This is a genomic window from Devosia sp. T2-14 (genome assembly GCF_055397495.1).
In genome coordinates this window covers 222,990-333,981 of record NZ_AP027921.1, presented here as the reverse complement: position 1 = coordinate 333,981, position 110,992 = coordinate 222,990, and the positions used below count along the sequence as shown (strand labels likewise).

The window sequence follows — 110,992 nt, the reverse complement described above, 5'->3', positions numbered from 1 at the left end:
CCGGTCGAGATCGACATGCACGGCAAGGGCCTGGACTACACGATGATCGACATCGCCCGGAAAAGCGGCATGCCGGTCGCGGCGTCTCCCAAATATATCGCCGAGCATATGGGGCTGCCTTATCATCAGTCCGCAATCCGCAACAAGGAATACCCGCCCGAGGTGGCGCGCAGCGAGCGCGAACAATTGAGCGAAGGTTCGCGCAAATTCCTTCGCTACTCCTATGGAGACCTTCTCAAGAAAGACAAGGATTTCAAGGTCATCTACCGCATATGGCCAGGTACGCAGCGCGTACTACTCTGGGGCGACCCAGTATTTGCCGCAGGCTACGGGCGCAGCTCAATGTTTGCGGGCTCGGACGGGGTGGAGTGGTGCGAGCCTCAGAGCTTCAAGGGTCGCATGGGCACCGGCGTGCCGGGCCAGCGTTTCAGCTACCAGAAGCAAGGCTGGGCGACGAAGCAGGACTGGCGCAAATATGACTATCAATATCGCGTCTGGGGCCGGTTGATCTATAATCCAGAGGCGCCGCGTCAGAGCTGGATGCGCTGGCTCGAAAAGGAATGCGGCGACGTTGCCCAGGCCTGCGCGGACGGTCTCTCGCTAGGCAGCCGTGTTCTACCGCTGGTCACCCTGGTTCACGGCCCGTCCGTCTCGAACAATCACTATTGGCCCGAGGTATATACAAATCTCGGCCTGATCGAAGGGTCTGGGCGGCGCGCCTATGGCTTCGACATGGAAGGGCCCACCCGCTTTGGAAACGCCCCAACGTTTGACCCGCAACTCTTCGCAACGGCGCGCGAATATGCCGAGTTGCTGCTCGCGGGCAAGCAATCCCACCGCTACACGCCGCTCGATGTCGCGGACTGGCTCGATGAGATGGCCCTGGGCTGCGAGAAGGCCGTGATTGCTGCGCGCGGTGCGAGCGATGCTGGACGGCCGGAAGCACAGCGCATTATGGTCGATGTTGAAATTCTCTCCGGGCTTGCGCGGCATTTTGCCGAGAAGTTCAGGGCCGCCTGCTGGGCAGAGCTTTTTATCGCCAGCAAGGCGACCGTGCTGATCGAGCCGATGCTCGACCATGCGCGTCGGTCGGTGGATGCCTGGCGAAGGATCGCAGCCGTGTCGCGGGACCTCTACCCCGACGACATGACCTATGGTCCCCAGTCCTGGCTACGCGGTTCCTGGCATACGCGCCTGCCGGAGATCGAAGCAGAGCTGCTCGATCTAGAGGCGCTGCGTAATTACGGCGGAACGGAATCTGTGCCGGCGGACGCGGCTACCATGGTGGCAATTGGACTCCTCCAGTCCCGCAAGCCGACACGCGCTGACCATTCGGGTGTGACGGCTGCAGATCGCTTTGTGGGTGGTGAGCCCTTCAAGGTGTCGTTTGCCGGACGGAGCGATGGCGCCCCTGTTCTCCACTACCGCCACGTCAACCAGGCAGAGAGGTGGAGGTCCATGGAAATGCTCACGGCGGGTAACAGCTATTCGGCCGGAATTCCGGCCGACTACACCCAGTCCGACTATCACTTGCAGTTTTTCCTGAGTTTTACGCGCGACGGGGGATCGCAGATCACGCCCGGTCTTGAACAGGATCTGGCGAACGAACCTTACTTTACGGCACTGCAAAACTGATCGGAACGCCGGTTAGGGCGTGGGAGGAGATATGGCTCGATACCTCTTGTTGCGGCTGGCAGATGCCATTCCAACGGTATTTCTTGTGTTGGCCCTGGTGTTTATCGCCATGCGTATTCTGCCGGGTGATCCAGCAGTTGCGGCTTTGGGCGACATGGCGACGCCTGAGCAACTGGCGTTGTTCCGCGAGCGCATGGGGCTCAATGAACCGCTGTGGATGCAGTTCATCAACTTCGTGAAGGGCGTGCTGACGCTCGATCTCGGTAATTCGATGATGAGCAATCAGAACGTGGTTGGCCTGATCCTCTACAACCTGCCGTACACGATCGAGTTGACTGTTGTTGCGATGCTGATGGGCCTTATCCTGGGCGTGCCGCTTGGCGTCTTGTCCGCCACCAATCGCAACAAGCTACCTGACAGCGCCGTGCGCGGCTTCTCGCTCATCGGTTACGCCATCCCCGATTTTTATCTCGGCGCGCTGCTGCTGATCACGTTTTCGCTCAATCTTGGCTGGTTTCCGATCAATGGGGGCGGCGAGGGCTTTGCGGGTCGCATGTACCACGTCTTTCTACCGGCGCTGACCCTTGCCTTCGTCAAGGCTGCCTTCATAGGTCGACTGACACGCACCTCGCTGCTGGAAGTGTTGAGCAAGGACTATGTGCGCACTGCTCGTGCGAAGGGAGCCAAGGAAAGCCGCGTGATTTATCGTCACGGTCTGCGCAATGCCCTCCTGCCGCTGACGACGGGACTTGGTCTGAGTACCTTGGCGACATTGTCCGGCTCGGTGGCCATCGAAATGGTGTTCAACCGTCCGGGCATTGGCAAGTTGCTGATCAATGCCATTGCCGAACGCGACTATGCTGTCATCCAGGGTGGCGTGGTGGTGTTCGCTATGTTCGTGGTCATCATCAACCTGCTGATGGACCTGCTTTACATCATCGTCGATCCTCGAATTCGGATGCAGTGATGACCACAATTTCTGAAGTTCCCGTAGAAAATCTCGCGCCAGAGCAAAGCCGTCTTCACGTTCTGCGCGGCATCATCCTGGGCCGTCCTGGTACTATCGTCGCCGTCGTCATAATTGCGTTGCTGTGCCTTCTGGCCATCTTCGCACCGATCATCGCGCCCTACGATCCGCTCACCCAATCCATGCTCAAGATTAACCGTGGGCCGACTTGGGAGAATTGGCTGGGTACTGACCAGTTTGGTCGCGACGTGCTGTCTCGAATGATTTACGGCTCCCGCAACTCGCTTATTTTCGGGCTGACGGCGCCTTTCTGCGCTGCCATCCTCGGCACGACACTGGGCGTGATTGCTGGATATTTCGGCGGCATCGTCGATCGGCTCATTTCCCGTGTCGTTGATCTTCTCCTCGCTTTCCCCGAACTGCTGCTCGCCATCATGATCGCGGCAGTGCTGGGCGGCGGCTTCTGGAATGTCATCGTCGTCATCACCATCGCCTTTGTGCCTGGTTTTGCACGTGTGGCGCGTGCACAGACGCTGGCCGTCAAGCAGGAGCCCTACGTCGAGGCGGCCATATCCTTGGGTGTTCGAACACCTGCCATCATCTTCCGTCACGTCTTGCCCAACATCATGGCTCCGATCGTTGTGCTGATGATGCTCTGGGTGGCCTCCGCCATCCGTCTCGAAGCTTCCTTGAGCTTTTTGGGGATCGGCACACAGGCGCCCAATCCGAGTTGGGGAAACATCATTCGCGATGGCCTGAACAACATCTTCGGTTCTTCGTGGCCGATTATCGGTGCCGGCGCCGCTATCACGCTCGTAGTGCTTTCCTTCAACCTCGTTGGCGATGCGGTGCGCGATGCGCTCGATCCGTCGACGTCCGAATAGGGGAGGCGAGAATGAACCAGCCCATGACCAATTCAGCTCCTTCCGCGCAAACCGCCGTACCGGTGCTCAGCGTCCAGAATCTCAAGACCGCCTTCCGGGCGGGACAGGGTTGGACGCAGATCGTCAAAGGCATTTCGTTCGATATCGGAGCACAGGAAACGCTCTGCGTTGTCGGCGAGTCTGGGTCCGGCAAAAGCGTAACGGCGCTCTCGATCATGCGCCTCTTGGCGCCGGAGTTCAGCCGCATCGAAGGCTCGGTAAAGCTCTGTGGCCGCGAACTACTGACCCTGCGCGAAGCCGAAATACGCACCGTCCGCGGGCGGCAAATGGGCATGATCTTCCAGGAGGCGCTCACCAGCCTCAATCCCCTTGCCACTGTCGGCAGCCAGATCGCGGAGACATTGGCCATACACGGCCTCGCCTCCGGCGCGGAGGCTGAAGCGGAGGCTGTCCGACTCCTGGAACGCGTCCGCATCCCGGCGGCGAGCAGCCGTGCCAAGGAGCTACCGCATAACCTGTCGGGCGGTATGCGCCAGCGCGTCATGATTGCCATGGCTCTGGCTTGCAAACCGCAACTGCTTATAGCCGACGAACCAACGACCGCCCTCGACGTCACTATCCAGGCCCAAATCCTGCAGCTTATCAAGGAGCTGCAGCGGGAGGAGGGCATGGGTGTATTGTTCATCACTCACGACATGGGCGTGGTGGCAGAAATCGCCGACAGAACCGTGGTTATGTTCGGCGGCGAGGTACTGGAGCAGGCTCCGACCGAGAAAATCTTCGACGGTGCGAAGCATGCTTATACCAAAACCCTCATTGCCGCCGTGCCGCGGCTCGGGTCAATGGAGGGCATCGGCCAGCCGCAGCATTTCCCGGTCATCGATCGCAAAACCGGGGTGCTGCGCATCCCAGAGGATCGTCCCAATACGGTAAATCAGGCGGGAGCTCCCGTCCTTTCGGTTAGAAATCTCGTCAAACGCTTTGATCTGTCGAGCGGCTTTTTCGGTGGCGTTCACGGACGCGTCCATGCCGTTGAAGACGTCTCCTTCGAGCTTCATGCGGGGGAGACGCTGTCGCTTGTTGGGGAGAGCGGTTGCGGTAAGTCCACCACCGGTCGTGCCATCATGCGTCTGATCGAGCCGCAGTCGGGGCAGGTGGTGCTCAATGGCACCGACATTATCGGGCTCGACAAGCATCGTATGCGCGACATGCGACGCAACATACAGATGATCTTTCAGGATCCGTTCGCCAGCCTCAATCCGCGCATTCGGGTCGGAGAAGCCATTGCCGAACCCTACCTCACCCATAAGCTCGGGACACGCGAACAGGCGCGGGCTAAGGTTGCCGACCTGCTGAGCCGGGTGGGACTCGATCCTGCCGTTGCTACACGGTATCCGCAGCAGTTCTCTGGCGGGCAGCGGCAGCGAATCTGTATTGCGCGGGCGCTCGCGCTGGAGCCGACGGTCATCGTGGCCGACGAGTCCGTGTCGGGCCTCGACGTCTCGATCAAAGCCCAGGTGGTCAACCTGCTTCTCGACCTGCAACAGACACTCGGACTCTCCTATCTGTTCATCTCACACGACATGGCGGTCGTCGAACGCATGAGCCATCGCGTGGCGGTGATGTATTTGGGCGAAATCGTCGAAATGGGACCGGCCGGCGCGGTTTTTGCCAATCCGCAGCACCCCTACACCAAGCGGCTTATCGCTGCCGTGCCGATCCCCGATCCCGCCCGCCGCAAGCAGAACCGCAAAATCGCCAATGACGAGATCAAGAGCCCAATCCGGCCTGCATCCTACCAACCACCTAAGCGGACTTACCGGGCCGTGACTCCGGGTCATGTGGTGCAGGAATGGGAAGGCGAATGGAAAATGTGACCGCTCGTTGGGGGGGGGCTTTAGTCGCCCCGACGGCCATCTTCATCTGGGCTGAGTGCTGGCGCGGTCGATGATTTCAAAACCAAGATCAACGATCCGCTCCCCGATAGGAGCTCCAGCTAGTTGCTGGCAGACAGACTGCATGGCTTCATAGCCGCAGCGCCAGCGGTGAATTCGGATGCTGCTCAGGGCAGGGGAGGCGGCTGCCATGAAGTCAAAGTCGTTGAACCCAGCTATGCCCATACGCCCTTGCACGCTGATGCCTCTCTCCTGACAGGCGAAGAGTGCGCCCAGTGCTAGGACGTCATTGTTGCAAAAGACGGCGTCGACGTCAGGCCGCTCATCGAGCATCGCGAGCATCAAGTGCTTGCCCATCATAGTCGATGAGAACTCCTGCTGCCTGTCGTGCCCGGACCGGGAGAGTTCGGATTCATCATTGCCCGCCTGGCGCAGCAGTCCGTCATCGTAGCGGCCGGCTTCTTGCATCGCCTGTCGATAGCCCTCGAAACGATGCTGGGAGCGCGCGTTCATCCAGCCAGCAAAGAAAGCAATGCGTTGGTATCCCGCTGCTAGCATGTGCCGCGTCATGGCAAGGCCGGCATCGCGGTGCGAAAAGCCAATGATTTTCTGGATCGGGTTGTCGGTCAAATCCATGATCTGGACCACCGGGCACCCTGCCTCTTCGAGCATGCGGCGGGTCGTTGGGGTCTGCTCGGTGCCTGATACGATGACAGCGGCCGGCTGGTGCCTGATAATCCGGGTCACCAATTGCTCTTCGATCGCCGGATCGTAGCGGGTATTGCCCAACTCAATTCGCAAAGTGGCATCAGACAGGCCATCGTAGATGCCTCGGACAACGTCGGAAAAGATGTTCTGGGTCAGCGAAGGCACCAGCACTGCAACAACGTCGGAGCGACGCGAGGCCAGCGCACGAGCATTGAGGTTGGGTATGTAATTGAGCTGTCGAACTGCCTTGTCGATGCTCTCGCGAAGTGCGGACGATACTTTCGCTGGATCGCGAAGGGCCCGGGACACCGTAATGGCGCCAACCCCGGCGAGTGCGGCGACATCGGCAATAGTGGGACGGGATGCGGATCTTTTCTTGGCCATCGCTGCAGATACTTGTTGTTTTGGAAGGATAGCAGAGCTCCAAAGCGTTTGACATCCTCAATGACAGCGCTACCATCCCCTTTGATCGGTGTCGACAAGAGGAGTGAGGCCGATCAGAAGGGAACGTGAGGATGGAGAAGGATCTCAACGGCCGTGTGCAGTCGGTCGATAGGGCCATGAAGCTTTTGGAGGTGCTCGGAGATGAGGCTCGAGGGCAGAGACTGACTGATCTAGCCCGGAAAACCGGACTGTCGCTGACCACTGTGCACCGGCTTCTCACCACGCTCGAGCAGAGGCATTTTGTGCAGTTCTCGCAAGCCGACAGCCTATGGCACATCGGCATCGGCGCCTTCACCATCGGTACCTCGTTCTCCAGCGATCACAATTTCGCCGCTGCCGCTCTGCCCATTCTGCGGCACCTGCGAGACCAGACCCGCGAGACGGCAAACATCGGAATTGTCGATAACGATGAAATGGTGCTGCTCGAACAAATCCAGAGCCGCGAGATCACTCGCTCCATTGCAACGGTCGGCGGGAGAACGCCAATGACCGCGTCTGGAATGGGTAAAGCCGTACTCGCCTGCTACTCCCCCGAGGACATTCGCGGCGTTGTCCGACGGCGTGGCATGCGCCCCAACACGCCCTCTACAATAACCAATTTTTTAGTTTTAGAAGACGAGCTGACCCGCTTCCACGCGGACGGCTACTCGGTGGACAACGAGGAATTCCGCGTCGGTCTGCGGTGCGTGGCAGCCCCGGTGTTCGACAGGCGCTTCGAAGTGGTGTGCGCGATTTCAGTATCCGGAACGCCGGACCGTATCCCAGATGATCGCGTGCGCGGCCTCGGCGCGCTCGTTGCGAAGGCCGCCGCCGACCTCTCGCGGAGAATGGGATACACTAGGCAAGCCGCCATCGCCTGAAGCGAGCCGACGGCGTCGATCCGGGGTGACAGGGGCCAGGTGGACGCTGGTCCTCCTAGCCCCTGCTCAGCAGATCCGCATCTGCAGGCGCATGACGATTTCGTTGCCGAGGCGCTGGAAGCCATATTCGCGCATGGTGCAGGTCCAGCTGTCGCCGGCGCGCTCGATGCGGAACAGGTTGTAGCGCGCCGGGTCGTCCAGCGTGCCGCCTTGTGCGGCGCTGGCGGCGGCGACGCCGACCACCGGCACTTCCTTGCCCTTGCCCGGAATCGAGTGGATCGAGGAGCGGTGGGTGTGCCCGTGCAGGATCAGCTCGGCGCCGTTTTCGGCAATCACCTGGCGGAACAGCTTGTGCCCCTTCAGGCCAAATGAAGGGTGCTGCAGTTCCGGATTGGGCGGATGGTGGATCATCACGGTCCGGAAATAGCCGGCCTCGCCCATCACCCGCAAAATGCGCGCCAGTCGATCGGCCTGGGCTTCGTCAAACTTGCCGATGGCAAGGAAGGGGCGGGTCGGCACGGCGCTCGAGCAGGAAATGATGGCGAGATCGCCGACGCGTCGCACAAAAGGGAAATGCGCATCGTCGAGCGTTTCCCCCTGCATGTACTCGCCCCACAGGTTCTGGGCGGACTCCAGTGCGCCGGGCACATAGGCGTCATGATTACCGGGGCAGACGGCGATCTTGTCTGAGCGGCCGAGGGCCTGCAGCCAGTCGCCAGCGCGCTCGACCTCATGGAGCAGAGCCAAGTTCACCAGATCGCCGGTAACGGCCGTGAAGTCGGCATTCTGGGCCTTCAGATGCGCCACAAGGCTCGACAGCGTTTCGCTGTTGAGCTCGTCATGGCGGCGCAGCTTCCAGTTCAGATAGCCGGTAAGGCGTTTTCCGATTAGGTCACGCCAGCCTACTTCGGGCATGGGGGACAGGTGGATGTCGGAGATGTGGGCTAAGGTGATCATTGAGGGCGTAATGCCAGAAGGGGAGGGGCAAGAAAACGGTCAATCGACCTCGACGTCAATTTAGTCGTCATCAAACCTCTGCTATCGGTGGGCTCACAAGGAGTGCTTTCGATGCAGATGAACGGCTTTCAGCGGTTTCGCGCCAAGGTTTTTCTGACCCTCAAGGGGCTGTGGCACCGCATGACGCTGGGCTCCCGGGTGATGGTGGTGGATGGCGACAAGGTCCTGCTGATCCGCCACACCTATGTCCCAGGCTGGCAGTTCCCCGGTGGAGGCGTCAGCCCCGGCGAAACCATGGAGCTGGCCGGGGCCCGCGAAACGCTGGAAGAAACCGGCTATCGCGTGGTTGGCCCGATGCAGCTTTTCGGCATCTATCACAATTCGAGCCCGGTGACAGATCGCGACCATGTTGCGTTCTATGTCGCCACGGCATTCGAGAAGGTGTTCGAGCGCAAGGCGGACCACGAGATTGCCGAAGTCGGCTGGTTCGACCGCCACGCATTGCCCGACAAGGTTACCCCCGCCACGTCGCAGCGCATTGACGAATACTTCGACAATGCGCCGAAGCGCGACGTTTGGGGGTATTGAGCCACGCCTCGTGGTTCGAGGCGCCGAAGAAGCGCACCTCACCATGAGGCTACTGAGATACTGGGCGAAGAGTAGCCCTCATGGTGAGGTGCGAGCTCTTCGCGAGCCTCGAACCACGAGGGCGTGTCACGGTCACTACCGCGTCAAAAACGGAAGTTCCGGGCCGACTGGGATAATGCGGGTCGGGTTGATGGTGATGTGGCTCCAGTAATAGTGCGTGCGGATGTGGTCGAGATTGACCGTTTCCTTGATGCCGGGCACATCGTAGAGCGCCTTGAGATAGCGCGACAGGTTCGGATAGTCGGCAATGCGCTTCAGGTTGCATTTGAAGTGGCCGACATAGACCGCGTCGAAGCGCACCAGCGTGGTGAACAGCCGCCAATCTGCCTCGGTGATGGTGTCACCGGTCAGATAGGTGTTCCTGGTCAGCAGGTCCTCGGTCCAGTCGAGAGCTTCGAACAGCTTGGTGACTGCGCCGTCATAGGCCTCCTGGGTAGTGGCAAAGCCGGCCTTGTACACCCCATTGTTGATGTCGTCATAAACGCGTGCATTGATCGCATCGATCTCGCCGCGCAGGGCTTCCGGGTAGTAATCATCGGTGTTGCCGGTCAACGCGTTGAATTCTGAGTTGAACATGCGGATGATTTCCGAGCTCTCGTTCGAAACGATCGTGCCCGTCTTCTTGTCCCACAGAACCGGCACCGTCACGCGACCGGAATAGTCGGGCTGCGCTTCAGTATAGACCTGCCACAGCAGGTCCTTGCCCAGCAGCGTGTCGCCGGTGGAATCTTCCTCGGTGCGGAAGGTCCAGCCGGTTTCGTCAGCCATCCTGGATGCCACCACCGATACCGTGATCAGGTCTTCGAGGCCCTTGAGCTTGCGGAAGATCAGAGTGCGGTGTGCCCAGGGGCAGGCCAGCGATACATATAGATGGTAGCGACCGGCTTCGGCCTTGAAGCCGCCCAAGCCGGTGGGGCCCGGGCTACCGTCGGCGGTAACCCAGTTGCGGAAGCCTGCCTGGCTCCGCTCGAACTTACCGCCAGTCTTCTTGGTGTCGTACCACTGAGTGGACCACTTTCCGTCGATCAATTGTCCCAAGATCGAACCCTTTCCGTCATGTTGTCGACGTCTTGAGCGGGTCTGATCCGCGGCGTCGGTTTGCTTGCCTGCTAGATAGGCCGTACCCGCGACAGTGATAAGGCGACTCCTACGCAACGGAGCGTCGTGTATTTTGAACACAGACGGCACACGCTCTTGAAGTTCGGAGGTGGCGACATGACTTTTCGTTTTACGCGAGGCCCTGGTGGTGCTAAGCGGATTTCAGGCGTGGAGGCGCCCAGGATGGTGAAGGTTTTGCTGGCAACCCGACGACCGTAAGCGGTCTTTTGAATCGGTGCTCTTTGGTGAGCGCCGGGTTTGTCCTACGCATCCCTTCTGGATACCTGACATGAGCCTTTCTTCTGCGCCTTCGGCTGCGACTGTTGCTGTCTCCGCACCGGCCCCTCGCGTTCCCAATGTTCGTCCTGCCACGCCTGCCGATGATGGGTTCATCGAGGACCTGCAGGCGATTGCCTTTGGCCCGGGCCGGTTTGCGCGTACGGCATTCCGCATTCGCGAGCGCTTTCCGATTGATACGAGCCTGAGCCTTGTCGCAGAGGTTGATGGCGAGCCATGCGGCTCGGTCTGGATGACCCCGATCAGTATTGGCGGCATCAATGGCTGGATGCTGGGCCCGTTGGCGACCCATCCCAACTTCCGCAAGCTCGGCGCGGGCAAGCTGCTGGCGCGCGAAGTGAGCAAGCGTGCCCTGGCGCGCGGCGACGGCCAGTTTGTCATGCTGGTGGGAGACCGCGACTATTATTGCCCTCTTGGCTGGGAGCCGACCACGCCAGACAATATCGAGTTCCCTGGCCCCGTCGATCCGACGCGCGTTCTGTTGCTGGCTGACGACAAGACGCTGGCGACCACTATCAAAGGCCCCATCGCTGCCTGGCAGCAGGGCTAGGTCAGAATTGACCGCCCTGCCGTACCGCAGGGCATGGCGGGGGGTGTAACGAGGAGCGAAGCTGGATAAGCTTCTGCTCCCCGAGATGATCCACGGTGCCTTCTTGTCGTCCGACGATGCCATTATTGCTGCGCTTGCCTCGCGCCTGCTGAGCGTTCCCCCGCCCTTGCCCCATGCTGGGGATCTGGTGCCGGACTGGCTCCCCGAAGTGCCGCCCAATCGTCCCCCGGTGCCAGCGGCGGTGTTGATCGCGCTGATTCGGCGGCCTGAGGGCCATACCGTGCTTTACACCGAGCGCTCGCCCGACCTGCGGGCGCATTCGGGGCAGGTGGCGTTTCCGGGCGGCAAGGTTGATGCCAGTGATGCCGACGTTGCCGCCGCGGCGCTGCGCGAGGCGTATGAGGAAGTCGGCATGGAGCGCAGGGATGTGCGCGTCATCGGCTACATGCCCACCTATTTCACCGGCACAAACTATCTGATCACGCCCGTGGTGGCGCTGGTCGAGCCCAGCGGCCCGTTTGTCCCCAATCCTGCCGAGGTGCATTCCGTGTTCGAGGTGCCGTTCCAACGTATCCTGGCTGCCGAAACCTATGGCCGGTTCAGCATCAAGCGGAACGGCAAGGAGCATCGCACCTGGCAGATCGATCATGATGGTCATCGCATCTGGGGCATCACCGCCAATCTCACCCGCCAGTTCCGCGACCTCGCTTTGCGCGAGCCTCAGCCATGACGGGTGATCCGCTGGCCGAAGCTCCCTGGCGCCTGCTGCCCGAAATTCAAGCGATCTTCGCCGCCCTCGATGGCGACAAACGCCGGACCCGCGCTGTGGGCGGGGTGGTGCGCGACACAATCATGGGCCGTCCGCATAGCGGCGACATCGACATGGCGACCGAATTGTTGCCCGAAGAGGTCGTCGCGCGGGCCGGGGCCGCGGGTATTGCCAGTTATCCCACCGGCATCGAGCATGGCACCGTGACACTCAAGCTCGGCGAGACGCTGGCAGAAGTGACCACGCTCCGCCGCGACGTCGAGACCGATGGCCGCCACGCCGTCGTCGCCTTCGGTACCGACTGGGCCGAAGATGCCAGGCGGCGCGATTTCACTCTCAACGCCCTCTACTGCGCCGCCGACGGTACGCTTTACGATCCTCTCAACGGAGCAGGGGACGCCCGCGACGGCGTGGTGCGTTTCATCGGCGATGCTGCCCACCGCATCGCTGAGGATGGGCTGCGGGTCTATCGGTTCTTCCGTCTCACAGCCAGCCACGGCCGGCAGCAGTTCGACGCCAAGGGGCTCTCGGCTTGCGCGTCCTCGGTGGAGCATTTGGACCACCTGTCCCGTGAGCGGGTTGGCGGCGAGATGATGCGCATGCTGGGTTTGCCGAAAATTGCGGTGACCCTGAGCCAGATGTCTGAGATCGGACTCCTGCCGCTATCAGACGAGGCCCTGACGTCTCTCACCGCCTACGAGGCCATTGGCGGACAGTTGCCGGAAGCGCGACTGGTGCTGCTGGCCGGGGCCGAACTTGAGGCGCGCCAGACGGACTGGCGCATCTCCAACCATACCATAGCCAGCGCGCGAGACATTCTGCGGGCCGCCGATCTGATCGAGGATGATCGGATCGGCGAGGCCGCCTATCGCCATGGCGAGGCGGCGGTGGAAGGGCTGGCCGTTGCCGCGGCGCGCGACCGCTGGGGCACGGCGCGCCTTTCCGAAGCGGCGCGGGTGCTCGGCGCAACCCACGTTCCCGAGTTTCCGGTTACCGGGCACGACCTTGTCGGCCTTGGCATCAAGCCGGGGCCGCGACTGGGGCAGGAATTGGCGCGAATGGAACGGGCGTGGATCGATAGCGGCTTTGCCCTCGGCAAACCCGCCTTGCTGGCCATGGTGAGCAGCTAGACCCGGCTAGTGCTTGGGGACGTCGACGATCCGTTCCTTGATGCGCTCGATCATGTCTGGGCGCACCTCGGTTTCGCCATGCATGTTGCGCAGGTTTTCCACTGCGCGGCGGACCACTTCAGCTTCGGTTTCTGCCTCGGCGTGCCAGCGGGCACCTGGGATGAGGGTGCCGGAATCAAATCGCTTCATGTCGTAGCTCCCGCGATGGTGTGCCGAGGCACAACTCCGCGACGGGGCAATCGGTTCCGCCCCTAATCGTCGTCAAATTCACCGAACCGGCTCAGACCCTCAAGCCATGTGCCGCCGTCCTGACGAATGACGGTGCGCGGCACCACGCCGGTCTCCCCGGCAAGGGCATCAGCCAGTACCTGCGAGTGGGTCACCACCCAAACCTGACTGCGCTGGGCAGCAAGGGCGATGATCCGGGCAAGAGCCGGTAGCAATTGCGGGTGTAGACTGGCTTCGGGTTCGTTGAGCGCGATCAGGGGCGGTAGGCGATAGGCCAGCAGCGCCCCCATCAGCGCCAGAAATTGCAGGGTGCCGTCGGAGAGTTCATTGGCGCCGAACTGCCGCTTTGGCATGTCGGGGAAGCTCATGGTGAAGCTGGCATTCGTGCCGGGCGGCGGAATGAACAGCTGCGCGCCGGGAAAGGCGTGCTCGATGGCAGCGTGCAGGTCCTCGGTGTCCTGCTTGATATGCGCCAGCGTTGCGAACACGGCGGCCAGATTTCCGCCATCGGCATCCAGCATTGGCGCGGTGATGGCCAGGGCTGGTTTGCGCAGCGGCGCATCCGCATCGGTGCGGAAACCATGATAGAAGCGCCAGGCCGAAAGCGTGTGCCGCACGGCGTCGAGCTCGGGCAGCGTTCCGCGCAGGGCGGCCAATGCCGTTTCTCCGGCCAAAAGGGGCTCTTCGAGCTGGCGGCGATTGCCCGCGTCATCGCGATACCAGGCAGCCGCCCCCTTGCGTTCGAGCAGGGCAACGTTCCGGCGGCCTTGGGTAAAGCTCAGTTTCTCGGATTTGATCTGCGGCTCGAGTTCGAACACCGCCTCGTAGCGGGCGTCGCCGAAGCCGATTTCGACCTCATAGGTGGGCGCGAAGGCATCTCGCTCGCCAAACAGGATGCCGTCGAGGCTCACCTGCAGGGTCATTCGCGGGGCTTCGTGGGCCTTGCGCTCGCCGGCCCACATGACCGAGCCCAGCCCGCCTTCGCGGGCAATGCTGTGAGATAGCTCCCCGGTAGCGGCGGCGCGCACCAGTTCCAGTCCGCGATAAAGGTTGGTCTTGCCGACGCCATTGGCGCCGACGAGCACCGATAGCTGGCGAACCGGGAATTGGATGGAATGAACTGACCGATAGCCTGCAATGCGGATCTCGGTCAGTCCCATTACTGTCCCCTCACGGCCAGCGCACTTCCGGTGGCAGGGACGAGAGGATGGAGTTGACGTTTCCGCCCGTCTTCAGCCCGAAGGTCGTACCACGGTCATAGAGCAAGTTGAACTCTACATACCGCCCGCGGCGGACCAGCTGTTCGTGGCGGTCATCATCGGTCCAGAGGGACTCGAAATTACGGCGGACCAGCTTTGGGTAGATATCGGCAAAGGCCAGGCCGACGGCCTTGGTGAAGTCGAAGTCGGCGTCCCAGTCACCCGAATTGTGCTGGTCATAGAAAATGCCGCCCGTGCCGCGATGTTCCTTGCGGTGGGGCAGGTAGAAGTAGTCGTCGCACCACTCCTTGTAGCGCTGGTAGTCGACGCCCGGGCGGTTGTCACAGGCTGCGCGCATGGCGGCGTGGAAATCCACTGTGTCCGCATCTTCCTGCGTGCGGCGGCGATCGAGCACCGGCGTCAGGTCGGCGCCGCCGCCGAACCACTGCTTGCCGGTCACAATCATGCGCGTGTTCATGTGCACGGCCGGAACATTGGGGTTCCAGGGGTGCACGATCAGCGAGATTCCCGAGCTCCAGAACTTGGACCCCTGCTCGGTGCCCGGCATCTGCTTGGCGAAATCTTCGGAGAATTCCCCGTGCACGGTGGAGACGTGTACGCCTGCCTTCTGGAAGACGCGGCCGTGCAGCATCCCCATTTCGCCGCCGCCGCCGGCTTCGCGATCCCACTTGGTGATCTCGAACTTGCCGGGGGGCATGTCGCTATTGGGGCCGACCACTTCGGCCTCAATCGTCTCGAATGCTGCAAAAATCTGGTCGCGCAAAGTGCGGAACCAGGCCTGGGCTGTGGCCTGCTTGGCCTCAATGTCATGTGGAAGTGTCATGGTGTCAGTGCAATGGACCGTCATTTGAACTCTGTAAACCCGTCAGTCTGCCTTTTTGCCTCTCCGAGGATAAGCGTTGCGGCCAGCGCGACATTGATCGAGCGCAAACCGTCGCGCATTGGAATGCGCACCCGCAGGTCTGCGGCCTCTGCCACGGCGTCAGGTACGCCGACGCTTTCGCGGCCAACCATCAGGATGTCGTTCGGCAGATACTCGGTCGCATAGGCAGAATGGGTCGACTTCGTGGTCAGCAGGACGAGGCGCCGGCCCTGCTCGCGGCGCCAGGCATCAAACGCGGTCCAGCTCACATGCTCATGCACGCTGGCATGGTCGACATAGTCGAGGCCGGCCCGCGCCAGCGCTTTGGGGGAGAAGGGGAAGCCCGTCGGATGGATCAGATGGATGGTCGTCCCGAGGCATGCACCCAGCCGAATAAGCGTGCCGGTATTGTTGGCGATGTCGGGCTGATAAAGGGCGAGGTCGACCGTCAATTGCAGTTTCCATCGAATTTGTAAGCATTTAGCTGCTGGGGGAGCCGGTAGTCGACTACATCTGTTGCCTATAGGCCCTCACTTCTTCATTGTCCTTCTTGGGCGCACTGGACAAGTTCCTGTGACAGTGCAAAAAGAACCCGAACTGACGGGCCGCTTGAGGGTGGACGGCTGCCGATTCTGCTTAATCGCAAAACGGGTTGCCCCACCGGTCGCGTCTGATGTGATTGTACGGGGATATAGACCTTGGCCACGCAAGATCAACACTCATCGACACGGCGGGATTTCCTCTTTGTCGCAACCGGCTCGGTGGCCGCGGTCGGCGCTGCCGCCACGGTTTGGCCGCTGATTAACCAGATGAATCCTGACGCTTCGACCCTGGCCCTGGCCAGTATCGAAGTCGACATTTCGGCGATCCCGGAAGGCCAGACTGTCACCATCATGTGGCGCGGTCTGCCGGTTTTCGTGCGTCACCGCACGCAGGCCGAGATTGACGAGGCCAAGGCAGTTCCGCTGACCGACCTCAAGGATCCGGCGACCGACGAAGAGCGCACCAAGCCCGGCCACGAACAGTGGCTGATCATGATCGCCAACTGCACCCATCTTGGCTGCGTTCCCGTGGGCAATGCCGGCGACTTCGATGGCTGGTTCTGCCCGTGCCATGGCTCGCACTATGATAGCGCCGGCCGCATCCGCAAGGGTCCGGCACCGCTCAACCTGGTGCTGCCGCCTTATGAATTCCTCAGCGATACGCTGGTCAAGATCGGTTAGTAGGGGCTCTTCCGATGTCAGAACATTCGACTTACACGCCCGGGACTGCCGTCGAGAAGTGGCTCGACGAGCGCCTGCCGATCATCAGGTTCTCCAAGGAGCACCTGATGGACTTCCCGACTCCCAAGAACCTCAATTACTGGTGGACGTTCGGCGCCATCCTGGTGATGTGCCTGGGTATCCAGATCGTCACCGGTGTCATCCTGGCGATGCACTACACCCCTAACGTCGGCCTTGCCTTCGACTCCGTCGAGCACATCCGCCGCGACGTCAACGGCGGCCGCATGATCCAGTCGTTCCACGCTGTGGGCGCCTCGATGTTCTTCGCAGCCGTCTATGTCCACATTTTCCGTGGCATGTATTTCGGCTCCTACAAGGCCCCCCGCGAAATCCTCTGGATCCTGGGCGTGCTGATCTTCCTGCTGATGATGGCAACCGCCTTTATGGGCTACGTGCTGCCGTGGGGCCAGATGTCTGGCTGGGCCGCTACCGTGATCACCAACATCTTCGCGGCTATCCCCGTCATCGGTACCCCGCTGCTTGAGCTGCTACGTGGCGGCTTCTCGGTTGGCAATCCGACGCTCAACCGCTTCTTCTCGCTGCACTACCTGCTGCCGTTCGTGATTGCTGCCGTCGTGGCCCTGCATATCTGGGCGCTGCACGTTCCGGGCAACAACAACCCGATCGGCGTCGAAGTTAAGGAAAAGCGCGACACCCTGCCGTTCCACCCGTACTACACCATGAAGGATCTGTTCGGCATGGTGCTGTTCCTGATCCCGTTCGTGTGGTTCGCCTTCTTCGCGCCCGACATCCTGGGTCACCCGGACAACTACATTCAGTTTAACCCGCAGGTGACGCCGGCTCACATCGTTCCGGAATGGTACTTCCTGCCGTTCTACGCGATCCTGCGTGCCATCGACTTCAACATCCTGTTCATCGACTCCAAGCTCGGTGGCGTGATCTTCTTCGGCGGCTCGATCCTGATCCTGTTCTTTCTGCCGTGGCTGGACTCGTCCAAGGTTCGTTCGGGCAATTTCCGCCCGATGTTCAAGTGGTTCTACTGGCTGTTCGTGGTGAACTTTGTCGCGCTGACCTATCTGGGTGCAGCACCGGCAGAAGGCATCTACGTCATCCTCGCCAAGGTTTGCACCTTCTATTACTTCGCACACTTCCTCGTCATTCTGCCGATCCTGGGCCGTATCGAGAAGCCAAAGCTGTTGCCGACCAGCATTTCCGAGAGCGTTCTCGGCAAGTCGCACGCGTGATGGAAGGGGCAGGAACTATGTTTAATATCAAGACGATCCTCGCCACTGTCGCCCTGGTCTCCGGCCTGTCGTTCGGCGTTGCCGCACAGGCAGCCGAGGCCGGCGCGCCGATCCAGAAGCAGAGCTGGAGCTTTGCCGGTATCTTCGGCACCTACGACACCAACCAGCTGCAGCGCGGCTTCCAGGTGTTCCGCGAAGTGTGCTCCAGCTGCCATGGCGCCCGCCTGATTGCGTTCCGCAATCTTGCCGAAGAGGGCGGTCCGAGCTTCTCGGCCGACCAGGTCAAGGCTCTCGCTGCCGAGTACACCATTGCAGACCCCACGGCTCCCAATGGCAGCCGTCCGGGCGTTGCAGCCGATCGTTGGCCTTCGCCATTTGCGACCGAGCAGGATGCTCGCGACGCCAATGGCGGCGCGCTGCCGCCGGACTTCTCGGTGCTGGCCAAGGCCCGCGGCGTGACCGATGCCTTCCCGAACTGGGTGTTCAACTACTTCACCGGCTATTCTGAAGGCGGTCCGGACTACATCCACGCGCTTCTCAATGGCTACCACGAGACCGCTCCGGAAGGGTTCGAGCTTGCCGCTGGCAAGTATTACAACGACTACTTCCCCGGCCATGCCATCGGCATGGGCCCTCCGCTTCAGGACGGCCTGGTGAACTACGTTGCCGCCGAGGGTGAGACCCCGGTTCCGCTGACCGTCGAGCAGTATTCGACCGACGTTTCCGCATTCATGATGTGGATGGCTGAGCCTCACCTGGTTGGCCGCAAGGAAATGGGCTTCAAGGTCCTGGCGTTCCTGCTGGTGTTTGCCGGTCTGATGTATGCCACCAAGCGCCGCATCTGGAAGGGCATCGAGCACTAAGAGCTCTCCGGACCAAGTTCCGAAAAGGGCCCCTCGCGGGCCCTTTTCTTTTGCGGTCACATCTCGATCAACCTCTTGCCAATCGTCGCTGAGGCCGCAATATTCCAACCAAGCCAACTGCCCGCCGAGGGAGCCGACATGTCCGCCATCCGCATCGCAGTAACAGTCGTCGGCGCCGCCATCACCATGAGCCGCCATCCGGCCGTGCGGGCGGGAATCAATGCTGTGGCTTCCAACCCCAAGACGCGGGAAACCGCGATCAACCTGACGCGCACCGCGGCCTACAATGCCGGGGTCATTGCGCGTCACCTGGTTGGCCCGCGCTCGCGCTAAAACTCACTTATTCCCTATCCCGTTGAACAGGTATGCCATGTCGCTCGACCTCAAGGCCCTCGTGCGCACGATTCCGGACTATCCCAAGAAGGGTATCCTGTTTCGTGACATTACTACGCTGATCGAGCACCCCGAGGGGTTCAAGGAAAGCATCGAGCGTATCGCACAGGCCTATCGCGGGCAGGGCATCACCCACGTCGCCGGCATCGAGGCGCGTGGTTTCATCTTCGGCGCGGGGGTGGCCATCGCGCTGGGTGTCGGGTTCATCCCGATCCGCAAGAAGGGCAAGCTGCCGGGCGAGACCATTGGCCAGAACTATGCGCTGGAATATGGCGTCGACACGATCGAGATCCATGCCGACGTTCTGGACGCCGGCGATACCGTGCTGTTGGTCGACGACCTGATCGCCACGGGCGGCACCGCCATTGCTGCCGTCAGCCTGCTGCGCCGCACTGGCGCGACGGTGGGCAAGGCTGCGTTTGCCATCGACCTGCCCGACCTCGGCGGCGCGACAAAACTTGAGGCCGAGGGCGTCGAGGTCAACTCGTTGATCGCGTTCGAAGGCCACTAAGGGCAGAAGGCCCAATCGCCCTGCATACAAGGAGGCCTGCGGACATCTCCGCGGGCCTCTTTTGCTTCTGGCTCAAGCGATCAACTGGGGTCTACCAGCTGTGCCGGCCGTCGACCTGTTCCACGGTCACGCTGGACCAATCGAAATCGTCGATCAGCCGAAGGTTGATCGCGTAGGTCCGTTCGGTGGGCATGGCATTGGGATCCCCGTTCTTAGGGGTGCCGTCATTGTTGTAGAGCGAGGCCCAGTTCGGCGAGTCACCCCAAGTCTGCATGCCGCAAGTGCCGCAGAAGTGGTGCAGGTTCATGCCGCTGGCCGAGTAGGTCTTTTCCCCTTCATTGGCGAGGATCTTCAGTTCCCCCTGCTCGTAGTAGCCCCATACCGCGCCTGTGCGGCCGCAGAAGGTGCAATTGCACTGCTTGGCGCTGGTTGGCAGATGGGGCAGTTCGATGCGCGTCGCGCCGCAATGGCAGGTTGCGATGAGGGACATAAGGGGCTCCTTTGCTATGGATCCATAGTGGCCCGGCAGTGCTGACAGGCTCTGTCAGCACTCGGCCTCAGGCCGCCATGGCTGCGCGCACATCGACCAGGCAGAACTGATTGCCCTCGGGGTCGCGCATCACCGTATAGGTCGGCAGAACGCGTACTGTTTCGGCGCCAACAGCCAGTAGGCGCGTCACCTCCCCAGCGCGGTCGCTGACCGCGATATCCATATGCACCCGGTTGTTGTCGTAACGCCGACCCTCAACATTCTGGAAGCAGAGGGACGGGCCGGGCCCGTCGACCATCACCGTGGGGTCCGTCTCGGGCGTCAGCCCCAGTGTGGACAAGCGCGCCATTTCGGCCTCGTCATAGCTGCGGACTGCGTAGCCATCCAGTAGCGCGGCCCAGAACTGGGCCAGAGTTGAGGGCTTGTCGCAGTCGAACACGATCTCGTGGATCTTGCCCATGGTCGTCTCCTTCCAGTCTTCTCGTTCCCGGTTAGAAGGCAAATGCGGCAAGAGTGGCCCCGACACGTCGCCGGGGCCAACCCTCTAGAACCGCTTGCCGAGCAAGGCTTCGAGCGTCGGTAGGGTCGGCGCCCCATCTTTGGGGTGCGGTACCCGCTTGGTCTCGATCTTGCGAACGGGCAGTGGCGCTCCGTGGCGCGGCACGTTCTGGGTGCGGGCGACGGGTTGAGGGCGCTGGAAGATGTTCTTTGGCATGGCCAAACCTTTTCTGTTCCCCGCCTGCGCTTTCAACGCAGCACCGGGGCCTAAGACTGGCGCGAGCGCGCGAAAGGCACCCACGCGATGAAGCGTGTTGTGGGAGGACGCGCGTGGTGTCGTCAGGGGGAGGGGGACGGTTTGGCTGTCACGGTAGACAGGCAATCGCCAAGTCTGATCTCGCGCTGAACGGCATCCATGGTCGGCTGGTCACGCGTGAGCGGAGCAGCAGAGTTTCGGGCGTCCGGTGCAAGTTCTCAGATCATTTCTGGCGTAGACCTCTTCAAGGGTGAGGCGCAAATTTGAAACGAAAACGGGCCGGCGTCAACCGCCGGCCCGTTCTGGTCGAATTAGGAGTCGATCCGGTGGGGATCGCTGGCCACTTCAACCGCCGGTTCGTTGCGGGTCTTGTAGAGCGAGAAGACCACGCCGCCGGCCAGGATGGCCAGGGTTACGATCAGGCTCAGGAGCGTGTCGATATGGAAGCCCATCGGCACGAGGAAAATCTTGATACCCACCAGCACCAGGATGATGGCCAGCGAGGTCTGCAGGTAGCGGAAGCGGTTCATCGCGGCGGCGAGGGCGAAGTAGAGCGCACGCAGGCCAAGGATCGCGAAGATGTTGGACGTATAGACGATGAAGGTGTCCTGCGTCACCGCGAAGACCGCGGGCACGGAGTCGACGGCAAAGATCAGATCGACGACTTCGACCATGATCAGCGCGACGGCCAGCGGCGTCAGCCAGGTCACCAGCTTGCCAGTCTTGGGGTCTGGCTGCTTCACGGTGAAGTTGCGGCCATGCAGTTCCTTTGTCACGCGGAAGCGCTTGGTCAGGAACCGGAAGACAGGATTATGTTCGATATCGGGTTCTTCGTCCTGATGCTTGAACATCCGGAAACCGGTGAACACCAGGAAGGCGCCAAAGCCGAACAGGATCCAGTTGAACTGGTAGACCAGCGCAGCGCCCAGGCCGATCAGAATGGCGCGGAACAGGATGACGCCGAGAATGCCCCAGAACAGCACGCGGTGCTGGTAGAGGCGGGGAATGGCGAGGAAGCCAAAAATCGAGGCGATGACGAACATGTTGTCCATCGCCAGCGACTGCTCGATTAGGTAGCCGGTGTAGAATTCCAGTCCGGCTTCCGCGCCGCGCTGCCACCAGACCCAGCCACCGAAGGCCAGGGCGATAGCGACGTAGAAGCCATACAGCGTGAGGCTCTCCTTGGCGCCGATCTCATGCTCATCCTTGTGCAGGATGCCGAGGTCGAAGACCAGAAGGCCGATAACGATCGCGATAAACGCGACCCAAAAATAGACGGGAGTACCCAAAAAATCGCCCGTAAGGGCGGCAAGTAGCGAATCCATCGCCGGACCATCTCCATGAATAGTTGGAGCAGCTCCGACATCACGAGGGCGTCAAAAGACCCTCGCCAGAGGGGCCCGGCGCCGCGCGTGAAACGTAGGCAGCGCGCGACGATGTTCAACCCCTCAGGGAAGATTTTTTCAAAGGGGCCAGGCTTTGCCTAGCGCGGCGTGCACATCATGACGATGGCATCGGCCGTTTCAAGCTGCATCGCCGTGCCGTAGGTGGGGTCCGAAATGAGCCGCCCGGCCTGGATCGACCGCGCGGATTTCAGCCCGCCATCGTTGAACCCAACACCGTCCTGATAACCTGTAATGGTGCCCGTTCCCGAGCTTGGATCACCCACCACGGTCGAGGCGAAGCCATACACATCGCCATAAATGGTCAGGATGCCGGCCTTGGCGGTGGTGGCGTCGCGACAGGCCCAATTGCCCACAAAGCTCTGGGCAAGGCTGGGGGTGACGGACAGGGCGGTGAGGGCAGTGATGAGAACGATTCGGCGCATGAGCAGGAGAGTGCCGGTGCGCTGGCAGGCTTTCAAGGGCCGCGCTTCAGCAGGCGGCCGATAAGCGGTATTTTGGTGAGCGCGAGCAACACCTGCAGTTTCAGCGGCATCTTGTAGTCGCGCAGCTTGCTGAAACCGACCAGGTCAGCCTGATAGACCAGTTCGTCCCGCTGGTTCCTGGCGGTGATCTGGTTGAACAGCAGGCCCCATCCCGGAATGGAGTTGGAGGCGCGCTTGCCCGTTACGACCAGCTGGTAGGTGACCGTATCGCCGGGGCGTACCGGCACCTTGAACTGCATGGCATTGACGCCGGGGGAGGGGCCAGAAACGCCGGGCTCCTCGCCGAGCTTGCGCAGGCGCTCTTCCTCGGCAAACAGGGCATCGACCATCTTGCGATGCCCCACGCTCACCGTATGCCAGCCGCTGGCCACCAGCCCGCCGAAGGCGCTGTGCTGGGCGGCCGCCGCGTCCACGTGAAAATACTGCGGATCGTAATGGGTGGCGAAACGGATGATTTCGTCGGCTTCGAACGTGTGGCTGCCGAGCGGAAACACTTCGTCGACGACGATATTCTCAAACCAGCGGGTCATGGCGTGGGCTCCACCGTGCGCACATCGATCAGGTTGGACAGGCGCATGGTCAGCACCGGCTGTGCCTTCTGGTTCCGTACGTCGAAGTCGAGACTCATGATGCCCCATTGCGGATGGCTGGCCGAGCGGCGCAGGTCGGCGACGGTCACCGTGCCGCCGATCGTGTCACCGACCATGACCGGGTTCTTCCACTTCAGATCGGTAAAGCCCAGGCCGCCAGCCGAGGCCACCTTGCTCAGAAAGCTGTCGACCAGCATGCGCAGGCTCAGCGCACCTGTCTGCCAGCCGCTCGACGCCAGGCCGCCCAGCAGGCTTGCCTTGGCTGCCGCCTCATCGAGGTGAAAGGGGAAGGGATCGAATTCGCGGGCAAAGGTAATGATCATGTCCTTGGTCACAGTCGTGTGGCCGAGGTCGATCACTTCGCCAATACGCAGATCTTCGTAATGGCGCCGATCTTTAGTGACAGGATTGGTCATTTGCTTGCCCTATACGTCAAGCCGTCTTGTGCCCGGTTTGCGCTGGCAAGGCAAGGCGGTGCGACACTCTCACGCTAGTCAGATGGACAGTGCTCCAGAACGGCAAAAGCCCGCCTGATGGCGGGCTATTGTCATGCGTCGTGCGACGCGTTGGCGGGGATATCGACGCCTTGGTCGGCATATTCCCGAAGCTTGTTGCGCATAGTCCTGATGGAGATGCCCAGGACATGTGCGGCGTGTGTTCGATTTCCTTCCGTCTGCCGCAAGGTAGCCAGGATCAGATCCCGTTCCACATCGGCAACCGGCAAACCAACCAGTGCTTCGGTGGCGCTGGGATCAGGCACGAAGTCATACATTTTGGTCGCTTTCTGAGCCCCCAATTTGAACTCAGAACACGATCAGGGTGGTCCCGTATGGTTAATTGCGGGTTAACGCCTAGGCGACCCGTTGCTTGCGCGGCCCGCGCGCCCACTCTGGCAACCAGGTGCCGTGAGCCTCGATGAGGTCATCCACGAGGTTCCAGATCTGCTCGAGATCTAGCTCGGCCGCCGTATGAGGGTCCATCATGGCCGCGTGGTAGATGTGCTCGCGGTTCCCATCCATCAGCGCGCGGACGGTCAGTTCCTGCACGTTGATATTGGTGCGCATCAAGGCCGTCAGCTGCGGCGGCAGGTCGCCGATATAGGTGGGCTGGATGCCATTGTCATCGACGAGGCAGGGCACTTCGACCGCCGCATTGTCGGGCAGGCTGGTAATGACGCCATTGTTGCGCAGGTTACCGTAGATCACCGAAGGCTCGCCGGTCCAAACCGAGTTGACGATGGAGCTGGCATATTCCTTGGATTGCTTGACCTCGATGCGGTCCGCCTTGCGATAGGCTTCCGAGGTGCGCTTCCAGTTGGCGACCTGTTCGACGCAGCGCTTGGGATACTCGTCGAGCGGGATGCCGAATTTCTCGATCAGGTCTTCGCGCCCCTCCTTGATGAAATAGGGCGTGTATTCGGCGAAGTGCTCGGAGCTCTCGGTGACGAAATAGCCCAGGCGCGTGAGCATTTCGTAGCGCACCTTGTTGGGGCAGCGCGGGTTCCAGGTGGGCTTGGGCGCGCGGCCTTCGGCATACGCGCGATGCAGGTCTGGATAGAGGTCGCGATAGCTGCCGTCGGGCTGGCGATGCTCGAACTTGAGATAGAAGGCCATGTGGTTGATGCCGGCCGAGCGGTAGCGGATTTCGTCGTAGGGGATGTCGAGGTCATGGGCCAGTTCCATGGCCGTGCCCTGCACCGAGTGGCACAGTCCCACCTGCTTGATGGTGGGGTATTTCTCGGCGATGGCCCAGGTGTTGATGGCCATCGGGTTGACGTATTGCAGCATGATGGCGTCGGGCGCCACGGCGAGCATGTCTTCGCAGATGCTCCACAGATGGGGCACCGTGCGCAGCCCGCGCATGATGCCGCCGACGCCGAGCGTGTCGGCGATGGTCTGGCGCAGGTTGTACTTCTTGGGCACTTCGAAATCGACGACCGTCGAAGGCTCGTAGCCGCCGATCTGGAAGCAGACGACGACGAAATTAGTGCCGTCGAGCGCCTGGCGCTGGTCTGCATAGGTTTCCACCGTCGCCGATACGCCGAGCGTGGCGATCAGCTTTTTGGCGATGATCTCGCTTTCCTCAAGCCGGGTCGGGTTGATGTCCATCAGGCGGATGGTGGCGCCGGTGAGGGCAGGGCGTTGCAGGATGTCACCGACGATGTTCTTCATGAATACCGACGATCCGGCACCGATGAACGTGATCTTGGGATTTGCCATCGGTTTTTCCTCCAACCCGCAGGCCTTGCTCGTGGCTGGAGCCTACGCCTTGCGCTGCGGCAGGCAATGCGGAATATAAGGGAGTTCTTCCGGCTTTCTAAGATCGGTCAACCATGTCCGCGACCCGTCTGGTGCCCCGGCCAACTCCGCGTCCCGACCGCACCTTTTATGCCTCAAGCAAGGCATTCGGCCGGTTCGGCATTCGCTCCTTCGCGCCCCAGATCATGGCGGCGGCGCATAGCCATGGGCATATCGAATTCAATTGGCTGGGGAACGGCACCATGGATTACGCCTTCGATGGCGGGCCGGTGACAGTGGGGGCAGGGCGGCTGGTGGCCTTCTGGGCGGGCATACCGCACCAAACGGTGGCCCTTAGCGCTGAAGCCCACAAAGCGCGCCAGCTCAATATCTACCTGCCGATGGATGCGTTTCTCGAAATGCCCCAGCTCGGCCGGCTCACCGAAACCTTGATGGGCGGCGGGGTCATCGCGCTTGGCCCGGACTGCATCGGGCTCGAAACGCTGGAGCGCTGGCATCAGGACTATCGCAGCGGCAATGCTCAGCGCTCCGATCTGGTGCGGGCCGAAATCGGCACCATGTTCCGCCGGGCTGCCATTACAGGCTGGGACACGCTGCTGCCCGCCTGGATCGAGAATTCCGGGCCCCACAGCCGGACCAGCGCTCCGGTGCGCTATGTGGTGCGCATGGTGCGCCATATCGTGGAGAACATCACCGAGCCGCTCAGCGCCGAGGAGGTCGCCGGGGTGGTGGGGCTGCACCCCAATTACGCCACCAACCTTTTCACCAGGGTGATGCACATCTCGGTGCAGAAATTTGTGACGCGCATGCGGCTGATCCGCGCCCGCTCGCTGCTGTTCGATGGAGCGCTCTCCATCGCCAACGTCGCCTTCCAGTCCGGCTTTTCCAGCCAGACCCAGTTCTACGAGCACTTTCGCCGCGCCTACGGTATGACACCGAGCCAGATGCGGCGGGATGGGGTCGAGGGGTAGGGCGGCACGAGGCCGCCCTGCCAATCTCTAGGTATTGAACCGGAACAGCATCACGTCGCCGTCTTTGACGACATATTCCTTGCCTTCGTCGCGGGCCTTGCCGGCTTCCTTGGCCGCGACTTCGCCGCCCAGGTTGACATAGTCTTCGTAGCCAATGGTCTGGGCGCGGATGAAGCCACGCTCGAAGTCGGAGTGGATCACGCCGGCGGCGGCCGGAGCCTTGTCACCCTTATGGATGGTCCAGGCGCGGGTTTCCTTGGGGCCAACCGTGAAATAGGTCTGCAGACCCAGCAGGTCATAGGCCTCGCGGATGAGGCGGTTGAGGCCGGGCTCGTGCAGGCCGAGGCTCTCGAGGTATTCGGCCTGTTCGGCATCGGGAAGCTGGGCCAGCTGGCTCTCGATTTCGGCGGAGATGATGACAACGCCCGCGCCATTGGCATGGGCATAGTCTTCGACCTGCTTGGTCATGGCATTGCCGCTTTCGGCCGAGGCCTCGTCGACGTTGCACACATAGAGCACGGGCTTAGAGGTCAGGAGCTGGAGTTCCTGGAAGGCCTTTTCTTCTTCGGCGGAGCGCTCGACGAAGCGTGCCGACTTGCCTTCGCGCAGCAGCACAATGGCGCGGTCGATCAGGTCGAGGGTGACCTTGGCGTCCTTGTCGTTGCCCTTGGCCTTCTTTTCGACGCCGGCGCGGCGCTTTTCGAGGCTCTCGAGGTCGGCGAGCATCAGCTCGGTTTCGACCACTTCGGCGTCGGCCAGCGGATCGACCTTGTTGGCGACGTGGATGATGTTGCCGTCTTCGAAGCAGCGCAGCACATAAGCAATGGCGTCGCATTCGCGAATATTGGCGAGGAACTGGTTGCCCAGGCCTTCACCCTTCGATGCGCCTTTGACCAGGCCGGCGATGTCGACGAAGCTCATGCGTGCGGGCAGCACGTTCACGGACTTACCGATGGTAGCCAGTTTCTGCAGGCGCACGTCAGGCACCGGCACATCGCCCACATTGGGCTCGATGGTGCAGAACGGGAAGTTGGCGGCGGCGGCCGCGGCGGTGCGCGTCAGCGCGTTGAATAGCGTCGACTTGCCGACATTCGGCAGACCGACGATGCCCATCTTGAAACCCATGGGGAAGCTCCGGAAAGTGTTGGCCTCCACTTGGTTCGTATCTGCGGCGATGTCAATGCGTGCGGGGGCTTATCAGGCTTGCAGCGCTTGTAGCGGCGGGTTCTGATCGCTAAAAGTCGTACTTCTTCGACGTGTGTCGATCGGCGGGAGAGGGACGCTACGTGACTGGATTTTTGATACTGATTATTGCTGTCCTCGTGGCGGCATGGGCTGCCTGGTACTGGTTCCGCGGACGGCATCATGGGGCCTTCCCGCAGGCCGTCGGCACGGCGCCGCATATTCCGCAGCCTCTTTCGCAGGGCGCGATGCCCATGCTCAAGATGCCGACAGCCATGGGCTGGAAAACAGGCGAAAAGCCCGTTGCGGCGCCCGGACTCAAGGTCACGCCTTTTGCCACCGGCCTTGATCATCCGCGCATGGTCTATGTGCTGCCCAATGGCGACGTGCTGGTTGCCGAGGCGGCAACGCTGGTCGGCAAGGCCAATTCCATTCGTGACATGGTGATGCACCGCACCCTGATCCGGGCCGGCGCCTCGCGGCCAAGCGCCAATCGCATCACGCTGCTGCGTGACGCTGATGGCGATGGCATTCCAGAGGTGCGCGAAGTGTTCCTCGAAAATCTCAACCAGCCGTTCGGCATGGCACTGGTGGGCAACACGCTCTATGTCGGCAATACCGATAGCGTCGTGGCCTTCCCATACGAGACCGGCCAGACCAGGATTACCGCCCAGGGCCGCAAGGTCATGGACATGAAGCCCGATGGCCATTGGACGCGCAACCTCATTGCCAGCAATGACGGCAGCAAGCTCTATGTCGCCGTCGGCTCGCTGAGTAATATCGGCGACGAGGGCATGGAGGCCGAGGAAGGCCGCGCCTGCATCTTTGAACTCGACCTCAAGACCGAGACGCATCGCATTTTCGCCGGTGGCCTGCGTAATCCGGTTGGCATGGCATGGGAGCCGACCAATGGCTCGCTGTGGACCGTGGTCAACGAACGCGATGGCCTGGGTGACGAAACGCCGCCCGATTACCTGACGTCAGTCAAGGATGGTGGCTTTTATGGCTGGCCCTATTCCTATTGGGGCCAGACGGTCGATGACCGTGTGCCGCAGAATGCAGCGCTGGTCGTCAGCGCCACGGCGCCGGATTATGCGCTGGGCGGGCATACGGCCTCGCTGGGCCTCTGCTGGCTGCCCGAGGGCAATGCGCAGGGCCTGCCTGCCGGCATGGTCATCGGTCAGCACGGGTCGTGGAACCGCAGCAAGCTCAGCGGCTACAAGGTGATCCTTGTGCCGTTTACCGATGGCCGGGCCCATGGCCAGCCGATCGATCTGCTTACCGGCTTTCTTGCCGAAGACGAGAAGACCTCGCATGGTCGCCCGGTCGGCGTCGCGCTGGCCAATGATGGCGCGCTGCTGGCGGTGGACGATGTCGGCGATACCGTCTGGCGGGTTACCGCCGCCTGAAGATGAAAGGCCCGCCAATGGCGGGCCTTTTTTATGCAACGACTTCGACGATGCCCATCATCCCGTTGTCCTCGTGGAACAGCAGGTGGCAGTGGAAGACGAACTTGCCGGGATAGTCGAGGAAGCGGTGCCTGATGGTGATCGAGCCGTTGGGCGGCAGGCCGCGAGTGTCCTCCCAACTGACGATCTCGTCCACTGGCTCGCCATTGACTGCCACCACCTGGAAGTCGTTCACATGGATGTGGAACGGGTGCCATTCGGGGCTGTCATTATAGATGATCCATTCCTCATGGGCGCCGAGTTGCACCGTCTGGTCAACCCGATCCATGTCCACCATCTGGCCATCGATCAGGAAGCGCGTGCCGCCGGGCTGGCGGTCGACCGAGAAGCGGATTTCGCGGGTCTTGTCGACGGGCCGCTCGCGCAGGTCTTCGCTGAGCGGGATCAGCGTTTCGGGGATCGCGTGATCGGTCACCGGTTCGCCGTTGACCACCAGCGTCGCCAGCAATTCGTCGGGCTCGAACTGACGGTCTGAACCCAGCCAAAGCATCTTGCGGAATTCCCAGCTGCCGGTGAACTGGTGCCCGCGAACCAGGATATCGGCGCGGGTGCCGGGCTCGACCATCAGGCTGTCGCTGCGTACCGGGCGGGTCAGCGCATTGCCATCCTTGGAGATCAGGTGGATCGGGTGCCCCTCAAGGCCCAGCAGCAGGAAGCTCTCGGCCGTGGCATTGACGATGCGCCAGCGCTGCACTTCGCCCGGGCGGATGGTGATCGTAGGGTTGATCTGCCCGTTGATGGTCTTGGTCTGGTTGTGGATTTCCTGGATGTCGACCGGCACGATGGTGTTATTGGCGTCGAACTCCGCCGATTGCACCACGAGCAAACGTTCCGTGAAGCCCTTCAGGCTATCGAGGTCGTCGAGCCCGCCTTCCACGATCAGCGCGCCCGCCATGCCGCCGGCGACGTGGGAATAGGTGCTGCCATGGACATGCGGGTGGTACCAATAGGTGCCCGAGGGATGGTCTTCGGGAATGGCGATTTCGTAGTCGAACGACCTTCCGGGCTCGATCTTGACGAACACGTTGTCGGCATTGCCGGCCGGCGACACATGCAGGCCATGGGTGTGCAGGTTGGTCGGCTCGTCGAGATCATTGACCAGCTTGATGCGCAGGGTGTCGCCGGGCCTGGCCATCAACGTCGGCGAGGGGTAGCTGCTCTCGAAGGTGCGGGCGATGGCCGGGGCACCATCCACTTCGACCGGTCCGTAGGAGGCGCGGAGCGTGGTCTCCAGCACGCCGTTTTCGCTGCGGCGCAGTTCGGGTTCGCGCAGCGGGTCGCCGGTGGCCTCGGCAACCGATCGCGACAGCTTGCGCTCCTGGGCCAGGGCGCCGTGACCGTGGTGCTGCCCGAAGGCCGGCGCCGCAACGCCCGATGCAGCGGCCGCAGCCCCTGTCAGCAATAGATTGCGGCGTGAAATCGCTGAGCCCATACAGTCCTCCAATACTCAAAGTATAGGAAGAACAATAAGTTAGTTGAGCTCGTGCACAAGCCTCGCTCAACATTTATCCCAACGCGATGATGGACTATTCGGACGTGAAGAGCTTCTTGAGCATGGCGGCCATTGGCCCGGCCTCGGGCACCTCGACCTTCGGTTTGGCCGGACGAGCCTGGCGAATATGGCTCTGCCCCTTGGGGGCGGGCTTGGCGACGGGTTCGTCGCCGCCCTTGAGCGCGACGGCCACCTTGTTCATGAAACCACTGTCGTCATTTTGTAGCAACATGTCAGCATGCTGCCCGACAGTGCTGAGTAATGGCTCCAGCCATTCCTTGTCAGCTTTGGCAAAATCGCCCAGCACGTGGTGCGTCACATATTCCTTGCCGGGGTGGCCAATCCCGAGCCGCACGCGCTTGTAGTTCAGCCCGATTTGCGGATCGATCGAGCGTAGGCCGTTATGGCCGCCATTGCCGCCACCGACCTTTACACGCACTTTTCCAGCGGCCAGATCGAGTTCGTCATAGAAGACGATGATGTCGGCGGGCTCGATCTTGTAGAACTTGGCGACCTGCTGAACGCTGTCGCCCGAGCGGTTCATGAAGGTCTGCGGCTTAAGCAGAATGACCTTTTCGCCACCAATGGAGCCTTCAGCAAGCAGGCCGGAATGCTTGGCGCGGAACTGGGTAATGCCGTTGGCGCGGGCAATGGCGTCGATCGCCATGAAACCGATATTGTGGCGGTTGCCTTCATACTGGCTGCCCGGATTGCCCAGGCCGACAAGCAGCTTCATTCGTCACTCCAAAAAGTAAGAGGCGACCCGAAGGCCGCCTCAAACCTATAGCAGATATCCAGCTGCGAGATTACTCGGCAGTGGTTTCGCCAGCGGCCTCTGCGGCTTCGTCAGCCAGCATGCCGCGCGGCGCGATGATCGTTGCGATCGTCACGTCTTCTTCGTGGCTGTGGTCGACAGCGCCAGCCGGCAGCTTGATCGACGAGATGTGGATCGCTGCGCCGATGTCGAGACCGGTCAGGTCGACGGTCACTTCTTCGGGAATGTTGTCAGCCGAAACGGTCAGGTCGAGCGTGTGGTGCACGATGTTCAGCGTGCCGCCGCGCTTCAGGCCGGGGCTTGCTTCTTCGTTGATGAAGTTCACATGCACCTGGACGTTGAGCTTGGTGCTCTTGCTTACGCGCAGGAAGTCGACGTGGATCGGGAAATCCTTGACGGGGTCGAGCTGGTAGTCACGCGGAATCACGCGGTGTTTGGTGCCATCAACATCGAGCTCGATGATGTGGGACTTGAAGCCGCCGGCATAGATCGCCTTGTGGACGTCCTTGTAGGGGAGGGCGATGGTGACGGGCTCTTTCTTGTCACCATAGATAACGGCAGGAACGAGTCCCTGACGACGCAGTTCACGAGCGGCCCCCTTGCCCACACCGTTACGCGCCTGTGCGCTGAGCGCCTTGATAGTCGCAGCCATGGAATTATCCATTCTGGGTTGGTGTATGTGTCACTACAACAGCATACGCGCCCGTCCTCCAGGGGTGACGAGCGCTTCATGGCGTGGGCTATAGCGAAAAGAGGGCGCACGAGCAAGCAGGAACGGCTGTTACCTGCGGGTTACAGCCGCTTTTGGCGGTCAGGCGGAGTCAGCCGTCCTGCAAGGCATTTCGCTCCGCAGCGAGATAATGGCGGATCGCGGCATCGCTTGCCAGTCCGATGGCGAGCGTGAAGGCGGCATAGGCATCTTCCTTGCGCCCGACTCGGGTCAGCAGGTTGGCCCTTGCGGCCCAATAGGGCTGATAGTTGGCCATGCGGGCGTCGTCATCGATCGCCGAGAGGCTTTCCAGGGCAGCCTCCGGGCCTTCGGTTTCGGCGAGGGCGGCGGCGCGGTTGAGTAGTGCGACGGGCGACTGGGTCAGTGTCAGCAGCACATCGTAGAGCGCCACGACCGCAGCCCAGTTGGCGCGTCCGGAAATACGCCGCGCCACGTGGGCCGATTGAATAGCGGCTTCGATCTGGTAGCGCCCGGTCGGGCCGTGCTGGTTGGCCTCGCGCAACAGGGCCTCGGCGGCTAGGATCTGCGGTTCGTCCCACAGGGCAATGTCCTGCCGTTCGAGGGGGACGTAGTCGCCATGGGTGTCCCGGCGGGCAGCGCGGCGGGCTTCGGCATAGAGCATCAGCGCCAGCATGCCCTTGGCTTCGGGCTCGGCGGGGAGCAGGGACACAACCAGCCGTCCCAGCCAGATCGCCTCGTCGGCCAGCCGATCAGCGGTTTCGTCGCCCAGTTCGGTCCAGCCCTTGGAATAGGCGGCGTAGATTGCTTCGAGCACCGCATCGAGCCGCTCCGGCAGGTCGGTATGCTCGGGAATCGCGAAGGGAATGGCGGCTTCCTTGATGCGGGCCTTGGCGCGCACCAGACGCTGGCCCATCGTCGCCGGCGGGATCAAAAAGGCGGCCGCAATATCGGTTGCGGTGAGCCCGAGGATCGTCTGCAGGATCAAAGGCGCCCGCATGCCGCGCTCGATTTCAGGATGAGCGCAGGCAAACATCAGGGCCAGACGCCGGTCGGGAATGGCGTCGGGGTGAGAGGCAGCATCGTTGAGTTCATCGACCATCATCTGGATGTGAACCTCCCCGGCTGTGCGTGTCTGCCGGCGTCGTACCGCATCGGTCTGGCGGCGGCGGGCGACGGTAAGCAGCCAGGCATCGGGATTGGCCGGAACGCCGTCCTCCAGCCAGGATTTGAGGGCGCTGGCAAATGCTTCCGCCAGCGCGTCTTCGGCGCCCGCCACATCGCGGGTGCGCGCTGCAAGAAAGGCGACGAGGCGGCCGTAGCTGTCGCGTGCCACCCGCTCGGCGGCCCGGCGCGCCTCGTCCTGCATCAGGATGCGTTCTGCTCGACGACGGGGCGGATCTCGATGGCCCCATATTTCGAGCTTGGGCAACGGGTGGCCCATTCCACGGCCTGTTCGATCGTGGGCACATCGATGAAGAAGTAGCCCGCCAGCTGCTCGCGTGTATCGGCATAGGGGCCGTCCAGCACGTCCGTCTTGCCCGACTGGGTGCGGACGACCGTGGCTTCCTTGCTAGGACCAAGGCGCAGGCCGCCGGAGAAACCTTCACCGGCCTTCTGCAGTGCCTGGTTGAAGGCCGCATATTCGGACCAAAGCTCCTTTTGGGGTGCCTGGGCCAGGGCGGCGTCGTCGTGGTGGATGATCAGCATGTAACGCATGGGATTTCCTTAGTTTCGCAGCCAAAGTGGACGGACCTCGACCGTGCCGGTCTTGGCGGAAGGGCATTGGCTTGCCCAATCCTGTGCGGCCGCCATATCGGGAACCTCGATCATGTAGTAGCCACCGAACTGTTCCTTGGTTTCCGCGTATGGGCCATCCAGCAATTCGGTCTTGCCGTCCCGAACGCGAACACGGGCCCCTTCGGATGTCGGGCGCAGCCGTTCGCCACCCAGAAGGATGCCGGCCTTGATCAACGCCTGCTGGTAGGCCGCGTGCTCTTCGCTCATGGTGGCGACCTGCGGAGGCGTCGCGACGCCTTCCTTGTCGTGGATCAGCAGCATGAATTTCATTTTCAGAACTCCTCGGTGTCGATGCGGGGTCAAGCCCCGATGCAACAATGTCGGCTCGTCCCCGCCCGTTTCGACTCCGGGCGCAAAGAATATTCAGTTGGGGCTGTATTGGGGGTGATAGGGGCGGATTTCGATCTGGCCCCAGGTTGCAGCCGGGCATTTCGCGGCCAGCTTGATGGCCTCGTCCATGTCCGGAGCCTCGATAATGTAGTAGCCGCCAAACTGTTCGCGCGTGTCGGCATAGGGGCCGTCATGCACCTTTAGTTCGCCATTGGGGGCCGAGATGGTGCGGGCGGTAGTTGTCGGTTGCAGGGCCGAGGTCGCAACAAAGGCACCGGCCTTCCGCAGCGTTTCCTGATAGGCAGCCATTTGGCCCATGAAGCCGGCCATTTGTTCGGGCGGGATGGCCTGTCCCGCCTTCTCGTCGGCATAGAGCATCAGCAGATATTTCATCGCGTCTCTCCTGGTTGCGGGCAGCATAGCCCTTCAGGGCAATGTCGCGCGAGGGGAGTGGATTTCGACTGCGTTGTGATTTTTTCTTGTGCGGGGACGCGCGGGAGCCAGCGGCCAGTCGAGCATCGCTCTCATGGCCCAGCAAAAGAATCGCCCCGGTGGAGCGATTCTTGTCTTCGTCGCTGTTAGTCGAACAGGCTCGACACGCTCTGCTCGCTCGCGGTGCGGGCAATGGCTTCCCCGATCAGCGGAGCAATGGTCAGACGGCGAATGTTGCTCGTGGCGCGCTGAGCTTCGGTCTCTTCAATGGAGTCGGTGACCACCAGTTCCTTGAGCTTGGAAGCGGCAATGCGCTCGGCAGCTTTGTCGGACAGAACGCCATGGGTGATGTAGGCGGAAACTTCCTTGGCGCCAGCCTTGAGCAGGGCCTCGGCAGCGTTGACCAGCGTCCCGCCGGAATCGACGATGTCGTCGATCAGAATGCAGGCCTGACCTTCCACGTCACCGATGATGTTCATCACTTCGGAGACGCCAGCGCGCGGACGGCGCTTGTCGACGATGGCAAGGTTTGCGCCGATGCGGCCAGCCACGTTGCGGGCACGCACCACGCCGCCGACGTCGGGCGAGACGATCATGACGTTCTTGACGTCATAATTGTCCTTGATGTCGCGCACCATCACCGGAGCGGCGGTGAGGTTGTCGGTCGGGATGTCGAAGAAACCCTGAATCTGGTTGGCGTGCAGGTCCAGCGTCAGAACGCGGTTAGCACCGGCCTCGGTGATCAGGTTGGAAACCAGCTTGGCGGAGATCGGCGTGCGCGGAGCCGATTTGCGGTCCTGGCGGGCATAGCCGAAATAGGGGATGACGGCGGTGATGCGGCGGGCCGACGAGCGACGCAGGGCGTCAGTCAGGATCAGCAGCTCCATCAGATTGTCGTTTGCCGGATAGCTGGTCGACTGCAGGATGAATACGTCTTCGCCACGCACGTTCTCGTGCACCTCGACATAGACTTCCTTGTCAGCGAAGCGCTTGACCGTGCAGTCCGTCAAAGGCAGTTCGAGATAGCTGGCAACAGCTTGGGCGAGGGCGCGGTTGGAGTTACCGGTCACCAGCTTCATGAGCGCGATCCTGTCTCAACTAACCCCCGGGAATTGGGGGTATCCAGTTTCGCGGGCAGCTTTAGCGACTCCGTTTCAGACTCGCAACGCGACAAATGGGTGATGGCTAAAAGAATTATTGCAGGCCGATGATGGCGATCTGCCGCCCGGTCCCCGTCCCCTGGTGGGTGGCGTAGCGATGCGAGAAGTATCGCTCGGGATAGGCATAGGTGCAGCCCCCCGCATTGGCGATGGTGCTGAGACCCGCCTCGCGCAGTTGCGCTTCGACAAATCCCGGCAGGTCAAAGTGAGCCTTTTTGCCGGGCGGCGTGTGGAAGTGGCGGGACCCGTTGGGCTGCAGGGCCACGAAGTCCGCCATGAACTGGTCGCCCACCTCGTAGTTCGGCCCGCTGATGGTTGGGCCGATGGCAGCCACGATCCGCTGGGGGGCAGCGCCAAGGGCAACCATCGCCGTAATGGTGTTGCCGATGATGCCATCGACTGCGCCACGCCAGCCGGCATGAGTTGCCCCGATGACGCCGGCCTCAGGATCCGCGAAGAGGATCGGGGTGCAGTCGGCCGTCAGAATGCCGAGCGCCAATCCGCGTTGCGTGGTCACCATGGCGTCGGCCTCGATCAACTGGCCGTCGGTCATCGGGCCCGTGACAATTTCGACATCCGTCGAATGCACCTGCTTGAGCATGCAGAGGTTTTGCCGCGCATAGCCCAAGGCCTCAGCGGCGGCGGCTCGGTTGGCCTCGGCGACACCCGGCGCGTCGCCGAGGGTGATCGACATGTTGTTGCTGGCGAAAACACCCGTCGAACGGCCGCCCTCGCGCCCGAAAAAGCCGTGGCTGACACCCTGAATGCCGGTTAGCGCGGGGCTCGTCTCAAAGAGGGGTGTCATCACGCGAAACCTGGCGGCATCAGGCCAGGGCTCGCCGCGCAGAAGGCCTTGAACAGGTTGCCCATTTGCTCGGGTGCAACCAGCCGTGCCTTGGCGGCGGCGATGCTCTCGGCCGAATTGGGGTTGGCGGCGCTCAGCGCACGAGCCCGCTCGTTGATACCCAGGCGGGTCAGGAACTGTCCCTGAGTGGCGAGCGGTTGCACCGTGAGACCGGCCTTGGCTGCCACATTGCCGAGGGCCTCGAAGTCCACATGGGCCGAAAGGTCGGTCTCGCCGGGCGCATCCAGCACGTTGGCATATTGGTGGCGGCGCACGCCCTGCAGGGTTTCCCCGGTCTGGGTCTTTCCATAACCATAGTCGATGGCAAGGATGGCGCCGCCCTGGGTTGAAACGGTGGCGGCGAGGCGCTTCATCACTTCGCCATTGGCCAGGCCTACCTCAAAGACGCTATTGATCTCGGCATCGGCGACGCTTTCAGGCATAGCGCTGGCCGGGATAGGGGTGGGGTTGAGGCCAAAGCTGCGCTGGCCATCGCTCAGACCCACCATGCGTTCGTGCCAGCCTTCTGCCATGCGCACGAACTGGCGGATCGGCAGGGCGTCGAAGAACTCGTTGGCGATCACCAGCAATGGGCCGTCGCCGACTTTTTCAAAGCTGTCGATCCAGCGCGGTCCATAGGGCTCGAGCCTGGTATTCTGCTCGGTGATCAGCGCCAGATTGGTTTCGAACAGCCGGAGGTCCAGCGCATCGCGGAAGCCTTCCGCGCGGCAGGCCACGCGCAACATGTCGGCCATCAGCGTGCCGCGGCCGGGGCCCAGTTCGAGGAGAGTGAAAGCCTTGGGGCTCCCCATCTGTTGCCAAAGATTGACGAAGAAGAAGCCGATCAGCTCTCCAAACATCTGGCTGATTTCCGGCGCGGTCACGAAGTCGCCGCCGGCCCCGAGCGGATCGGCGTTCTTGTAATAGCCCTTGGAGGGGTGGGTGAGGCACAGGCCCATATAGGAGGCGACCGACATTGGTCCGCTGGTGCGGATCTGCATGTCGATCAGTTCGGGCAGGGTGGGTTGGACTTCAGTCATGGATCGTGTTCCCGCCGCCTATTCGCGCAAGCCGCTTTGCTTCCGCGTTGCCGCCCAGATCACCAGCGCCAAACCACCGGCCACGAGTGGCAGGCTCAGCACCATGCCCATGGTCAGCCAGCCGCCATAGAGATAGCCGAGCTGGCTATCGGGCAGGCGCACGAATTCCACCAGAATACGCGAGAGCCCATAGCCGATGCCGAAGATGCCCGCGACCATGCCGGGGCGGCGCAGCGCGTAGAAGACGTGGGTGAAGATGCGGATGACGATGAAGAGAAGCAGGCCTTCCAGCGCCGCTTCATAGAGCTGGCTGGGATGGCGCGGCAACTGTTCGGGATCGGTCGGGAATATGACGGCCCATGGCAGGTTGCTCGGGGCTCCGTAGAGCTCGGCATTGATGAAGTTGGCGATGCGGACGAGGAAAATGCCGATGGTGCCGACGGCGGCAATCAGATCGAGACCGCTCAGCCAGTTACCGCCCTTGGACCGCGTGAACAGGGTCACCGCCAGCATTAGGCCCAGCATGCCGCCATGGAAGGACATGCCGCCATCGAGCGTGTTGAGCATCTCGAGCGGGTTCGCCAGGTAATAGGGCAGGTTGTAGAACAGCACATAGCCCACGCGCCCGCCGATCACGATCGCCAGCATTGTCCAGAATGCGAAATCCCAGATGTCCTTGGCCGGGAAGGGCGGTTGGCCCTTGTGCCACAGCCGCGTGTTGGCCAGCAGCAAATAGCCATAGGCAGCGCCCAAGCCGACGCCAAAGAGATAGCCCAGCGCATACCAGCGGACTGCGAAGGGGCCAATGGCGAATGCGATTGGATCGATGTTTGGGAAGGGCAAAAGCGGCTCCTGCGGCAATCGGGCGGACCATTGCCGCTTCGGCCTCTCTGGTCAAGTCGTCAGGCTTGCCCTAAATATCGCTGCACGAGGCCGAACGAATAGGTGAGCGATGAGCCAGAACAACAGGATCTTCGACGATCTGGGCCGATTGATGAATGAAGCGGCCGGTGTCGCTGACGGCGTCCGTCGCGAGGTCGAGACCGTGGTCAAATCCCAGGCGCAGCGTTTCGTTGGCGACATGGATCTGGTCAAGCGCGAAGACTTCGATGCGCTGCGCGAGCTGGTCCAGGTTCAGGGCGAAGAAATCGACGCCCTGCGCAAGGAAATCGCCGCTCTCAAGGGCGTTTCGGCCAAGACCAACTAGACTTTGCGCTTCGCGGTCATATCCGATGTTCACGGCAATGCGCTCGCGCTGGACGCGGTGCTTGCCGATATCGCCGGGCAGGGCGTCGACGCGACGCTGTGCTTGGGCGATCATGTGAGCGGGCCGCTCGACCCTGCCGGGTCGGCCGCGAGACTGATGGACCTGGCTGGGCCGGTGATCCGCGGCAACCACGATCGCTGGGTGGCGCAGGGACGGCGCGATGTCCGCGAGCTCGACCCGGTCGATCACTTCGCTCGCGCACAATTGACCGCTGATCAACACCTTTGGCTGGCCAACCTGCCGGCAACTGCAGTGTTCAATCGCGAGATATTTCTCTGCCATGGCACGCCGGCTAGCGACAACGATCCCTGGATCGACGGCTGGTACCACGATCGCCGAACGCATCTGCCCGACGAGGCCAGCGTCGCCGCGCAGGCCGAGGGCCTCGACTACCCCATTTTACTATGTGGGCACACCCATACCGCGCGGCAGGTCCGGCTCCGCGATGAGCGGCAGATCGTCAATCCGGGCAGCGTCGGACTGCAACTGGTCCACGGCTCGCCCGATGCCCGCTATGCCATCATCGAGCGACGCAATGGCAGGTGGCTGATTGACCTGCGCGTCGTCGAGTATGACCACCACGCCGCAGCCCGGCAGGCCCTCGCCAATGGCTTTACGACTTGGCAGGACGCGTTGACGACCGGCTGGGTCGATGCAAATGGCCTGTTTTGAGCCAAAATCCCTGATCAAACCTGCGAAATGTTAGCAGTCCGTTAATATATTCGCCTCGATCATCCACAAGAGATTACCATCGTCCGCCTGCGTCGCGTCCCCTGAATCAGTGGAGCGGTGTACGGTCTAAGCATCAGGACGATTCGTAAGCCCAAGTGCGTGCGGCATGTTCTCGAGTACCCGAAATCTGTCGGTCAACGGACGGAAACCGTCGATGTCACTTCTTCAAGTCGAGCCCGATCGCAATGTCCACCCGGTGGATATTATCGAGCATATTGCTTCGATCAATGACTGGAACTTCGAGCGACAGGACGCCGACGAGATTTCTATTTCGGTGCGCGGCGGTTGGTCTGATTACCATGTTTCGTTCAACTGGATGGAAGATCTCGAGAGCCTCCACATCGCCTGCGCGTTCGATCTCAAGGTGCCCGAGGGTCGGCGTGCAGAGATCAAGCAGCTGATTTCGCTGATCAACGAGCAGCTTTGGATCGGCCACTTTGACATCTGGAACAAGGAAGGCGTGGTGCTGTTCCGCAATTCGCACCTGCTGACCGGCGGGGCCGATGTGTCTCCCCAGCAATGCGAAGCCCTGCTGCGCTCAGCCACAGATAGCTGCGATCTCTACTATCAGGCGTTTCAATTCGTCGTCTGGGCTGGTAAAACAGCTGCCGATGCACTGACCCATGTGATGTTCGAAACGGTTGGCGAGGCATGAGCCTGTCCCTGCGCACCATCGGTCCGGTCATGCTGGTTGGCGCCGGCAAGATGGGTCTCGCCTTGGCGCGGGGTTGGCTGGAGGCGGGTCTGCCGCCCAACAATCTCCTTCTCATCGATCCGGCACCCAATGACGACGCACGGCAGCTCGCCGAGGATTTCGGCCTGACGCTTAACAGTAGCGCAGTCGGTCTTCAGCCCAATGTCCTGGTGCTGGCCGTCAAGCCACAGATCATCGATGCCGTCATGGCGTCGCTGCTCCCCATTGTCGGCCCGCAGACGCTTGCAATCTCGATTGCTGCGGGCATCGATATCGCTCGCCTGTCGCGTGGGCTCGGCATGGGCCGAGTTGTGCGCAGCATGCCCAATACGCCGGCGCAGATCGGCAAGGGGATTACCGGCGCGGTTGCTGGCCCCGAGGTGGATGCTGCTGGCCGCGACGCTGCCGACGCGCTTCTGGCCGCTGCCGGTCCGGTCGTCTGGCTGGATGACGAAGCGCAGCTTGATGCGGTGACCGCGGTTTCGGGTTCGGGTCCGGCCTATGTGTTCCATCTTGTCGAGGCTCTGGCCGAGGCCGGCAAACGCCAGGGGTTGCCTGATGCAATTGCCGAGCGTCTGGCTCGCCAGACGGTCATTGGCTCGGCAGCCCTGCTCGAGGCCGACCCGGCATCTCCGGCCGTACTTCGTCAGAACGTCACCTCGCCCAATGGGACCACGGCCGCGGGGCTTTCGGTCTTGATGGCTGATGATGGGCTGGTCGCGCTGGTTGAACGTACTGTTGCCGCCGCCCGGAAACGCAGCGAAGAACTCGGGCGCGGTTAGGCCGTCGCGGGGCGGCGCTTAGCGTGCTGCTCGCGCAAACCTGCCAGGAACGCGTGAACCGAGGCCATCCAAACGTCGAGGGCCGGCTCGTTCAGGTCATCCAGAACAGGCTGCGTATCATCAAGCGCGAGGTGCGCCGCCAGCAATTCCCGCTCGTCGCCGGTTGCCCCATGTAGCGCCATATGAACCAGCGCGAGATTTGCGCGGGACATCATCCATTGTCGTGGAGCACTTTCAGCACGCTTGAGCCGCAGTGCGGATTGCAGCAGGCCCTGGGCCTTTCGAAGCTGGAGCAGGGCGGCCTGGGTGCCAGGATTGGCGGTGGCCAGCATATAGAGTGCCACGGCCATATTGGCCTCGGCCTCACTTCGAGAACTGTCGGAGATTGGCCGCCGCAGCAGCTCGTAGTAGATCGAGGTGGCCACGGAATATTCCCGCCGCTCGATCGCATTCCTGGCCAGCGACAGTGCAGTTTCGACGATTGCTTCGCCCGGGGCGGGTTCTACTAAAGCTTCCATTGACGTCCCAGCTTTCGTCAGTCCGCTTCTTGCGGATGGCTCGGTCTGTTCGGCACTTACTAGTCGAGATGGAAACTACGCGGGCGCGCCCGGCGTTGAGCGCGCCCAGTCTTGGTGGTCGGCTGTTGGCTTAGCTTGCGGTCAGATTGTCGGCAGCGGATTTCCCGGTCCGCTTGTCCTTGACGATCTCGTAGTTGACCTTCTGGCCTTCATCGAGACCGTTCAGACCTGAACGCTGTACGGCGGAGATGTGGACGAACACATCGGCCCCGCCTTCGTCGGGCTGAATGAAGCCATAACCCTTTTGGCCGTTGAACCACTTAACGGTGCCAGTTGCCATGATGCGCGTTCCCTCGTGCAGTCGCTGCTGGTAGGCGTTCTGGGCCACTATTGGCCCAAGACTGATGATATCGAAATATCGGAAATTGACGTCAGCAGGCGCGAATGGAATTCGCAGGATCAGATCGGTCGGCCGCAATATTCGATCAGGTGAGCGTAGCCTGAAAAAATCGGGCATTCAATATCTGTTTAAGAACGGCAAGTAGCCCGGCGGGAATACCTTCCTGCCAGGCGAAAATGTAGCAACGACAAGTATTTGCACCAAGTCGACGAGAGGACGGCGACGCGGGCTTGTCCGGCGGAGCGTGGCTTTGCAGCAGGCGGCGGGCCCGCGGTTGTTCAGCATTACGACGTCGAACCGGACAGAACTACAATAGTTCAATGCTGGGGCCTGCAAACCCGGACGAAGGTCGAACAGCCAGATGCCGGTCGGCGCCCCTTGATTTTTGACGAAAACTGCGTCAAAAACCGCCCCCGCCGGGCGATTTGGCCGGGCCCCCAGAGATCATTCCGTCTTGACCAAGGCGTTTCATTCTTCCGGCGATGTCATCGTGGATCGACGCGCAGACTATGCGCGTGGCCTGTCCGAGACTGGTGATTTCGCCGCCGCGGCCGATCTGATGCAGCAAGCTCTCGATATGGCGCCTGATTGGGCTGCCGGGTGGGACATGCTGGGTAGCTATTATGAGCGGGCCGGCGATATTGCCAATGCCATCTCGGCCTGGCGTCACCTCGAAGCGCTGGATGATGACGGGGTCTTTGGCGCGGTCCTGAAGCTCGCGGCCCATGGAGCCGGCAGTGCCTCCGATGGGACTGCTGTCAGCTATGTCGAGGCCCTGTTCGACCAATATGCCCCCCAGTTTGAGCAGTCGCTTGTGGAGCGCCTCGAATACCGGGTGCCCCAGATGCTCGATGACCTGGTGACCCAGGAAATGGAGAATCTGGGAATCGATGCCTTTGCCCGGGCGTTGGACCTGGGCTGTGGTACGGGATTGATGGGGGAGTGCCTTCGCGCAAAAACCGCCCATCTGGAAGGCATTGATGTTTCGGCGGCTATGATTGCCGAAACGGCCCGCAAGGGCATCTATGACAGGCTGCAAAAAGCCGAACTGGTGGCCGCACTCAACAGCCGCCGCGCCGATGCCGATCTGGTCACGGCCGCCGACGTTTTCATCTATTGCGGAGCCTTGCAGCCTATTCTCGCGGCGCTGGTTCCGGCCCTGCAGCCAGGTGGACTGGTTGCTTTCTCCCTTGAAGCCCATGATGGCCCCGAGCCCTTGTTCCTGCGTCCGTCGCTGCGCTATGCGCACGGCATCGCAGCAACGCGCGACGCGCTGGTTGTCTCGGGGCTCGAAGTGCTGCGCTTCGAGATTGCTGTACTGCGGCAGGACCGCGGCGCTCCCATCACTGGGATGCTGGTCGTGGCCCGCAAGCCGCCGATGGAACTGACGGTCGCCAATGATTTTGACAATGACGGCGACGTGGCTGCCTGACGGCTAGGCAAATCCCTGGCGGCTTGGCACAACTGAAGCTTCAGTTCGTCCCCCGAGTCCGTCCATGAACATCATTCGCTATGACTTCCGATCCGACACCGTAACCCGTCCCTCCGCCGGAATGCGTGCGGCCATGGCCGAGGCTGATGTTGGCGATGACGTGTTCGGTGACGATCCGACGGTCAATCTGCTGGAACAGCGGATGGCGGCCATGCTCGACAAGGAAGCCGCGATATTCGTGGCATCGGGTACCATGTCCAACCTGCTGGCGCTGATGAGCCATTGCGGGCGCGGTGACGAGTTCATCGCCGGCCAGAATGCCCATTGCTACAAGTATGAGGCGGGTGGAGCGGCGGTTCTTGGCTCCATCCAGCCCCAGCCGATTGCACACCTGCCCGATGGCACGATGGCCCTCGGCGATATCGAAGGCGCGATCAAGTCGGGTGACAGTCACTTTGCGACAACCCGCGTCATCGCGCTCGAAAACACCTTCGGCGGCAAGGTGCTGCCGGTCGATTACATGGCGGATGTGGCTGATATTGCCCGCCGCCACGGGCTGGGCCTCCATCTGGATGGCGCTCGGGCCTTCAATGCCTGCAGTGCCCTCGGCATGGGCATCAGGGAGTTCACCGAGCCATTTGACAGCGTCTCGATCTGCCTCTCCAAGGGATTGGGAGCGCCGGTTGGTTCGGTTCTTGTTGGCCGCAAGGATCTCATCGACACGGCACGCCGTCATCGCAAGATGCTCGGCGGTGGCCTGCGCCAGTCGGGCCTGCTCGCGGCGGCCGGTCTCTATGCGCTGGACAACAATATTGCGCGCCTGGCCGACGACCACCAGCGTGCCCGTCGCCTGGCCGAAGGGCTGGCGGGCCATTCCGAGCTCAAGGTCACCATGCCCGATACCAATATCGTCTTCGTCGATATGGATCACGAGTTGGAAGGGCATTTCACCGCGTTCCTCGCGGCGCGTGGCGTTGGCCTGACGGGGCGCTATGGCCAGCAGCGCTGGGTTACGCACCTCGATCTCGAAGACGAGGACATTGAGGGCGCGCTCGGGCTGGTTGACCGCTTCTTTTCGTCGCCAGAAGGGGCATAGGCTGGTAGGGCCGAAGCCCTGCCAGCAGGCTGTTTACTGCCCAAGCGCCAGACGGATCGACTGTTCCACCGGCGAATAATCGCCATCAGCCCGTTCGAGCTGGATCGGCTCGCGCGGGAATAGCGGCGGCTGGGCCATGAATTTCACCCGGCTACCCCGATGCTTCTGGGCGCCATGCACCAGAAACGGATGGCAAAGATAGACCGTCCCCGCTGGGCCCGTCGCCAGTGCCTCGTGGCCGGTGTCGAACCAGTCGGGCCGGTCATCGAGCATGTTGCGCAGTGACCGTCCGGCATCCCCTGCGGGCGCGAGATAGCGGGCGACGTCGAGATGCGATCCCACCCTGATGCGGGTTGGCGCGTCTTCCTCGCCGACATCGGAGAACAGGAACAGCATCAGCAATGCCCGCCCCCTCGAGACGATATTGGCTCGAATATCGAGGAAGTCCCTATAGTCGTCGCCGGTGAAGCTGCCGTCGATGTGCCAGCCATCATCTCCCGGTTCGTCGGGGGATGGAAACCGCACCGGGAAGGTCCCGAGGCCCTGCGGTGGTGCCCACCGGTTGGGGCCGACGATCTGATCATAGGCGCTTTGAAGGATCGGGGTGTTGGCCGCTTCCCGGAAGGGGAGGTCGGAATAGCCGCCCAGCCGGATGACCGGTTTGGTCCAGGTGGCCGGATTGTCTGGGTCGCAGCCGGTGTCTTTCCACAGAATGGCGCGGCCCTGTTCGGCCAGCTCCTGGGGAAAGGCGTTGTCGATGCGGACGAAACCGTCGGTGATGAATGCGTTGATCTGCGCTTGGTCAAGCGCGGGCAAAATGCCAGGCATTGGAAAATCCATGAGTTCGCATGGCCGCGTCATAGCGGCCGAATTGAGCGGAGAGCCGCTCAGTGAGTGCCCGAAAAGGGCGCCATCAGGCGCCGATGAACACTGCGAATTTGTAGGACTGCATCATCATGGTCTCTATTCATAGCGCGCGCTCGAGTGGCATGCAATACCTGATCCACATCGGACGGTGGCACGTATCGAGAATGTTTTGTTTAATGTGTCGCGCAAGAACTTCTTCAATACTTGCCGCTAGCATCGGCGCGCGGGAATTGGCGGGGAGCAGATGCTGGCGAGCGCGGATACGGTGAGTCGGATTCTCGGCAGTCTCGAAGAGATCGAGGCGGTTGCCGATCAATGGCGGGCGCTTGAGCGTCGTTCCACCGATCCAATGGCCTACTTTCAAAGCTATGACTGGTGCCGCAACTGGGTCGCACAATACGACGATGGCGGCCGGAACGAGCCCCACATCACCACGCTGTGGCGAGGCGACAGCATGATCGCCGTCTGGCCGCTGGTCATAAGCCGTAGTGGCGGGATCAGTCGTCTCAAGACGCTGGGCGGACCCCATAGCCAATATTGCGGGCTTCTGGCTGACCCCAGTGTTCAGGTCGAGCGTGACCTGATGCCGATGGTGCAACTGGCGCTCGATCGGTCGGGCGGCGATGTGGCTGTTTTCCGTTCTGTCCCAGAGGACAGCCTGTTGGCGCGGGCGCTCGGCGACATCGCGATCATTGGTGGCGCGGGAGATACCGCCTCCATACTCGACCTGTCTGGCTATGCCTCCGCTGAAGACTACACCGAGCAATTGGGCAAGCTGCAGAAGCGCAATCGCAACCGTCGGCGCAACCATTTGGCACGCCTTGGCACCCTGGATTTCTCCGTGGTCTGGCCGTCGGATCCATCGTTTGGGTCGCTGGTCATGCGCTGCGCCGAGATGAAACAGCAATGGCTCGAGGAATTGGGACTGTATAGTTCCGGTTTCGCCATGGGTAATTTCGACCGTTTTCTGGCCAGCCTCACTGGCGACGGCGCAACGGATTCGGGCGCTTGCCTCTCAGTCCTGCGGGTCGGTGGCGAGCCGGTCGCCATAGAGTTGGGTTTCCTCCGCAAGGGGCACTACTACGCCTATATGGGTGGGTTCGATTGGCAGCTTCGCGATCTGTCCCCCGGCAAGGTCCAGATGGACATGACAGTGTGTTGGCTGATCGATCGGGGCATTGCCACCTATGATCTGCTGACCAATGCGGCCGATTACAAGAAAAGCTGGAGCAGCCGCTCGATCGCAGTCACCTGCCGTGCCAAGGCCTTGAACTGGAAGGGCGAGCTCTACGCCTCGGCCTGGCTGCCGCGGGTGCGTCCGGCCATCAAGCGACTTCGCAACAGGTTGCCCGAGTTGCAACAACGGGCGAGCATTTTCCTGCGAAGCGCCCTCTGTCTACTGCTCTATGTCTGACGGGCGCGGCAGCACATTTGATGCGGTCTTAGCTTTGCTCATCCGCGTGGCTGGCGCGGGGCTGGTGTTTGGCCTGCAGGTGCTGCTCGCTCGGGTAATGACTGTCAACGGGTATGGCGGTTTTGTCACCCTCTGGACCTGGATGCTGGCGTTGGGAAGCTTCGCCGCGTTGGGCTTTGCCGAGTCCAGCGTCCGCTTTCTGCCCCGCTACCACCTTCGGGGGCGGCTGACCCATATCTGCTCGTTTTGGCGCTTCGGCCTGATCGTAGTGCTTGGCGCGAGCGGCTTGCTTGCTCTGCTGTCTTCCATGCTCGTGCTGGGCTTCGGTCCCGTCGATGGGGTGGGGCTGACTGTTCTGCTGGTGGCCCTTGGGCTGCCCTTCCTTGCCATGGAGTATTATCTCGAAGGCGTCGCGCGCAGTTTTGGCTGGTTCCGGCTGGCCGCAGTGCCGGTCTATATCATCCGGCCCATCGTCATCGGCGCGACCTGCGTGGCCCTGGCCAGCAGCGGAGTGGCACTCACGCTGCCGGTAATCGGAGGCGTTCTCATCGGGACCATGGCGCTGGTGACGGCAGGGCTTGGCCTGCTTGTCGCACGGCGCATTCGACGGATGACGGAAGGTGACCTGTCCCCCGCGTCGCGTTCGCAGAGGCGGCTGTGGCTGATGGCATCCCTGCCACTGCTCCTGCTGTCGGGTCTCGAAGACCTTACCAGCTACGCCGACGTTCTGTTGCTTAGCCTGATCGCGGGGCCAGAGGCCGTTGGCGTGTATTTCGCAGCGGCGCGCACCTTGGCGCTGGCCGGGTTCGTGGCCTATGCGATGACGCTGGTTGCGGGACGCCGTTTCGCCCTCGATCTGGCCGGCCGGTCGCGGGCGCAGTTGCAGAACAGCGTGCTGCAGAGCACGCGGCTCACCTTCTGGGCGACGCTCTTGTCGGTTGGCGCGACGCTGCTGGTCGGCCCATTTCTGCTCGCCGCTTTCGGACCGGACTATGTCGAGGGGCAGGGGGTGATGATCGTGCTTGGGCTGGGCATGGTGGTTCGCGCTATGGCCGGGCAGGCCGGTGAGGTGCTGATTGTTGCCGGCCGGCAGCGCGAAGGCCTTGCTATCGGCCTCTGTGTGCTGGCGATGACAGTGGTACTGTGCCTCCTGCTGGTGCCGTCCCTGGGCATGCTGGGGGCCGCCATTGCCACTGCGTCGGCCATGGCTTGCCGCACGGCAGCGCTGATCGTTGTGCTGGGCCGGGTCGAAGGGTTGCGCATCATCGCATTCGGCCTGCCACGCCTGCGGCCGGCGTGAGGCGCCCAGGAATACCGGACGCCTCTGCGATTGGGTCAGACTTCGGCGCGCCAGAAGTCGTGCAGCGCCGTGATATCCCCGCTGGTCATGAGCGCCATTGCGCGTGACAGCCGCTCGATGGGCCAGTCCCACCATGCCATCTCCAGCAGCATCGCGATCTCTGCCTCATTGAAGCGCTTGCGGATGAGCTTGGCCGGGTTGCCACCGACAATGGCATAGGGCTCGACATCCTTTGTGACCAGCGCACGAGTGCCGATGACGGCACCATGCCCGATTGTGACGCCCGCCATGATGATGGCCTCGGAACCGATCCAGACATCGTTGCCGATCACAGTATCGCCGGCCGACATATAGCCGTTGCGCGCGTCCGCGAAGCCGGGCTCCTCCGGCACGAAGGCAAAGGGAAACGTGCTGATCCAATCGTTCCTATGGCCCTGGTTGCCAGCCATGATGAAGGCGGCGCCGGACCCGATCGAGCAATAGCTGCCGATCACCAGTTTGTCGGCGTCGTCATCAGGCAGCAGATAGCGGGCGCAGTTATCGAAGCTGTGGCCGTGATAGTAGCCCGAGTAATAGCTGTAGGCCCCGACGATGATGTTGGGATTGGTGACCTGCTGGTCGAGCGGAATGCCCTTGAACGGGCTTTCGAAGTAATTTGGCATGGTAGCTCACATGAAGGTTGGCCGCGTCGGTGGCGGCCGAGTATTTCAGAATGTACGGAATGAGCCGGATTCCAGGCGTGCAAAGGTGCCCGGCGGGCCGGTCAGGGCATTCCCTCGGCGCGTGTCAGGCGCGCAGGAATGCTATCGAGGTGGTACAGTCTGCACTCTTCATGGTGGCCGAAACCTAGTGGCCGGAACCGCTCCTGTCCAACTGAAAACAAAAACGGCCCACGGAACATGTCCGTGGGCCGTTGCTATTTTGGCGATTGGCTCGGGCGATCAGGCCGCGAAGTAGGCCTGCAGCGGGCGAACCACCAGGCTCCCCTTCTGAAGCGCCACGATGCCTTCAACAGCGGCAAGCGCGCCATCGATGGTCGTGTAGTAAGGGATCTTGGCGTAGAGCGCAGTGCGACGCAGGTCACGGCTGTCGCTGATCGACTTGAGCCCGTCGGTGGTGTTGATCACCAGCTGCACGCCGCCATTCTTCATCGAGTCCACGATATGCGGACGGCCTTCGAGCACCTTGTTGATCTTGGTCGCGGCAATGCCGTTCTCGACCAAGTACTTCTGGGTGCCGCCGGTCGCCAGGATGGTGAAGCCGCCTTCGACCAGATGACGGGCCATGTCGACGATGAGGGGCTTGTCCGCATCGCGCACCGAAATGAAGGCAGCGCCGGACTGCGGAACCTTGGAGCCCGCACCCATCTGCGACTTGGCGAAGGCCATGGCGAAATCGACGTCGAGGCCGATGACTTCGCCGGTCGACTTCATTTCCGGGCCAAGCACCGTGTCAACGCCGGGGAAGCGGTTGAACGGGAATACGGCTTCCTTGACAGCGATGTGGTCGAACTTGCGTTCGACGAGGCCGAAGCTGGCAAGGCTCTCACCGGCCATGATCCGCGAGGCGATTTTGGCGATGGGCTGGCCGATGACCTTGGCAACGAAGGGCACCGTGCGCGAGGCGCGGGGGTTGACTTCGAGCAGGTAGATCACGCCGTCCTTGTAGGCATACTGCACGTTCATCAGGCCGCCGACCTTGAGCGCGAAGGCGAGCTCGGTGGTCTGACGCTTGAGTTCTTCCAGCACTTCGGGCGAGAGCGTGCGGGTCGGCAGCGAGCAGGCGGAGTCGCCGGAGTGAATGCCGGCCTCTTCGATATGCTCCATGATGCCGGCAACGAACACGTCCTTGCCATCGCACAATGCGTCGACGTCGATTTCGGTGGCGCCCGAGAGGTAGCCGTCAAACAGCAGCGGGTTGTCGCTGAGGACCGAGTTGATCTGGCCGGTCCGGTCGTTGGGGTAGCGCTGCAGGATATCGGGCGGCACGAGGCCGGTCAGGGTGTCCTGTACATAGCGTTCGAACTCGTTGGCCGAGTGCACGATCGCCATAGCGCGGCCGCCCAGCACATAGGACGGACGGATGACCAGCGGGTAGCCGAGGCGTTCCGCAACCAGGCGAGCCTGCTCCAGCGAATAGGCAATGCCGTTCTTGGGCTGGGTCAGTTCCAGCTTGTTGAGAAGCTTGGAGAACAGGTCGCGGTCTTCGGCCAGGTCGATGGCGTCGGGCTGGGTGCCCAGGATCGGTACGCCAGCCTTCAGCACGGCTTCGGCAAGGTTCAGCGGGGTCTGGCCGCCGAACTGCACGATGACACCATGCAGGGTGCCGTTTTCCTTTTCCGTCATCAGGATTTCGATCACGTCTTCTTCGGTCAGCGGCTCGAAATAGAGGCGGTCCGAAGTGTCGTAGTCGGTCGAGACGGTTTCGGGATTGCAGTTGACCATGATGGTTTCATAGCCAGCTTCAGCCAGCGCGAAGGCGGCATGGCAGCAGCAATAATCGAACTCGATGCCCTGACCGATACGGTTCGGGCCGCCGCCGAGGATCACGACCTTCTTGCGATCGCTCGGACGCGCTTCATTGGCGACTTCGCCGGCGAAGGGGGCCTCATAGGTCGAGTACATATAAGCCGTCGGCGAAGCGAATTCGGCACCCGAAGTGTCGATGCGCTTGTAGGCCGGGCGCACCGAGAGATCGTGACGCAGCTTGCGCACGTCGGACGGCTTGAGGTTGGCCAACTGAGCCAGACGCTTGTCGGAGAAGCCCATGGCCTTGAGCGAACGCAGGTTTTGCGCGTCCTGCGGCAGGCCGAATTCACGCACCTTGGCTTCCATGTCGACGATGCCGCGCATCTGCTCGAGGAACCAGGGGTCGATCTTGCAGGCTTCGAAAATGTCTTCGTTGCTCACGCCCAGGCGCATGGCCTCGGCAACATGCAGCAGGCGATCGGGGGTCGGGGTGCCAAGGGCCGCCTTGATGGCGTTCTTGTCATCGCCTTCGCCGAGGCCGGGAATGCCGATCTCGTTGAGGCCGGTCAGGCCCGTTTCGAGCGAGCGCAAGGCCTTCTGCAGCGATTCCTGGAAGGTGCGGCCGATGGCCATGGCTTCACCGACCGACTTCATCGAGGTGGTGAGACGGTTGTCCGAGCCGGGGAACTTCTCGAAGGCAAAGCGCGGGATCTTGGTGACGACATAGTCGATGGTGGGCTCGAACGAGGCCGGGGTCATGCCACCGGTGATGTCGTTGTCCAGTTCGTCGAGGGTGTAGCCGACAGCCAGACGCGCCGCGACCTTGGCGATCGGGAAGCCGGTGGCCTTGGAGGCCAGCGCCGAAGAGCGCGACACGCGCGGGTTCATTTCGATCACGACCATGCGGCCGTCTGCCGGGTTGATGCCGAACTGCACGTTCGAGCCACCGGTTTCGACGCCGATCTCGCGCAGCACAGCCAGGCTGGCGTCGCGCATGATCTGATATTCCTTGTCGGTCAGCGTCAGGGCCGGCGCGACGGTGATGGAGTCGCCGGTATGGACGCCCATCGGATCGATGTTCTCGATCGAGCAGATGATGATGCAGTTGTCCTTCTTGTCGCGGACAACTTCCATTTCGTACTCTTTCCAGCCGAGCACGCTTTCTTCCACTAGCACTTCGTTGGTGGGGGAGGCGTCGATGCCGCTTTCGCAGATGGCCAGATATTCTTCGCGGTTATAGGCAATGCCGCCGCCGGTGCCGCCCAGGGTGAACGAGGGGCGGATGATGGCGGGCAGGCCGATCACTTCGAGCGCCTGCAGGGCTTCGATCGCGTTGTGCGCCAGCATGGAGCGGGGCGTTTCCAGCCCGATCTTCTTCATCGCGTCGCGGAACAGCTCGCGGTCTTCGGCCTTGTCGATGGCTTCGGCGGTGGCGCCGATCATCTCGACGCCGAACTTCTCCAGCACGCCCATCTTGCGCAGCGAGAGCGCGCAGTTGAGGGCCGTCTGGCCACCCATGGTCGGCAGCAGTGCGTCGGGACGTTCCTTTTCGATGATCTTGGCGACGACTTCCGGAGTGATTGGCTCCATGTAGGTCGCGTCGGCCAGATCAGGGTCGGTCATGATGGTGGCGGGGTTGGAGTTCACCAGAATGATCCGGTAGCCCTCTTCCTTCAGCGCTTTACATGCCTGAGTGCCCGAATAGTCGAACTCGCATGCCTGCCCGATGATAATCGGACCCGCACCGATGATGAGGATCGATTTGATGTCGGTACGTTTTGGCATGGGACTCGCTCAACTGTTGCAGACAGAGGGCGACAGGAAGAATCGCCCGGACAGCACCTGTCTCGCAGCAAACCGCACGGCAACTGAGCGCTGCTGGGCGGTGGTAGGTTCAGACATGGTGGTTAAGAGGGCTGTCTAACGGAGATAATCGCGAAAGGAAACCCCACTCCGGCGCTTCCAGCCATGCGTTTTTTGGCCGCCGCTGCCATGACAGGTCGGCTTGCGCAGGTTTCAGCCCGAAGCGGGTGCAGGAATGGATTTGACCAGGGCCACCATCTGGCTTTGCGTCCGCGTGTCGGTCTTGAGGAAGATTCGGGCCAGATAGGTCCGGGCCGAGCTGAAGCTGATGTTCATTTCGGCCGCAATGGCTCGCAAGGATTTGCCCTTGGCAAGGCCGGTGGCCAGCCGCGCTTCGGCGGGCGTCAGCCCGAGCAAAAGGGCCACGGCCTCGGTGGCGGCGACGGCACTGGGATCGGAGAGTGTGGTGACCACGAGGAAAAAGGCCGCACCGGCAAACATTTCACTAGCGACACGGCGCAGGGGCAGCAGCTGCATGGCGATCCGCTTGCCTGACGGCTGGGGCGGCAAAGCGATGGTGAGGCCCCGCCGCATATCCGGCTCGTTCGCCGAGAGCATGGCTTGCTGCAATTTGGCCTGTGCGCCCGGATCATAGAGGACAAGCCGATCTGATGTGCCAGCGCGGAACAGGTCGGTGCGGGCCTCGAACATCGGCGTCGCCTGCACCATGCGGCCGTCGGCCGTGAAAAGCGCCGCGCTCAGACCCAGTGCCGACAATGCGGCAATACTGGCTTCCGCCCGGACGCTGCCGAGGCGCGAGGCAATGTCGACCGACCTGGCCAGGTGCGGGTAGATGCCGTCCAGCGCTTTGATATCCCGCCGCTCGAAAGGCCCCGAACTGGCCATCCGGTCAAAGGCAAAGACGGCGATTTCGCCCGAGGCGGTATCGATCATCGTGCCGAGTTGGTCACCCAGCCCCTGTTGCTGCCAAAGGCGCAGTTCGGGCGAGGGCTGATCGGACTCATAATCGAAATACTGGCGAGCACTGACGAAACCGGTGAAGGGATGGGCGCGGAAATGCTGGATGCGGGTGCCCTGGCGCCAGGTGCTCTGGCTGAAGCTCTCGAGCGCGGCCTGCGACAGCCCGGTCCCAACACGGATCACCGGCCTGATGTCATCAAATATGATCAAATTTCCCGAAGCAGCATTGGAAAGAACGCTCAAATCTTCGATGATTTGTTGCCACAGGTCCGGTGCAAACGCGGCATCATAGATGCGATCCAGTAAATCGTCAGCCATGGCTGCTCCCGTAAGCGGGGGTTTAGCTGTCGACTTTGCCGGTTGTTACAATTCATGTCCAGCCAGCCTGGCAAGGCTGTGTTGATCGCTACGAGAGTCATCATTTGATGACTATGCGCCAGCAAGCATTCACGGCAGCCTGTGATAGGCGTCCTTGGGAGCCTGCGTAGGGGCACGTGGTGGAATACTCAAGTTTCAACCGAGGTCGGTACAGTTGGAGCGACTGGGCATCGCCGGCATCGTCGGGGGCGGCGATGCTGGTGCTGTTCCTGCTGGCGTGGTCGCCGGCGTCTGCCGGCGAGGTTTGCTTGATGGCCGGTATTGGTGTCGGCGGCGCGGAGGCGCCGGATGCCTTAAGCTTTTCTTGCGGTGTCAACGCTGGTTTCAGTAGTAGTGGCACTGGGCGAGCGGACATAGGCTACGGTGCGGGAGCCGGGGCGGACGGCAACAACTCGACAAACGTTGGCTTTGGCGCAGGAGCACTTGCGCAGGGCGACAGCAACACGGCAATCGGAACCCAGGCTGGGCAGGCGTTTGTCGGGACAGGCAATGTTGCACTGGGTTTTCAGGCCAACCGTTTCCTGGGTCTGCCTACGGTGAACAATAGCGTGGCTATCGGTACGCTGGCCATGGCGCGCACCGATGGCGCAATCGCGCTGGGTGCGGGCGCCGATGCGGCGCACACCAACTCCATAGCAATCGGGGCCGGGGTCCAGACGAGCCGCGCCAACCAGGTGGTGATCGGCGATGCATCGCAGACCTACTCTCTGGCCGGCATCGCCAGCGCGGCGAGCCGCGCGCAGCAGGTGGGTGATACTCGCCTAGTCACATCTGACGCCAATGGGAACGTGGCCACGTCCCTGTTCAGCACGCAGGACATGCTCAACACCATGAGCGCCGTGAACGGGCAGGCCGCGCAGATTGCGGCGCTCGACGGGCGGGTCACTGCGGTGCAAACCGAAGCACGACAGGGCATCGCCGCCGCAATAGCCATGTCCGCGCCGGCGGTGCCGTCGGCGCCGGGCCGGATGGCGTGGGGGATGAATGTCGGTCACTTCAACGGCGCTACGGCATTCGGCGGTTCGCTGGCCTACCGGTTTGAAACGTCCATGCCCTTGGTGCTTTCGGGCGGCTATTCCTATGGCGGCGGCGACAGCCATGCCGCTCGGCTCGGCCTGTCCGGCGAATTCTAGCTGCCATGAGATGGAAAATCCTGCCAGCCGTGCTGGCGCTGACACTACTGAGCGCCGGGGTGCGGGCTCAGGAAACGGCGGCTCAGGTCCAGCCCTACGATATTGATCGAAACGGCGTGCTGATGCTGGTGCGCTCCTCCCTCGTCGCGCTTGATCATGCCAACAAGACCGGGAATTACACCGTGCTGCGCGAGCTCGGAGCACCAGGCTTCCAGCGCAACAATGCTGCCGTGCTGGCCGAGGCGTTTTCCGCCCACCGTGCGGAAAAGCTCGATCTGGGTGGAGTTTTGGTCATCGAGCCACAGCTAACGCTGATGCCGCGGCTGGAAAATGGCATGCTGCACATGGCTGGATTTTTTCCCTCTGTGCCGGCGCAGGTCCATTTCGACATGCTGTTCGCGCCGGTCGATCGCAGCTGGAAGCTGACCGGTTTGTCGCTGGATATCTCCGAGGGTGGTCCGCTGGCGCCCGCCAGCGAGGCCGAGCCGGTGCCGGAGCCTCCTGCCAAGCCGCCGGAAGCACCGCGCCCCCAGGTCTTCCCGCTGCCGCGACCGCAATAACATGTCTGGCCGAAACTCTGGTTGGGGATCGGGCGCGCGTGTAAACTGGCCGGGCAAGTGCCAGGAGACGACCCATGTGCCGCAATATCAAGCCGCTGTTCAATTTTGAGCCACCCGCTACCGGCAACGAGATGCACGATGCGGCGCTGCAATTCGTGCGCAAGATTTCGGGATACAACGCGCCGTCGCGGGCCAACGAGGCGGCCTTTCACGATGCGGTGGAGGAGGTCGAGCGGGCGGTGCGCAAGCTTTTGGCCTCGCTTGAGACCCATGCTCCGCCGCGCGACCGCGAAGAGGTGGCTGCAAGGGCGCAGGCCAAAGCGCGGCTGCGCTACGGCACGGCCTGATGCCTACTCTTCCGGCTCCGTGCTAAACAGCAGCGGAAAGCCGCTTTGGCGGGCGAAGTCGGTGGCGCGCTTGGCTTTTTCTTCGGCAATTTCGCGAGTAAACACCGCCACCACGCAGACACCCTTGGTATGGGCGGTCAGCATGATCATGTTGGCCTGCGCTTCGGGCACGTGGAACTCGGCCTTGAGCAGCGCCACGACGAATTCGCGCGGCGTATAGTCATCGTTCAGCAGGATGACTTTGTGCAGCGGAGGCCGGGCAATCTTGGGCACGGTCTCGGTGCGATTTTTGGTGCTGGTATCGTTCATGCTCGCCTCCACGGCGAAGGGAAGCGCGGAACGAGCCGCGGCTCCATTCGACAGCGTGGCAACCTGGCTGGCGCGGGTCAAGAGCCTCGCGGTCTGTTGCAGCGTGCTCAGAGCTTGAGCTTGAAGCCCTCGTGGCTCTTGGCGAAGCCCAGCTTTTCATAGAAACGGTGCGCGTCGAGACGGACCTTGTTGGAGGTCAGCTGCACCATGCCACAGCCGCTCTGGCGACATACTTCGATCGCCCAGCGGACCATTTCGGTGCCAAGGCCAGTGCCGCGCTGGTCGGCCCGTATGTGCACGTTTTCGAGCAGGCCGCGCGTCATGCCAAACTGGTTGAGGCCGGGTACGGTGCTGATCTGAAGCGTGCCGACCACTTCGCCATTCCGTTCGGCGACGATCAGCCGCTGACGGGGATCGGCGTCGATTACTTCAAAAGCGGAGCGATAGCGCGGGTCATCGAGGGTTGCCGGATCGAGCGGTGGCGTGTCCTTGCCGCGGGCGTCGCCGGCATGGCTGAGCGTCAGGATCGTCTTGATGTCGGCCGGCGTTGCATCACGATAGGTCAGGGTCGTCATCTGGGTCTCTTCACGGCCGGCGTGGGGAAATCAGCTTTGCCAGTCCGAGCACCAAGAGTGCCACGATGGCCGGCGCAATGGCCAGCCAGGATTCTGCAGCCATCAGCGCCCCGGTGCCTGCCCACATGATCGAGGCAAAGGCTTCGCTGAGCGTGGCGGCGCGCGACGCGACCTGACGGCGGCGGAACATCGACCGTTTGGCGACCACACGGAACCACAGCTGAATTGCAGTGGCCGACCCTGCGGACAGCGCGGCGCACAGGGCAGTAATGAGCGCCATCTGCCACGATGACAGGGCCATCAGCAGCAGGAGTGGTGTCAGCACCACGCCGATCACCGTCAGCACAGCCTCGATCTTGGCAACGAGCACGGTGCGCGGCGAAACCGGCGCCGTCACGACCAGATCGTGTGCGTCCTCGCCCGATATGGCCAGCCAGGCGAGCCCGCCCGCCAGTTGTCCCGATGCCATGACCAGCACCGGCACCACGACGACGAAAGCTCCGGCGCTGCTGCCAAAGTTCATCCACATCAACAGGGCAGGCGGCACCAGGTAGAGGATTTGCATCAGCGTCTGTGACATCAGCCACGGATCGCGCTGCAGGAGCCGCCATTCCTTGAGGCGCAGGGCCTGGCGCTGCGAGACTGGCCGAAAGGGCCGGGCGGAGGGGCGGCGCTGACTGCGAATGTGGTTCAGGCCCGCTGCCGATATGGCGTGATGACCATAGCTGGACGCTGTGCCGGCGATGGTGATGGCCAGTGCTCCGAGGCCCACGGCGAGCACTGCCAGCAGCGCCGGAATCTCGCCCATGGCGGCCTTGGCGGGCAACCAGAGCAGGTTTCCCAGGTTGGGTGCAGCAGCGATCACGTCGGCCGATTGGAACAGCTGGAACCGGGACATGTTGCCGTAATAGATGATCGCGGCGGCCTGGATGCCGATGACGAAGCCAGCCCCCACCACGGCAGCCACGATCTGCGCGATCAGCCGGGTCTGCTTGGGTCCGACGATGCGGAACAGGGCAATAGTGATGCCGACGGCAATGGCAGTCGACAGGGCTCCCAGCGCCGCCAGCACGCCATAAGCGGCCAGCCATCTGGCACCGTCCAGAATGGCCAGCATATTGATCAGCGGACTGGCGAGGAGAGTCGTCAGCACGATGGTCGACAGCGCGACCGCGCCCGTTCGCACCGCGAATAGCCGCCGCGAGGAGGCGGGCGACGATAGGATCAGGTCGAGATCGGAGCGGGCGTAATAGACCCGCGTCACCGACTCCAGCGCCTGCGACAGCATCACGGTCCAGAACAGGGCCCCGGTCCCGGTCAGCATCACCATGGTCGCCTTGTCCGGGACAATGCCGTGCTGAACCCATGGAGCAACGAGCCCATAGGCCATCAGGTGCAGCAGCGCCACCACGATGGCGAGGAAGATCGCGAGTCCAACGCCGCGCGTGCGACGCCCCCCCGTCATCATGGCGACCCATTCGCGCCAGGCGAGATTGAGTTCGTGCCGGGCGAACCAGCTCAGCGATGCCGGTGCGAACCTCATGCGGCTTCGGTGCCCTCTGCCACGAGATCGAGGAAGATGTCTTCAAGGCTGGATTCCCGGCCAATGCGGGTCCGGAGCTCCGCCAGAGTGCCTTCGGCGATCAGCCGGCCATGGCTGATTACCCCGATGCGCTCGGCCATTCGCTCGGCGACTTCGAGAATGTGGGTGGTCATGATCACGGTGACGCCATCGCGCACCTTGCCCAGCAACACGTCCTTGACCTGCCGGGCCGAACCCGCGTCGAGTCCGGTCAGCGGTTCATCGAGGATGATCAGCTGCGGATCGTGCACCAGCGCTCCCGCCAGCGCCACCTTTTGCAGCATGCCCTTGGAAAAGCCGCCGCACAGCTCGTTGGCATGGGGCCGCAGGCCCAGCCAGTCGATCAGCTCATTGGCCTTGGCTTCCGCCTGCCGGCTGTCGATCTGCCAGAGCCCCGCGACGAATTCGAGATATTCGAGCGGGGTCAGCCGATCATAGACCATCGGCTCGTCCGATACCCAGGCGACGATGCGCTTGCCCGCGATCGGATCGCGCCGCGCGTCGATGCCAAAGATGGAGATGTCGCCGCCATCGGGCTGCAACAGCCCCGCGACCATGCGCAAGATGGTCGTCTTGCCCGCCCCATTGGGGCCGAGCAGGGCATAGAACTCGCCTGCCTTGATGGTCAGGTCCAGGTCGGCCACCACGGGCCGGTCAAAACTCTTGCTCAGGCGGGAAATGGCGAGGGCAGGGACCGTCATGGCATGGCTCCAGCAGAAAGTGTCGCCAGCCTAGCCCACCATGCCTTTCGCGCCAGTGAAGCGGCAGCGTTAAGATTCCGGTAAGCCCTAGCGCAGGCCCACCGGGTCCACCATGCCGGAATTGCAGCCGCCTTCAGTGGGGCTGGCCGCCGCAATCAGCCTGCCGAAATCGTCGGGGCCGGTGATTTCGCCGGTCAGGCCAATGGTCAGTTCGGTGATGATGGTGCGGTTGCCGTCAGGCGCGCAGGCCATGCGCACCCGCTCCCCCGCGCCGCGTCCGAACGAGGCATCAAAGGCCTCGCGCACCTGCCGCAGGGTAATCTTGCGCCCGATATTGCCCGCGAACAGCTCTGCCACCGCCGAGGTGTTCAGGGCCAGCATCATGTCGAGCGCGTCGGCGTAGTATTCCTCCTGCGACGTGCCGTAGCAGGTGCCGTGCTTGATCCACTCGTGGCGATCGAGTTGCGAGATGGCCCCGGGCATCACCTCGTCGAGTTCGTCGCGCAGGCCAGCGCTCAACCGCACCGGCGGCAGGTCGCGCCAATAGCCGGTCTCGCTGTCGCGCCGTTCGGCTGGCGTGACATTGCAATAGGCCCGGTCGCGGGGCTGCGGCCACAGACCATGCAGGGTGAAATTGGTCGCCTCGAAACTGTCGGCGGTCTGGGTCCGGCACTCGCGCTTGTTCGGGCTGGTTTCGCAGAAGGCGGGTTGCCAGTTGACCGCCAGGATATACTGCGTGCCGCGATAGGTCGGCGCGGGAACAGTCGGGGCTGGTTCGGCCACCTGGCCTTCCGCATCGGTCGCGCGGGTTCCGCAATCGACGGAGACCCAGCGCCGCTCAGGCTGCGCGCCGGGCACGGTGATCCACAAATGGGTGGGGCGGTCGGTATTGCCGGCGATCAGATCATAGGCCCGGCCGGGCACTGTCATCACGCCACCCGGATTGGTCTGGCGGTTGATCGACTGATAGGCGGGGCAGGCGGAAGTGGCGGTGAAATAGCCGCTCAGCGCCACCTCGGCCTGCGCAGGCAAGGCCGACAGAACGAGAGTGGCGAGGGCCAGCTTCCAGCGCAGCATGCGTCTTCCTCCACAAAACAACAGGGGAGCCCTATAGGCTCCCCCGCCAGATTGCCAGTCTAACCGCCTCAGAGTGCGATGCGATAGAGCCCGAAGCCGTCGGCATTGGTGTCGCCGGTTGCCTCGATCTTGACCGCGGTAACGTCGGCCAGATGTTCCGCGGCCTTTGGGCCGGTGGCGAACAGCACGGTGGTGTCGCCAATCGGGGCGAGGGACCAGTTGCTGTCGGCCGATGGGTTGATCGTGCCATTCTCGACGATGAATCGCACGATGATGTCGCGGTTGGTATCGGGCCCCTTGAACACAGTTACGGCTGGGCCGATGCCCGGGAAGGAGCCGCCGCCGCCAGCGCGATAGTTGTTGGTGGCGACGATGAACTTCTGCGCGGGGTCGATCGGCTTGCCATCATACATCAGGTCGACGATGCGGCTGGCGTCCGGGTTGGGCTCGGCCTTGCCATCCGCCGAGAAGCGCGACGGCTGCGTCAGGTCGATCTTGTAGGTCACGCCATCGATCACGTCGAAATTGTAGGACGGGAAGTCAGTGTTGATGAGTTCGGCGTCCTTGGCGCCTTTCTCGACCTGATTGAAAATTCCGGCCGACCGTTCGAGCCAGTTCTTGACGTCGGCACCGGTGATTTCGACCGCCTGGATGGTGTTGGGGTACAGATAGAGGTCGGCGACGTTCTTGATCGCCACCGGGCCCACCGGCACGTCGGTGTAATAGTCCGGGCCACCACGGCCACCGGCCTTGAATGGGGCCGCGGCCGACAGGATCGGCAGGCCTTCCCGCTCGGTGCCCTTCATCATCTGCGTGATGTACCAGGTCTGGGCCTGGCTCACGATCTGCACCGACGGATCATCGGCGACGAGCGCGAAATAGGAGTGCAGCGGGGCGGAGGTTTCCCCCACGGCGCGGCGTACATATTCCAGCGTTTCGTCGTGGTCGGCGTGGGCGGCGGCGGCCACTTCGGCTTCGTCGGCCACCAGGGCCTTCACCTTGCCGTCGACGCGCTCGAAGATCGGGCGGGCTTCGGAAGTGTGCGAGACGATGCTCCACTTGCCGTCGGCATCATGCTCGAGCAGCAGATCGACGAGGCCCATATGCGAGCCCCAGAACCCGGCCATAACCGCGGGCTTGCCGCTCAGCGTGCCGGCGGCGATGTCGGCGCCTTCGATGCCCTCATAGTCCGGGCCCGGGAACACCAGGTGGTGGTGGCCGGTCAACACTACGTCGATGCCATCCACGGCTGCCAGTTGCAGCGAGGCGTTTTCGGCACCCGGCCCCTGATCGGCAGCAATGCCGGAATGGGACATGGCCACGATGATATCGGCGCCTTCCTCTTTCATCTTCGGGACGTAGGCCTTGGCGGTCTCGACGATATCGCGCGTGTTGACCTTGCCCGTCAGGTGCGCGGCGTCCCAGGTCATGATCTGCGGCGGCAGGAAGCCGATGAGGCCGATCTTGATGGTCTTGGACGCGCCGGAGCCGTCGGTCAGCTCTTTTTCGACGATCAGGTAGGGGTCGATATAGGTGGTGTCGCCAAGCGGGTCGGCGGCCAGTTCGCCGCGCACCAGGTTGGATGACACAAAGGGGAAGTCTGCCCCGGCCAGCGCGGCGTCGAGATATTCAAGGCCATAGTTGAATTCGTGGTTGCCCAGCGTGGCGGCTTCGTAGCCCAGCGTATTCATGGCCGCGATGATGGGGTGAACGTTGTCCTCGAGGCCCTTCTCGTAAGCGATGTAGTCACCCATCGGATTGCCCTGGATGATGTCGCCGTTGTCGAGCAGCATCGAATTGCCGGCCTCAGCGCGGATGGCCTCGATGATCGACGCGGTCCGGGCCAGCCCCATGGTTTCGTTGGGGGCGTCGGCATAATAGTCATAGGGGAACACGGCGACATGCAGGTCGGTGGTCTCCATCAGGCGCAGGTGGGCCTGATTGGACTGGGCCAGCGCCGCAAAGGGGTGCATGGCCGCCATGGCGCCGACACTGGCGGAGCCCGCCAGAAAGGTGCGCCGCGAGATCTTCGGCAAGAAGTTCATTGGGTCGTCTCCCTGAAGTGTTCAGTTTTTTCTAACCAAACGCCGGGGGCGATAGGTGCTCCCGGGTGATGGGCCAGCTGGCCCGGCAATTCTCGCTCCAGTCACGAAGCGTGCATGCTCATGCCGCCCGCAGGTGACGTTGGGATGACGGCGGCGGCATGACGCTATGAAGTTTTGACCGGCTGGTCAATTTGTGACGGTTGCGGCCCTCGCCACCGTCCATCAGCGGCACCCCACAAGCCCGAGCGTATTGGTGGACGGCATGGTTTCCGGCCTTCGCTGGAATGAACCGGGTGTGTTCTACGGCCCTGGGAAATAGCCACCAACCCTCACCACCCACCATGTCACCCGGCCTTGAGCCGGGGCCCATCTCGAGATCGCGCGGCTCCCCACATCTCAGGATGGATCCCGGCTCAAGGCCGGGATGACCCCGCATTTGGCGAGCCAATGGCCCCCACTTGTCCCCTTTATCCCCGTCCCTAAAAGCTCATGCCACTATCAGATTACCTTCCACACCAGCGGGGCTGCGCGAGCCAGCTTGTGGGGGCAGGTGGGGAGACCGTGGTTCGCGCTGGTCTCGGGTTGAGCGGATGCACCTGTCGCAACCGGGGGTTCCGCCTGCCACAAAACCCATCGCAATGCGGCGAGGCGTGCCTCGCTACTTAAAATACCATGAGGCCCGTCTCGCCGCATGCCGCATCTCCCAAACCGGTCGGGCCCAGTGGCCGTCCGGTGCAAAGTCACGTCCTACGGAACCGATTTGCTTCGCTTCGCCTTGTTGCTAGGTTGGGCGGAACTGGAGAAGACCTCAATGAAGTGGCGTGGACGTGAGCAGAGTTCCAACATCGATGACCGGCGAGGACAGGGCGGCGGTGGACTTGGCGGGATGGGCGGCAATCCGTTCGGACGGGGCGGTGGGGGCATCCGCATTCCCACGGGCGGCAGTGGCTCGCGCGGCGGCATCGGCAGCCTTGTCGGCCTCGTCGTGGTGCTCGGCCTGATCTGGGTCGTCACCGGCACCAACCCGCTCGATCTGCTGAGCGGCAATCCCACATCCACGCAGACCTCGCGTTCATCGAGCCAGGTGCCGACGACGGGCGAGCAGGCCGAATTGCGCGATTTCGTCGGCGTCGTCGTCAAGGAAACCGAGGACCTGTGGACGGAAGTGTTCCAGCAGTCGGGCGGCCAGGACTATCCGGAGCCCACCGTGGTGCTGTTCACCAATCAGGTGAATACCGCCTGTGGTGCGGCCGATTCGAGCACCGGCCCGTTTTATTGCCCGGGCGATCAGAAGGTTTATATCGACCTTACCTTCTACGATCAGCTGCGGGACCAGTTCGGGGCGCCGGGCGACTTTGCCCAGGCCTATGTGCTGGCGCATGAAGTGGGCCACCACGTCCAGAATATCACCGGCGTGCTGCCCGCTTTCAACCAGCGCCGCGCCAGCATGAGCCAGGAGCAGGCCAACGCATATTCGGTGCGGGTCGAGTTGCAGGCCGATTGTTACGCGGGCGTATGGGCCAATTATGCCGGCCAGGAAGACCTGCTGGACAATGGCGACTTTGAAGAGGCCCTCAATGCCGCCGAGCAGATTGGCGACGATACGCTGCAGAAGCGCATGCAGGGCTTCGCCGTGCCCAAGACCTTCAATCACGGCACATCGGCGCAACGCAAGACGTGGTTCGAGCGCGGCTACACCACGGGCAATCCGGGCGACTGCGACACGTTTTCAGGCAATGTCTGACTGAAAACAAAAAGGCAGCCGAACCTGGGTTCGGCTGCCTTTTCAATTGGGATCGAAGCGCTTAGGCGGCAGGCGCGACGTGCTCGGGAACCAGTTCCAGGCCCTTCTGGGCGCGGACGTGGTTCAGGAACCGCGTGAACAGGTAGTGGCTGTCGCGCGGGCCGGCGCTGGCCTCAGGATGGTACTGCACCGAGAAGATCGGCTTGCCTTCGACGCTCAGGCCGGCATTGGAGCCGTCAAACAGCGAGATATGGGTCTCGACGACGCCAGCGGGCAGGGATTCCTTGTCGACCGCAAAACCGTGGTTCATCGAGGTGATCTCGACCTTGCCGGTGGTCAGATCCTTGACCGGATGGTTGGCGCCGTGATGGCCCTGATGCATCTTCGAGGTGGTAGCGCCCAGCGCACGGCCGAGCAGCTGGTGGCCAAGGCAGATGCCGAACAGCGGCTTGCCGGTTTCCATCAGCGCCTGGATGGTGGGCACGGCATAGACGCCGGTCGCCGCCGGATCGCCAGGGCCGTTCGACAGGAAAACGCCATCAGGATTGTGCGAGAGCACATCGGCGGCCGTTGCCGTCGCGGGCAGCACGGTTACCTTGGCGCCCTGATCGGCGAGGCAACGCAGGATATTGCGCTTGGCACCATAGTCGATTGCGACGATGTGGAAGTCGGGCTTGTCGAGCTTGCCGTAGCCCTTGTTCCATTCCCAGCTGGTTTCGTCCCAGTGATAGGTCTGGGCGGTGGTGACTTCCTTGGCGAGGTCGAGGCCGACCAGGCCGGGGAACGCCGCCAGCTCGGCCTTGATCGAGGCTTCGTCGAAATGGCCGGTATCGGAATGGGCGATGACGCCGTTCGGCATGCCATGCTCGCGAATCTGGGCGGTCAGGGCGCGGGTGTCGATACCGGTGATGCCGATGATGTTGCGCTTCTTGAGCCAGGCATCGAGCTTTTCAACGGCGCGGTAATTGGACGGGTTGGTGATGTCGGCCTTCAGCACGACACCGCGGACGCCGGACAGAGCAGCCATGTTGACCGTCTCGATGTCTTCGTCGTTGGTGCCCACATTGCCGATATGGGGGAAGGTGAAGGTGATGATCTGGCCCGCATAGGACGGGTCGGTCAGCACTTCCTGGTAGCCGGTCATGGTGGTGTTGAAGCAGACTTCGCCAGCGGCATGACCGATAGCACCGATTCCGCGGCCTTCCAGACGCGTGCCATCTGCCAGGATCAGAAGTGCGGTCGCGGGGGATTGTTGCCAGCCGGTCACGGTGGGTCTCCAGGGTTTTCGATGATGTCGATTGAGGCTTCCCTTTAGAAGCCCATGAACGGCAGCGCAAGTGCCAAGGCCGTGATGTTACGTTTATATAGGGTGCCAGCACGCAATTTTTAGAGCGGAGTGGCTTTTGATCGAACGCCACTATCGCCCGTGACTATGCAAGAATGGTCGTGATCGTTATCGAACGGAGTGACGATGCCGCAATGGCATCAGCTCCAATGAAAAAGGCTAGCATCATGCGCGAACAGTTCAGCGAAGAGCTCAAACTGGCCCTCAAGGCCCGCGATCAGCGGCGCACAGCCACGATCCGCGCGATCACCGCCGCGATCAAGGACAAGGACATCGCCATCCGCCTTGAAAATCGTGGCCCCGCGACCAATGAGGAAATCCTGGCCATCGTGCAGAAGATGGTCAAGCAGCGCGAAGAGAGCTTTGCCATCTACGCCCAGGCAGGCCGCGCCGATCTGGCGACGGTGGAAAAGGAAGAGATCGACATCCTCAACGAGTTCCTGCCCAAGGGGCTGACCGAGGAAGAAGTTGACGCAGCGATCGTGGCCGCCATTGCCTCGACCGGCGCCGAAGGCCCCAAGGACATGGGCAAGGTCATTGCGCAGCTCAAGGTCGACTATCCGGGCCGGATCGACTTCGGCAAGGCCAGCGGCAAGGTGCGCGCAGCGCTGGCCGGCTAGGTCAGGCGATCAGGCGAAGGGAGGCGGTGTCGACGCGATTGCGGCCGTTGCCCTTGGCCTTGTAGAGCGCGCCGTCGGCGCGGCTGAGCACCGAGGAAAAGGATTCGCCCTCGTTGCTGGTGGCAACGCCGACGCTCACGGTAGCATGCAGCGCCTCGCCGAGCAGGCGCACGGGCCCGCTGTCGAGATCGGATCGAATGCGCTCGGCGATCGCCTTGGCTTGGTCGATGCTCATCACCGGCAGGATGGCGCAGAACTCCTCGCCGCCAATGCGGGCGACGGGATCCTCGGGACGAACCGACCTGCCGATGATCCCGGCGAAATGCTTGATCACCGCGTCGCCCGCGGCATGGCCCTGGCGATCGTTGATCTGCTTGAAATGGTCGATATCGAACATCAATACCGCGGTGCCGGCGGGCAGGGTGGCGGCCTCGAAGCGATCGAACAGGGCGCGACGGTTGAGCAAGCCGGTCAGTTGATCGGTCAGTGCTTCCTCGCGATGGCGTTGAGTGGCGCGCAGCTGATTGAGCGTCAGCGAGAGGGCGCCAATGCCGGTGATGCCGATGATGTTCATCAGCGAATTGAACTGCTCGGCCCAGTTATTCGGTGGGGCGGCGAGCACAAACTGACCTTCGATCAACGGTATGACGCCGCAGGCTACAAACGACAGGCCGGTCACGCCATAGATCAGGGCATTGGTGGATAGCAGCAGCGGCGCTTCGGCGCGGATCGCCAGATACTGGTAGCCTGAAAGCAGGATGAACAGGGCGCAGGAGAAGTTGAGCGCGATGAGGCTCAGGCCATTGTAGCCCATCAGCAGTGGCGTGAGGGTGGCGATGGTCGTGCCGAGCCAAAGGCCGATGACCAGGGTGCGATTGGCCTGGCCCAGCCGGAACTGGGTCGCGGCAGCGTAAATAAGCGCCATGGCAAGAATCAGAAACGACCAGGCTGGAAGCTGTATCGCGAGGTCGAAGCGGTCGCCACGCAGGCCCAGAATAGCCAAGCCGATCATGGCAAACGCCATGCCGCTGACCCAGCTTACCAGATAGGCGTCTTTCCGGTCCTGCATCCAGTTGATCAGCAGGGTGACCAGCAAAGTGCAGCCCGAGAAGCCAACCGCAATTAACAAAGTGGCGTTGTCTATCATCGTCGGTTCCGCAGTTTTCCGGGCTGGCCCCAGTATGGAGCATTCGGCGGAACGAAGTGTTGCGGTTCTGGACTTAGATACTTGATAGTGACCAAATCGTTACTTGGTCGCCTGCCTTACTCTGCCGGCTGCCCGACTATGCCTTCGGTACGGCGCTCCAGCCAGAACGAATAGATGGCGACTAGCAGGGCGACAGCCAGCGACGCGGTGCCGATCAGGGCGAGGTTCTGATAGCCAAACCCGTTTGCCAGCAGGGTTCCGCCCAGAATGGCGCCGATGGCGATGCCGATATTGAAACCGGCGGGGATGAGCGCCGACGCGAGATTGGGGGCATCGCCCGCCCAGGCCAGTACGCGCGACTGCACCGGCGAGCCAAAGGCAAAGTTCATGCCGCCCCAGAAAACCACGGCAATGGCCATGACGACGGGGTAGGGGCTGACAAAGTAAACGGCGAGGAAGCCCACCGTCTGCACGCAGAGGATGCCGATCAGCGAGGGCATCAGCTTCCAGTCGGCCAGCCGGCCGCCGATGAACACGCCGATCGTCGAGCCAACGCCATAAAGCAGCAGGACCCAGGGGAGGGCGCCTTCTTCAAGGCCAGTCACTTCGAGCAGCAGGGGCGCGATATAGGTGAACAGGCTGTACTGACCGATCATCACCAGGATGACGATGATCAGCGACGTCACGATCTGCTGGCGGGCCAGCGCCTTGAACTCGCGCCGGAAGCTGCCGCTGGTGCCGGTCTCTTCGCTGCGCGAGGGCATGAAGGCAGCAACGGCCAGGGTTGCGACAAGCGCCAAAGCGGCCACACCCCAGAAAGTCGCGCGCCAGCCGAATGCCGTACCGATGGCGGTGCCGGCCGGAACACCCAGAATATTGGAAACTGTGAGGCCCGAGAGGATGAGCGCTACGGCAAAACCGCGTTTTTCGGCCGGCACCAAGCTTACCGCGACGATGGCCGCGATGCCAAAATAGGTGCCGTGCAGAACCGAAACGAAGACGCGCGCAGCGAGCAGCAGCTCGAAATTGGGCGCGATGGCGCACAGGACCTGCCCGATCGTGAAGGCGGCGCCCAGCAGCAGAATTAAGGTCTTGCGCGGCATTTTTTTGGTGGCGACGGCGATCAGGGGCCCGCCTATGGCGATACCGATGGCATATCCCGTCACCAGATAGCCGGCGATCGGGATCGAGACGCCCAGCCCCGTGGCGACGTCGGGCAAAACTCCGGCGATAACGAACTCGGCCGTGCCGAAAGCGAAGGCAGCCAGAAACAATGCGAAAAGGGGTAGGGACATAATAAACCGCCGACGCGGACCTCGGTAAAGGCGGGTTAAGAGCACCGTTCGCCCCGCACTGCAATGAACAATACGCCGGACCGGCTATAGAAAAACTAAAGCCAGCTGTGACTTGGCAGCGCTGCTGGCTCGGTTAAGGTGCTGGTGTGAGGCAAGTACCCTTGGAGGGGACGGGATGGCAGTTTCGGGGAATACGAAGAAGCGATTTGCTTTGGCGACAGGCCTGCGAGGCCTGTTCATGTTGTTGGCAGGTATCTACGCGATCATCTGGCCGACGGATGCGCTGACGGTCATGGTCCTGGCCCTGGGCATCATGCTGATTATCGAAGGCGTCTTTGGGCTGTGGAATCTGACCTTTGGCGGCGGCACCAGCCCGAACTACTGGCTCAATATCGTCGGACATGTCCTGTCACTGTTCATTGGTATCATGATCCTGGTCCTTCCGATCCTTGCGACGGTCATGGTTGCAAGCTTCGGGTCGTCCCTGTTCGGACTTGGAGCGCTGTTCTTCGGCCTGTTTCAGATCGTGACGGTCTGGCGTGAGCGGGACCTCTATGTGCGGATCTGGCCGGTGGTCCTTTCGGGCATCGCGTATGTGCTGCTTGGGTTGGTGATGGTTTTCTTCCCGCTGCTGGCCGCCTCGGCCGGCATGATTGTCGGCGGCATCCTGCTGGTGTTCCTGGCGATCGGCCTGCTCGGCTTTGCATGGCAGCTCTACCAGAGCAGCAGGACCGCCTGACGCCCTGTGAACAGCCGGGATAAGTGCGTGCATGGGGTGACGTCGACGCATTAAATGCCTAGGTACATCCCATGCGCTTTACCGACCAGTTCCTGGATGAAATCCGTCAACGCCTGCCGATTACGCAGGTCGTGGGCGAACACGTCATGTGGGACAAGCGCAAGAGCCAGCCCGGCAAGGGCGACATGTGGGCCTGCTGCCCATTCCATGGCGAAAAAAGTCCCAGTTTTCATGCTGACGACCGGCGCGGCATCTACCACTGCTTCGGCTGTGGGGTCTCCGGTGATCACTTCCGGTTCCTGACCGAAAAGGCCGGGATGAGCTTCCCAGAGGCGGTGGAAAAGCTCGCGGGCATGGCCGGCGTGCCAATGCCGGCGCGTGATGAGCGGGCCGAAAAGCGCGAGGCCGAACGTCGCACGCTGATCGATGTGATGGAACTGGCGACCAAGTACTTTGAAGCCGCACTACAGCACAATATTGGCGCGCGAGCGCGCGGCTACCTGTTCGACCGTGGCGTAACCCTGCAGAGCCAGACCCGCTTCCGCATCGGCTTCGCGCCAGATAGTCGCAACGGGCTCAAGGAGCATCTGGCGCAAAACGGCGTGTCGGCGCAGGACATGATCGACACCGGACTTGTGGCGTCGCGCGATGGCGACCCGCTGACCTATGACCGGTTCCGCAACCGCGTGATGTTTCCCATCACCGATTTCCGCGGCCGCGTGATTGCGTTTGGCGGACGGGCTCTGTCGGCAGACGTTCCGGCCAAGTATCTCAACTCACCAGAGACCGAGCTCTTTTCCAAGCGCCGCACGCTGTATAACGGGCAGGCGGCCCGGCAGGCGGCGCGGGACGGCAGCACGGTCATCGTGGTTGAGGGTTATCTCGACGTCATTGCCTCGGTCATGGCGGGCTTTGAAGGGGCAGTGGCGCCGCTCGGCACGGCAATGACCGAAGAGCACCTGCAAATGCTCTGGCAGATGACCCCGGACCCTGTTTTGTGCTTCGACGGCGACAAGGCAGGACTCAAGGCGGCCGAGCGCGCCGCCGATATCGTGATGCCCCATCTCAAGCCGGGCTATACGGTGCGCATCGCTACCCTGCCAGAAGGCCAGGACCCTGATGACCTGATCAAGGCGCAGGGGCGTGGCGCCTTTGCCGATGTGATCGATCGGGCACGCAGCCTGTCCGATGTAGTCTGGAGCATGGAGACCGGCGGGCTGGTTCCGGAGACGCCGGAGGCGCGCGCGGCGCTGCAGGCCCGTTTGCGCGAGCGTGCCAATTCGATCCAGGACAGCTCGGTGCGCTTTCATTACGCGCAGGCGTTTGACGAGAAACTACGCGCCTTCCTGGCGCCGGTGCGCCAGAACCGGTTCGAGCCGCGCGGCGGACAGCAGCGCTACGGCCAGAGCGGCGCCTATGGCTATCCCGGCAAGGGCACGCCGCGGCTGGTGGTTTCGGACACTTTGCGCAATTCACGCCTGCTCAAACCGGGCTCGATGGCCGACGCGACCCCGCGCGAGGCGGCGATCATCCTCAGCCTCGTCAATCACCCGGCTTTGGTCGATGAAAAGTTCGAGGCGCTGGCGTCGCTCGACTTTGAAACCCCCGCTGCGCAAAAAGTGATGGGCGAGATCATGAACCTCGTCGTGCGCCATCACGACATCTCCGCCGATGACCTCAAGGCAGCGCTCGGCGCCCGGGGGCACGGGGCTGCGCTCGATCGGATGAATGATCTGCTCAACCGCCAGGGCGTGTGGCAGATCGCCTCGGAGATCGCTTTGGTCGACGCCGAGACCGGATTGAGTCACGCGCTGGCCTTGCATAACAAGAAAGTTCAGCTAAATAGGGAACTCAAGGCAGCCGAAGCGGCGCTGGGCGAAGACCCGAGCGAAGAAACCTTTGAAAGGCTGCGGGACATCAAGAACCAGATTACCACTGTCGATGGCACAGAGGCATTGATCGAAGGATTTGGTTCGTTATCGGGACGCGCGACACGCAGCTTTTAGAGAGCAGACTCTAAAGGGCAGCGGGTTCGCGCGATTTTGCATATGGCAATGTGCAAAAAATAAGCCGAGGCGAACCGGTCGCTATTCAGAGCGTTAACTCTTGAGTGACCAAACCTTTACCTTGCCTTGAGATGTCACCACTTAAAGCCTTTACCCGGACCCGGGACGCGACGGGATCCGACGGAGTACCAGATGGCCACCAAGGCAGCACCTAAGCCCACCAAGGAAAACGAGAAGCCGGAAGCCGGCGCCCCGGCAGAGGCGACGAATGACAGCCCGCTACTCGACCTTTCCGACGCCGCCGTAAAAAAGCTCATCAAGGTCGCCAAGAAGCGCGGCTACGTGACCTATGAAGAGCTCAATGCGGTGATGCCCTCGGAAGAAGTGTCTTCCGAGCAGATTGAGGACTTCATGTCCATGTTCTCGGACATGGGTATCAACGTCGTCGATGAAGACGAAGTCGAAGAGACCGAAGTCGAAAAGGATGAGGAAGACCAGGGCCAGGAAGTGGCCACGTCCTCGTCCAGCACGGCTGTATCCACCACGTCCAACACCAAGGCCGGTGCCGATCGCACCGACGATCCCGTCCGCATGTATCTGCGCGAAATGGGTTCCGTCGAGCTGCTGAGCCGCGAAGGCGAAATCGCCATCGCCAAGCGCATCGAAGCTGGTCGCGAGACGATGATCGAGGGCCTCTGCGAGAGCCCGCTGACCTTCCAGGCCATCATCATCTGGCGCGAGCAGCTGGCGCAGGGCGAAATCCTGCTGCGCGACATTATCGACCTCGAAGCGACCTATGCCGGTCCCGACGCCAAGCAGGCCGCCCCCTCGCCGGATATGGTCAGCCTTAACGCTGCGCCCAAGATGGAAGCTGTGGTCGAAAAGACCAAGCCGGCGCCCAAGCGCGCCGCCGCCGCCAGCGATGACGAGGACAGCTATGTTCCTGAGGAGCCCCAGGCACCGCAGGATCCGGTCGAGGAAGACGACGACGAATTCGAAAACGCGCTGTCGCTTTCGGCGATGGAAGCCGAGCTTAAGCCGCAGGTCGTGGAGACCTTCGATCGCATCGCCGAAGCCTATGGCAAGATGCGCGAGCTGCAGGACAAGCACGCCGAAGACCGCGCGATTGCAGTTTCCGATGGCGACCGCAAGAAAATCGATGCGCTGCGTGCGGAAGTGATTGCCGACGTGAAGTCGCTGTCGCTCAATGCCGGCCGTATCGAGAACCTGGTCGAGCAGCTCTACGACATCAACAAGCGCCTGGTGAAGCTGGAAGGCCGCCTTCTGCGCCTGGCCGAGAGCTATGGCGTCAAGCGCGAGAAGTTCCTCGAGAGCTATTATGGCCACGAAGTGAACCCCGCCTGGGAAGCCGCTCTTGCTACGTTTGATGGCAAGGGCTGGGCCGAGTTCGCCAAGCGCGAAGCCGACACCATCCGCGACATCCGTTCGGACGTTGCCACGCTGGCCACCGAAGCCGGCCTCAACATCGCCGAATACCGCCGCATCGTGCACAAGGTGCAGAAGGGCGAGCGCGAAGCAGCGATCGCCAAGAAGGAAATGGTCGAGGCCAACCTGCGCCTCGTGATTTCCATTGCCAAGAAGTACACGAACCGCGGCCTGCAGTTCCTGGATTTGATCCAGGAAGGCAACATCGGCCTGATGAAGGCCGTCGATAAGTTCGAATACCGCCGCGGCTACAAGTTCTCGACCTATGCAACCTGGTGGATTCGCCAGGCGATCACTCGTTCGATCGCCGACCAGGCGCGCACCATCCGTATTCCGGTGCACATGATCGAGACGATCAACAAGATCGTCCGCACCAGCCGCCAGATGCTGCACGAAATCGGCCGCGAACCGACCCCCGAGGAACTCAGCGAAAAGCTGCAGATGCCCTTGGACAAGGTCCGCAAGGTGCTCAAGATCGCCAAGGAACCGATCTCGCTCGAAACGCCAATCGGCGACGAGGAAGATTCCAACCTCGGCGATTTCATCCAGGACGTGAATGCGATCCAGCCGATCGATGCGGCGATCCAGTCCAACCTGCGTGAGACCACGACCCGCGTGCTGGCGTCGCTGACGCCGCGCGAGGAGCGCGTGCTGCGCATGCGCTTCGGCATTGGCATGAACACCGACCACACGCTTGAAGAAGTGGGTCAGCAGTTCTCGGTGACGCGCGAACGTATCCGTCAGATTGAGGCCAAGGCCTTGCGCAAGCTCAAGCATCCGAGCAGGAGCCGCAAGCTGCGGAGCTTCCTCGACAATTAGTTCAACCGGGATGTCGCTCTGGCGGCATCCCGAAATTTCAATGTGGGTATCGGCATAGCGCCGGTATCGACCGTAGCCGGGCTGGGTGCCGAACGATGACTGTCAGCCCCGCCCGCCTCAAGGTTACCGCCGTCCGGGCCATTGTGCCGTTCAAACTGGTGGTTGCATTCTCCGATGGTTCGTCCGGCACATTCGATGCCGGTCCGATGATCGGGGAGCGGGGCGAAGGCACCGAACCGTTGCGGGATCGGCGCTTCTTCGGCACGGTTAGTCTGGCCAACGGCGTGCCGACCTGGCCAAACCACTTCGATATCTCGCCCGGCTGGCTGCGCGAGGAAATGGAAAGACGCGGCGAACTGATCTTGCCGCTGCCGGTACGCCGCAGGCGTTGAGCCGGCTCGTTTTGAGGGAGACGAACCGTGTCGTTTTGGAAGAATTTGTTCGGTGGTGGTTCGTCGAACGCAGAGCCTGCGGGCGAGAAATTCCTCGGTGAGGAGGCCTACAAGGGCTTTCTCATCAAGGCTCTCGAAATGAAGGTGGGCAGCGAATTGCAACTCGCCGGTCTGATCGAGAAAGACATTGGCGGCGAACTCAAGACCTACCGGTTCATCCGGGCCGACCGCATGAGTTCACGCGACGACCTTGTCGCTCTGGCGCTCGCAAAAGGGCGACAGATCATCGACGAGCAGGGCGAAGCAATCTTCCGCTAGCCCACCGACTAACCCGATTTCTGGCACATGCCGGTACTCGTGGACCATACAGGTCCTGCGAGACCGGCTTGCCGCATAGGAGAAACAGATATGGCCAAGAAACCAACCGCGCGCAGCGAGTTCGTGATGTTCGACGTCGTCTATGAGGACGGCAGCCAGCGTTCCAACCGAAAAGTGGAAGCCAGCCTGCTGGGTGGTCTGGACGGCGACGAGCCGGCCCGCACCGCCATCATGGAGCAGGATCGCGCCATTTCCGAAAAGTCCGGCCTGCCGCCACTGGCGATCAAGTCGATCACCCGCTCAGGCAAGTAATCATCTCACATCGGCGCACCAAGGGGTGCGCCGATTTGCTTTTGGGGTTCCGGTTACTGACCCAGCGCCTTGTCGACAGCCGGCTTCACCACCGTGCCGTAGAGTTCGATCGCCTTCATGACCTTGTCGTGCGGCAATGTCCCGACGCTGAGCTGCAGGCCGAAGCGGTCGTGCTTGAACCACTCATGCTGCATCAGGATCTTGTCGATCACTTCCTGCGGCGACCCCATGAAATAAGCGCCCTGCGGGGTGGCGCCGCCATCGAACTGGGCGCGGGTGGTTGGGGGCCAGCCACGCTCCTTGCCGATGCGTCCCATGGCCTCGCTGTGGGCCGGGAAGGCGATGTCGCGCGCATCCTGGCTGTCGGCGGCGATGAAGCCGTGTGAGCTGATGCCGACGGGCATGCTTTTGGGGTCGCGCCCGACTTTGGCAGCCGTTTCGCGATAGAACTGCACCAGCGGCGCGAACTGCTTAGGCTGGCCACCGATGATGGCGATCATCAGGGGCAGGCCATAGTAGGCCGCGCGCGCCACCGAATTTGGCGTGCCGCCGACCGCGATCCAGAGCGGCAGCGGGTGCTGCACCGGCTTGGGGAAGATCTCGATGCCCGGAATGGGCTTGGTGTGGGCGCCACCCGGCCACGCAACCTTGCCGCTCTCACGGATCTTCAGCAGCATTTCGAGCTTTTCCTCGAACAGCGCATCGTAATCGTTGAGGTCGAGGCCAAAGAGCGGAAAGCTCTCGATGAACGAGCCGCGCCCCGCCATGATTTCGGCACGGCCATTGCTCAACAGGTCCAGCGTCGAGAATTGCTGATAGACCCGGACGGGATCTTCGGAGCTGAGCACTGTGACGGCGGTCGAGAGGCGGATGTTCTTGGTGCGTGCGGCAGCGGCGGCAAGGATGGTCACGGGGGAGGACGCCACATAATCGGGCCGGTGATGTTCACCCAGGCCGTAAAAGGCCAATCCGAGCTGGTCGGCCAGCTCGATCTCTTCCAGCAAATCCCTAAGCCGTTCAGCAGGGCTCTGGAGGTGCCCGCCGTTCAGCGGGTCGGGCGTGTTTTCAGCGAATGAGTAGAGGCCGAGTTCCATCTGCGTAGCTCCTGGTTGGCTCACAGATGGCTTGCTGGTCCCCTGCGATCAAGAACGCACACCGGTGTAACCGCGCGCCCAATGACGCGCGGTTGCCAATGGGATCAGACGTTGCTGCCCGAAGGGGTGTAGGCAAAGGGTGAATGGGCCACGGCTGGAGCTTCTGGCGCCTTTTCATAGGCGGCGGCGTGGATCTCGGTGACCAGAGCCGGGGGCAGGCGGAGCTTGGTGGCGAGGGCGTCGAGATAGGCCCGTTCGGCCGCCGTATCGGCGGAAATGGCGACGAGCGAGGCCGCGTAGATTTCGGCGGCATGCTCGGGCGTGTCGGCGCGGGCGACGACGGCGTTGATATCGAGCGGGGACGACAGCTCGTCAAACACCCAGGCCTTTTCCTCGCTGGAAAGGGACATGGTCTCGAGCTTGGTGAAAATGGCTTCCTTTTCGTCGGCATCGATGCGGCCATCGGCCTTGGCAGCCGCGATCATGGCGCGCACGAGAGTCTTGCCGAGCTCTTCATGGGCCCGGGCATCCTGCGCTGGCGGGATGAAGGCGTCTTCGCGCGGTGCCGGGCCAGCTTGCTGGTTCTTCTGGTAGTTCTGCCAAGCATTGTAGGCGAGCCCGCCGACGGCAGCCATGGCGCCCACCTTGACGGCATTCTTGGTCAACTTGCCCAGTCCGCCCCCGCTCAGCAGCATGCCTGCCGCGAGACCGGCCGCGCCCGTCATGGCCGTGCGCTGGGCGTTGGGGTCACTCTGGAGGGCTTTGACGATCTGGTCGATGTTGAACATGGATGCTCCCGTTTTCTGTAGCCCCGCACATGGGGATGGATTGTGGCTCCTGCAAGGTGGTTTCCCTCCCCAAAAGCAAAGACCCCGGCGTGGGCCGGGGTCTCTTGACGGCCCCAGGGGAGGACTGGGGGCATCGGGGTGTGGATGATTAGTTCGCCGGGACGGCAGCCGGAGCAGGGGTGCTCGTAGCCGGAGCCGGGGTGGCCGGCGTTTCCGTGGCCGGAGCGGCCGGAGCCATTTCGGTAGCCGGAGCCGGAGCTGCGTCAGTCGTGGGGGCCGGGGTCACGGTCATCGGGGTGGGTTCGGCTGCCGGGGCGGTGGGCGCCGGGGTCATGGGTGCCGGGGCGACTGTGGGCTCGCCTGGGGCCTGGACTGCCGGCGTCCCATTCACGTCAACCGTTGTCGACGGGCCGGAATTGGCAGAAAACACCAGGTAGCCGATGGCCAGCAGTGCGAGGGCAACGATGATGCCGACGAACCAGCCAGTGCCACTGCTTTCGCGGGTGTAGACAGTCCGGTTGCCATCGTTGGTATAAACGGTATCGCGTTCAGGGGTAGCCATGATGTCGCTCCTTTGTTTCACCGTATGGCAGAGAAACGCGGGCATTTTGTTTTCGTTCCCGAACGCGTGATGTGCGTCGCTCAGGATTCAGGGCGCGAGAAAACACTCATGGATTCAGTTGCTTGTGCGCGGGCGATGTCCCGCGCGATCCGTCATGGGGACCCGAAGGGACCCGAAATGTCACAATTCGGGCGTTTTTGACTTCGGCGTCTTCTTGGAAATGCGGTCGATCACGGCCAGGAACAGCGCCGAGACGATGAACGTCAGGTGCAGCAGCGTGTACCACATGATCTGGTTCTCGGTGTATTGCGGCACGTTGAGGAAGATCTGCAGCAGGTGGATCGAGGAGATCGCCACGATGGTGGAGGCCACCTTGATCTTGAGCGAGCCGGCGTCGATCTGGCCGAGCCAGTGCACGTCGTCCTCGTGGTCGAAGCGCGACACGAAATTCTCGTAGCCGGATATGATGACCATCACCACAAGGCTGGCGATCAGCGCGGCGTCGATCAGGCCGAGGATCTTGAGGATGGTTTCGGTCTCGTCCATGCCGATCAGGTGGCTGGCGAAGTCCCAGAGCTTGAAGCCGAAGGCTACTGCATAGAGCGCCAGCGCGATGCCCAGGCCGATATAGAACGCCACCAGCAGCCAGCGCGACGCGAGGATCACGCTTTCGACGAAGATTTCCAGCCGCTTCATGGGGCGCTCCTGTTCGGGGCTGGAAGGGATAGCAATTTTCTGGAAACGCGCAAGGCGGCAGTTTCACGGATGGATGCGACAAATAGGAAAGGCCGGGTAGTGATGCCCGGCCTTTCCGCATTCATTGGGCCAGATTATCGGCCGGCGACCGTGATCAGCGGCGTGATGCGACGGATGGTGACCCGGCGGTTTTCACGTTCCGCCAGCTCGGTGCGGATCTTCAGGTAGCGCTCGCCATAGCCCTGGGTGGCAAGGTTTTCCGGCGGGACGCCATAGAAGTCGGTCAGGATGCGGGCCACGGTTGCGGCGCGCAGGTCCGACAGACCCAAGTTGGAGATTTCCGAACCCACCGCATCGGTATGGCCTTCGATCAGGAAGGTTTCGCCCGGATTGGTAGCCAGCAGCTGCAGCATGGCGTTGGCGACATTGGAGAGCGCGCCAACCTGGTCGCGGCCGATAGTGGCCTTACCGGTATCGAAGGTCAGGCCGCCCACTTCGAGCTTGCGCACGCTGTCGCGAACGCGGGCCGAACGCTTGACCTCGTCGATCGAGTAGAGGCGGGCAACCTGCTCAACCGGAGGCTGGGCGAAGAACTGTTCCACCTGGCGTTCATTGGCATTGCGGGCATCGAGCACGTAGTCGGTGACCGGGATGTTGAGACGCAGCGGGGGCAGGTCGCGACCCGGATCACGCCATTCAACGAGGTCGTTGTCGTAGCGGTCGTCGAAGTAGGCCAGCACATATTCGCGGCCCGAGGGGTCGAAGCGCGAACGGCGCAGGATGTCGCCATTACGGTTCCGCACGGTCACGATCTTGCTGCCATCGGGGCGGGTGATGGTTTCACGCACGCGGCCGTTGGTCAGGTTCTCGTAGTAGATCTCGTCCTGCTGCGGATTGTAGAAGCGGTCGGTATCCTGGCCGATCGAGTTGACGATCAGCTGCGTACCCACCTGCATGATGACCTGGGTGATGGCTTCACCCGGGGTCAGCGGCTGCACCACAACGTTGTTTTGCTGAACGTTGACCGTGGTGGAGTTGTCCACGACGTTGTTCTGCGTGCTGTTCGTGATGTTGTTCTGGGTGTTATTGGTGACGTTGTTCGTCGTGTTATTCGTCGTGTTGTTGTTCACGACGTTGTTCACCACCGTCTGGTTGATGATGGTGACGTTTTGCGGGAGCTGCTGGGGCGTTTCCTGCGCCTGGATTGCCAGTTCGGCAGGGGTGACTGCGGTACCCTGTTCGGCAGCCACGGAGACCAGAGGTTCCGCTGACAGCTCCTGAATCGCCTTGGACTGCGCAGCCTGATCGTCAGCCGGCGGCGGAGGCGGCGGAGTGTTGTCGACTGGTGCCGGCGGCGGTGCTTCGGCGCCCGGTGCGGCGACTTCGGCGTCCTTGGCGCTGTCGAGAACAGGCGCAACCTGTTCTTCGGTAATGCCCGGCGGAAGGATCTCGATGATTTCGGCCGGAGCTTCCGCAGCGGGCTGCTCAACCGGCGCAGCAGGCTCGACCGGTGCTGCCGGGGTTACAGGAGCAACTGGCGTCGGAGCAGGCAGGTTCGGCACGGCTGGCAGGCTCAAGTTGAACTGGGCCAGGCAGGCGTTGATGTCGGTCTGGCCAATGCCGGCGCAGAGCGCAGCAATTGCCCGGTTGGCGCCTTCCATCTTGGCCTGAGCGGCCGCGGCGTCACCACCGGATATGAGGTCGGCGACGGCGTCGGTATAGATATTGACCTGTTCCTGCAGAGCCGGGCCGATATCGGCCTGCGGCGCGACGGGCTGTGCCGGCGCGGGGGCAGGAGCTGGAGCGACTTCGGCGGGCGCTGCAGGGGCAGGCGCTTCAGCCGGGGTCTGTGCTGCTGCGGCAGCTTCCGCTGCAGCCTTGGCTTCAGCGGCGGCCTTGGCCTCGGCATCAGCCTTGGCCTGCGCATCGGCAGCGGCCTGAGCGTCCGTGGCGGCCTGAGCATCAGCGGCAGCCTGGGCGTCTGCTGCGGCCTTGGCATCTGCGGCCGACTTTGCCTCGGCGTCGGCCTTGGCCTGTGCCTCGGCGGCAGCCTTTGCATCTGCTGCGGCCTGTGCTTCGGCAGCGGCCTTGGCTTCAGCTTCAGCCTGAGCCTGAGCGTCAGCTGCTGCCTTGGCGTCCGCAGCGGCCTGTGCCTCGGCAGCGGCCTTTGCGTCAGCGGCAGCCTGCGCTTCCGCGGCCGCCTTGGCCTCAGCTTCAGCCGCTGCATTGGCATCGGCCGGTGCGGCAGCAGGCGTGTTGCCCGACAGGGCCGCGATGCATTCATCGATGCTGGCATAGCCGTTGACGATGCACAGTTCGGTCAGGCTGCCCCGCGCTGCTTCGAGGGCGGCGGTATCGCCGGATGCCTGAGCGGCCGCGTAGGCCTGGTACGCGGCGACGAGTTCGCCATCCTGCGCGCGAACGGTCATCGGCAGCATGGCCATCAGGCCAATGCTGGTGCCGGTCAAAAGCCAGTTTCTAAGGCGCATTGTTCTTTTCCTTTATGTCGTTTGACATTTGAGCCAAGCATCACGTGACCATCCTGAACGTAAACTGAATGGATCGAAAAACCAGATCGGTAATGCTCTTCCCTCGCCCAAGCCCCGAACGCCTCGGGTTGGCGATGGTTCCCCTTGTTGGCCGGCGGCACGTGGCCCGTTGATCATGGCGCCAATGGGGCGGAGTGGACGGTTCTGCCCAGGATGCGCTTGGACCGAATGCCCCGAACATGGTAGGCCGGAGCTATGCAGCAGGCCGTGGATACTCTCAGCATCGCGACGCAGGGGCAGGGCCTCTATGAGTTCACGCAGGCGGTTCGCCAGTTCGTGACGACAGCCGATGTCGCGATGGGTTTGCTGACCATCTTTGTCCGGCACACGTCGTGCTCCCTGCTGATCCAGGAAAATGCCGACCCCGGCGTCCAGACTGATCTCAATGAGTTCTTCCGGCAGCTGGTGCCCGAAGGCATGGATTGGGTGGTCCACACGGCCGAAGGGGCGGACGATATGCCCGCCCATCTCAAGGCGGCGCTGACCCAGACCTCGATCGGTATTCCTGTTGTCGATGGCCAGCCGGTGTTCGGCACCTGGCAGGGCATTTATCTTTTTGAACATCGCAGCCGCCCGCATCGGCGCGATGTCGTGCTGCACCTTATCGGAGATCGTTGATGGATTGGGCTACCCTGGCCGGTTACTGGCCGTTTGTGATTGGCCTGATGGCCACGGGCGTGGTGTCCGGCATTGCGGCGGGGCTGCTGGGTATCGGGGGCGGGGCGATCATCGTTCCGGCCCTCAGCACGGCGCTGCTGCTGTTGGGCTATGACTCCGATGTCGTGCAGCATGTGGCCGTCGGCACCTCGCTCGCGATCATCATTCCCACCGGCATCATGAGCGCCCGGGCGCACTACAAGCGCGGCGCGCTCGATCTCAATATTCTCAAGCTCTGGGCGCCCTTCATCGTCGCCGGGACCTTTATCGGCGGGCTGATGGCCGGGATGTTCTCCGGCGACGTGCTGCGCGTGGTCTTTGCCGTTATGGCCTTCCTCATTGCGGCCAACATCATTTTTGCATTCCAGACCAAGCTGATGGGGCATCTGCACAGCTCGTCGCTCACCCACCGCATCTCGGCCTTTGTGGTGGGCTATATTTCATCGCTGATGGGTATTGGCGGCGGGTCGCTCACCGTGCCGACGCTGGTGGCCTTTGGCGCCACCATGCATGCCGCTGTGGGCACGTCGGCGGCCGTGGGCGTGGCGATCGCCATTTCCGGCACGCTGGGCTTCATCATTTCGGGCTGGGGCGCCAGCGGCCTGCCGCCGCTGAGCTTTGGCTACATCAACCTTCTGGCGCTGGTGCTGGTGGCCGTATTGGCCGCGGTCTTCGCGCCGCTCGGCGCGGCTCTGGCGCACCGGCTGGACCAGAAGACGCTCAAATACGTATTCGCCGCTTTCCTGGTTTTCGTCGGCCTCAACATGCTCTGGAAGGTTGTGACCGGGTAAGATGCCAAAACAAAAGCCCCGCACTGGCGGGGCTTTTGCAGGCTATGAGGTTGGTGGGGACGCATTGACTACGGAGGAACGTCCCCACCGCCCAAGCCCCCCTTGTGAGGGGTATGGGGATTACTTGGCGCCGGAGTCCAGTTCCCACTGAACGTTGACGTTGATGGCAAAGGCCAGTTCGCCTGCTTCCACGGGAACGGGAGCGGCGGAAAGTGAATCTGCCCTTGCATACATCGGGTATGGCTGGGGAGAATTGTAGCCCTGAGTTTCAGAAATCGACTTGATTTCTTCCAGGGTGCCGCCGGCGAGGGTGGCATAGAGCTCGCCCTTGGTGCGGGCATCGGCGTAAGCGGCCTTGCGGGCTTCGTTGTAAAGCTCGGTCGGATCGGCCACGTCGAAGGTCACACCGTTGACGGTGTTCGCACCGACAGTCACGGACTTGTCGAGGATCGTGCCAAGCGTGTCGAGCTTGCGCACGGTGACGCTCACGGTATTGCTGACCTGGTAGCCATTGATCTTGGGCGGCAGGGTGTAGCCGTTGGCATCGCGCTCGTCGCTATAAACGTAGTTCGGGTTGATCGAGAAACCCGAGGTCTGGATGTCGCGGGCTTCGATGCCGATCGCCTTCAGTTCGGCAATCAGTTCGGCCATGGCTGCGGTGTTGGCGTCCAGCGCCTCGCGGGCGGTCGCGCCCTGAGTGTTCACTCCAGAATTGATCCGCGCCATATCCGGCGCTGCCATGACTTCCCCGCGGCCTTCGATGGTGATGGTGCCGGCATAAGCAGGCAGCGAGAGGCTGGCGAGCAGGGCAAAGGGAACGATGGCTGCAAGGCGACGCATGGGATTCTCCTATGTGGTCGGGGACTAGTCCCCATCCATTGCGTCAGTATTGCGGCGCACATGAACCGAAGTTGAACGGAATTGTGGACAGTCAAACGGCCGCATAAGTATGACTAACGCACCTTGCCTTGGAGGGTGCCGGTAGAGTAGGGACTCCACTAACATTTTAGTGGGGGAAGGCATGGCTGACAGGCATTATCCAGATGGCACCTTGCTGGGGCGGGCGCAGGTTCCGGGCCACGATCATCCCCGCATCGTGACGGTTCGTAACGGTGAGCTGTTTGATATCACGGCGCCCGGCTTTGCCACGGTCCGCGACATTGCCGAAAGCGGTGAGGCTGCCAAAATTGTTCAGTCGGCAAAGGGCGTTAGCCTGGGCAGCGCCGATACCGCAATGGCCAATTCTGTTGCCGGCGCGCGCGATCCGTCCAGGCCCAGCCTGCTCTCGCCAATCGACCTGCAGGCCGTCAAGGCGGCGGGCGTGACCTTCGTAGTGTCCCTGCTGGAGCGGGTCATCGAGGAGCAGGCGCGGGGAGACAAGTCGCGGGCCGATGCACTGCGCGGGGAGATTTTGGGCCTGATCGGCACCGATCTCAGTGAGCTGGTGCCCGGTTCGGAAACGGCGATGAAGGTCAAGGCGGCGCTGATCGAAAAAGGCGTGTGGAGCCAGTACCTTGAGGTTGGAATTGGCCCCGATGCCGAGGTGTTCACCAAGGGCCAGCCGATGAGTTCGGTGGGCCATGGCGCCGAGGTCGGGCTGCATCCGATTTCCAGCTGGAACAACCCCGAGCCAGAAGTTGCGCTGCTGGTGACCAGCAAGGGTGAGATCATCGGCGCGACGCTGGGCAATGACGTCAATCTGCGCGACGTCGAAGGGCGGTCGGCGCTGTTGCTGGGCAAGGCAAAGGACAATAACGCGTCCGGCTCGCTCGGGCCATTTATTCGTCTTTTCGATCAAGGCTTTACGCTCGAAACCGTCAAGCAGTCCGAAATCGCTCTGCGCGTTGAAGGCGAGGACGGCTTCGTGCTCGAGGGGCATTCCTCGATGCGCCAGATCTCCCGCACGCCGGAATCGCTGGTGGCTGCAACCATCGGCCAGCACCATCAATATCCTGACGGGCTAGTACTTTACCTCGGCACGATGTTTGCGCCGGTGAAGGATCGCGATGGGGTGGGCAAGGGGTTTACGCACAAGCTGGGCGATGTGGTTTCCATCTCGACGCCTGCGCTGGGGACACTGACCAATCGGGTCAACCTCTCCACCAAATGTCCGCCATGGACCTATGGTACCAGCCACTTGCTGCGCGATCTGGCCAAGGCCAACCTTCTCTAAGACCATTCCGAAAGGGCTCCGAAAATGGCTGAACTGCACAAAAATCTCATTGATGGAGAATGGGTTGGCTCGGACGGGGTCGAGAATATCAACCCGTCGAACACCGCTGAAGTCGTGGGCGTCTATGCCCGCGCCAGTGCCGAGGAAACCAGGCAGGCCATCGCCGCAGCCAAGGCCGCTTTCCCGGCCTGGTCGCGTTCGGGCATACTTGAACGGCATGCGATCCTGAACAAAACCAGCCAGGAAATCCTGGCTCGCAAGGCTGAACTGGGCGAGCTTCTGGCACGCGAAGAAGGGAAGACGCTTCCTGAGGCTATCGGCGAAGTCACTCGTGCGGCTCAGATTTTTGATTTCTTTGCAGGCGAGTGCTTGCGGCAATCTGGCGAAGTTCTTGCATCCGTGCGTCCTGGCGTGGGTGTCGAGATTACCCGCGAGCCGATCGGCGTCATCGGCATCATCACGCCGTGGAATTTCCCGATCGCCATCCCGACCTGGAAGCTGGCCCCGGCGCTTGCCTATGGCAATACCGTGGTGATCAAGCCGGCGGACCTGGTGCCGGGATCGACCTGGGCGATCGTCGATATCCTGGTGCGCGCCGGCCTGCCCAAGGGTGTGCTCAACCTGGTGATGGGCAAGGGCTCGGTGGTCGGCCAGACCATGCTCGAGAGCAAGGATGTGCATGCCATCAGCTTCACTGGCTCGGTGGCCACCGGCAAGCGCGTGGCGGCGGCGTCGATCGAGGTGGGGCGCAAGTTCCAGCTGGAAATGGGCGGCAAGAACCCGGTCGTCGTGCTCGATGACGCCGACCTCAAGGTGGCCGTCGAAAGCGTGGCGCAGAGTGCGTTCTTCTCGACCGGGCAGCGCTGCACGGCGTCGTCGCGCGTGATCGTCACCGAGGGCATCCACGACAGGTTTGTCGAGGCGCTGGCCGAGCGGACGCGCAACCTGCGGGTTGGCGACGCCCTGCACAAGGATACCGAAATCGGGCCGGTGGTCGATCCGTCCCAGCTCAAGCAGGACACCGACTATATCGCCATCGGCAAGGCCGAGGGTGCCGAACTGGTGGTGGGCGGCGATCTCCTCAAGAAGGAGACCGATGGCTATTTCCTGCAGCCGGCGCTGTTTGTCGGGGCGACCAACCAGATGCGGATCAGCCGCGAAGAGATCTTCGGGCCGGTGGCTTCGGTCATAAGGGTGAAGGACTATGAGGAAGCGCTGGCGACAGCCAATGACACCGATTTCGGCCTGTCAGCCGGTATCGTCACGACGTCGCTGAAATATGCCACCCACTTCAAGCGCAATGCCGAGGCCGGCATGGTGATGGTCAACGTGCCGACGGCGGGCGTTGATTTCCACGTGCCGTTTGGCGGCCGCAAGGGGTCCAGCTATGGCCCGCGCGAACAGGGCAGGTATGCGGCGGAGTTCTTCACGGTGGTGAAGACGGCTTACACCGCGGCAGGGTAGGCGCTGGAACTATGAAAGGGCCCCGGAGATGATCCGGGGCCTTATTTGTGTGTGCCTCTAGGCGGTGGCCACGTTTGACAGCGCCTGTTCGCCGATCAGGGTGCAGAGTTTGAAGATGCCGATCTCGATCTGGGCTTCGTCGCAGAGCGAGTAGTTGAGGCGCATGGTATTGGTGACCGAGCCATCGGGGTAGAAGGCCGCGCCGGGGACGAAGGCGATGTCTTGCCGGATGGCCTGTTGCAGCAGGGTGCGGGTGTCGATGTGGCTGGGGACCTCGACCCAGAGGAACATGCCGCCCTCAGGCTTTTTCCAGCGCATGCCAGGGGAGGCATAGCGATTGAGGGCCGCATCCATGGCGTCGCGGCGGACCCGGTAGACCTCGCGGTTGCGGGCGACCTGGGCGTCAAACCCGGCTTCGGCAACATAATGCATCACCATCTGGGCGGTGGTGGCGGTGTGAAGGTCCGCCCCCTGCTTGAGCATGGCGAGACGGCTGAGCAGCGCCTTGGGGCCGCAGACCCAGCCGATGCGCAGGCCCGGCGACAGGGTTTTGGAGAAGGTGCCGCAATAGAGCGTGCGTGTGGCTTCGATGGAACCGGCGGCTGCCGCATCGAGTGCGGCAATCGGGGGCAGGTCTTCGCCGTCGAAGCGCAGGGCGGAATAGGCGGCGTCCTCGACGATGACGGCGCCGAGCGTGCGGGCCTGATCGAGGGCAGCATGGCGGGCAGCGCGGCTCATGGTCAGGCCATCGGGATTGGCAAAATCGGGAACGAGATAGAGCATGCGCGGCGCAGCCTCGCCGGTGGGCTTGGGCCCCTCAAGCGGCAGGAACTGGGGCTGATAGGCCGAGAAGGCCTGTAGTGCGCCGAGATAGGTGGGGCGCGCGGTGACCACGCTGCTATCGGGATCGATCAACAGCTTGCCGATGAGATCGAGCGCCTGCTGGGAGCCGGTGGTGATGAGGATATTGTCGGCGCTGGCCGGCACGCCCTGGCGCCGCATATGCGCGGCGATCCACTCGCGTAAAGGCAGATAGCCCTCGGTGGTCGAATATTGCAGCGCTTCGCGGGCGATGGAGGGGCCGTTGAAGACGTGGCGGCACGCTTCCTGAAACAGACCCACATTGAACAGGGCCGGATCGGGGATGCCACCGGCGAACGAGATCATGGAAGGCTTGCCGACAAGCTTGAGCAGCTCGCGGATCTCCGAGGCCTTCATGGTTTGAGCGCGTGTCGACAGGCGAAATTCCGATTGACTCATTTTGTATCACCATAGATCAATACGAAAGATACAAGCACCGTAGTTTTGTTATGTCAATGGTGCTGACCTTATTTGTGATGTGAGTGCGGGACGGGCCGTGCTGACGGCGCAAGGCGAAGTAAACAGGGAGACCGAGATGAGCTTTGTCAGTGAATATCCGGTGGCGCCCGCTGAGATTGCGGTGGCCCACTTTGCCCAGCGGCTGGCGCTGGAAACCGACTGCGCCGATGTGTCGGCCTGCATGGCGTCGGGTGATGTGGATTTCGTGCTGCTGCATGTGGTGGGATCGGCCGAGGCCTTTGCACGCCGGCATGTGCCGGGTGCAACGCACCTGCCGCACCGCCAGATCACGGCAGAGCGGATGGCCGAGTGGCCCGATGACACGCTGTTCGTGGTCTATTGCGCGGGCCCGCACTGCAATGGCGCCGACCAGGCGGCGCTCAAGCTGGCGCGGCTCGGCCGCAAGGTGAAGCTGATGATCGGCGGCATTACCGGCTGGGCCGACGAAGGCTTTGCCTTTGCCAGCGGCGCGGACATGCGCGCGATTGGCTAGCCGCTGCCCACAACGCGCCGTCGCACCGGAATGGACAAAACGGGCGACGGCGGCATAGTGTCGATTCAATGAGTGATACATTGTCGAAATCGACAGATACAATGAGCCTGCCGGACAATGGCATGCTGCTGCATGAGCGGCTGGCCGAAGCCGTCGAGGCGGCGATTGCCGAGGGGCGTTACCGTCCCGGCGAGCGACTGCCGACGCATCGCCAGCTGGCCCAGCAATTTTCGGTGTCGATTGGCAGCGTGACGCGGGCCATCGATACGCTGAGCGCGCGGGGCGTGGTGCGCGGCGAAATCGGGCGCGGCACTTTTGTGCTCGACCGGGTGGATAGCGAGGCGGACGAGGGCGGGCCGATCGACCTGACCATCAACGCGCCGCCGCCGGTCGTTCCGCTGCATCGATTGTCCGAAGCGAGCGAGCTGGCCAACCGGCGGGCCCTGGCGCTTCCGCATGGCGGCTATGGCGACCTCAGTGGCTCCGAAGCACAGAGGGCGATGGTTGCCCGGTGGCTCAGTGAAACAAGGACGCTCGTTGCCGCCGACGAATTGCTGCTGATCAACGGCGCCCAGCAGGGGCTGCATCTGGCCTTTGCGGTGCTGCGCGACACCTCGCCGATCATCCTGACCGAAACGGCGAGCTTTCCCGGGGCACTGGCGGCGGCCGCCAATCTCGGGATGACGGTCGTTCCGGTGACGCATGACGACGAGGGCATGGATCCCGAGGCGCTGGACAAGGCGCTGGCGGAAACCGGGGCCAGGATTATCTACACGACGCCGGTGTGCCAGAACCCGCTGGGATTCGAGACCGGGCCGGACCGCCGCCGGGCAATAGCCGAGGTGGCGAAACGCCATGACGCCTTCATCGTCGAAGACGACATTTATGGATTTTACGCGGCCAAGGGAAAACTGACCTATCGCGACCTGCTGGGCGAGCAGGTGTTCTACCTCACCAGCTTTTCCAAGAGCCTGACCCCGGTGCTGCGGCTGGGGGTGATCGTGCCGCCAGCGCGGTTCAACGGCGCGGTGCGCAAGCGCCTGCGCGCGGAAAGCTGGGGCCTGCCGCCCTATGTGGCTGAGCTCACCGCGGCCATGATCGAAATCGGCGCGGCGCGCGAGGCGGTCGACGCATTGCGGGCGGAGTGCCTGGTGCGCACCGAACTGGCGCGGGACATGCTCGGGTTGGCCAGCGTGCCGATGCCGGGCGGGGCGCCCCATATCTGGCTGCCGATGAGCCCGGTAAAGGCCGAGCAGTTTGCGCGCCGGGCCAGCGAAGCGGGGGTGCGGCTGACGCCGCCATCGGCAGCGCAGGTTGGCAGCAGCCCGGTGGAAGGGGTGCGCATCTGCATCATGGCGCCACCGCAGCGCGCCGTGCTGCAGCGCGGCCTTCGGATACTGGCCGGACTGCTGAATAGTGACGAAAGCGACGTGGTCTAGCCGCCTAGAGCGGGAGGCCGACGTAGTTTTCGGCGAGGCTTTGCTGGGCGGCGCGCGAGGAGGCCAGGTAATCGAACTCGGCGCGCTGGATACGACGGCCAAAGGCGCCGGTTTCCGGGAAAGTGTGCAGCAGGCTCGTCATCCACCAGCTGAAGCGCTCGGCTTTCCAGATACGGGCCAGCACGCGGGTGGAATAAAAGTCGATGCCGGCGGCTGATTTCTCAGCATAGTTTTCGATGAAGGCATCGGCCAGGGCGGCGACGTCGCTCATGGCGAGGTTCAGCCCCTTGGCCCCCGTGGGCGGCACGATGTGGGCGGCGTCGCCGGCCAGGAAAAGCTTGCCGAAACGGAGGGGTTCGGCAACGAAACTGCGCAGCGGAGCGATGGATTTTTCAATCGAGGGGCCGGTCTGCACCTGGGCGGCGGTTTCGGGGTCGAGGCGGGCGCGCAGCTCATCCCAGAAGCGGTCATCAGACCAGGTGGCGACGTCTTCCTCGACGGGCACCTGCACATAGTAGCGGCTGCGGCTGGGCGAGCGCTGCGAGCAGAGCGCAAAGCCGCGGGCGTGGTGGGCATAGATCAGTTCGTGCGTCACCGGGGGCTTGTCGACCAGCACGCCGAGCCAGCCGAAGGGATAGACGCGCTCGAAGGTTTCGATGGCGCTGAGCGGCACGCTGCGGCGCGCGACGCCGTGATAGCCGTCGCAGCCAGCGATGAAGTCGCAATCGATGCGGTGGGTAGCGCCGCCCTTGGTGTAGGTGACGTAGGGGCTGGTGTCGAAGTCGTGCAGTTCGACGTTATCGGCCTCGTAGATGGTGGTGGCCTCTCGCGCCGCCATCAGGTCGCGGGTGACCTCGGTCTGGCCGTAGACCATGACATGCTTGCCCACGAGGTCGGCAAAATCGATACGCTGGTGCGTGCCATCGAAGCTGAGCTCGACGCCGTCGTGGATGAGGCCTTCGGCATGCATGCGGGCGCCGACGCCGGCCCGGTCCAGCAGGTCCATGCTGCCCTGTTCGAGCACACCGGCGCGAATGCGGCCAAGCACATAGTCGGGGCTTTTGCGCTCGAGAATGATGGCGTCGATGCCGGCCAGTTCAAGCAGGCGGCCCAGCATCAGCCCTGCCGGGCCTGCGCCCACGATAACGATTTGGGTGCGCATCGGCTCCTCCTGTCCTCGTGGCAAGCATGGGGCGAACCGGCACCCGCGCCAATGGACAGGCGGCGCAATCTATTGGATTATCCGAACATGAAATCTGTTCCGATCTATGCGCTTTACGGGGAGATGGAGGCCGACCGGCAGCAGGATTGGCTGCACTGGGAGAGCATCCAGTCGCGCAGCCGGCTGCATGATTACCTGATCTCGCCGCATCGGCATGAGCAGTTCTTCCAGGTGCTGAGCTTTACCGGGGGCAGGGCGCAGGTGACGCTGGATGGCGCGGTGTTCGACCTGGCGCCACCCGCCACGGTGATCGTGCCGGCACTGACGGTGCATGCCTATGCCTTCAGCGATGACATTGAGGGCGTGGTGCTGACCATGATGGCGCGCGATGTTCGGGCGACGGGCATGGACGCGCCGCGGCCGGGGGTGATCCTGGGGACTGGGGCGGTTACCGAGGCGATCGCCGCGCTGATCGCCGAGGCGGACCGGCCGGGCGAGGGACATGGGGTGGCGATGCGGGCGCTGCTGACGCTGCTGGTGGTGGCGATCAGCCGGGCGCGGCAGGACGAGGGGCAGGCGGTGGGCGAGGCCCATGACCGGGGCGCGCGGCACGCGCAGGCCTTCCGTGATCTCGTCGACGAGCGTTATCGCCAGACCCGCTCGGTGCAGGACTATGCGCAGGCCCTGGGCATCAGCCCGACCCATCTCAACCGGGTGAGCCGGCAGGTGCTGGGCACTTCGGCGCTGGCGGTGATCGAGCGGCGGGTGGCCCTCGAAGCGCGGCGGCAGCTGATGTTTTCGACGATGACGATCAAGCAGATCGGCGCCGAACTGGGCTATGACGATCCCGCCTATTTCACGCGGGTGCTCAAGCGCATGCTGGGCGTGTCGCCGGGGCTTTATCGCCAGCAAATGCAAGGCCATAGCGGTGGCGCGGAGCGAAATGAGCCTTAAGGCCTGCTTGCCAATCGGGGGGCGCAGACCTAGACAGGTTGGGTAGAGAAGGAAGCCATATGTCTGATCGTCCGTCTGTGCTGGCGCCATTCCGGCATGAGACATTCCGGATGCTGTGGTTCGCGACGCTGGTGTCGAACCTGGGCGGACTGGTGCAGTCGGTGGGCGCCGGCTGGATGATGACCACGCTGACCGACTCGCACAACATGATTGCCCTGGTCCAGGCATCGACGACCCTTCCGATTTTCGTCTTCTCCCTCGCCTCGGGCGCGCTGGCCGATAATTTCGACCGCCGCACCATCATGCTGATCGCCCAGATCGGGCTGATGGTAGTTTCGGTGTCGCTGGCGGCGATGGCGTTCCTGGGGATGCTCAATCCCTGGCTGCTGCTGAGCTTCACATTCCTGATCGGCTGCGGCACGGCGCTGTTCAACCCGTCCTGGCAGGCCTCGATGGGCGATATCGTGCCGCGCTCGGACCTGGCGGGGGCGGTGACGCTCAATGCCATGGGCTTCAACATGATGCGCAGCGTCGGCCCGGCCGTGGGCGGGGCCATCGTGGCGCTGGCGGGAGCAGCGGCGGCCTTTGCGGTCAATGCGGTGTCCTACCTGCCTCTGATCTATTCGCTGTGGCGCTGGAAGCCGGTGCGGCCGATCAATGTGCTGCCCCGCGAGCGGTTTGGCAGCGCGATGTGGGCCGGCATCCGTTACGTGTCGCTGTCGCCCAACCTGACCACCGTGCTGCTGCGCGGCTTCCTGTTCGGCTTTGCAGCGGTGGCGGTGCTGGCGCTGCTGCCATCGGCGGCGAACGAATTCATGGGCGGCGGGGCGCTGGTCTATGGCACGCTGCTGGGTTGTTTCGGGCTCGGCGCAATTGGCGGGGCCTTCGTCAATGCGCGGGTCCGCGAGCGGTTCAGCAACGAGGTGATCGTGCGGCTGGCCTGCATCGGCTTTGCACTGAGCTGCGTTGGCCTGGGGTTGAGCCGGGACGTGCTGCTCAGCCATTTCGTGCTGATCCCGGCCGGCATGTCGTGGGTTTTGGCGTTCTCGCTGTTCAACGTCTCCATCCAGCTGTCGTCACCGCGCTGGGTGGTGGGACGCGCCCTGTCGCTGCACCAGACCGCAGTGTTTGGCGGGCAGGCGGCGGGCAGCTGGATCTGGGGCCTCAATGCGGATTGGATCGGGCTGGAATGGACCTTTGCGGCGGCGGGCGTGGTGCTGCTGCTGTGTGCGCTGCTGGGCTTCAAGCTGCCGCTGCCGCAGTTCAACTCGCGCGACCTCAACCCGCTCAATACGTTCAACGAGCCGATCCTCAAGCTCGACCTGCGGGCCCGCAGCGGTCCGATCATGGTGATGATCGACTACATCGTCGATCAGAATGATATTCCGAAATTCCTTGAACTGATGGCGGCCCGGCGGCGCATTCGCATCCGCGACGGGGCCCGGCAGTGGGGACTGTTGCGCGATCTCGAACATCCCGAAATCTGGACCGAGACCTATCATGTGCCGACCTGGATCGACTATGTCCGGCACAATATGCGCCGCACCAAGGCCGATGCCGAGAACAGCGAACAGCTGCGCGCCCTGCATCGTGGCACCGAGCCGCCGCGCGTGCATCGGATGATCGAGCGGCAGACCGTGTCCCTGCGGGACGACATGCCGCTGGTGGATTCCGGGGACGTTTAGGGGGCGGGTCGTCTAGCTCCGGGGCTGCCCACGGACTTGATCCGTGGGCCTTTTTCGACGCCTGCGGTGACTGGGAGGGGCCCGCGGATCAAGTCCGCGGGCAGCGCTGGTGGTTGTTTGAGTACATGGTGTCACGCCCTCGTGGTTCGAGGCTCGCGAAGGGCTCGCGCCTCACCATGAGGGCTACTGGGTAGGGGGCGGGTGGTCCCGCCAAAGCCTTACGCGAGTTGAGCAAATCGCTCGTCGAAGGCGTAGCCGGCGCCGCGGACGGTGCGGATGGGGTCGGCATCTTTGCCGCGGTTGATGGCGCGGCGGAGGCGGCCGATGTGGACGTCGACGGTGCGTTCGTCGACATAGACATCGTTGCCCCAGACGCCATCGAGCAGCTGCTCGCGCGAATAGACGCGGCCGGGGTGGCGCATCAAATATTCGAGCAGGCGGTATTCGGTGGGGCCCAGATGTACGTCGCGGGTGGCGCGGCGCACGCGGTGGGTGGTGCGGTCGAGTTCGAGATCGCCGACCTTGAGGGCCGCCGTCACCAGGTTGGGATTGGCGCGGCGCAGCAATGCATGGATGCGGGCGATCAGCTCGGGGACCGAGAAGGGCTTGACGATATAGTCGTCGGCGCCGGTCGAGAGGCCGCGGACGCGCTCTTCCTCTTCGCCGCGGGCGGTCAACATGATGATCGGCACGCGGGCGGTTTCCTCGCGGGCGCGCAGGCGCCGGCACAGCTCGATGCCGGAGATTTCGGGCAGCATCCAATCGAGCAGGATCAGATCGGGGAGTTTTTCCTGGATGGCGTGCTGGGCCTCGTCGCCGGTTTCGGCGGTGACCACGCGGAAGCCTTCGGCTTCCAGGTTGTAGCGCAGCAGGATGGCGATATCGCCTTCGTCTTCGACCACAAGAATGGTGGCGGGCATGGGGTGGCTCCCCTTTGTGGGTTCAACACCGGTTTCGGTGTTTGTGGCCCACCCCTCCCGGCCTCCCCCTGGCAGGGGGAGGGGCAGGGCGGTGGGTATGGAGGCAGAAAGTACCGGCGGGGTGACGCGGCCCCGCTGGGTGCTTAGGCCTTGATCTGGGTGCGCTGGAGTTCCTGCACATCGGTGGTCAGCTGCTTGCCGGTCTGCAGGTAATAGGCGCGCTCGGCGATGTTGGTCGCGTGGTCGCCAATGCGTTCCAGGCTCTTGGCGCAGAACAGCAGCTGGGTGCAGGGGGTGATGTTGCGCGGGTCTTCCATCATGTAGGTCAGCAGCTCGCGGAACAGCGAGGTGTGCATGGCATCGACTTCGTCGTCGCGGTTGCAGACCTCGATGGCCCCGGCGGAGTCGCGGCGGGCATAGGCATCGAGCGCGTCCTTGACCTGGCGCAGCACCAGGGCGGTCATGTTCTTGACGCCGTTATAGAAAGTGGGCTGCAGGTTGAGGCCTTCGAGCTTGAGCGAGCGGCGGGCCAACTGCTTGGCCATGTCGCCCACGCGCTCGAGATCGGCAGCGACGTGGATGGCGGTGATGATCGAACGCAGGTCCGAAGCCATGGGCTGGCGGCGGGCGATCATGGAGACGGCCATGTCGTCGATGCGGCGCTGCATGTCGTCGATCTGCTGATCGGCGATGATGGTGAGGTCGGCCAGTTCGCGATCGAGCTTGAGCAGGGCCTTGGTGCCATTTTCGATGGCGACTTCGACTTGACCGCCCATTTCGGCGATCATCTGGGCGAGGGCAACGAGCTCGTCGCTATAGGCGGTGACGATATGGTCTTTACCGATATTGGGCATCTGAATTCCTCTAACCGATACGGCCCATGATGTAGTCCTGGGTCTGCTTGTTGACCGGGTTGGTGAAGATGTCTTCGGTGACGCCTTCCTCGATCAGATTGCCCAGGTGGAAGAAGGCCGTCTTCTGGCTGACGCGCGCGGCCTGCTGCATCGAATGGGTCACGATGACGATGGTGTAGTTTTCGCGCAGTTCATCGATCAGTTCTTCGATGATGGCGGTGGCGATGGGGTCGAGGGCCGAGCAGGGCTCGTCCATCAGGATGACTTCGGGGCCAACGGCAATGGCGCGCGCAATGCACAGGCGCTGCTGCTGGCCGCCCGACAGGCCGGTCCCGGGTTCGTTGAGGCGATCCTTCACTTCCTCGAACAGGCCCGCCTTGCGGAGCGAGGAGACGACGATCTCGTCGAGGTCGGTCTTGGAGCGTGCCAGGCCGTGGATCTTGGGGCCATAGGCGACGTTATCGTAGATCGACTTGGGGAAGGGATTGGGCTTCTGGAACACCATGCCGATGCGGGCGCGCAGTTCCACCACGTCCAGGTTGGGATCGTAGATGTCCTCGCCATCGAGCTTGATGGTGCCGCCGACGCGGGCGCCCTCGATGGTGTCGTTCATGCGGTTGATGCAGCGCAGGAACGTGGACTTGCCGCAGCCCGACGGGCCGATGAACGAGGTCACCGCGCGGTCGGGGATATCGATCGAAATGCCGTGCAGGGCCTGCTTGGTGCCGTAGTGAACGGTGACGTCGCGGGTGGACAGGCGGATCGGGCGCTCGAGGGCGTCGGTGGGGTTCATTGCGGTGTTCACGCTTTGCTGGGTCATCTTAACCTTGCCGGCGAGCATATCCATTTTGGCTAAGTCCTTCTATGCGCGCTTTTCGAGGCGCGTCCGCAGGAAGATTGCGATGGCGTTGAGCAGGATCATGAAGCCCAGCAGCACGATGATGGCGGCGGAGGTGCGGGCCTCGAAGAAATTGCGGTTTTCATTGCCCTGCCAGAGGAAGATCTGGACGGGCAGGGCGGTCGCCTGATCGAGCGGGGTGGCCGGGACCGAGGCGACGAAGGCGTTCATGCCGATGAGCAGGAGCGGTGCCGTTTCGCCCATGGCCTGCGCCACGCCGATGATGGTGGCGGTGAGGATGGACGGGAAGGTAACCGGCAGCACGTGGTGGAACACCATCTGGGTGCGCGAGGCGCCCATGCCAAGGGCCGCCTGGCGCAGCGCCGGGGACACGCCTTGCAGTGCGCCGCGGGTGGCGATGATGATGGTGGGCAGGGTCATCAGCGTCAGCACCAGACCGCCGACCAGCGGGGCCGACAGGGGCAAGTGCAGGTAGTTGATGAACACAGCCGCGCCGAGCAGGCCGAAGACGATGGAGGGCACCGCGGCGAGGTTGTTGATATTGACCTCGATGAGATCGGTGAGGCGCGACTTGGGCGCGAACTCTTCGAGATAGATGGCTGAGGCTACCCCGATCGGAACGGCGAGGATGATCACCACCAGCATCATGTAGAGCGTGCCCATGAAGGCACCGGCCAGACCGGCAGAAGCGGGCGCAGCGCGGCTATCGACATTGGTGAAGATCGACCAGGCAAAGCCCGAGGAAATGGTGCCGTTTTCGACGAGAGCGTCGATGAGGGTACGGGCAGGGGCCGACAGCTGCTGCTGGGCGTCGCCGAGCGAGCGGTCGATATTGCCCTTGATCCAGTTGTCGGCATTGGCCGAGGCGAGCACGTCAACCTCGACGGTCTTGCCGAGCAGGCTCGGGTCGGCGACGAAGATATCGCGGATCTGGTGCCGGGCATTGGTTTCGACGATGGAGAGCAGTTGCTTGCTGTCGATCTCGAAGCCGGCCGGCATGGCCTGGCGCAGGGAGGCCTCGACCACCTTGTTCCAGTTGAGCATGGCGACGTCGCGCTGCCACTTGAGGCTGGCGGCGCGGTAGGCCGCGTCGGACTGGCCTTCGGCGCGCACCGGCGCCGGATCGACCCCGATCAGCTCGGGATCATAGGTGACCGACAGGTGCAGATTGGACTGGGTGAAGGCCGGGAGGCCTTTTCCAAGCACGTCGGTGAACAGCAGCGCAACAAAGCCCAGCGCCAGGACGATGGCGCCAATGCCCAGACCGCGGAAGATATATTCGGTGAGGTGGCGGCGGCGCAGGCTGGCGCGAATGCGCTTGGTGCGTTCGGCCGAGGCGGCGCGGGTCGGGAGAATGTCGGTCATTATTCGTACTGCTCCCGGAAGCGGCGGACGATGTAGAGGGCAACGATATTGAGCGCGAGCGTCATGACGAATAGCGTCAGGCCCAGCGCGAAGCCGACCAGCGACTGGGGGCCGGCGAAATCGGTGTCGCCGGTGAGCTGGTTGACGATGGAAACGGTGATGGTGGAGATCGGCTCGAGCGGGGTGCCGCGCAGGACCGGGCTGTTACCGGCGGCGAGCACCACGATCATGGTTTCGCCAATGGCGCGGCTGACCGCCAGGAGGAAGGCGCCGACAATGCCGGGGAGAGCCGCAGGCAGCAGCACATCCTTGATGGTTTCGGACTGGGTGGCGCCCAGGCCATAGGCGCCATCGCGCAGGGTCTTGGGGACCTGATTGAGGATGTCGTCGCTGAGCGAGGAAATGAAGGGGATGATCATGATCCCCATGACGATGCCGGCGGTGAGCGCACTGGTGGCGCTGATGCTCACGCCGATGGCCGCACCGGCGTCGCGCAGGAAGGGGCCAACCGTCACCAGGGCGAAGAAGCCGTAGACGATGGTGGGGATGCCGGCGAGGATTTCGATCACCGGCTTGACCACGGCACGCACTTTGCGCGGGGCATACTGGCTGAGATAGATCGCGGCCATCAGGCCAACCGGCACGGCGACCAGCATGGCGATGCCGGCGACCATCAGCGTGCCGGTGAGCAGAGGCAGCAGGCCATACTGGCCATAGTCGCCTGCCACGGTGGACGAGAATTTGGGGTTCCAGACCGTGCCGAAGAAGAAGTCGGCGGGGCTGATGAAGCTGAAGAAGCGGATGGCCTCGGTGAGCAGCGATGCCACGATGCCCAGAGTGGTCAGGATCGCGACGGCCGAGCAGGCGAGCAGCGCCAGGTTGATGAAGCGCTCGACGCTGTTGCGGGCGCGCAGGCGGGCGGTGATGCGGTTGCGGGCATAGAACAGCGCGGCAAGGCCAGCGCCCAGCGCCACGAGGGCCGCAATCAGCGAGGTCATGAACTGGAAGGAGCGCAGGCTTTCGCCGCCGGCCTGTTCGTAGGGGGCGAGGTCGCCGGTGACGCCAAAGCCCGAGGCAATCGACTGCAGGCGCTGGATGGCCGTGTTGAGCCCGATCGGATCAAGGCCGGTCAGGACATCGGCCGGGATCTGGGCGATGGTGAAATCGCGGATGACGGTGGGGCTGAAATAACCCCAGATCGCCAGGATGGCGAAGGCGGGGAGCATGGTCCAGATGGCGACCAGCGAGCCATGGTATTGCGGGCGCGAATGAACCTTGACGCCGTTAGCGGTGGCCAGGTTCCGGCTGCGCGACCAGCCCGACTGAAAGGCGAGCCCGAGCAGGACAAGCAGCATAATGGCAATCATGAAGGCATTCATTGGCTTCTGCTCTGCCCTGTTGGAAGGAGTTGGGACCGCGCCTTGGCGCGGTCCCGATTGGTCTTACTTGGAGGTGCCGGCTTCGAAGGCGGCGACCACTTCAGCGGTCTTTTCGGCTGGCTGGGGGATCAGGCCAGCGGCTTCGAGGGTGCCGCCATTGCCCGACATGCCTTCCGAGAGGAAGAACTGGACATATTCATTGAGGCCCGGAACGACGCCGATGTGCTGGCCCTTGACGTAGAAGAACAGCGGGCGGCTGACGGGGTATTCACCGGCAGCAACGGTTTCCAGCGAGGGGACGACGCCGTCGATGGTGGCAACCTTGAGGGTGTCCTTGTTCTGCTCGTAGAACGACAGACCGAAGACGCCGACGGTGTCGGGGTTGGAAGTCAGGCGAGCCAGGGTCTCGGTGTAGTCACCGGCGATCTCGATCACGACGTCCTGGCGGAGCGCGGTGCAGGCATCTTCCGGAGCATCGGCAGGCAGGCCGGCTTCTTCGCAACCAGCGGTGACGACCTTCTCCTGGAAGACTTCACGGGTGCCGTGGTTGGAGCCCGGAATGGCCAGGGCGATCGGCTGGTCGGGGAGCGACGCGTCGATCTGGTTCCAGTTGGTGTAGGGGTTCGGCACGAGGGCGCCATCAACGACGACGTTGGCCGCGATGGCCTTGTAGACGAAGAGCGGGTTGAGCGCGAAATCGGCCTTGGAAGCGGACGAGGCAAACACGATGCCGTCGAAGCCGAACTGGATTTCGCGGATATCGGTCACGCCAGCGGCGTGGCAGGCCTCAAGCTCGCTGTCCTTGATGGCGCGCGAGGCATTGGCGATGTCGATGGTGTTGTCGCCAACACCGGCGCAGAACTGCTTCAGGCCACCGCCCGTGCCGCCCGAGCCAACGACCGGAGTCTTGAACTCTGGGAAGGCAGCGCCGAATTCTTCAGCCACGATCGAGGCGAAGGGCAGGACGGTCGAGGAGCCGGCGATCTGGATGGTGTCGCGCGACTGGGCCATGGCCGGAGCGGCACCGGCAATAAGCGCGATCACTGCGGCGCTGGCGAAAAGAGCGTTTTTCATGGGGATTTCCCTTTTGGAATTCGTTTCAAACCTGGCTGGCTGATCCGGTGGTTCAATCCCCGGCACCGCCCTTTGACGTCGCAGACAATAGGGAGGCGGCGCGACAGTTTTATTGCGGTTTCATGACGCGTTTGTGACGCGTTAAGGCGCTGAAACTAATCAAGTATTTTGTTTGGTGACGAATCTTGCGCAGCGCCGGGCGCCCGCCAATGTGACACTGGCGAAAGACAAAATGCAGACTCGGACTAGCGCAGCAGGGGGCGCACTTCGGCCTGAACCTTGCGCATCAAAGGCAGGAAATTGGCGATCATCTGCGAGGTCGACGCGCGGGCCGACTGGGCCCCGATATTGAGCGCGGCGACGGTCTGGCCCTGCGCGTTGAACAGGGGCACCGCGATGGAACAAAGGCCGAGTTCCAGCTCTTCGTCGATCACGGCAAAGCCCTGCGCGGCAACGACGGCCAGCTCGGTGGTGATCGAGGGCAGGTCGGCCTTGGTGCGCGTCGTATAGGCGATCAGCTCGGAGCGGTTGAGCACGTCGAGCGCCTTGGCCGGTGGCATGGCAGCGAGCAAGATGCGCCCCATCGAGGTGCAATAAGCCGGCAGGCGCGCGCCTGCGCCGAGATTGATCGACATCACCCGGCGATAGGAGGCGCGGGCAATGTAGAGGATCTCGGTATTGTCGAGCACGGCGGCCGACGAGCTTTCGTTGATCTGGCTGGAGAGCTCTTCGAGAAACGGCTGGATCAGCCGCGGCAGGGGCGTGGCGGCAAGATAGGAGTGGCCCAGATTGAGCACGCGCGGGGTGAGGCGGAAGAACTTGCCGTCATAGGAGGCGTAGCCGAGATGGACGAGCGTGAGCAGGCACCGGCGTGCGGTGGCGCGCTCCAGGCCGGTCCGGTTGGCGACATCGGTGATGGACTGGCTGGCATGTTCTTCATCGAAGCACTCGATGACCGAGAGCCCCTTGACCAGACCGTTGATGATATCGCCTTCGCGCATAGCGGTGCCCCTATCGTCGTCGGCGACTTGTACAATAACTCGGGCGAGTTCCGAACAAAAATCGCAAGGCGCACAATGCTGTTGCTTAGAGGCATGACGTGACAATCCGGAGCGGCCTGCCGGGTGTCCCCAACACTTCCCTCTTGCCAGCCCGCGTCACCCTGCTAATAGGCCTATGGGGGCCTATAGCTCAATGGTTAGAGCCGACCGCTCATAACGGTCTGGTTGCAGGTTCGAGTCCTGCTGGGCCCACCATCTATTCCTTTGATTTCGCTTACATTGTATCAAAATGTGCGGACGGTTCATACGTCAGTCGAACGTAAGATACCGCACGCGCAGGCTTTGTGAAGTCGAGTATTTCGGCCTCGTGCTTGAGATGGTCGGGCGCGAATCTTCCATAAACCCGCTCCGTGACAGCCGTTGAGCTGTGCCCGAGATACTGAGGGACCTTCTGCATCGACACGCCGGCCGCCACTAAATGCACCGCCGCCGTATGCCGAAGAACGTGCGGTGTGACGCCTTTCAGGCCTGCTGCCGTCACCGCTGCTGTGAAGCCGGTGCGCAGCCTGGCAACCGGCTGGCCAGCTACTCAATCACATTGTCGGTCATGGCGGCATTCTCTGCCGCCGAAAGTGTAGCCCGTAGCCCATCATTCATCGGGACAATGGCCCGGGGCGGGACGTTCCTTGAGGACACGGAATGAGCGCGCGTCTTGCAGGAGAAATTGCACCAATAAGTGCAAAATAGTTCAGGCCATCGTGTTAGTGGCACTGTGGCTTTTCGTATCCAGGTAGTGCGCCCCTGCATTGCAGATCTGGCAAGGGCGCTTGACCATCAACGTCAAAACAACGAGTAGTCCTGATCGGCCTTATATTGAGGCTAGGAGGGTACTCGATGAAATCAAAGACACTGTTGGTGGCAACTTTGGCCGTCGCAATGGTGGGGTTCGCATATGCGGGGCCGTCCAAGACCAATATCAATAACCCTTGGAATTACCCGGCGGCTGTGATGGTGGACGATCTGTTCGATCGACATGACGCTGACGGCAACGGTTCTATCAGCCGCGAAGAGGCAACCGCCTATTTTGAAGAGATGGCGGCTAACGCCAACTGAGGCGCAGGCACACCAGCTTCCGTCGATACGAGTTCACGACCTCAAGCCCCTCCCTAACCGGTGGGGCTTTTGCATTAGAGAGACAGCATGAAAGCTCGTGCATCAGTTCAGAAGCTCAGCGGCGGCGACTTCACCAAGGACGGCACTTATTTCCCGAAGGTGGACGGCAATGCCGTGGGCGAGGGTGGCAGGGCATTCTGGCCAATCGCTTTCTGACCAAGCTCATCGCCTTCGAAGCTGCTGCCTAACCCCATTCCCCAGCCCTTGGCATAACAGCCAGGGGATGGAGGGGTTGATGATTGGGCGCATGGATCCTTACTGAGTACCCACGCTACTATACAGGTAAACAGCCGTGATCGCCTGTCTCGGTCCGAGAAATGCTGGACGGATTGAATCTTATCACTGAGCCGATACTGCCATCAGTGGTGCCATCGGGTGCGAGCTGCCGTCGTCCCTGCCGGAATGGGGCTGTTTCGTGGCATGCGCTTGGCGCATCACTGTGTCACTCCAGGCCGCGTTGACCCCTCCGGCCATGCGTTTTCAACTTGCCGTTCATTTCCGCCGTCTCGCCTTGCGCGAGCGTGCAGCGCTTGGCTGTGGGCGGACGAATGCAGTGCCGCCGCGCGGCGGCGCCCCAGACGGGCCAGGTGCCCCGGGGGACAGGAGACGCTTATTTGTCGAGAATATTGTACCTCGTCCACAACCTTGCGGACCCGGCCGTGGCGCGGCGCGTGGCCATGTTCCAGGCCGGTGGCGCCGAGGTCGATGTTGCCGGGTTTAGGCGCGGCGATGCGCCGTTGCCGGCGCTTTCCGCCGATACGGTGGTCGAGATCGACATCACCCATGACGGCCGCATGATGCAGCGTCTTTCGGCGACGCTGGGTGCGGCCTGGCGGGCGCCGGTTTGGTCGCGGCCGCTGCGCCGGCCAGACGTCATCGTGGCGCGCAATCTCGAAATGCTGGGGGTAGCCAATCGCCTGCGCGGTCTTTGGGGCAAGGCGCCACGGCTGGTCTACGAGTGTCTTGACCTGCACCGGCTGATGCTTCGGCAGGATGCGGTGGGCCAGGCGATGCGCACGGTCGAGCAGCGGCTGATGCGCGAGGCGGACCTGCTGATCACCAGCTCACCGGCCTTCCTGCGCAACCATTTTGATCTGCATGGGGCGCCGCCTTCGCTGCTGGTCGAGAACAAGGTTTTTGCGCCGGGGCTGACGGCGCTGGGCGGCAATCCGGCTCTGCGGCACGATTTCGGTCCCATCCGAGTCGGGTGGTTTGGGGCACTGCGCTGCGCCAAGTCGCTGGCGGCGCTCGATGCCCTGTCGCGCCACCTTGACGGACGGGTGGAGGTGAGGCTGGCGGGGCGGCCGGCCCTGACCGAGTTCGACGATTTTCACGCGGTGACCACGAGGTCGCCGCACCTCAACTATGCGAGCACCTTCGCTTATCCGGATGACCTGCCGTCGATCTATGGCGGCGTGCACTTCGTCTGGGCCATGGATTTCTTCGAGGAGGGGCTCAATTCAAGTTGGCTTCTGCCCAACCGGCTCTATGAGGGATGCCTCAATGGGGCGATTCCGATTGCGCTGGCGGGCACGGAAACCGCCGGTTTCATCGAGCGGCTCGGCATCGGCGTGGTCGTGCCCGATATTGCGCGGGAGACTTTGCTCGCGCTGTTTGAGGGCATGACGCCGGAGCGGCTACGGCAGCTGGCCAGCGTAGTGGCCATGCAGGATGCCCGGCGGTTCCGGTGTGACGCGCAGGAATGCACAGACCTGGTGGCGCAGCTCAGCGGGCAGCGAACGCCCATGCCGCTGCTGGAGGCGGCGGAATGAGCGCGCGCACGATCATCGTCGTCCCCACGCTCAACGAGGCGCGCCATATCGGGGATCTGCTCGATGGCCTGCTGATCGAGGCGGAGGCGCTCGATGCGCAGATTGTCGTCGCCGATGGCGGGAGTTCCGATGGCACGGTGGATATCGTGGCCCAGCGCGCGCTGGCCGCGCCGCGCGTGGTGCTGATTCACAATCCGCGCCGCATCCAGAGTGCCGCGATCAATCTGGCGGTGGAGCAGTTTGGCGATGGCGCGGACTATCTGATCCGCATCGACGCGCATGGCGCTTATCCCTCCGACTATTGCCGGGCGCTGGTTGCCGAGGCGGAAATGCGGGGCGTAGCGAGCGTTGTCGTGCCGATGACTACTGTGGGCACAGCACCGTTTCAGCGTGCGGTTGCGACAGCGCAGAATTCGGCGATCGGCACCGGCGGCTCGGCCCACCGAACCGGCAAGATCAGCGGGCCGGTGGATCATGGCCACCATGCCCTGATGCGGGTGGACGCGTTCCGCAGCGTAGGCGGCTACGATCCGAGCTTCCGGGTGAACGAGGATGCGGAGCTCGATTATCGCCTGCGGCAGGCGGGGCACGGCATCTGGCTGACCGACCGGACGACGATGACCTATTATCCGCGCTCGACCGCCTCGGGCCTGTTCCGGCAGTATTTCGGCTATGGCGGGGGCAGGGCGCGCAACATTCTCAAGCACCGGATGCGGCCGCGGCTGCGCCAGCTGGCGCCGCTTGCCATCCTGCCGGTGGTGCTGCTGGCTGCTCTGTCGATCTGGCATTGGGGTTTTCTGCTGCCGCTGGCGCTGTGGGGCGTCGCCTGTATCGCCCTTGGTGTGCACGCGGCCAAAAAGCACTACCCGGAATATGGAATGCCGATGGCGCTGTCGCCGTTGGTGGGGCTGGCGGCGATGATCATGCATTTTGCCTGGTCGTCGGGGTTCTGGATGCATGTGGCGCAACGGCCGTTCAAGCGGGAGGCCGTGTGATGGCCAGCGTCGATATCTGCATCTGCACATTCCGCCGCCCGCATCTGGCGGAGACGATGCGTTCCGTGGCACGCGCCGATAGCGGCGGGCATCAGCTGCGCATCATCATCGCGGACAATGATCATGAGCCCACGGCGCGGGCGCTGGTCGAGGAATTGCGCGCTGAGCTTGGCCTGCCGGTGACATATCTCCATGCGCCAGCGGCCAATATCTGCATTGCCCGCAATGCCTGCCTCGACCGCGCCGAGGCCGATTTCGTGGCTTTCATTGATGACGACGAGGTGGTGTCCACCGGCTGGATCGCCGCCCTGATGGCTCGGGCCGAGGCTACCGGCGCGGCGGCGGTGCTGGGTCCGGCGCTGGCTGTCTATGGCCCGGAGGCGCCACGCTGGATGGTGGAAGGCGACTTTCACTCGACCTATCCGGTCTTCGTCGGCGGGGTGATCCGCACCGGCTATACCTGTAATGTGCTGATCCGCTGGAGCGCGCCCTATCGTGGCCTGCGTTTCGATGTGGCCCTGGGCCAATCGGGCGGCGAGGATACGGCATTTTTCTATCAATTGTCGGGGCTGCGCGGGACCATCGATTATGCCCCCGAGGCGGTGGTGGAAGACCCGGTGCCCGCCAATCGCGCGACGATGGCGTGGCTGGTGCGGCGGCGCCTGCGCTTCGGGCAAACCCACGGCATGCTGCAGGACAATGCCGGCGCCAAGGCGCTCGCCGTCGTTGCGGCCAAGATCAGCTATTGCGGCGCCATGACCGCGCTCACCGCCTTTTCACCGGTCCGGCGGCGCCGGAACTGGCTACGCGCCGTGCTGCATGTGGGGGTGGCGGGGGGAATGCTGGGGGTGCGCCAGGCCGTTCACTATGGGCACTCGAGCCCTTCGTGAGCACCTTCCTTTTCTTCCCGACCCAAGTGGCGGAGTACACCTATGCTTGACAAGACCAGCTATCCTGAAACGCAGGCGCCCCAGCCATCCGATCTCAAGACGATCGACCTCGATCGCATTGTCTCGCTGCTGCGGCGGCAAGCCTGGGTGATCGGCGGCAGCATCGCCGTGATGGTTCTGCTGGCCGCGTTTTACCTGACGCTGGCGCCGCGCAGCTATCTCTCGGCCGGGCAGGTGCTGCTTGATCGCAACCTGGAAATGGCGGCGGGTGCCACCGCGCCGTCGACCAGCACCGCCGAGCTGGAAACGCAGGTGCTCAACCAGATCGAAGTGCTGCGCTCCAGCCGCGTGGCAACCGCCGTGGCGATCGCCGAAAACCTGATGACTGATCAGGAATTCCTCAATCCGCCCCCTTCGTTCACCCAGCGGGTGCGCGGCCTTGTGCCCTTCATGGGGGCCGACCGGCCGGAATCGCTCGAGGCAAGCCTTGATCAGGTGGTTGGCATGCTGCGCGCCAATGTGCAGGTGGACAGGATGGGGCGCAGCTCCATCATCCGCGTGGGTTACGAGGCGGCGACGCCCGATCTGGCGCAGCGCATTGCCAAAGCCTACGCCGATGCTTTGCTGCAGGATCAGCTCAATGCCGAACTCGACGTGACCAGCGCGGCGGCCGACTGGCTGGAGCAGCGCCTGGCGGAAATCGGGGAAAGCCAGCGCAATGCGAGCCTCGCCATCGAGGAATATCGCAAGCAGACCGGGCTCTCGGTTGGGCAGGACAGCAAGCTCACCACCCAGCGTATCGAAAGCCTTTCCAACCAGCTGGCGACGGCGCAGGCCGAAACGGCGCGCCTGCGGGCGTTGTCTGAACAGCTGCAGGCTGTGGTGGCTTCGGGCCCGCAATCGGCGGCGAGCTATGTATCGCTGTTGAGCGGCACGCAGACCGATCCGGCCGATATTGCTGCGCTGCGGACGCAATCGGCCAGCCTTTCCAGCCGCATCGCAGAAGTGCGCGACAATTTCGGCGAGAGCCATCCGCAGCTTTCGACGCTGGCGGCCGAAAAGGCGGCGCTCGACAGCCGCATCTTTGCGCTGCTGAAGAATCTGGACGAACAATATCGCACCCAGCTCGCCATCGCGACGCAGCAGGAGGCGGGCCTGCGCCGGGACATTGACGCCGAGGGGCAGAGTGCTGGCTCGATCAGCCAGGAACAGGTGCGCCTCAACGAATTGCAGCAGCGATCCGATGCCCTGCGCTCGCTCTATAACAGCTACCTCGTCCGCTACGAGGAATCGGTGCAGCTGCAGAGCTTCCCCATCCCCTCTATTCGCATCGTCACCGACGCCTTGCTGCCCGAGCGTCCCTCGAGCCCCAAGACGACGATCATTCTTGCGGCAGCGCTGATTGCGGGCGGCTTTATTGGTGTGGTGCTCGGCGCGCTCAATGAGCTGCGCGAGCGCGGTTTCCGCGTGGGGTCGCAGGTGCGGCGCCAGCTTGGCCTGCGCTTTCTCGGCTATGTGCCGCGGTTCAAGCTGGACGCGGCGGCGAGCGGCGAGGTTCAGCGCCGGGCCATCCGCGCCATGATGGCGGGTGGTGGCCGCCGCCGGGGCGGTCCGCTGATGGAGACGCTCAAAGCGACGCGCCTGGTGATGCAGCATGAGGCCAAGCGCGGCACGGTGGTGCTCGGCGTGCTCTCGGCCCTGCCAGAGGAGGGCAAGACGACCTTTGCCACCGCTTTCTCCGAAATGCTGGCTGCCGGCGGTTCGCGGGTTTTGGTGGTCAATGCCGACGAGGGGTTTGCCGCCATTCCGGCGCGAACTCCGACCGGCGACTGGCGCAGCGCGGCGGTGACCGATGCGGAAACCGGAATTGTCAGTCTCTCGGCGCTTGCACCGGAGGCCGGCGGTGGCGACCTGTCGGGCCTGACCATGCAAAAGGTGCTGGCTGAAGCCCGCGGCCAGTTCGACTACGTGATCCTCGATCTGCCGGCCCTGGGCCTTGTGATCGACGCGCTCGCGGTGCTGCCGATGACCGATGGCAATGTGCTGGTCACCGAATGGGGCAAGACCCCGCGCCGCCTGATCAGCGGACTGCTGGAGCGCGAGCCGGGGCTGGCCGACTACATTGTCGGCGTGGTGCTCAACAAGGTCGATCTGGGCGCGCTGCCGAGGTTTACCGATGTGGGGGGATTGGAGCGGTTTGCCCATAGTGCCGAGAGGCGGGCAAGCAGGCAGGTGGAAACGGCGCCCCGATAGGGCGCCGTTTTTCTTTGTTTATTCAGCGGCGATCTTGAAGCCTTCCATCAGGGCATTGTGCAGTCCGATCTTGGCGAGAGCTGCCAGGAAGTCATCGCCGATGTCGTCGCGATCGAGCGCATAGGCGACATTGGCAGTCAGGAACCCGACCTTGGAGCCGCAGTCGAAGGACTGGCCTTCATATTTGACGCCGGTAAAGTCCTGCTGGCGCATCAGGGTCTGCATCGCGTCGGTCAGTTGGATTTCGCCGCCTGCGCCGCGCGGCTGATCGGCCAGCAGGCCAAACACCTCCGGCTGGAGGATGTAGCGGCCCGAAATGATGAGGTTGGACGGCGCCTCGGCCACCTTGGGCTTTTCGACCATGCCATTGATGCGGAAGCTGTTGGCGTCACCCGGGCCACGCCCGACGACGCCATAGGACGAAACCTCGGCCATCGGCACTTCTTCGACGGCGATGACGTTGCCGCCGGTCTTTTCGTAGGTTTCCATCATCTGCTTGAGCACGCCGCGGCGCGCCTTGAACAGCATGTCGGGCAGCAGCAGGGCGAAGGGTTCGTTGCCGACGATATCGCGTGCGCACCATACGGCGTGGCCGAGCCCCAGGGGTTCCTGCTGGCGGGTGAAGCTGGTGCGGCCCGCCGAGGGCAGATCCTGCTGCAGGTCGCGCAGGATGCCGGTCTTGCCGCGCGCTTCGAGCGTGGCTTCCAGCTCGAACTGGCGGTCGAAATGGTCCTCGATGACGCCCTTGTTGCGGCCGGTCACGAAGACGAAATGGGTGATGCCGGCTTCGCGGGCCTCGTCGACCGCATACTGAATCAGCGGCCGGTCGACCACGGTCAGCATCTCTTTTGGCATGGCCTTGGTCGCGGGCAGGAATCGCGTTCCCAATCCTGCGACAGGAAAAACGGCGGTTCTTACAGGTTTGAGCACATAACTCTCCTTATTAGATGTAAGGCGAGCGGAGTGGATCATGGTGTAACGGGTCGATCTACCCGAAATTACGCGAAGCGTTGCATGGCTCGATTGCAGATATGCTGTTGAGCGCATCTGCCAAAATTCAGGATGATTTGTCTGGTTTTTGCCATAATGTCGGTTGTGTGACACATTTGCTTTCAAATGATACCAAGATCAGCCAAGCAAAAGCCGACGGGTTTGTCCGAGGGCGAAATAGAACGGCCCGCTGTTTTGGTGTTCCGGGATGACTCCCGCGATGCGCCGGGTTCAACGCAGACGTGATCGGCGGGCCTATTTCCCGCGGGGCGTGAGGGTTGTATTTACCGCACGGTGCTAGTGAGCATTTGGGTGCAGAACGCGCCCCTGCGGAGGTTGGCTGCCCCAACCTTGCTGGACTTGCTGCCAGAAGCCGGTCTCGGCTCCTATGGGAGGGTTTCGTGAAGCCAGTTGGACCCGAAGATGGTCAGGCGCAAAAGGTGCCGTTGACGGCCTCCCAGCCGGTGCAGGATCGCGCGACGTTTCCCTGGCCCTGGGGCCTTGTCGCCATCGGAGTGATGGCGCTGGCATGGGTGGGCATCTACCTGCTCTGGAACGGCATCGCATTCCTGTTCAATTGGTGACCTCTTGGGGCGGGCCGAGCGATACTTGCGCTGGCCGCACCGCATAGAACAGCCGAAAAGATAGACTTTTCATCACCCTGATTGCCGGGGGCGTTCTTCTTTCGCCCTGATTTGCGCTGATATTGCGTCGACGCTTTTGGGTGAATTTATGACAGAGGGGCGCATCGCAGCCATGCGCGCCCGGCGTTGCCACGCATTTCCGATCATGTTTGCCTCCCGGTGATGGCAACACGCAGTCCGGCCACGGGCGCAGTTCCATCACGTGCGGCGCATCCGGCATCGGCCGGGTCCAATCTGATGTTCAGCGGGCATTGGTCCCGCGCAGGCCACAGCGTCTGCGCGAGCGATCCTTCATGTCCGCTGAGATCTGGCGCCGCTCGTTTCAGCCTTCAACTAAGCGAGTACAATCATGTCGATCACAAATGCGGATGCCGATTCATCGGACGGGCTTGCCAAGGCCGTCACCCCGCGTGGCATCGGCGCCAAGCGGGCCTTTGACGTGGTCGCGGCGGTGGGCATCCTGGCCTTTGCCCTGCCGACCATGTTCTTCATCGCGGTCCTGATGTTCTCAACCGACCGCGGACCAATCCTGTTTTCCCATGAGCGCATCGGGCAGAACGGCAAGCGTTTCCGGTGCCTCAAATTCCGCTCCATGGTGGTCAATTCCCAGGAAGCCCTGCGTCGGCATCTCGAACTCTTCCCGCAGGCGCGCGCCGAGTGGGAAGCAACGCAAAAACTGCGCGACGACCCGCGCATCACCCGGCTGGGCCGGTTCCTGCGCGTCACGAGCCTTGATGAACTGCCCCAGCTGATCAACGTGATCCGGGGCGATATGAGCCTGGTTGGGCCCCGTCCAATCGTGCAGGACGAGGTGGTGCGCTATGCCGAGGCCATCGACCATTACGCCGCCGTTCGCCCGGGCATTACCGGCCTCTGGCAGGTCAGCGGCCGCAGCGACGTCGACTATGACCAGCGCGTCCAGCTCGACAGCCGCTATGTGCGCGAATGGTCGTTTTTCGGCGACCTCGTGATCCTGATCAAGACCGTCAAGGTCGTCGTCCTGCGAACCGGCAGCCGATAAGGAGCAAGCAAATGTCGCTGATTTCCCTTCGCCCGCGTGCCTTCCGTACCCGCAATGCCAGCCGCGATGCCGATACCGACGAGGCCCGTTTCGGAACGGTCCGCAATGCCATTTCCATGGCGCTGGCCGATGCAATCCGTGAACGGGACGGCTTGAGCCAGCGGCTGGATTTCTACTATGCCCGCGCCGCCACCCTGATGGACAATTCGGGGGAGTATGGCCGCCGCGACCAGGCCGATGAAGCGGCCATCGGGTCTGCGGGGCAGAATGCGTCGCGCGCCCGCCAGCGGATCGCCGATCTCGATGCGCAGATCGTGCGGCTTGAGGGGCTGCTGGCGCAGCTCGATCCCGTTCAGCCTGAGGCGATGCCGCACCAGGCGGGCTAATATGGCTTATTCCGAGAAGCAGTTTCGCGACGGGCCCCTGGTCTCCGTCGTGATGGCCAATTTTGAGGCTGGTGACAGGATTGTTCCGGCCCTTGCCTCTGTGCTGGGCCAGACCATGGCCGACCTCGAAGTCATCGTCAGCGACGATGCCTCGGGGGATGACAGCGTGGCTCATGTGCGGGCCATGGCGAAGGCCGATCCGCGCATCGTGCTGATCGAAGGCAAGACCAATCGGGGACCCGCCCATTGCCGCAACCGCGCATTGGAGGTGGCGCGCGGACGCTGGATCGCAGTGGTGGATTCCGACGACATCATCCATCCCGAGCGCTTCGAGCGGCTGTTGGCGCTCGCGGCGCGGAGGGATGCCGATATCGTCGCCGACGACTTGCTGCTGTTTCATGAGGATGGCAGTGCGCCCAGATTGATGCTGGGCACCGACGCAGCGAGCTGCTTTGCGGTTTCGCCCATGCGCTGGGTGATGGCTGGTATCGATGGCTCGCCGGCGCTTGGCTATCTCAAGCCGATGATCCGGGCCGAGTGCCTCAAGCGCCAGCGATACGACGAGGCGCTGCGCATCGGGGAAGACTATGATTTCGTGCTGCGGCTGTTGCTCGGCGGGGCGGCCATGGTGGTCGTGCCCGAGCCGTTTTACCTCTACCGGCGGCACTCCGCCTCGATCTCGCACCGGCTTTCGAGCCGCGATGTGCGCGCCATGATCGAGCAGCAGCAGGCTCTTGTTTCAGGCTATGAGGGTCTGCCGAGCGAGCTATTGGCCGCCTTCGCCCGGCGGCTCGCGGTGCTGCGCGAGGGACTGTCTTATGAAGAGCTCGTTGCTGCCATCAAGCAGCGGCGTTTGCTGGCCTCGCTGGGGTTTCTGGCGCGCCGCCCCTCGCATCTGCACCGGCTGTGGACCTCGTTCATGGAGGGGCGTCAGCGTCGCACTGTTGCGCCCGTTCCAATGGCTGGCGCAGAGCGGATCGTGCTGGGCGGGCAGGGGGCACATGCGGGCCGGGCCGTTCCAGCCTATGTGCCATCTCACCTTGTCGACTGGTCCGCGCCGCGTCCGCGTGAGGTCTGGCTTGATCTGGCCAGCCACGCGGGTGCCCGGTGCATCGCCATGGATGATGCGGGGCGCTACGCCGCCGGTTTCATCCCGGAAGTACAGTTCGAAGCGCGCGTGCGGGAGGTCCTATGACCGCATTGCCGTCGCGCGTGACTATCAATTTCGCCTACCTGCTGACCTTTGGCGCATTCGCCGCTTTGGTGATGAACGCCATGCTCGGGCCGCTCGCAGCGCTGACCTTTCTCGGCTGCGGGGGACTGCTGATTGTCAGCAATATCCCCGCCAGCATCGACAGTCTGCGGCGCTGGTGGT

113 protein-coding genes, 1 tRNA gene and 1 pseudogene (2 of these 115 only partly in view) are annotated in these 110,992 nt (G+C 62.7%); 55 read left to right on the top strand and 60 right to left on the bottom strand.

Annotated features, from left to right (window positions below):
- The 4 genes in view from ACZ5WT_RS01680 to ACZ5WT_RS01665 are tightly spaced (at most 31 nt apart) and all read left to right on the top strand, a layout consistent with a single transcriptional unit that may run on beyond the window.
- On the top strand, positions 1-1,635 hold the 3' portion of the coding sequence (locus ACZ5WT_RS01680; RefSeq protein WP_464285655.1) for a hypothetical protein. 942 nt of this gene lie to the left of the window's left edge; 1,635 of the gene's 2,577 nt are visible here — the last part of the coding sequence; the start codon falls outside the window, past its left edge; the stop codon is at positions 1,633-1,635.
- Positions 1,636-1,666: 31 nt separating this feature from the next.
- A complete protein-coding gene (locus tag ACZ5WT_RS01675; RefSeq protein WP_464285654.1) occupies positions 1,667-2,602 on the top strand; it encodes an ABC transporter permease in 936 nt (311 codons plus the stop codon).
- Complete coding sequence (locus ACZ5WT_RS01670; protein WP_464285653.1) at positions 2,602-3,486, top strand: ABC transporter permease; 885 nt, start codon at positions 2,602-2,604, stop codon at positions 3,484-3,486. Before ACZ5WT_RS01675 ends, ACZ5WT_RS01670 begins: the two co-directional genes overlap by 1 nt.
- Before the next feature lie 11 nt (positions 3,487-3,497).
- Positions 3,498-5,363, top strand: coding sequence for an ABC transporter ATP-binding protein (locus tag ACZ5WT_RS01665; RefSeq protein ID WP_464285652.1), 1,866 nt, complete (start codon positions 3,498-3,500; stop codon positions 5,361-5,363).
- 42 nt (positions 5,364-5,405) lie between these two features.
- Here the strand turns inward: ACZ5WT_RS01665 and ACZ5WT_RS01660 are convergent, their stop codons facing one another.
- Positions 5,406-6,473, bottom strand: a complete 1,068-nt coding sequence (locus ACZ5WT_RS01660; RefSeq protein WP_464285651.1) for a LacI family DNA-binding transcriptional regulator — start codon at positions 6,471-6,473, stop codon at positions 5,406-5,408.
- A gap of 131 nt (positions 6,474-6,604) precedes the next feature.
- Here ACZ5WT_RS01660 and ACZ5WT_RS01655 point away from each other — a divergent pair, with 131 nt between their 5' ends.
- Complete coding sequence (locus ACZ5WT_RS01655; protein WP_464285650.1) at positions 6,605-7,393, top strand: IclR family transcriptional regulator; 789 nt, start codon at positions 6,605-6,607, stop codon at positions 7,391-7,393.
- Between the two features lie 66 nt (positions 7,394-7,459).
- Here ACZ5WT_RS01655 and ACZ5WT_RS01650 read toward each other — a convergent pair whose 3' ends face one another.
- On the bottom strand, positions 7,460-8,350 hold the full coding sequence (locus tag ACZ5WT_RS01650; protein ID WP_464285649.1) for a metallophosphoesterase family protein: 891 nt from the start codon (positions 8,348-8,350) through the stop codon (positions 7,460-7,462).
- A 111-nt stretch (positions 8,351-8,461) separates the two neighbouring features.
- On the opposite strand from ACZ5WT_RS01650, the gene ACZ5WT_RS01645 reads away from it, so the two are divergent.
- Positions 8,462-8,938, top strand: a complete 477-nt coding sequence (locus tag ACZ5WT_RS01645; protein ID WP_464285648.1) for an NUDIX domain-containing protein — start codon at positions 8,462-8,464, stop codon at positions 8,936-8,938.
- Positions 8,939-9,073: 135 nt separating this feature from the next.
- Here ACZ5WT_RS01645 and ACZ5WT_RS01640 read toward each other — a convergent pair whose 3' ends face one another.
- A complete protein-coding gene (locus tag ACZ5WT_RS01640; RefSeq protein WP_464285647.1) occupies positions 9,074-10,036 on the bottom strand; it encodes a glutathione S-transferase family protein in 963 nt (320 codons plus the stop codon).
- A 349-nt stretch (positions 10,037-10,385) separates the two neighbouring features.
- Here ACZ5WT_RS01640 and ACZ5WT_RS01635 point away from each other — a divergent pair, with 349 nt between their 5' ends.
- The 3 genes from ACZ5WT_RS01635 (at position 10,386) to ACZ5WT_RS01625 (ending at position 12,842) form a co-directional block, all read left to right on the top strand.
- Entirely contained in the window at positions 10,386-10,943 is a 558-nt protein-coding gene (locus ACZ5WT_RS01635) for a GNAT family N-acetyltransferase (RefSeq protein WP_464285646.1), read from the top strand.
- A gap of 103 nt (positions 10,944-11,046) precedes the next feature.
- Positions 11,047-11,673, top strand: coding sequence for a CoA pyrophosphatase (locus ACZ5WT_RS01630; RefSeq protein WP_464285645.1), 627 nt, complete (start codon positions 11,047-11,049; stop codon positions 11,671-11,673).
- The gene (locus ACZ5WT_RS01625; protein WP_464285644.1) at positions 11,670-12,842 is read left to right on the top strand and encodes a CCA tRNA nucleotidyltransferase; all 1,173 of its coding nucleotides are present in this window, start codon (positions 11,670-11,672) and stop codon (positions 12,840-12,842) included. Before ACZ5WT_RS01630 ends, ACZ5WT_RS01625 begins: the two co-directional genes overlap by 4 nt.
- A gap of 6 nt (positions 12,843-12,848) precedes the next feature.
- Here ACZ5WT_RS01625 and ACZ5WT_RS01620 read toward each other — a convergent pair whose 3' ends face one another.
- The 4 genes from ACZ5WT_RS01620 to ACZ5WT_RS01605 form a co-directional block, all read right to left on the bottom strand.
- Complete coding sequence (locus ACZ5WT_RS01620) at positions 12,849-13,031, bottom strand: DUF1059 domain-containing protein (RefSeq protein WP_464285643.1); 183 nt, start codon at positions 13,029-13,031, stop codon at positions 12,849-12,851.
- A gap of 62 nt (positions 13,032-13,093) precedes the next feature.
- On the bottom strand, positions 13,094-14,230 hold the full coding sequence (locus tag ACZ5WT_RS01615) for an AAA family ATPase (RefSeq protein ID WP_464285642.1): 1,137 nt from the start codon (positions 14,228-14,230) through the stop codon (positions 13,094-13,096).
- Between the two features lie 10 nt (positions 14,231-14,240).
- Positions 14,241-15,113, bottom strand: coding sequence for an oxygen-dependent coproporphyrinogen oxidase (hemF, locus tag ACZ5WT_RS01610; protein ID WP_464285641.1), 873 nt, complete (start codon positions 15,111-15,113; stop codon positions 14,241-14,243).
- Positions 15,114-15,133: 20 nt separating this feature from the next.
- Positions 15,134-15,604: a tRNA (cytidine(34)-2'-O)-methyltransferase gene (locus ACZ5WT_RS01605; RefSeq protein ID WP_464285640.1), complete on the bottom strand. Its 471-nt coding sequence runs from the start codon at positions 15,602-15,604 to the stop codon at positions 15,134-15,136.
- Between the two features lie 246 nt (positions 15,605-15,850).
- Between ACZ5WT_RS01605 and petA the strand changes: the two genes are divergently transcribed.
- From petA to ACZ5WT_RS01580, 5 genes are all read left to right on the top strand, one after another.
- A complete protein-coding gene (gene petA / locus ACZ5WT_RS01600; RefSeq protein ID WP_464285639.1) occupies positions 15,851-16,375 on the top strand; it encodes a ubiquinol-cytochrome c reductase iron-sulfur subunit in 525 nt (174 codons plus the stop codon).
- A 14-nt stretch (positions 16,376-16,389) separates the two neighbouring features.
- On the top strand, positions 16,390-17,640 hold the full coding sequence (locus tag ACZ5WT_RS01595) for a cytochrome b (RefSeq protein ID WP_464285638.1): 1,251 nt from the start codon (positions 16,390-16,392) through the stop codon (positions 17,638-17,640).
- Positions 17,641-17,657: 17 nt separating this feature from the next.
- Complete coding sequence (locus ACZ5WT_RS01590) at positions 17,658-18,503, top strand: cytochrome c1 (RefSeq protein ID WP_464285637.1); 846 nt, start codon at positions 17,658-17,660, stop codon at positions 18,501-18,503.
- A gap of 138 nt (positions 18,504-18,641) precedes the next feature.
- Positions 18,642-18,836, top strand: coding sequence for a hypothetical protein (locus tag ACZ5WT_RS01585; protein ID WP_464285635.1), 195 nt, complete (start codon positions 18,642-18,644; stop codon positions 18,834-18,836).
- Positions 18,837-18,873: 37 nt separating this feature from the next.
- A complete protein-coding gene (locus tag ACZ5WT_RS01580) occupies positions 18,874-19,407 on the top strand; it encodes an adenine phosphoribosyltransferase (RefSeq protein WP_464285634.1) in 534 nt (177 codons plus the stop codon).
- A 91-nt stretch (positions 19,408-19,498) separates the two neighbouring features.
- Here ACZ5WT_RS01580 and ACZ5WT_RS01575 read toward each other — a convergent pair whose 3' ends face one another.
- The 9 genes and pseudogenes from ACZ5WT_RS01575 to melA all read right to left on the bottom strand — a co-directional run bounded on the left by ACZ5WT_RS01575 (position 19,499) and on the right by melA (position 25,348).
- Positions 19,499-19,897, bottom strand: a complete 399-nt coding sequence (locus ACZ5WT_RS01575; protein WP_464285633.1) for a GFA family protein — start codon at positions 19,895-19,897, stop codon at positions 19,499-19,501.
- Between the two features lie 67 nt (positions 19,898-19,964).
- On the bottom strand, positions 19,965-20,357 hold the full coding sequence (locus ACZ5WT_RS01570) for a VOC family protein (protein ID WP_464285632.1): 393 nt from the start codon (positions 20,355-20,357) through the stop codon (positions 19,965-19,967).
- 84 nt (positions 20,358-20,441) lie between these two features.
- The gene (locus tag ACZ5WT_RS01565; RefSeq protein ID WP_464285631.1) at positions 20,442-20,612 is read right to left on the bottom strand and encodes a hypothetical protein; all 171 of its coding nucleotides are present in this window, start codon (positions 20,610-20,612) and stop codon (positions 20,442-20,444) included.
- A 350-nt stretch (positions 20,613-20,962) separates the two neighbouring features.
- Positions 20,963-21,976: a TerC family protein gene (locus tag ACZ5WT_RS01560; RefSeq protein ID WP_464285630.1), complete on the bottom strand. Its 1,014-nt coding sequence runs from the start codon at positions 21,974-21,976 to the stop codon at positions 20,963-20,965.
- A 158-nt stretch (positions 21,977-22,134) separates the two neighbouring features.
- Positions 22,135-22,479, bottom strand: coding sequence for a hypothetical protein (locus tag ACZ5WT_RS01555; RefSeq protein WP_464285629.1), 345 nt, complete (start codon positions 22,477-22,479; stop codon positions 22,135-22,137).
- A 32-nt stretch (positions 22,480-22,511) separates the two neighbouring features.
- Positions 22,512-23,069 carry a MaoC/PaaZ C-terminal domain-containing protein gene (locus tag ACZ5WT_RS01550; protein ID WP_464285628.1) on the bottom strand — a complete coding sequence of 186 codons (558 nt, stop codon included), beginning with the start codon at positions 23,067-23,069 and terminating at the stop codon, positions 22,512-22,514.
- On the bottom strand, positions 23,066-23,545 hold the full coding sequence (locus tag ACZ5WT_RS01545; RefSeq protein WP_464285627.1) for a MaoC family dehydratase: 480 nt from the start codon (positions 23,543-23,545) through the stop codon (positions 23,066-23,068). The genes ACZ5WT_RS01550 and ACZ5WT_RS01545 overlap by 4 nt, the downstream gene beginning before the upstream one ends.
- A gap of 131 nt (positions 23,546-23,676) precedes the next feature.
- A pseudogene (locus ACZ5WT_RS01540) lies at positions 23,677-23,871 on the bottom strand (helix-turn-helix domain-containing protein); the annotation flags it as partial.
- A gap of 109 nt (positions 23,872-23,980) precedes the next feature.
- Positions 23,981-25,348, bottom strand: coding sequence for an alpha-galactosidase (melA, locus tag ACZ5WT_RS01535; RefSeq protein WP_464285626.1), 1,368 nt, complete (start codon positions 25,346-25,348; stop codon positions 23,981-23,983).
- A 113-nt stretch (positions 25,349-25,461) separates the two neighbouring features.
- Here melA and ACZ5WT_RS01530 point away from each other — a divergent pair, with 113 nt between their 5' ends.
- Positions 25,462-26,358, top strand: a complete 897-nt coding sequence (locus tag ACZ5WT_RS01530; protein ID WP_464285625.1) for a helix-turn-helix domain-containing protein — start codon at positions 25,462-25,464, stop codon at positions 26,356-26,358.
- Positions 26,359-26,385: 27 nt separating this feature from the next.
- Here the strand turns inward: ACZ5WT_RS01530 and ychF are convergent, their stop codons facing one another.
- A complete protein-coding gene (gene ychF / locus ACZ5WT_RS01525; protein WP_464285624.1) occupies positions 26,386-27,483 on the bottom strand; it encodes a redox-regulated ATPase YchF in 1,098 nt (365 codons plus the stop codon).
- A 197-nt stretch (positions 27,484-27,680) separates the two neighbouring features.
- On the opposite strand from ychF, the gene ACZ5WT_RS01520 reads away from it, so the two are divergent.
- Positions 27,681-28,949, top strand: a complete 1,269-nt coding sequence (locus ACZ5WT_RS01520; protein ID WP_464287137.1) for a PQQ-dependent sugar dehydrogenase — start codon at positions 27,681-27,683, stop codon at positions 28,947-28,949.
- Positions 28,950-28,980: 31 nt separating this feature from the next.
- Here ACZ5WT_RS01520 and ACZ5WT_RS01515 read toward each other — a convergent pair whose 3' ends face one another.
- From ACZ5WT_RS01515 to lgt, 11 genes are all read right to left on the bottom strand, one after another.
- Positions 28,981-30,441, bottom strand: a complete 1,461-nt coding sequence (locus ACZ5WT_RS01515) for a multicopper oxidase family protein (protein WP_464285623.1) — start codon at positions 30,439-30,441, stop codon at positions 28,981-28,983.
- Positions 30,442-30,535: 94 nt separating this feature from the next.
- Complete coding sequence (gene pth / locus ACZ5WT_RS01510; protein WP_464285622.1) at positions 30,536-31,237, bottom strand: aminoacyl-tRNA hydrolase; 702 nt, start codon at positions 31,235-31,237, stop codon at positions 30,536-30,538.
- 70 nt (positions 31,238-31,307) lie between these two features.
- Positions 31,308-31,928 carry a 50S ribosomal protein L25/general stress protein Ctc gene (locus ACZ5WT_RS01505; RefSeq protein WP_464285621.1) on the bottom strand — a complete coding sequence of 207 codons (621 nt, stop codon included), beginning with the start codon at positions 31,926-31,928 and terminating at the stop codon, positions 31,308-31,310.
- Positions 31,929-32,097: 169 nt separating this feature from the next.
- Positions 32,098-33,333, bottom strand: coding sequence for an RNA polymerase sigma factor (locus ACZ5WT_RS01500; RefSeq protein ID WP_464285620.1), 1,236 nt, complete (start codon positions 33,331-33,333; stop codon positions 32,098-32,100).
- The gene (locus ACZ5WT_RS01495) at positions 33,333-33,683 is read right to left on the bottom strand and encodes a YciI family protein (RefSeq protein ID WP_464285619.1); all 351 of its coding nucleotides are present in this window, start codon (positions 33,681-33,683) and stop codon (positions 33,333-33,335) included. The genes ACZ5WT_RS01500 and ACZ5WT_RS01495 overlap by 1 nt, the downstream gene beginning before the upstream one ends.
- Before the next feature lie 9 nt (positions 33,684-33,692).
- Positions 33,693-34,034, bottom strand: coding sequence for a YciI family protein (locus ACZ5WT_RS01490; protein WP_464285618.1), 342 nt, complete (start codon positions 34,032-34,034; stop codon positions 33,693-33,695).
- A 93-nt stretch (positions 34,035-34,127) separates the two neighbouring features.
- A complete protein-coding gene (locus ACZ5WT_RS01485; protein WP_464285617.1) occupies positions 34,128-34,487 on the bottom strand; it encodes a YciI family protein in 360 nt (119 codons plus the stop codon).
- 185 nt (positions 34,488-34,672) lie between these two features.
- Positions 34,673-35,605 carry a ribose-phosphate pyrophosphokinase gene (locus tag ACZ5WT_RS01480; protein ID WP_464285616.1) on the bottom strand — a complete coding sequence of 311 codons (933 nt, stop codon included), beginning with the start codon at positions 35,603-35,605 and terminating at the stop codon, positions 34,673-34,675.
- A gap of 115 nt (positions 35,606-35,720) precedes the next feature.
- Entirely contained in the window at positions 35,721-36,491 is a 771-nt protein-coding gene (gene pgeF / locus ACZ5WT_RS01475; RefSeq protein WP_464285615.1) for a peptidoglycan editing factor PgeF, read from the bottom strand.
- On the bottom strand, positions 36,491-37,570 hold the full coding sequence (locus ACZ5WT_RS01470; protein WP_464285614.1) for a class I SAM-dependent methyltransferase: 1,080 nt from the start codon (positions 37,568-37,570) through the stop codon (positions 36,491-36,493). The genes pgeF and ACZ5WT_RS01470 overlap by 1 nt, the downstream gene beginning before the upstream one ends.
- Before the next feature lie 18 nt (positions 37,571-37,588).
- On the bottom strand, positions 37,589-38,413 hold the full coding sequence (gene lgt / locus ACZ5WT_RS01465) for a prolipoprotein diacylglyceryl transferase (RefSeq protein WP_464285613.1): 825 nt from the start codon (positions 38,411-38,413) through the stop codon (positions 37,589-37,591).
- A gap of 109 nt (positions 38,414-38,522) precedes the next feature.
- Here lgt and ACZ5WT_RS01460 point away from each other — a divergent pair, with 109 nt between their 5' ends.
- From ACZ5WT_RS01460 to proC, 4 genes are all read left to right on the top strand, one after another.
- On the top strand, positions 38,523-38,777 hold the full coding sequence (locus ACZ5WT_RS01460) for an accessory factor UbiK family protein (RefSeq protein WP_464285612.1): 255 nt from the start codon (positions 38,523-38,525) through the stop codon (positions 38,775-38,777).
- Between the two features lie 3 nt (positions 38,778-38,780).
- Positions 38,781-39,509, top strand: coding sequence for a metallophosphoesterase family protein (locus ACZ5WT_RS01455; RefSeq protein WP_464285611.1), 729 nt, complete (start codon positions 38,781-38,783; stop codon positions 39,507-39,509).
- A gap of 214 nt (positions 39,510-39,723) precedes the next feature.
- A complete protein-coding gene (locus tag ACZ5WT_RS01450; protein ID WP_464285610.1) occupies positions 39,724-40,224 on the top strand; it encodes a type III secretion system chaperone family protein in 501 nt (166 codons plus the stop codon).
- Between the two features lie 2 nt (positions 40,225-40,226).
- On the top strand, positions 40,227-41,045 hold the full coding sequence (gene proC / locus ACZ5WT_RS01445) for a pyrroline-5-carboxylate reductase (RefSeq protein WP_464287136.1): 819 nt from the start codon (positions 40,227-40,229) through the stop codon (positions 41,043-41,045).
- Here the strand turns inward: proC and ACZ5WT_RS01440 are convergent.
- Both ACZ5WT_RS01440 and ACZ5WT_RS01435 read right to left on the bottom strand, forming a co-directional pair.
- Entirely contained in the window at positions 41,042-41,563 is a 522-nt protein-coding gene (locus ACZ5WT_RS01440) for a hypothetical protein (protein WP_464285609.1), read from the bottom strand. The genes proC and ACZ5WT_RS01440 overlap by 4 nt on opposite strands.
- A 130-nt stretch (positions 41,564-41,693) precedes the next feature.
- On the bottom strand, positions 41,694-41,903 hold the full coding sequence (locus ACZ5WT_RS01435) for a cold-shock protein (RefSeq protein WP_086470158.1): 210 nt from the start codon (positions 41,901-41,903) through the stop codon (positions 41,694-41,696).
- Between the two features lie 514 nt (positions 41,904-42,417).
- On the opposite strand from ACZ5WT_RS01435, the gene ACZ5WT_RS01430 reads away from it, so the two are divergent.
- Together ACZ5WT_RS01430 and ltaE are read left to right on the top strand one after the other, a co-directional pair.
- Positions 42,418-43,395, top strand: a complete 978-nt coding sequence (locus ACZ5WT_RS01430; protein WP_464285608.1) for a methyltransferase — start codon at positions 42,418-42,420, stop codon at positions 43,393-43,395.
- Between the two features lie 64 nt (positions 43,396-43,459).
- Positions 43,460-44,491, top strand: coding sequence for a low-specificity L-threonine aldolase (gene ltaE, locus ACZ5WT_RS01425; RefSeq protein WP_464285607.1), 1,032 nt, complete (start codon positions 43,460-43,462; stop codon positions 44,489-44,491).
- Positions 44,492-44,524: 33 nt separating this feature from the next.
- Here the strand turns inward: ltaE and ACZ5WT_RS01420 are convergent, their stop codons facing one another.
- Positions 44,525-45,319, bottom strand: a complete 795-nt coding sequence (locus ACZ5WT_RS01420; RefSeq protein ID WP_464285606.1) for a phytanoyl-CoA dioxygenase family protein — start codon at positions 45,317-45,319, stop codon at positions 44,525-44,527.
- 283 nt (positions 45,320-45,602) lie between these two features.
- On the opposite strand from ACZ5WT_RS01420, the gene ACZ5WT_RS01415 reads away from it, so the two are divergent.
- Complete coding sequence (locus tag ACZ5WT_RS01415; protein ID WP_464285605.1) at positions 45,603-46,772, top strand: GNAT family N-acetyltransferase; 1,170 nt, start codon at positions 45,603-45,605, stop codon at positions 46,770-46,772.
- Positions 46,773-46,806: 34 nt separating this feature from the next.
- The gene (locus tag ACZ5WT_RS01410; protein ID WP_464285604.1) at positions 46,807-48,072 is read left to right on the top strand and encodes a lipopolysaccharide biosynthesis protein; all 1,266 of its coding nucleotides are present in this window, start codon (positions 46,807-46,809) and stop codon (positions 48,070-48,072) included.
- A 35-nt stretch (positions 48,073-48,107) separates the two neighbouring features.
- Here ACZ5WT_RS01410 and catB read toward each other — a convergent pair whose 3' ends face one another.
- From catB to ACZ5WT_RS01395, 3 genes are all read right to left on the bottom strand, one after another.
- A complete protein-coding gene (gene catB / locus ACZ5WT_RS01405; protein ID WP_464285603.1) occupies positions 48,108-48,734 on the bottom strand; it encodes a type B chloramphenicol O-acetyltransferase in 627 nt (208 codons plus the stop codon).
- A 279-nt stretch (positions 48,735-49,013) separates the two neighbouring features.
- Complete coding sequence (gene carB / locus ACZ5WT_RS01400; RefSeq protein ID WP_464285602.1) at positions 49,014-52,325, bottom strand: carbamoyl-phosphate synthase large subunit; 3,312 nt, start codon at positions 52,323-52,325, stop codon at positions 49,014-49,016.
- A gap of 231 nt (positions 52,326-52,556) precedes the next feature.
- Positions 52,557-53,642: a helix-turn-helix transcriptional regulator gene (locus ACZ5WT_RS01395; RefSeq protein ID WP_464285601.1), complete on the bottom strand. Its 1,086-nt coding sequence runs from the start codon at positions 53,640-53,642 to the stop codon at positions 52,557-52,559.
- Between the two features lie 254 nt (positions 53,643-53,896).
- On the opposite strand from ACZ5WT_RS01395, the gene ACZ5WT_RS01390 reads away from it, so the two are divergent.
- From ACZ5WT_RS01390 to ACZ5WT_RS01380, 3 genes are all read left to right on the top strand, one after another.
- Positions 53,897-54,835, top strand: a complete 939-nt coding sequence (locus tag ACZ5WT_RS01390) for a hypothetical protein (RefSeq protein WP_464285600.1) — start codon at positions 53,897-53,899, stop codon at positions 54,833-54,835.
- A gap of 5 nt (positions 54,836-54,840) precedes the next feature.
- A complete protein-coding gene (locus tag ACZ5WT_RS01385; RefSeq protein WP_464285599.1) occupies positions 54,841-55,395 on the top strand; it encodes a hypothetical protein in 555 nt (184 codons plus the stop codon).
- Positions 55,396-55,469: 74 nt separating this feature from the next.
- Complete coding sequence (locus ACZ5WT_RS01380; protein WP_464285598.1) at positions 55,470-55,742, top strand: DUF2277 domain-containing protein; 273 nt, start codon at positions 55,470-55,472, stop codon at positions 55,740-55,742.
- A 3-nt stretch (positions 55,743-55,745) separates the two neighbouring features.
- Here ACZ5WT_RS01380 and clpS read toward each other — a convergent pair whose 3' ends face one another.
- From clpS to ACZ5WT_RS01350, 6 genes are all read right to left on the bottom strand, one after another.
- Positions 55,746-56,051, bottom strand: coding sequence for an ATP-dependent Clp protease adapter ClpS (clpS, locus tag ACZ5WT_RS01375; protein ID WP_464285597.1), 306 nt, complete (start codon positions 56,049-56,051; stop codon positions 55,746-55,748).
- 107 nt (positions 56,052-56,158) lie between these two features.
- Positions 56,159-56,626, bottom strand: a complete 468-nt coding sequence (locus ACZ5WT_RS01370) for an N-acetyltransferase family protein (RefSeq protein WP_464285596.1) — start codon at positions 56,624-56,626, stop codon at positions 56,159-56,161.
- Between the two features lie 10 nt (positions 56,627-56,636).
- Complete coding sequence (locus tag ACZ5WT_RS01365) at positions 56,637-58,169, bottom strand: permease (protein WP_464285595.1); 1,533 nt, start codon at positions 58,167-58,169, stop codon at positions 56,637-56,639.
- The gene (locus ACZ5WT_RS01360; protein ID WP_464285594.1) at positions 58,166-58,909 is read right to left on the bottom strand and encodes an ABC transporter ATP-binding protein; all 744 of its coding nucleotides are present in this window, start codon (positions 58,907-58,909) and stop codon (positions 58,166-58,168) included. The genes ACZ5WT_RS01365 and ACZ5WT_RS01360 overlap by 4 nt, the downstream gene beginning before the upstream one ends.
- Before the next feature lie 87 nt (positions 58,910-58,996).
- Entirely contained in the window at positions 58,997-59,986 is a 990-nt protein-coding gene (locus ACZ5WT_RS01355) for a ribonuclease T2 family protein (RefSeq protein WP_464285593.1), read from the bottom strand.
- Between the two features lie 68 nt (positions 59,987-60,054).
- Positions 60,055-62,031, bottom strand: a complete 1,977-nt coding sequence (locus ACZ5WT_RS01350) for a bifunctional 2',3'-cyclic-nucleotide 2'-phosphodiesterase/3'-nucleotidase (protein ID WP_464285592.1) — start codon at positions 62,029-62,031, stop codon at positions 60,055-60,057.
- Positions 62,032-62,842: 811 nt separating this feature from the next.
- Between ACZ5WT_RS01350 and ypfJ the strand changes: the two genes are divergently transcribed.
- Complete coding sequence (gene ypfJ / locus ACZ5WT_RS01345) at positions 62,843-63,775, top strand: KPN_02809 family neutral zinc metallopeptidase (RefSeq protein WP_464285591.1); 933 nt, start codon at positions 62,843-62,845, stop codon at positions 63,773-63,775.
- A 61-nt stretch (positions 63,776-63,836) separates the two neighbouring features.
- Here the strand turns inward: ypfJ and carA are convergent, their stop codons facing one another.
- Positions 63,837-65,042 carry a glutamine-hydrolyzing carbamoyl-phosphate synthase small subunit gene (gene carA, locus ACZ5WT_RS01340; RefSeq protein WP_464285590.1) on the bottom strand — a complete coding sequence of 402 codons (1,206 nt, stop codon included), beginning with the start codon at positions 65,040-65,042 and terminating at the stop codon, positions 63,837-63,839.
- Between the two features lie 242 nt (positions 65,043-65,284).
- Between carA and ACZ5WT_RS01335 the strand changes: the two genes are divergently transcribed.
- Positions 65,285-65,740 (top strand): GatB/YqeY domain-containing protein, encoded by a 456-nt coding sequence (locus tag ACZ5WT_RS01335; RefSeq protein ID WP_464287135.1) that lies wholly within the window; start codon positions 65,285-65,287, stop codon positions 65,738-65,740.
- Between the two features lies 1 nt (position 65,741).
- Here ACZ5WT_RS01335 and ACZ5WT_RS01330 read toward each other — a convergent pair whose 3' ends face one another.
- Both ACZ5WT_RS01330 and ACZ5WT_RS01325 read right to left on the bottom strand, forming a co-directional pair.
- On the bottom strand, positions 65,742-66,887 hold the full coding sequence (locus ACZ5WT_RS01330; protein WP_464285589.1) for a GGDEF domain-containing protein: 1,146 nt from the start codon (positions 66,885-66,887) through the stop codon (positions 65,742-65,744).
- A 116-nt stretch (positions 66,888-67,003) separates the two neighbouring features.
- Positions 67,004-68,182 carry an MFS transporter gene (locus tag ACZ5WT_RS01325; protein ID WP_464285588.1) on the bottom strand — a complete coding sequence of 393 codons (1,179 nt, stop codon included), beginning with the start codon at positions 68,180-68,182 and terminating at the stop codon, positions 67,004-67,006.
- Between the two features lie 238 nt (positions 68,183-68,420).
- On the opposite strand from ACZ5WT_RS01325, the gene ACZ5WT_RS01320 reads away from it, so the two are divergent.
- From ACZ5WT_RS01320 to ACZ5WT_RS01295, 6 genes are all read left to right on the top strand, one after another.
- Positions 68,421-68,921 carry an HdeD family acid-resistance protein gene (locus ACZ5WT_RS01320; protein ID WP_464285587.1) on the top strand — a complete coding sequence of 167 codons (501 nt, stop codon included), beginning with the start codon at positions 68,421-68,423 and terminating at the stop codon, positions 68,919-68,921.
- A gap of 71 nt (positions 68,922-68,992) precedes the next feature.
- Positions 68,993-70,927: a DNA primase gene (gene dnaG, locus ACZ5WT_RS01315; protein ID WP_464285586.1), complete on the top strand. Its 1,935-nt coding sequence runs from the start codon at positions 68,993-68,995 to the stop codon at positions 70,925-70,927.
- Between the two features lie 192 nt (positions 70,928-71,119).
- The gene (gene rpoD, locus ACZ5WT_RS01310; RefSeq protein ID WP_464285585.1) at positions 71,120-73,192 is read left to right on the top strand and encodes an RNA polymerase sigma factor RpoD; all 2,073 of its coding nucleotides are present in this window, start codon (positions 71,120-71,122) and stop codon (positions 73,190-73,192) included.
- A gap of 95 nt (positions 73,193-73,287) precedes the next feature.
- Complete coding sequence (locus ACZ5WT_RS01305) at positions 73,288-73,584, top strand: DUF2442 domain-containing protein (protein ID WP_464285584.1); 297 nt, start codon at positions 73,288-73,290, stop codon at positions 73,582-73,584.
- A gap of 27 nt (positions 73,585-73,611) precedes the next feature.
- Complete coding sequence (locus tag ACZ5WT_RS01300) at positions 73,612-73,902, top strand: HlyU family transcriptional regulator (protein ID WP_464285583.1); 291 nt, start codon at positions 73,612-73,614, stop codon at positions 73,900-73,902.
- A gap of 90 nt (positions 73,903-73,992) precedes the next feature.
- A complete protein-coding gene (locus ACZ5WT_RS01295) occupies positions 73,993-74,214 on the top strand; it encodes a hypothetical protein (RefSeq protein WP_464285582.1) in 222 nt (73 codons plus the stop codon).
- 53 nt (positions 74,215-74,267) lie between these two features.
- Here the strand turns inward: ACZ5WT_RS01295 and ACZ5WT_RS01290 are convergent, their stop codons facing one another.
- From ACZ5WT_RS01290 to ACZ5WT_RS01270, 5 genes are all read right to left on the bottom strand, one after another.
- Positions 74,268-75,308, bottom strand: a complete 1,041-nt coding sequence (locus ACZ5WT_RS01290; protein ID WP_464285581.1) for an LLM class flavin-dependent oxidoreductase — start codon at positions 75,306-75,308, stop codon at positions 74,268-74,270.
- Between the two features lie 104 nt (positions 75,309-75,412).
- A complete protein-coding gene (locus ACZ5WT_RS01285) occupies positions 75,413-76,096 on the bottom strand; it encodes a tellurite resistance TerB family protein (protein ID WP_464285580.1) in 684 nt (227 codons plus the stop codon).
- Between the two features lie 148 nt (positions 76,097-76,244).
- Complete coding sequence (locus tag ACZ5WT_RS01280) at positions 76,245-76,658, bottom strand: hypothetical protein (protein ID WP_464285579.1); 414 nt, start codon at positions 76,656-76,658, stop codon at positions 76,245-76,247.
- 180 nt (positions 76,659-76,838) lie between these two features.
- Positions 76,839-77,354, bottom strand: coding sequence for a TIGR00645 family protein (locus tag ACZ5WT_RS01275; RefSeq protein ID WP_464285578.1), 516 nt, complete (start codon positions 77,352-77,354; stop codon positions 76,839-76,841).
- A gap of 134 nt (positions 77,355-77,488) precedes the next feature.
- Entirely contained in the window at positions 77,489-79,843 is a 2,355-nt protein-coding gene (locus ACZ5WT_RS01270) for an OmpA family protein (RefSeq protein ID WP_464285577.1), read from the bottom strand.
- A 255-nt stretch (positions 79,844-80,098) separates the two neighbouring features.
- Here ACZ5WT_RS01270 and ACZ5WT_RS01265 point away from each other — a divergent pair, with 255 nt between their 5' ends.
- Entirely contained in the window at positions 80,099-80,521 is a 423-nt protein-coding gene (locus tag ACZ5WT_RS01265) for a secondary thiamine-phosphate synthase enzyme YjbQ (protein ID WP_464285576.1), read from the top strand.
- Complete coding sequence (locus ACZ5WT_RS01260) at positions 80,521-81,351, top strand: sulfite exporter TauE/SafE family protein (protein WP_464285575.1); 831 nt, start codon at positions 80,521-80,523, stop codon at positions 81,349-81,351. The genes ACZ5WT_RS01265 and ACZ5WT_RS01260 overlap by 1 nt, the downstream gene beginning before the upstream one ends.
- 120 nt (positions 81,352-81,471) lie before the next feature.
- Here the strand turns inward: ACZ5WT_RS01260 and ACZ5WT_RS01255 are convergent, their stop codons facing one another.
- Positions 81,472-82,191, bottom strand: a complete 720-nt coding sequence (locus ACZ5WT_RS01255; protein WP_464285574.1) for an SIMPL domain-containing protein — start codon at positions 82,189-82,191, stop codon at positions 81,472-81,474.
- A 181-nt stretch (positions 82,192-82,372) separates the two neighbouring features.
- On the opposite strand from ACZ5WT_RS01255, the gene ACZ5WT_RS01250 reads away from it, so the two are divergent.
- Positions 82,373-83,524, top strand: a complete 1,152-nt coding sequence (locus tag ACZ5WT_RS01250; RefSeq protein WP_464285573.1) for a fumarylacetoacetate hydrolase family protein — start codon at positions 82,373-82,375, stop codon at positions 83,522-83,524.
- A gap of 24 nt (positions 83,525-83,548) precedes the next feature.
- The gene (locus ACZ5WT_RS01245) at positions 83,549-84,988 is read left to right on the top strand and encodes an aldehyde dehydrogenase family protein (protein WP_464285572.1); all 1,440 of its coding nucleotides are present in this window, start codon (positions 83,549-83,551) and stop codon (positions 84,986-84,988) included.
- A 57-nt stretch (positions 84,989-85,045) separates the two neighbouring features.
- On the opposite strand, the gene ACZ5WT_RS01240 is transcribed toward ACZ5WT_RS01245, so the two are convergent.
- Positions 85,046-86,248 carry an aminotransferase-like domain-containing protein gene (locus tag ACZ5WT_RS01240; RefSeq protein ID WP_464285571.1) on the bottom strand — a complete coding sequence of 401 codons (1,203 nt, stop codon included), beginning with the start codon at positions 86,246-86,248 and terminating at the stop codon, positions 85,046-85,048.
- Positions 86,249-86,384: 136 nt separating this feature from the next.
- Here ACZ5WT_RS01240 and ACZ5WT_RS01235 point away from each other — a divergent pair, with 136 nt between their 5' ends.
- Positions 86,385-86,801 carry a rhodanese-like domain-containing protein gene (locus ACZ5WT_RS01235; RefSeq protein ID WP_464285570.1) on the top strand — a complete coding sequence of 139 codons (417 nt, stop codon included), beginning with the start codon at positions 86,385-86,387 and terminating at the stop codon, positions 86,799-86,801.
- 101 nt (positions 86,802-86,902) lie between these two features.
- Entirely contained in the window at positions 86,903-88,240 is a 1,338-nt protein-coding gene (locus ACZ5WT_RS01230) for an aminotransferase-like domain-containing protein (RefSeq protein ID WP_464285569.1), read from the top strand.
- Between the two features lie 4 nt (positions 88,241-88,244).
- On the opposite strand, the gene pobA is transcribed toward ACZ5WT_RS01230, so the two are convergent.
- On the bottom strand, positions 88,245-89,402 hold the full coding sequence (pobA, locus tag ACZ5WT_RS01225; protein WP_464285568.1) for a 4-hydroxybenzoate 3-monooxygenase: 1,158 nt from the start codon (positions 89,400-89,402) through the stop codon (positions 88,245-88,247).
- An 87-nt stretch (positions 89,403-89,489) separates the two neighbouring features.
- Here pobA and ACZ5WT_RS01220 point away from each other — a divergent pair, with 87 nt between their 5' ends.
- Both ACZ5WT_RS01220 and ACZ5WT_RS01215 read left to right on the top strand, forming a co-directional pair.
- Positions 89,490-90,356 carry a helix-turn-helix domain-containing protein gene (locus tag ACZ5WT_RS01220; RefSeq protein WP_464285567.1) on the top strand — a complete coding sequence of 289 codons (867 nt, stop codon included), beginning with the start codon at positions 89,490-89,492 and terminating at the stop codon, positions 90,354-90,356.
- A 59-nt stretch (positions 90,357-90,415) separates the two neighbouring features.
- Positions 90,416-92,041, top strand: a complete 1,626-nt coding sequence (locus tag ACZ5WT_RS01215) for an MFS transporter (protein WP_464285566.1) — start codon at positions 90,416-90,418, stop codon at positions 92,039-92,041.
- Positions 92,042-92,259: 218 nt separating this feature from the next.
- On the opposite strand, the gene phoB is transcribed toward ACZ5WT_RS01215, so the two are convergent.
- The 7 genes from phoB to ACZ5WT_RS01180 all read right to left on the bottom strand — a co-directional run bounded on the left by phoB (position 92,260) and on the right by ACZ5WT_RS01180 (position 99,493).
- A complete protein-coding gene (phoB, locus tag ACZ5WT_RS01210) occupies positions 92,260-92,961 on the bottom strand; it encodes a phosphate regulon transcriptional regulator PhoB (protein WP_464285565.1) in 702 nt (233 codons plus the stop codon).
- 143 nt (positions 92,962-93,104) lie between these two features.
- On the bottom strand, positions 93,105-93,815 hold the full coding sequence (gene phoU, locus ACZ5WT_RS01205) for a phosphate signaling complex protein PhoU (protein WP_464285564.1): 711 nt from the start codon (positions 93,813-93,815) through the stop codon (positions 93,105-93,107).
- A gap of 10 nt (positions 93,816-93,825) precedes the next feature.
- Positions 93,826-94,608, bottom strand: coding sequence for a phosphate ABC transporter ATP-binding protein PstB (gene pstB / locus ACZ5WT_RS01200; RefSeq protein WP_464287134.1), 783 nt, complete (start codon positions 94,606-94,608; stop codon positions 93,826-93,828).
- Positions 94,609-94,677: 69 nt separating this feature from the next.
- Complete coding sequence (pstA, locus tag ACZ5WT_RS01195; protein WP_464285563.1) at positions 94,678-96,039, bottom strand: phosphate ABC transporter permease PstA; 1,362 nt, start codon at positions 96,037-96,039, stop codon at positions 94,678-94,680.
- Positions 96,039-97,418 carry a phosphate ABC transporter permease subunit PstC gene (pstC, locus tag ACZ5WT_RS01190; RefSeq protein ID WP_464285562.1) on the bottom strand — a complete coding sequence of 460 codons (1,380 nt, stop codon included), beginning with the start codon at positions 97,416-97,418 and terminating at the stop codon, positions 96,039-96,041. Before pstC ends, pstA begins: the two co-directional genes overlap by 1 nt.
- A gap of 63 nt (positions 97,419-97,481) precedes the next feature.
- The gene (locus ACZ5WT_RS01185; RefSeq protein WP_464285561.1) at positions 97,482-98,492 is read right to left on the bottom strand and encodes a substrate-binding domain-containing protein; all 1,011 of its coding nucleotides are present in this window, start codon (positions 98,490-98,492) and stop codon (positions 97,482-97,484) included.
- A gap of 245 nt (positions 98,493-98,737) precedes the next feature.
- A complete protein-coding gene (locus tag ACZ5WT_RS01180) occupies positions 98,738-99,493 on the bottom strand; it encodes an IclR family transcriptional regulator domain-containing protein (protein WP_464285560.1) in 756 nt (251 codons plus the stop codon).
- A gap of 179 nt (positions 99,494-99,672) precedes the next feature.
- Here ACZ5WT_RS01180 and ACZ5WT_RS01175 point away from each other — a divergent pair.
- Positions 99,673-99,748 (top strand) — tRNA-Ile (locus tag ACZ5WT_RS01175).
- 19 nt (positions 99,749-99,767) lie between these two features.
- Here ACZ5WT_RS01175 and ACZ5WT_RS01170 read toward each other — a convergent pair.
- Complete coding sequence (locus ACZ5WT_RS01170) at positions 99,768-100,034, bottom strand: tyrosine-type recombinase/integrase (protein WP_464285559.1); 267 nt, start codon at positions 100,032-100,034, stop codon at positions 99,768-99,770.
- Positions 100,035-100,387: 353 nt separating this feature from the next.
- Between ACZ5WT_RS01170 and ACZ5WT_RS01165 the strand changes: the two genes are divergently transcribed.
- The 6 genes from ACZ5WT_RS01165 (at position 100,388) to ACZ5WT_RS01140 (ending at position 106,576) form a co-directional block, all read left to right on the top strand.
- Entirely contained in the window at positions 100,388-100,606 is a 219-nt protein-coding gene (locus ACZ5WT_RS01165) for a hypothetical protein (protein ID WP_464285558.1), read from the top strand.
- A gap of 87 nt (positions 100,607-100,693) precedes the next feature.
- Positions 100,694-100,822 (top strand): hypothetical protein, encoded by a 129-nt coding sequence (locus tag ACZ5WT_RS01160; protein ID WP_464285557.1) that lies wholly within the window; start codon positions 100,694-100,696, stop codon positions 100,820-100,822.
- Positions 100,823-101,280: 458 nt separating this feature from the next.
- A complete protein-coding gene (locus tag ACZ5WT_RS01155; protein ID WP_464285556.1) occupies positions 101,281-102,438 on the top strand; it encodes a glycosyltransferase in 1,158 nt (385 codons plus the stop codon).
- A complete protein-coding gene (locus tag ACZ5WT_RS01150) occupies positions 102,435-103,433 on the top strand; it encodes a glycosyltransferase family 2 protein (protein ID WP_464285555.1) in 999 nt (332 codons plus the stop codon). The genes ACZ5WT_RS01155 and ACZ5WT_RS01150 overlap by 4 nt, the downstream gene beginning before the upstream one ends.
- On the top strand, positions 103,433-104,323 hold the full coding sequence (locus tag ACZ5WT_RS01145; protein WP_464285554.1) for a glycosyltransferase family 2 protein: 891 nt from the start codon (positions 103,433-103,435) through the stop codon (positions 104,321-104,323). Before ACZ5WT_RS01150 ends, ACZ5WT_RS01145 begins: the two co-directional genes overlap by 1 nt.
- Before the next feature lie 42 nt (positions 104,324-104,365).
- Positions 104,366-106,576, top strand: coding sequence for a Wzz/FepE/Etk N-terminal domain-containing protein (locus ACZ5WT_RS01140; RefSeq protein WP_464285553.1), 2,211 nt, complete (start codon positions 104,366-104,368; stop codon positions 106,574-106,576).
- Positions 106,577-106,594: 18 nt separating this feature from the next.
- On the opposite strand, the gene galU is transcribed toward ACZ5WT_RS01140, so the two are convergent.
- On the bottom strand, positions 106,595-107,548 hold the full coding sequence (gene galU / locus ACZ5WT_RS01135) for a UTP--glucose-1-phosphate uridylyltransferase GalU (RefSeq protein ID WP_464285552.1): 954 nt from the start codon (positions 107,546-107,548) through the stop codon (positions 106,595-106,597).
- 419 nt (positions 107,549-107,967) lie between these two features.
- Here galU and ACZ5WT_RS01130 point away from each other — a divergent pair, with 419 nt between their 5' ends.
- The 5 genes from ACZ5WT_RS01130 to ACZ5WT_RS01110 all read left to right on the top strand — a co-directional run.
- Positions 107,968-108,150: a hypothetical protein gene (locus ACZ5WT_RS01130; protein WP_464285551.1), complete on the top strand. Its 183-nt coding sequence runs from the start codon at positions 107,968-107,970 to the stop codon at positions 108,148-108,150.
- Between the two features lie 409 nt (positions 108,151-108,559).
- The gene (locus ACZ5WT_RS01125) at positions 108,560-109,231 is read left to right on the top strand and encodes a sugar transferase (RefSeq protein ID WP_464285550.1); all 672 of its coding nucleotides are present in this window, start codon (positions 108,560-108,562) and stop codon (positions 109,229-109,231) included.
- Between the two features lie 11 nt (positions 109,232-109,242).
- A complete protein-coding gene (locus ACZ5WT_RS01120; RefSeq protein WP_464285549.1) occupies positions 109,243-109,617 on the top strand; it encodes a hypothetical protein in 375 nt (124 codons plus the stop codon).
- A 1-nt stretch (position 109,618) separates the two neighbouring features.
- Positions 109,619-110,812, top strand: coding sequence for a glycosyltransferase family 2 protein (locus ACZ5WT_RS01115; RefSeq protein ID WP_464285548.1), 1,194 nt, complete (start codon positions 109,619-109,621; stop codon positions 110,810-110,812).
- A protein-coding gene (locus ACZ5WT_RS01110; protein WP_464285547.1) for an O-antigen ligase family protein crosses the window boundary here: on the top strand, positions 110,809-110,992 show its 5' end (the start). 1,103 nt of this gene lie beyond the right edge of the window; 184 of the gene's 1,287 nt are visible here — the first part of the coding sequence; it begins with the start codon at positions 110,809-110,811; its stop codon lies beyond the right edge, outside the window. The genes ACZ5WT_RS01115 and ACZ5WT_RS01110 overlap by 4 nt, the downstream gene beginning before the upstream one ends.

Bases quoted from the DNA above. Each gene is read 5' to 3' on its own strand.
- ACZ5WT_RS01675 (WP_464285654.1), top strand. From the start codon at position 1,667: ATGGCTCGATACCTCTTGTTGCGGCTGGCAGATGCCATTCCAACGGTA.
- ACZ5WT_RS01670 (WP_464285653.1), top strand. From the start codon at position 2,602: ATGACCACAATTTCTGAAGTTCCCGTAGAAAATCTCGCGCCAGAGCAA.
- ACZ5WT_RS01665 (WP_464285652.1), top strand. From the start codon at position 3,498: ATGAACCAGCCCATGACCAATTCAGCTCCTTCCGCGCAAACCGCCGTA.
- ACZ5WT_RS01660 (WP_464285651.1), bottom strand. From the start codon at position 6,473: ATGGCCAAGAAAAGATCCGCATCCCGTCCCACTATTGCCGATGTCGCC.
- ACZ5WT_RS01655 (WP_464285650.1), top strand. From the start codon at position 6,605: ATGGAGAAGGATCTCAACGGCCGTGTGCAGTCGGTCGATAGGGCCATG.
- ACZ5WT_RS01650 (WP_464285649.1), bottom strand. From the start codon at position 8,350: ATGATCACCTTAGCCCACATCTCCGACATCCACCTGTCCCCCATGCCC.
- ACZ5WT_RS01645 (WP_464285648.1), top strand. From the start codon at position 8,462: ATGCAGATGAACGGCTTTCAGCGGTTTCGCGCCAAGGTTTTTCTGACC.
- ACZ5WT_RS01635 (WP_464285646.1), top strand. From the start codon at position 10,386: ATGAGCCTTTCTTCTGCGCCTTCGGCTGCGACTGTTGCTGTCTCCGCA.
- ACZ5WT_RS01625 (WP_464285644.1), top strand. From the start codon at position 11,670: ATGACGGGTGATCCGCTGGCCGAAGCTCCCTGGCGCCTGCTGCCCGAA.
- ACZ5WT_RS01620 (WP_464285643.1), bottom strand. From the start codon at position 13,031: ATGAAGCGATTTGATTCCGGCACCCTCATCCCAGGTGCCCGCTGGCAC.
- ACZ5WT_RS01615 (WP_464285642.1), bottom strand. From the start codon at position 14,230: ATGGGACTGACCGAGATCCGCATTGCAGGCTATCGGTCAGTTCATTCC.
- hemF (WP_464285641.1), bottom strand. From the start codon at position 15,113: ATGACACTTCCACATGACATTGAGGCCAAGCAGGCCACAGCCCAGGCC.
- ACZ5WT_RS01595 (WP_464285638.1), top strand. From the start codon at position 16,390: ATGTCAGAACATTCGACTTACACGCCCGGGACTGCCGTCGAGAAGTGG.
- ACZ5WT_RS01590 (WP_464285637.1), top strand. From the start codon at position 17,658: ATGTTTAATATCAAGACGATCCTCGCCACTGTCGCCCTGGTCTCCGGC.
- ACZ5WT_RS01585 (WP_464285635.1), top strand. From the start codon at position 18,642: ATGTCCGCCATCCGCATCGCAGTAACAGTCGTCGGCGCCGCCATCACC.
- ACZ5WT_RS01580 (WP_464285634.1), top strand. From the start codon at position 18,874: ATGTCGCTCGACCTCAAGGCCCTCGTGCGCACGATTCCGGACTATCCC.
- ACZ5WT_RS01575 (WP_464285633.1), bottom strand. From the start codon at position 19,897: ATGTCCCTCATCGCAACCTGCCATTGCGGCGCGACGCGCATCGAACTG.
- ACZ5WT_RS01570 (WP_464285632.1), bottom strand. From the start codon at position 20,357: ATGGGCAAGATCCACGAGATCGTGTTCGACTGCGACAAGCCCTCAACT.
- ACZ5WT_RS01565 (WP_464285631.1), bottom strand. From the start codon at position 20,612: ATGCCAAAGAACATCTTCCAGCGCCCTCAACCCGTCGCCCGCACCCAG.
- ACZ5WT_RS01560 (WP_464285630.1), bottom strand. From the start codon at position 21,976: ATGGATTCGCTACTTGCCGCCCTTACGGGCGATTTTTTGGGTACTCCC.
- ACZ5WT_RS01555 (WP_464285629.1), bottom strand. From the start codon at position 22,479: ATGCGCCGAATCGTTCTCATCACTGCCCTCACCGCCCTGTCCGTCACC.
- ACZ5WT_RS01550 (WP_464285628.1), bottom strand. From the start codon at position 23,069: ATGACCCGCTGGTTTGAGAATATCGTCGTCGACGAAGTGTTTCCGCTC.
- ACZ5WT_RS01545 (WP_464285627.1), bottom strand. From the start codon at position 23,545: ATGACCAATCCTGTCACTAAAGATCGGCGCCATTACGAAGATCTGCGT.
- melA (WP_464285626.1), bottom strand. From the start codon at position 25,348: ATGGCAAATCCCAAGATCACGTTCATCGGTGCCGGATCGTCGGTATTC.
- ACZ5WT_RS01530 (WP_464285625.1), top strand. From the start codon at position 25,462: ATGTCCGCGACCCGTCTGGTGCCCCGGCCAACTCCGCGTCCCGACCGC.
- ychF (WP_464285624.1), bottom strand. From the start codon at position 27,483: ATGGGTTTCAAGATGGGCATCGTCGGTCTGCCGAATGTCGGCAAGTCG.
- ACZ5WT_RS01515 (WP_464285623.1), bottom strand. From the start codon at position 30,441: ATGGGCTCAGCGATTTCACGCCGCAATCTATTGCTGACAGGGGCTGCG.
- pth (WP_464285622.1), bottom strand. From the start codon at position 31,237: ATGAAGCTGCTTGTCGGCCTGGGCAATCCGGGCAGCCAGTATGAAGGC.
- ACZ5WT_RS01505 (WP_464285621.1), bottom strand. From the start codon at position 31,928: ATGGCTGCGACTATCAAGGCGCTCAGCGCACAGGCGCGTAACGGTGTG.
- ACZ5WT_RS01500 (WP_464285620.1), bottom strand. From the start codon at position 33,333: ATGCAGGACGAGGCGCGCCGGGCCGCCGAGCGGGTGGCACGCGACAGC.
- ACZ5WT_RS01495 (WP_464285619.1), bottom strand. From the start codon at position 33,683: ATGCGTTACATGCTGATCATCCACCACGACGACGCCGCCCTGGCCCAG.
- ACZ5WT_RS01490 (WP_464285618.1), bottom strand. From the start codon at position 34,034: ATGAAATTCATGCTGCTGATCCACGACAAGGAAGGCGTCGCGACGCCT.
- ACZ5WT_RS01485 (WP_464285617.1), bottom strand. From the start codon at position 34,487: ATGAAATATCTGCTGATGCTCTATGCCGACGAGAAGGCGGGACAGGCC.
- ACZ5WT_RS01480 (WP_464285616.1), bottom strand. From the start codon at position 35,605: ATGAAGCTGGTGACCGGTAACTCCAACCGCGCCCTCGCCCAAGCTGTT.
- pgeF (WP_464285615.1), bottom strand. From the start codon at position 36,491: ATGACACCCCTCTTTGAGACGAGCCCCGCGCTAACCGGCATTCAGGGT.
- ACZ5WT_RS01470 (WP_464285614.1), bottom strand. From the start codon at position 37,570: ATGACTGAAGTCCAACCCACCCTGCCCGAACTGATCGACATGCAGATC.
- ACZ5WT_RS01460 (WP_464285612.1), top strand. From the start codon at position 38,523: ATGAGCCAGAACAACAGGATCTTCGACGATCTGGGCCGATTGATGAAT.
- ACZ5WT_RS01450 (WP_464285610.1), top strand. From the start codon at position 39,724: ATGTCACTTCTTCAAGTCGAGCCCGATCGCAATGTCCACCCGGTGGAT.
- ACZ5WT_RS01440 (WP_464285609.1), bottom strand. From the start codon at position 41,563: ATGGAAGCTTTAGTAGAACCCGCCCCGGGCGAAGCAATCGTCGAAACT.
- ACZ5WT_RS01435 (WP_086470158.1), bottom strand. From the start codon at position 41,903: ATGGCAACTGGCACCGTTAAGTGGTTCAACGGCCAAAAGGGTTATGGC.
- ltaE (WP_464285607.1), top strand. From the start codon at position 43,460: ATGAACATCATTCGCTATGACTTCCGATCCGACACCGTAACCCGTCCC.
- ACZ5WT_RS01420 (WP_464285606.1), bottom strand. From the start codon at position 45,319: ATGCCTGGCATTTTGCCCGCGCTTGACCAAGCGCAGATCAACGCATTC.
- ACZ5WT_RS01415 (WP_464285605.1), top strand. From the start codon at position 45,603: ATGCTGGCGAGCGCGGATACGGTGAGTCGGATTCTCGGCAGTCTCGAA.
- catB (WP_464285603.1), bottom strand. From the start codon at position 48,734: ATGCCAAATTACTTCGAAAGCCCGTTCAAGGGCATTCCGCTCGACCAG.
- carB (WP_464285602.1), bottom strand. From the start codon at position 52,325: ATGCCAAAACGTACCGACATCAAATCGATCCTCATCATCGGTGCGGGT.
- ACZ5WT_RS01395 (WP_464285601.1), bottom strand. From the start codon at position 53,642: ATGGCTGACGATTTACTGGATCGCATCTATGATGCCGCGTTTGCACCG.
- ACZ5WT_RS01390 (WP_464285600.1), top strand. From the start codon at position 53,897: ATGCTGGTGCTGTTCCTGCTGGCGTGGTCGCCGGCGTCTGCCGGCGAG.
- ACZ5WT_RS01385 (WP_464285599.1), top strand. From the start codon at position 54,841: ATGAGATGGAAAATCCTGCCAGCCGTGCTGGCGCTGACACTACTGAGC.
- ACZ5WT_RS01380 (WP_464285598.1), top strand. From the start codon at position 55,470: ATGTGCCGCAATATCAAGCCGCTGTTCAATTTTGAGCCACCCGCTACC.
- clpS (WP_464285597.1), bottom strand. From the start codon at position 56,051: ATGAACGATACCAGCACCAAAAATCGCACCGAGACCGTGCCCAAGATT.
- ACZ5WT_RS01370 (WP_464285596.1), bottom strand. From the start codon at position 56,626: ATGACGACCCTGACCTATCGTGATGCAACGCCGGCCGACATCAAGACG.
- ACZ5WT_RS01365 (WP_464285595.1), bottom strand. From the start codon at position 58,169: ATGAGGTTCGCACCGGCATCGCTGAGCTGGTTCGCCCGGCACGAACTC.
- ACZ5WT_RS01360 (WP_464285594.1), bottom strand. From the start codon at position 58,909: ATGACGGTCCCTGCCCTCGCCATTTCCCGCCTGAGCAAGAGTTTTGAC.
- ACZ5WT_RS01355 (WP_464285593.1), bottom strand. From the start codon at position 59,986: ATGCTGCGCTGGAAGCTGGCCCTCGCCACTCTCGTTCTGTCGGCCTTG.
- ACZ5WT_RS01350 (WP_464285592.1), bottom strand. From the start codon at position 62,031: ATGAACTTCTTGCCGAAGATCTCGCGGCGCACCTTTCTGGCGGGCTCC.
- ypfJ (WP_464285591.1), top strand. From the start codon at position 62,843: ATGAAGTGGCGTGGACGTGAGCAGAGTTCCAACATCGATGACCGGCGA.
- ACZ5WT_RS01330 (WP_464285589.1), bottom strand. From the start codon at position 66,887: ATGATAGACAACGCCACTTTGTTAATTGCGGTTGGCTTCTCGGGCTGC.
- ACZ5WT_RS01325 (WP_464285588.1), bottom strand. From the start codon at position 68,182: ATGTCCCTACCCCTTTTCGCATTGTTTCTGGCTGCCTTCGCTTTCGGC.
- ACZ5WT_RS01320 (WP_464285587.1), top strand. From the start codon at position 68,421: ATGTTGTTGGCAGGTATCTACGCGATCATCTGGCCGACGGATGCGCTG.
- dnaG (WP_464285586.1), top strand. From the start codon at position 68,993: ATGCGCTTTACCGACCAGTTCCTGGATGAAATCCGTCAACGCCTGCCG.
- rpoD (WP_464285585.1), top strand. From the start codon at position 71,120: ATGGCCACCAAGGCAGCACCTAAGCCCACCAAGGAAAACGAGAAGCCG.
- ACZ5WT_RS01305 (WP_464285584.1), top strand. From the start codon at position 73,288: ATGACTGTCAGCCCCGCCCGCCTCAAGGTTACCGCCGTCCGGGCCATT.
- ACZ5WT_RS01295 (WP_464285582.1), top strand. From the start codon at position 73,993: ATGGCCAAGAAACCAACCGCGCGCAGCGAGTTCGTGATGTTCGACGTC.
- ACZ5WT_RS01290 (WP_464285581.1), bottom strand. From the start codon at position 75,308: ATGGAACTCGGCCTCTACTCATTCGCTGAAAACACGCCCGACCCGCTG.
- ACZ5WT_RS01285 (WP_464285580.1), bottom strand. From the start codon at position 76,096: ATGTTCAACATCGACCAGATCGTCAAAGCCCTCCAGAGTGACCCCAAC.
- ACZ5WT_RS01280 (WP_464285579.1), bottom strand. From the start codon at position 76,658: ATGGCTACCCCTGAACGCGATACCGTTTATACCAACGATGGCAACCGG.
- ACZ5WT_RS01275 (WP_464285578.1), bottom strand. From the start codon at position 77,354: ATGAAGCGGCTGGAAATCTTCGTCGAAAGCGTGATCCTCGCGTCGCGC.
- ACZ5WT_RS01270 (WP_464285577.1), bottom strand. From the start codon at position 79,843: ATGCGCCTTAGAAACTGGCTTTTGACCGGCACCAGCATTGGCCTGATG.
- ACZ5WT_RS01265 (WP_464285576.1), top strand. From the start codon at position 80,099: ATGCAGCAGGCCGTGGATACTCTCAGCATCGCGACGCAGGGGCAGGGC.
- ACZ5WT_RS01260 (WP_464285575.1), top strand. From the start codon at position 80,521: ATGGATTGGGCTACCCTGGCCGGTTACTGGCCGTTTGTGATTGGCCTG.
- ACZ5WT_RS01255 (WP_464285574.1), bottom strand. From the start codon at position 82,191: ATGCGTCGCCTTGCAGCCATCGTTCCCTTTGCCCTGCTCGCCAGCCTC.
- ACZ5WT_RS01250 (WP_464285573.1), top strand. From the start codon at position 82,373: ATGGCTGACAGGCATTATCCAGATGGCACCTTGCTGGGGCGGGCGCAG.
- ACZ5WT_RS01245 (WP_464285572.1), top strand. From the start codon at position 83,549: ATGGCTGAACTGCACAAAAATCTCATTGATGGAGAATGGGTTGGCTCG.
- ACZ5WT_RS01240 (WP_464285571.1), bottom strand. From the start codon at position 86,248: ATGAGTCAATCGGAATTTCGCCTGTCGACACGCGCTCAAACCATGAAG.
- ACZ5WT_RS01235 (WP_464285570.1), top strand. From the start codon at position 86,385: ATGAGCTTTGTCAGTGAATATCCGGTGGCGCCCGCTGAGATTGCGGTG.
- ACZ5WT_RS01230 (WP_464285569.1), top strand. From the start codon at position 86,903: ATGAGCCTGCCGGACAATGGCATGCTGCTGCATGAGCGGCTGGCCGAA.
- pobA (WP_464285568.1), bottom strand. From the start codon at position 89,402: ATGCGCACCCAAATCGTTATCGTGGGCGCAGGCCCGGCAGGGCTGATG.
- ACZ5WT_RS01220 (WP_464285567.1), top strand. From the start codon at position 89,490: ATGAAATCTGTTCCGATCTATGCGCTTTACGGGGAGATGGAGGCCGAC.
- ACZ5WT_RS01215 (WP_464285566.1), top strand. From the start codon at position 90,416: ATGTCTGATCGTCCGTCTGTGCTGGCGCCATTCCGGCATGAGACATTC.
- phoB (WP_464285565.1), bottom strand. From the start codon at position 92,961: ATGCCCGCCACCATTCTTGTGGTCGAAGACGAAGGCGATATCGCCATC.
- phoU (WP_464285564.1), bottom strand. From the start codon at position 93,815: ATGCCCAATATCGGTAAAGACCATATCGTCACCGCCTATAGCGACGAG.
- pstB (WP_464287134.1), bottom strand. From the start codon at position 94,608: ATGAACCCCACCGACGCCCTCGAGCGCCCGATCCGCCTGTCCACCCGC.
- pstA (WP_464285563.1), bottom strand. From the start codon at position 96,039: ATGACCGACATTCTCCCGACCCGCGCCGCCTCGGCCGAACGCACCAAG.
- pstC (WP_464285562.1), bottom strand. From the start codon at position 97,418: ATGAATGCCTTCATGATTGCCATTATGCTGCTTGTCCTGCTCGGGCTC.
- ACZ5WT_RS01185 (WP_464285561.1), bottom strand. From the start codon at position 98,492: ATGAAAAACGCTCTTTTCGCCAGCGCCGCAGTGATCGCGCTTATTGCC.
- ACZ5WT_RS01180 (WP_464285560.1), bottom strand. From the start codon at position 99,493: ATGCGCGAAGGCGATATCATCAACGGTCTGGTCAAGGGGCTCTCGGTC.
- ACZ5WT_RS01165 (WP_464285558.1), top strand. From the start codon at position 100,388: ATGAAATCAAAGACACTGTTGGTGGCAACTTTGGCCGTCGCAATGGTG.
- ACZ5WT_RS01160 (WP_464285557.1), top strand. From the start codon at position 100,694: ATGAAAGCTCGTGCATCAGTTCAGAAGCTCAGCGGCGGCGACTTCACC.
- ACZ5WT_RS01150 (WP_464285555.1), top strand. From the start codon at position 102,435: ATGAGCGCGCGCACGATCATCGTCGTCCCCACGCTCAACGAGGCGCGC.
- ACZ5WT_RS01145 (WP_464285554.1), top strand. From the start codon at position 103,433: ATGGCCAGCGTCGATATCTGCATCTGCACATTCCGCCGCCCGCATCTG.
- ACZ5WT_RS01140 (WP_464285553.1), top strand. From the start codon at position 104,366: ATGCTTGACAAGACCAGCTATCCTGAAACGCAGGCGCCCCAGCCATCC.
- galU (WP_464285552.1), bottom strand. From the start codon at position 107,548: ATGATCCACTCCGCTCGCCTTACATCTAATAAGGAGAGTTATGTGCTC.
- ACZ5WT_RS01125 (WP_464285550.1), top strand. From the start codon at position 108,560: ATGTCGATCACAAATGCGGATGCCGATTCATCGGACGGGCTTGCCAAG.
- ACZ5WT_RS01120 (WP_464285549.1), top strand. From the start codon at position 109,243: ATGTCGCTGATTTCCCTTCGCCCGCGTGCCTTCCGTACCCGCAATGCC.
- ACZ5WT_RS01115 (WP_464285548.1), top strand. From the start codon at position 109,619: ATGGCTTATTCCGAGAAGCAGTTTCGCGACGGGCCCCTGGTCTCCGTC.